Here is a 93,116-nt window from a genome sequence, read left to right as displayed (position 1 = left end):
TCCAGGCCTTGTCCCATGCCGTTGACACTTCCTCGACCCATGATTCAGCCCTCAATCGATGGCAGGCAAGCGAATTCCTCGCAGCCAGCCAGTGGCGGTTCGGTAAAAGCCGACGGATCCAGCGTGTCGAAAACTTCAAGGGAGGTTGGGTGGGTGTAGCGCTGCTGCAAAGGTATATTCATTTTGTTATGCCTAGTCCTTTGGGCTTTTTTGGGCGGCTGTTCCTGCGTCACGTTGTTGTGTGCCTGTAATCGGACGAATATCAGGGCAATGACTGCAAGAAGAGCGGCTGGCCGTTCAAAGGCTAGCGTCCGGGTCGCCAAAAGTAAGTAGGAAGCGTCTGAAACAGACTTTGGGGTGGTGTGCCCCACAAATGAATGCTTTATGGAGGGCCCATCGGTTGCAGCCAATATAAGCACGTGGAAATGGAGTGCCAGCTCACTCGCGGCTAATGTGGGCTAGGAAACTATCGGTCACAATTGATGAGCAAAAAACGGCGTCGATGACAAGTCCCTATAGCTGCACCCATCCGCGGCTCATAATCATCAGCATGGTGGCTCACAATCACCGGAGTCCTTGTCGAATTATTGCTGACCATTCCTTCCTCATGATCGGAGTTGTCCGACAGCTAAAAAACTAAAAGTTCGTACAATGCGAAGCCTGATTCTCATTCGAAAAGTTACGGAGACAGGTGTCTTGATAGCTTTATCTGTAAGGCTATTTGTTTTCGTCTGTATGAATAATGAGAAGTTCCCCTCGAAGCTTTTGGTGTTCGGGTGTTATGTGTTTTTCAGGCTTTATAGTTTTTGAATACATAGGGTTGGACATCATGAGCAGAGTGTTCGTGATTATTAATGGGTGACATCAATAAGGAAACGGCGTGTACCGCGTTGGGATAGCGTTTCATCGCCAAATATGACTCTGGAGTTGGATTGCATGATAAAAAAACTTTCAAGTTCGGTATCGATAGGGGGTTCTTCCCTGGCCATGCTAGCGGCGCTGATCGCTTCGCAACAGGTGGCGGCGCATGGTTATCTGAGTGATCCACCTTCACGGGCCTATGCCTGTCAGCAAGGCCTCAACAAGGAGTGTGGAGGCGCTCAGTACGAACCGCAAAGCGTCGGTGAGACGTTCAAGGGATTCCCGGCGGGGGTGGGTGGAAGCCCGCTTCAAGGTCCCATCGACGGCAAGATTGCCAGCGGCGGTTCCGCCAACTTCGCCGCGCTGGACACCCAGAGCGCGACGCGTTGGCATCTGACCGAAATCAAGGACCGTGATATCGAGTTCACCTGGCAGTACACGGCGGCGCACCCGGCGACCAAACATGAGTATTTCATGACCCGCGCCGGATGGAACCCCAATCAACCCTTGAGCCGTGCCTCGTTTGACGCGACGCCCTTCTGCGTGGTCGATGGCCAGAATGCGCTGCCGGTTTCCGGCACCCGGCATGCCTGTGTTATTCCTCCGGACAAGACCGGCCATCACATCATCCTGGGGGCGTGGACGGTGGGTGATACCGATGCGGCCTTCTATAACGTGGCCGATGTGAACATTCTGGCCGAGGCGGTCGCGCCGGACGGCTGGAGCACCGTCGGTCACATCACGCCGGCGCCGGCCGCGTTGTGGGTGGGAGATGCGGTCAAGGCCCGGGCGTTTGGCGCCGATGGCGAAATCAATGAGCGGCGTGTCGAGATCGCCATCGATACCGCTGAAGAAGGCCGGCCTGAGAACTGGTCGTTCAAGCTGGCCGAGCAGATCAATCGCACCCAGGAACTGGTCCGCGCGGGTGTGCGTGACGAAGACGGCAATATTCATCCGATCAAGGGTGCGAACAAAGTCTTCGCCAAGGCCGAAAGCGGCGTCAAGCGCTACGAGTTGCAGATGGAGCTGAAGGAAGATACCGAGGCCGATCTGCGCATCTCGGCGGTGAGCAACGACTACTCGCTGGACAAGGGGCGAGTGACCTTGCCCGTGCCGATCCTTGGCAACCGCGCGATGAACGTCGAAGTCACGGTCTTCGATGCCAGCAACAAATCGGTGGGTTCCACCACACTGCAGGTGCAAGCCGGTGCGGCCTGGTTGAACGTGGATGTGCGTAGCATGCCGGGCACTCATCAGCTCAAGCTGGTCGGTACGACCGTCGATGGTCGCACTACGCGCCAGGACTTGGTGTCCATCGAACTGGGCGGCGAAGGGAGCGACCAGCAATACGATGCGGTCTATCCGCAAGGTATTGCCGACTACAAGCCTGGCACGACGGTACTTCAGGGCGACACGGTCTATGAGTGCAAACCTTTTCCCGCAGGAGATTGGTGCAAGATCAATAGTCACCACTATGTACCTGGGCATGGTTCCAATTGGCAAGATGCCTGGATAGTCAGATAACACGAGTATCAAGCACCTGAGGCAGCTTGTGGGTAAGTTGCTTCAGGTTCGTGTGTCGGCTTTTTATTGTGTTATCGATAATTTTTGAGCGTTTTTTAGTAGTGATGTTTGTGAATGTTTATTTTTGGTTTGAAATGGATGATTTCTATAAATAATAAATTTATATCTTCGGATAAAACGGTAGTACTTATGCAGATGAATAAATCGACGCCCTGGCGCATAGGCCGATGAATACCCGGATGACGCGGTATGCCGCGGTTCTGCCGCGAGTACTGCTGTGCTTGGCGCCGCTGGTATATGGCGCTTGGTTGGCGTGGCATGAGTGGGTATTTCGTCAGGCAATGCCAGCGGCTCCGGTCTTCAACTTCATCGCTGCGGCACCGGCACAAAGGCCCGAGCCACTCGACCCGGTGGCGGTTGCAACGGTGTTCGGCCTGTCGACCTCCGAGGCGCTGGCCCGTAGTGCCGAGCCGCTACAACTGCGCGCCAGTTTTGTCGCCAGCTCAGGCGCGTCACGGGCGTTGCTGGCCGGGGCACAGGGGCAGCGAATCTATCAAGTTGGCGACCGCCTGCCCGGCGGCAGTGTCCTGCGTCGGATCGAGGTTGGGCGCGTGGTGCTCTGGCGTAATGGGCGCGAGGAGTGGCTGGCCCTGGAGCAACCCGTCAAGCGGCTGTTGCTGGCGGCCGGCCCGAGTACCGGTGCCGAGTCTTCTATTTATCTGCGGCCAACGTCCGCCAAGCCTCAGAGTGAGTGAATGAACCCGTCCGCCAGAACCGCCATGGGGTGCCTGATCGTCCCCAGCCTGCTGTTGTCGATGCTGCTTGGGGGCACTATGGTGGAGGCCGAGGAGCCCCGATGGCAACTGGCAATGAACGATGCCGAGTTGCGCGATGTGGTTCGGGAAATGTCTTCGATTCTCGCCACCACGGTGGTCCTCGACCCGCGGGTGCAGGGTCGTATCACCGTGCTCTCGGAACAGGCGCTGGATCGTGAGGGTGTGCGTCGGCTGTTCTATTCCGTGCTCGATGCCCACAACTTCACGGTCATCGATGAGGGTGATCGTATCCTGGTCGCGCCGGTGGCGGATGCCCGTACCCGTGCCAGCAGCACCGATAACCGTGTGGCCGAGACCGGGCAGTTCGTCACCGAAGTGGTGACACTGAACAACAGTGTGGCCACCGAAATCGCCGGGCTGATGCGTCCGCTGGTGTCGGTCAATGGTTATGTCGGTCCTTCGGCATCGGCCAATGCCCTGGTCATCACCGATGGTGCCGGCAACGTCCGGCGTATCGCGAGGATCGTCCGGCAATTGGATGCCGGCCACAAAAATGCCCATGCCGTCGTGCCACTCAAGCATGGCCTGGCCGCTGACCTGGCTCGCGTGATGGAACAATCCCTGGGTAAGCAGGGGGCTGAGTCAGGCAGCCAGGTGATTGCCGATACGCGCAACAATCGCCTGCTGCTCATCGGCCCCGAGGTGGTGCGCAAACGCCTCGGCGAGCTGGCGCGTTCACTCGATACCCCCGCGCCGGCCCTCTCGGACAACGCCCGGGTGATCCGCCTGCGCCATAGCGATGCCAAGCAGTTGGCCGAGGTGCTGGATGCCATGGGGCCGGGGCTCGGCCAGGATGCCGGCGGTGCGGCTGGCCGGGACAGCTCGTCCAGCAAGGCGTTGGTCAAGGCCGACGAGAGCCAGAACGCGCTGATCGTGATTGCCGAGCCAGCCCAGGTGCGCACCCTGGAGAGCATCGTGCGCCAACTCGACCAGCCGCGTTCGCAGGTGCTGATTCATGCGGCGATCGTGGAGATTACCGGGGATATCAAAGAGGCTCTCGGCGTGCAGTGGGGCGGCAAATCCGGCAGTGTTCAGGGCAGTATCGCCTTTCCCGGCACGGACATTACCCTGCCGGGTTTCGAGGCCGGTACGCTACCGCGCGAAGGCGGCACTGTATTGCGTTTCGGTTCCGATCGTTTCGGCATGCTGGTGTCCGCCCTGGCTAGCAACACCCGCAACAATGTGCTGTCCACCCCCAGCCTGCTGACCCTGGACAACCAGGAGGCGGAGATTCTGGTTGGCCAGAACGTGCCGTTCAAGAGCGGCTCCTACCAACCTACCGACGACGGCAACGGCAAGCCCTATACCACGGTTACGCGCCATGATATCGGCATCAAACTGAAGATCCGCCCGCATATCAATGAAGGATCGACCCTGCGCTTGCGGGTCGAGCAGGAAAACTCCGAACTGACCAAGAGTGCCGAGATTACCGACGACCTGATCACCAACAAACGCTCCCTCAAGAGCACTATCCTGGTCGACGACGGCGAAATCATCGTGATCGGTGGCCTGATCAAGGACAGTATTCGCATCCAGGAAAGTGGCGTGCCGTGGCTGCGCAATATCCCGTACCTGGGCGCGCTGTTTCGCTGGAACAGTGAAACACACGAAAAAACCAATCTCATGGTGTTCCTCCGACCGAGCATCGTGCGTGGCAAGGAAGACCTGGTCGAAGTCAGCGCGCAGCGCTACAACCGATTGAGGGAACTCAGCCGGCCTTCGGCCCGCCAGGGTAATTCGCTGCTGCTGCCCAGCGATCCGGGGCAACTGTTCGACGGTCGTGAAGACGAGGCGATCGATCTGCGTCGGAACCAGGCGACAACACCATGAGAACACAATTGCCGTTCGGCTTTGCCCGGCGTTTTGGCGTGCTGCTGGAAGCCCAGGGCGAGACGGCGTTGCTGTCGATACGCGACGATACGCCGCTGACGGCCTTGTCCGAGGCGCGGCGGGTGCTCGGCCGGGACTGGCCCGTGCAGGTACTCGACGAACCGATGTTCGCGGCGCGTCTGGCTGCCTGCTACAGCGATGGTCAGAGTGCCGCCGAGCAAGTCGCCCAGGGCCTGGACGACGAACTGGACCTGATCAGCCTGGCCGATCGAGTGCCGCAGACCGCCGATCTGCTGGAACAGGAGGGCGATGCGCCGATCATTCGCCTGATCAATGCCCTGCTCAGTGAAGCCGTGCGCGAAAAGGCCTCGGACGTGCACCTGGAGACCTTCGAGCACAGTGTCTCGGTGCGCCTGCGGGTGGACGGCCAATTGCGCGAAGTGTTGAGGCCCCGGCGTGAACTGGCCACCCTGTTGGTGTCGCGGATCAAGGTCATGGCGCGACTGGATATCGCCGAGAAACGAGTGCCTCAGGATGGTCGGATGGCCTTGCGACTGGCCGGGCATGAGGTTGATGTGCGGGTCTCCACCCTGCCCACGGCCCATGGCGAGCGCGTGGTGTTGCGCCTGCTCGACAAGCAGTCCGGGCGCCTGCAGCTTGAGCGCCTGGGTATGCCGGCGCAGACCCTGGAGCGTTTCCGGCAAATTCTCGGCAAGCCCCATGGCATTTTCCTGGTCACCGGCCCCACCGGCTCCGGCAAGACCACCAGTCTCTACGCGGCGCTGAGCCATCTCAACGACCAGACGCGCAATATCCTCACGGTCGAAGACCCCATCGAGTACCACTTGCCGGGCATCGGCCAGACGCCGGTCAATCCCAAGGTCGAGATGACCTTTGCCCGTGGGCTGCGGGCAATCCTGCGCCAGGACCCAGACGTGGTGATGGTCGGCGAGATACGCGATCAGGAAACCGCCGCCATCGCCGTGCAGGCGTCCCTGACCGGGCACCTGGTGCTTTCGACCTTGCACACCAACAGCGCGGCGGGAGCGGTGACGCGTCTGCTGGACATGGGCGTCGATGCGTACCTGCTGGCGTCATCGCTGGTCGGCGTATTGGCCCAGCGCCTGGTGCGCACCCTGTGCCCCGCGTGTAAGACACCCTGTGCCGTGGACCTGGCGGCCCGCCAGCGCCTGGGTCTGGCCCCGCAGGCCACGGTGAGGCTGTTCAAGGCCGTGGGCTGCGAGCTCTGTCAGCAAGGTTATCGCGGGCGGACCGGGATCCATGAGCTGATCAGCATGACCCCGACCCTATCCGAGTTGATCCACCGTGGCGTCGGCGAACCGGAACTGGCCCGCCAGGCCCGGAGTGTGGCGCCCAGCCTGTTCCAGGACGGGCAACGGCTGGTCCTGGAAGGTCGCACCAGCCTTGATGAGCTGCTGCGCGTGACGCAAGAGGACTGAGAATGCCGACCTTCGATTATCACGCCCAGGACGTTCACGGTCGCCGCTGCCGTGGCCAACAGCAAGCCGAGAGTGCCCGGCACGCCCGGCAGTTACTGCGCGAGCGTGGCCTGTTGCCAAGCGAACTCAAGGCGGCCCGCGAGCCCGGTGCCGCGCTCGGCGGCCATGGTGGCGGGACACGCCTGGGGGCGGCTGAGTTGGCGTTGTTGACGCTGCAATTGTCGACCCTGATCCAGGCCGGGCTACCACTGGAAGAAGCCTTGCGGGCAGTTGCCGCGCAGAGCGAGAAGCGCCGGGTCAGCAGCCTGCTGGCGGCAGTCCGGGGCCGGGTGATGGAGGGTTATGAACTGTCCTCGGCCCTGGCCGGTTTTCCCCGAGCCTTCCCTGAGTTGTTCCGCGCCACGATTGCCGCCGGCGAGCGCTCGGGGCACCTGGGGCAGGTGCTGGAGCAACTGGCGCACTACACCGAGGCTCGCCAGCAATCACGGCAGAAGATCCAATTGGCGCTGGTCTATCCGCTGATCCTCCTGCTGGCGTCCCTGGGCATCGTTGGCTTTCTGCTGGGCTATGTGGTGCCGGATGTGGTGAAGATCTTTATCGACGGTGGTCGTGAGTTGCCCTGGTTGACCCGTGGGCTGATCGGCCTGAGCGATGGCCTGCGTGATTACGCGATGCCGATCCTGTTCGGCTTGATCGCTCTGGGTCTGTTGCTGCGCGGCGCCTTGAGCCGCCAGTCCGCGCGCCTGCGCTGGCATGCCTGGCTGTTGCGCCTACCCCTGGCGGGTGGGGTTTTTCGCGCCGTGGAGGCGGCACGCTTTGCTAGCACCCTGGCGATTCTCTGCAAAAGTGCGGTGCCGCTGGTGGATGCCCTGGAAATCTCCGCCACGGTGATCGGCAACTTGACGATTCGTGCGCGCATGTTCGAGGTTGCCCGGTCGGTACGCGAGGGCGGCACTCTGACCCGGGGCCTGGAGCAGAGCGGCGATATTCCGCCGTTGATGCTGCACATGATCGCCAGCGGCGAGCGGGCAGGCGAACTCGACGGCATGCTGGCGCGTGCCGCCGAACAACAGGAGAAAACCCTCGCGGCCCGTATTGCGCTGGTCGTGAGTCTGTTCGAACCGGCGATGCTGGTGGTGATGGGCGGCGTTGTGCTGCTGATCGTCATGGCCATTCTGCTGCCGATTCTCAGCCTCAACCAAATGGTGAATTGACCCATGAAAGTTTTTGGAACCTCTGTGCAACGCGGCTTCACCCTGATTGAAATCATGGTGGTGGTGGTGATCATCGGTGTGCTCGGGGCACTGGTGGTCCCGCAGTTTATGGGTCGTACCGACCAGGCCAAGGTCACGGCTGCGCAGACCGATATCCAGTCCATCGGCACCGCGCTGGAAATGTACCGTCTCGACAATTTCAACTATCCCTCGACGCAGCAGGGGCTGGAGGCCCTGGTACGCAAACCGTTGGGCACGCCGGAACCGAAGAACTGGAATCCCCACGGCTACCTGAAGCGTCTGCCGGTCGACCCCTGGGGCACGCCCTACCAATACCTGAGCCCAGGCACCCGCTCCAAGTCCTACGACCTCTATTCCTTCGGTGCCGACGGCGTGTCCGGCGGCGAGGAACAGGCTGGCGATATCGGCAACTGGGGAAGCTGACCGATGCACGGGCGTTCGCGTGGCTTCACTTTGCTGGAGTTGTTGGTGGTCGTGGTGATCATGGGCGTGGTGGTCGGTCTGATCGGCTTCTCCATGAAACCCAGCCCGGCCCGCCAGGCCCGCGATGAAGCCGGCGCTCTGGTGCAACTGCTGCAACAGTTGCGTGAGCTGGCCGTGCTCGATGGCCAGGAGTTCGGCTTGCGTATCGATGCTGGTGGCTATCAAGTGGTGGTCTTTGAACATCCTGACTGGCGTTCGGCGGGCGCGCCTTATCGGTTGCCCGATGGGCTTTACTTCCGCCTGGAGCTCGAAGGGCGACCGCTGAAACTTGGCAACCGCCTGAACCAGCCACAGCTGCTGGTGCTCAGCAGTGACGAAATGAGCGCCTTCACCTTGCATTATGAAACGGCCCAACGACGTTGGCTGAGTGTCTCGGGGGACGGTCTTGGCGATCCGGCCATCGATGAGAGCTGAGCGCGGTTTTACCTTGCTGGAAGTCATGGTCGCCTTGGCGGTATTCGCTCTGCTTGCCGCCGCCGTGCTGTCGGCCAGTCAGTATGTATTGCAGCAGGCCGGCACCCTGCAGGAGCGTCTTTTCGCCAGTTGGCTGGCGGATAATCAGTTGACCGAGCTGCGTCTGCAACCTTCTGTGGCGCCGGGTCGGCAGCAACTGGTGCGACACTTCGACCGACGTCAATGGCGCCTGAGTCAAAGCCTGACACCAGCGTTCGATAAACGCCTGATCAAGGTCGAATTGGAAGTCCGCCTCGGCGACAGCCAGCACGTGGTGTATCGCGGCACAGGCTGGTTGTCGAACGTGGAGGGTTTGTCCCGGAATGAATAGGTCAGCCGGCTTTACCTTGCTGGAGCTGGTTATCGCCCTGGCGATTTTCAGCCTGCTAAGCCTCGGCTGCTGGCAGTTGTATGACGGGCTATTGCGGGTCCAGAGCCAGGTGTCCCAGCACCAACAGGCATTGCGCAACCTGCAACGGGCGATCAGCGTGCTTGAACGGGATGTCTTGCAGGTCGCCGTGCCCAGGGGCGCGGCGTTGCTGGGATTACGTCAGGGCGTCCTGAGCCTGCAACGGGGCAACTGGCGCAACCCTCTTGACCAGCCGCGCAGCGAGCGCCAGGAGGTCAGCTATCGCCTCGAAGCCGGTACATTGTGGCGACACAGTCGCAGCCCCGAGTCGGCGACAGTCCAGCGACAGGTCCTGCTCGCGGATGTACGGCGATTGCAGTGGCGATTCTACGACGCCAAGCTCGGTTGGCGTGGCGACTGGCCAACCACGGCCAGTCAGCCTCGGGCCCTTGAGATCACCTTGTCCGCCGGACGCTTCGAACAGATCCGCCGGGTCATCCCGTTGCCGGAGGGCCCATGATGCCAATGCCACAGCGTGGGGTGGCGTTGATCAGCGTGCTGTTGATCATGGCCCTGGCGCTGCTGCTGACCGCCGGCCTGCTGCGCAGCCATCGCCTGACCTTGCACAGCAGCGCCCAACATATCCATCAGGTGCAACTGCGACAGTGGGCACTCGCGGTGGAAGATTGGGCCGGGCAGCTTCTGCACAACCCACAGCTGGCCGCGACGCAGAACATCAACTTGTCCCAGGAGTGGGCTCGCCAGCCAGTGGCTTTCAACATTCCCGACGCCCAAGTGCGGTTGGAAATCGAGGACCTGGCCGGGCGCTTCAACCTGACCCCGTTGCTCAGGCCCGGCAAGGCCGACGAAATTATTCTCGCTCGTTGGGCACGGTTGCTTGAATTGCTGGAAATTCCAGCCATCGATCTTACGCCGCTGCGGGGCACCGAAGTCAGCGACCCGAGTCAACTGCGGCTGATTCCTGGCGTGGACCGGACGAGCCTGCAACGCCTGTTGCCTTGGATCGCCCTGTTGCCGGGCGATGCGACCCTGAATATCAACACCGCTGGCGTGCTGCTGCTGTCGACCCTGGAAGGCGTGGCGGCCACCGAGGCCCGGACGCTGATCCAGCAACGTCCCGCCGAGGGATACCTCGATGCAGGTGCTTTTGCGCTGGTCTCCGGTCTTCAGGGCCGGGGCATCGCCAGCCATGGCTTGGGTGTCGGCAGTCGCTGGTTCAGAGTTACCGTGGACGTCAGCGCCGGACGCAATCACCTACGGCTGGTCAGCGATCTGGAGCGCGACCCGAAAACCCATCGCATGCGCGTAGTACAGCGCCGTTTTCCAGCCCCGACCCACAGTGAACCGCCGTCATGAACCACTGGCTTTACCTTTATCCCTCCGGGCTCGATATGCCGGGTACCGACTGGCCGGTTGCTTGCTGGCGGGGCGCCGAGGAGCCGAACGAAATGACCCTCGTCGAGGCCGCCAAGGCATTGGCGGGACAGTCCATACGAGTGGTCCTGCCGATGGAAGCGTGTAGCTGGTTACGCAGCGAGCCATGGCCCGGGCGGCGGCAACCGACCGTCCAGGCGCTGGCTTATGCGATTGAGGAGCAATTGGCGGATGACTTGGAAAACCTGCATATCGCCGTGGGCCTGGCTGACCAGGCGCGTCGTTACCCGGTGCTGGTGATCGATACGGGGTGTCTGCGCGCTATCGTCGACCTGCTAGAGGGGTTGGACCTGCACCTCGCCAGCGTCCAGGTCGATGCTGAATTGCTGCCGGCTGATCAGGCCTATGGCGTCTGGTGGGGCGGTCGCTGGCTGTTCGGTGGTGCAGCGCAGGTACGCCTGGCGTTGCCGGCGTCGACGTTACAGTGCCTGCGCCCGCGACTGCCGGTCGATGTTTGCTGGTTGGGACCGTCGCAAGCGTCCGAGGTCCGGGCGCTGCTGACATCGGCGCAGGGCACGGACTTGCTCCAGGGTGCGTTTCGACGCACCGGCGGTCGCCGACCCTGGCCGCTGTTGCTGGTTTCGACGCTGGCGCTGTTCGCCCTGTCCTGGGGCTTTACCCAGGCACGCAGCCAGTACCTTGAAGACACCGCCGCGCATTTGTATGAGCAAAGTGTCCAACGTTTTCAAGCGCTCTACCCCGAGCAGACTCGTATTGTCGATCTGTCGGCACAGCTCAAGGCGCTGGCTGCTGGCGATGCACAAGCGCCCCGGCAAATGGCGCGCCTGGTGCAACTGGTCGAACAGGTGGTCGGTGGCGCCAGTGTCGAGGTGCAGCGCATCGAGTACCGGGCCACCAAAGGCTGGACGGTGGTGCTGACGGCGAACAGTTTCACGGAGTTGGAGCAATTGCGTGAACGCGGACGACAAAGCGCGCTGCCGATCCATCTGGGCAGTGCGAGCAAGGACCACAAGCGTGTGCAAGCGGTGCTGACCCTGGAGGAGAACGGATGATCAGGCGCCTGTATGCCGCTGTTGCGCCAATGCTGGGCGAGCGTTGGCGAGGCTTGGCCCGGCGCGAGCGCCAGCTATTGGGCGGGCTGGGTATTTTCCTCCTCGCGGTGATACTGTTCAGCGGCCTCTGGCAGCCGACGCAACGGCGTCTGGAGCAGGCGCATCGGCTGTATCAACAACGCTTGGTCCTGGCCGCCGAGGTACAGCGTGTCCGGCCAGCGGCGGTACGGTTGGCCTCGACGCAACCGTTGTCCAGCCGTCTGGGCGAGACCGCGTTGGCCGCCGGGCTTGAATTGCAGCAACTGGACCAGGAGGGACAATCGCTGCGCGTGACGATCTCGGGAGAGGCCCTGGCCCTGCTCGGTTGGCTGGACCAGATCGAACAGAGCGGAGCGTTGTTGCAGACCCTGAGCCTGGAAAAGCGCGACAAGCTGCTGGAGGCGAGGGTGGTGTGGCTCACCGATTAGTGGCCTGTACGGTCAGCTCGTTAGCTCAAGTTCGGATGCCGCAGATCCATGGCCAAGGCGCGGTGACAGGCCATAGCCGATTATGACGAGCAACAGCAACGCCGGTCAGGGGCTTGTGGCGCAAAAATTGGCTAACAGAGCTAACCTACGCACTCATCAATTGTTCCGCATAGCGGGCAATAACGTGGCTGAACGGCACTGGGTGATCGTTTTCGACCCAGCGGAAAAACTCTATGGTTCTACGCAAATCCTCTTCGCTGGCATCAATCAGGAAATCGTTATCGAAGAAACCCAGTAATTGTTCTTCCCGGCGGTTGTTGAGATAGGCAATATCCAGAGCCAGTACCTCGATCATTTTTGTGGCACCGGCATCGTTGGTGAATGCCTGTATTTCACCCGTGAGCAGGTAGCAAAAACGCTGCTCACAGTTTTGCTCGAGGGGCGAGATATGAAGCTTTTCCTCGAACCAGTTGCCCTTGCGATGACCGCAATGCAGCGGATTGCCCGGTTTGGTTTCCCTCAAGCAGGAGGCGTGCAGATTTTCGTAGTCCAGCGCCAGATGTTCGAAGTGTTCCTGTGGACGGAAGTGCTCGATATGGCTGCTGTGCAGATCAATTTCCCGACCGCAATAGCAGCAGGCATGGCGCTGCTCTAGTAGCAGGCTCAGGTGCAGATCACGCTTCTGCGGATTTTGCAGTGTCTCGTAGCTAGGTTGCCAATCTTCGTTTGCAGAGGCTTTCCAGTCGGTGAATGAAGCAGGCTCAGTTCCTTTGATCACTTGCTTCATTTGCCGAGTATCTCCTTGCGTTTGAGCAGGGCTTCGGCTCTGGCGAATTCGGGGAGATCGGGAGCTTCTGCTTTCAGGCTGAGCAGACGTGCTTTGGCCTCTTCCAGATTGTTGTTTTCCAGCGCGCGGAACAATTCGCTCAGCAGGCTTTCCACTTTCGGTTCGCGTTGCGATACGCCCATGACTTCTTCTAGTACGCGGCTTGAATCAAGTCCGTAGGATACGCGTGGGTGCGAGCTGTCACCGTTGTCCAATACGATGATTTCTTTTGGGCGCAGGCTACCAATGATTTGCGGCGAATGGCTGGCCACGATGAACTGGACTTTCGGAAAGGCGGTCTTCAAGGCGCGGACGATGGTGCGCTGCCAGGCTGGGTGAAGATGGATATCCAACTCATCGATGATGACCACGCCCGAGGTGTTCCGCAGGACGTCCTTGCCCATGTGCGGGTTGAGAATGCACATGCGGCGAGCGATATCGGCGATCAGGGTGATAAGGCCGCGCTGACCGTCGCTGAGGTCGTTGAAAGGTACAGTTTTGTTAGTGTTAAAGCTCACTAAGAGGTTGCGCAACTCAAGATCATATTCGATACCTTGAGATTCAGGTAGAGCATACTTTAATGCAGCGTTGACCCATTGAAGTTCATCTTCGTATTTTTCCGGTGTACCCTTGGAGCGAGATAGTCGCTGGAGACGTTCTAAGGTTTTTCCGATCATCCAGCCTTCAAAATTTTTTAAGTTAACTGCCGAGTTTGACCAGTCAATGTATCCGTCAAGCCTGGAGATTTTAGTCGTTGCTGCAATCTCAGGAGATACGCCTGAAGAGCTCCAGCGCCGGTCGGCTCTGTAGAAAGCGAGTACAGGTAGATCAATCTGCTCGCCATTGTCGATACGCTTTAGCTCTTTTGATGCGGCCATGTGGAAGTTGGTATCTGGGTTTGGTTGCTTGTCCTTGCGATCTTTAAGTACAGTTAGGTTGGTTACGCCAAACAAAGAGCCTTTGCTATTAATCTGGAGAGGAAAACGCCGCTCAAACCTGACTCGTTCATCAAACCGGTCAATGCTAAAACGAACGTCTCTTTCTGTAATGCTTATATTTCCTTTTCCCATCACCGTAGCGAAATGGTGGAAACTGGAAGCCACCGCCTGCAACAACGAAGTCTTGCCACTCCCATTGATCCCCACCACCAAGTTGAACCCTGGTTGGAAATCAAAGTGAGCATCCTCGTAGCAACGAAAATTCTGAATATGTAGATGGTCCAGGCGCATGCTGGCTTCCTTTAGCAAAACGAACAGATGCGCTCAGTGTACCTTGGTGCGCCGCAACCGCTAGCGGCGCATTTGTCTCTGGTGACTGACAGAGCTAGCCACACAGGCCATCAGGCTTTTAGGTTGACCGCCAGCACCGGCAATCGTGCCAGCTTCAGCGCCACTAGCAAGGCCAGCACCAGCAGTCCACCGATAAACAGGCCAATACCGTTCCAGCCCGCGTAGTGCCAGGCCACGCCGCCCAGGGTGCCGGCGATGCTGGAGCCGGCGTAATAGCTGAACAAGTAGAGCGATGACGCCTGGCCCTTGGCTTTCAGCGCCCGACGCCCGATCCAACTGCTGGCCACCGAGTGAGCACCGAAGAAACCGAAAGTGAACAGCAGGACCCCGACGATCACCACTGTTAGAGGCAGGGCCATGGTCAGCGCGATCCCCACCAGCATGATCAGGATCATCGTCCACAGCACCTTGCGCCGGCCCAGTTTGTCGCCCAGGGAACCAATTTTCGCCGAACTGTAGATCCCTGACAGATAGACAATCGACAGCAGGCCGACAAAGGCCTGGCTCAGGCTGTAGGGTTCGGCCAGCAGGCGATAGCCGATGTAGTTGAACAGTGTCACGAAGGCACCCATCAACAGAAAACCTTCGAGGAACAGCCACGGCAGGCCGGCGTCGCGAAAGTGGATGGTGAAGCCATTGAGCAAGTTGCGGGTATTGAGCCTGCTGGGGCGGAAGTTGCGCGATGGCGGCAGGATCTTCCAGAACAGGGTCGCCGCAATCAGCGCCAGGCCGCCGATCAGCAGCAGGGCGGTGTGCCAACTGACGAAGTCGATCAGTACCCCGGCGATCAGTCGCCCGCTCATCCCGCCGATGGCGTTGCCGCCGATATACAAACCCATCGCCAGGCCAATGTGCTGGGGGTGAATCTCCTCGCTCAGATAGGTCATGCCGACCGCCGCCAGGCCGCTCAACGACAGCCCCACCAGCGCTCGCATCAGCAACACGCTCTGCCAGTTGGGCATGAACGCTCCGAGGAGGGTGAACAGTGCCGCGCCGAACAAAGCGACCACCATCACCGGCTTGCGCCCCAGGCTATCGGAAATCGGCCCGGTGATCAGCAGGCCGATGGCAAGCATCGCGGTGGCCACCGACAGGATCAGGCTGCTTTGGGCGGCGTTGATACCGTATTCCTCGGACAGCACCGGCATCATCGGCTGCACGCAGTACAGCAGGGCGAAGGTGGCGAAGCCGCCGCTGAGCAGTGCCAGGACCGTGCGCCTGAACGCCGGAGTACCTTTTTCGATATAGCTGACATTGGGTTGGGCGACAACATCATCCGGCGCGCCAGGGGAAATTTCATGGAGCAGTGAAGCAACAGCAGTTTTCACGGAGGACCTCGGAGGAGCGGCCGATCAGGCAATGGAAAAAGCATATAGCTGGCTAACTATTCTTTCCAATATATTGTTCGATCTGTTTGATAGGTTTGGCGATTCAATGAGGTATTTGTGCAGTGGCGCCACCTCGTTGCAGTGGCCGAGGAGCTGCATTTTGGCGGTGCCGCGCAAGTGCTTGGAATCTCCCGGCCGGCGTTGTGCCGGCAGGTTAGGCCACTAGGCCGCCGTCGCGGAGGCCTGACGCCCCAGGATTCATGTGCTTTGTGAGGCTAACGGCATACCGCTGGGTTTTCTGCTTTCGGGCAGACGGGCCAGTGGTATCTCGCATGTCCAACCACTGGTCGATGAAGCCTATGTCTCCAGCTTGCGCGGTCGCCCCGGCAAACGCTGTCGCTGGTTTCGGGCTGACAAGGGCTACGATGCCCAAGCCCAGCATCGCTACTGTGACCGTTATCGGATGCAGACGGCAATCCCTCTGCGATCCATGAAACGCAACCCCAGACCTGACTCGCCTCGCTTGTTTGATCAACCGACATACTGGCGGCGCAACATCATCGAACGAGTGTTCGGCTGGCTGAAAGAAAATCGCCGCATCGTCACACGTTTCGACAAACTCACAAAAAATTACGCGGCAATAGACTCATTAGCTTGTGCTATACGGTGTTTTCGACACTGTTTTTCGCACAGTGCCTAATATCTGCGTGATGCAGCGTCAGAATATTCTGCCTAGTGGCTTGTACGGTGAGTTCGTTAGCTCAAGTTCGGATGCCACCCGTCCATGGCCAGGCGCTGTGACGAGCCATAACCGGGCTATGGCGAGGAACAGCAACGCCGATCAGCGGCTTGTGGCGCCGAAATTGATTCATAGAACTAACCACACAGGCCACTAGAGACACAACTATATTAAAAAACAAATGGTTGGCGTTGTTTTTGTAGCTGTTGAAATTTGACGAAGCCGTTGGCTGTGGGAAGTTTGAAGTAAAAGAACACGAATATTCTGACAAGACCGGGCTCGACAATGGCGCGCTTAGTGCTTGTAAAATATATTCGTACTGAGTCACAATTTTTACTGAAGGATTATTTTACAATTTTAGATAAAGTGTTTGGTGATTAAAAAATGAACTCACCTCTCAGTCATCATAAAATATATTAACTATATGAAAAACAGATGGTTAACATTATTTTTTGTCGCCGTTACAATTTTGCAGAGCCGTTGACTGTGGAGGGCGGAAGAAAAAAACACGAAGATTCCGGCAAAATCGGGCTCCATAACGGCGCGTTTAGTACTTGTCAAATCTAACGGTGCTGAATTACGATTTAGCTTGAAGGATCACATTGCAGTTTTAGAAAGGATATTTAACGATTAAAGTGATGAATACGCCCTCTCAACTGTCATCAGTCTGATAGCGAATTTTCACGCATGCAACAAGCTACGTGACGGTCATGATGAGTGCTTAATTTTGCCAACATCGTTGGTTGATTAGGTCTGTCTCGATTTTGATGTCCGGAAAAAAAAGCTCAAGGAGCTTCATATGAAGACCATTGAACATATAGTGATTGTGGGTTTTGGAAGTATTGCTCAGGCATTGATGCCACTTCTAGTTGATCGATACAATTGCACCATTACAATATTTGAAAAAAATATTGATCTCACTAAAGAAAAAATCGCCAAAGAATTCAGTGCCTCGATAATTAAAAAAAACATAACGCCAAAAAATTTTGAGGCGACTATAGCGCCCTGCTTAAATGGAAAAGCATTTCTTTTGAATTTGGCGGTCTCAGTGTCTAGTGAAGCGCTCATCAGACTTGCGCAGCAACATGACTCGCTTTACCTAGATACCTGTATAGAACCATGGGAGTACTTGGGGAGTGGTGATTCTTCTCTGATAAGCAATTTTTATTTGCGAGAGAGAATCAAAAAATTCGGAGCCGAAATAAAAAGTGGCTGCTCCACTGCGATCATTGCTCACGGCGCGAACCCTGGTTTTATCTCGGTGCTCTTAAAAAAAAGCGCTGGTAAATATGGCCGCGATAAATAATATTGAATTCAGTCCTCAAAATCACCAAGATTGGGCGTTGCTGGCAAAAGCGCTAGGAATACGTGTAATCCAAGTTTCTGAGCGGGATACGCAAGTAGCAAATACAGATCGATCAGGGGATCACTTTATGTGCACCTGGTCGGTTGATGGTCTAATTACCGAGTGTTTACAGCCGGCAGAAATGGGGTGGGGAAGCCATGAGAACAAATTGCCTGATGGCAGCGCGCTGAACGCCTATTCGCTGTCGATGAAAGAGCAGGGGCGTGAAGTGCTAGTGAAGAGTTGGTCACCTAACTACTTGGATTTTTACGGCTACTTACTTACTCATAATGAATCATTATCGATCGCGGAATACCTTACCGTTGGGAATTGCATAAATCCCGAATACAGACCTACGGTCTACTACGCGTATCATCCCTGCGATCAAACAGTCGCTTCTATGGAATTACTAAAGGCGGGAAATGAGGGAGACATAGGCTCTAAAGAGGTACTCAAAGACAATATAATGTCGGGCATAGATGAGCTCGGCATATTTCTAATCAGTGATACTTGCAAGTCATTCTGGCTGGGTTCAAATCTCTCGATAGGCAAAGCGAGAAAAATGGCTAAATATAATAGCGCAACCAGCCTGCAAGTGGTTTCGAGCATTATTGCTGGAATGGCGTGGGCCGAGGCCCATCCAAGAGAAGGATTGTTAGAGACGGAAAAGTTAGATTGGCAATTTATTTATGAAATCGCAGAAAAGTATTGGCAACCCATCATCTCACAGGAAATAGACTGGAGACCTACTCACTCCGAAAATTCCTTGGCTTTCGAAAAATTCTTGCATGAATCTACTTCGAGGATAAAAAAATGACTCTACGCACTGATTTTTCGATACGCTCCACCCCAGACGCATCTACTGTATTGTCTGGCTTTATCTTTCCTGACACCGATCTTTCTCCTGATTTAAGACAGGAATGGAAGGAAGTATTCTTTGATTCAATAATTACAGAATATGATGCCAGGCGACTATACTGGTATTTGGAGGGACAATACCCAGATGTGTTTTGCAGCTTAGTGGATGTTTTGAATCCGTGGCTCAGGGATGAAATTGATCACGCCCATGGATTTTCAATTATATATTCGTCCTATGCAAAAATATCTTTTGATGAGGTTCTCTTAAGCGCAGAGTTAAGAAAATCAGATTTTAGCATTGTTGAATCAATAGCGGTCGACCCATTAATGCTTCTAGTTACCTTGGCCTATGACGAAATCATCATCACTCACGTTTATCATCGCAGTATCGAAATGTATGACGCTTTTGAATCCAAGCAGCTATCGAAGTGGATACGCAAAACAAAACAAGATGAAGTGGCACATTTTTTTTCCTTTGTGCAAAAGGCGAAAGAAATGTTTCCTGAAAGATTGCACGAAGTATCTGGAATGTTAGAGGAGATTTTCAAGATGGATTTTGAAAAAGAAAGCTATACGGGAACATTCGTTCTTGATCACAACGCGCCAGATTTCCCAATAAGAAAGGATGAAATACAAACTATGATAATCCCGGCAATCATTAAAAAATTCAGCAACTGAACAACCGATATATTAAGGTGCCATGTATGATGCCTATAGGTTTTCTAAAAAAAAGGAATTGGAGCGCCAGGCTGATTTTTGAGGATATCGCAAAGAGCGGTTGGATCAATCCTGGGATCGACTCTTCTTTTAAAGATTTTTTCATGGCTGATCTTGTCTCAGAATATGACTCGATCCACTTGTACAATTTTCTTTACTCGCGGCGTAAAGATTTTTCCCCCTATTTTGTGCAATACCTGGATTTCTGGTATGCCGATGAGCGTAATCACGCCGATGGCTTTTTTGAATTAAATCGCCTTATCTTTGGTCTGTCGGAAGTTAACCTGCTTCACGAGATACAAGGGCGCACCGCTGACTTCGCAGGGATCGAGAGTATTCTATCGAGCGAGTTCAATTTACTGTTGATGTTTGCTTATGATGAATACGTATCTGTAAAAACGTATAAGAAAGACACGTTTTATGATGGTTTCGGCCACTCAGGTTTTAAGGACTGGATCAAAAATTTGATTGCCGACGAAGCCATACATTTCGGAAACGCTGTAAAAATACTAAAAGCTTACCATGGCGAAAAATTTCACGAATCTGAGAGTGTCCTCCAAATGATTTCAAGTTTCGAGGGTGGCGGTTATAAAAACACTTTCTTATTTGATCACGACGGCCCCCACTTCTTGCTGAGAGACGATGAAGTTGGCGATGTCGTTATTCAGGAAATATTGCAAATATTGCACAAGAGGTGAAAGTGAAGAAAGAATATTACACGGCTTTGGCACTGGCGCTTATGGTGTTTGGAGAAATTCTGACTATTTACAGTGAAGTATATGCCGCAAAACTTCCCGGAAAATTTATGGACAGTCCTGGTATGTTTGTCAAGCCCATAGTTTGGATTTGTGTTGCGGGAATAAGTTTGATTTTTGCCTATTGGCTTGGTTATCAAGCCACAGGCAATATTTGGGTAGTCACTGTGGTATCTTTGACGTTGCTATTGATACTGGAGCCAATCGTCATCTATGCCATGCTCAAAGAGTTACCACAAAGAGGGGCCGTTATAGGTTTTGTACTGGGTGCCATAGGATTAATCGCAACGGTAACTTTGTAACTTTAACTGGAGTTCATAGGTAATGGTCCCCCGTACAGGCCACTAGGCGCTTCACGCCCGGTTGCAACGCCAACGCCTTATAATCCGCGTAACCGTCAGCCATCACGTAGCCTCGATAACGGTCCAACAGGCATCAGGACCAGCGACGAAACACCAGCGAGGTGTTCACGCCGCCAAAGGCAAAGTTGTTGTTCATCACATACTCGTTGCTCATCCGCCGAAACTTGCCGCGCAGGTAATCCAGCTCGCCGCATTGTGGGTCGAGCTGGTCGAGGTTCAGGGTATGGACGTAGCTGTCGCGGTTCATCATCTCGATGCTGAACCAGGACTCCAGTGCGCCGCAGGCGCCCAGGGTGTGGCCCAGGAAACTCTTCTGCGAACTGATGGGCATGCGGCTGCCGAACAGGCTCTGGGTCGCCAGGGTCTCGGCGATATCGCCTTGTTCGGTGGCGGTGCCGTGGCCGTTCACGTAGCCGATGGCATCGGGGCTAAGACCCGCGTCCTCCAGCGCCAGCTCCATGGCCCGACGCATGGTGGTCTGCTCCGGTCGAGTGGCGTGCTGGCCGTCGGCGTTACTGCCGAAACCGACGATTTCCGCGTGAATAGTGGCGCCTCGAGCCTGGGCATGTTCAAGCTCCTCAAGCACCAACATACCGCCGCCTTCACCGATCACCAGGCCGTCGCGGTCGCTGTCGTAGGGACGCGGGCTGGTGTGCGGCGCATCGTTTTTCAGGCTGGTGGCGTAGAGCGCGTCGAACACCATGGCTTCAGTCGGGCACAGCTCTTCGGCGCCGCCGGCGAGCATCAGCGGCAGGCGGCCGAACTTGATCGCTTCGTAGGCATAGCCGATGCCCTGGCTGCCGCTGGTGCAGGCACTGGAAGTGGGGATCAAGCGCCCAGTGAGGCCGAAAAAGATGCTGATATTGGCCGCCGTGGTGTGGGGCATCATGCGCACGTAGGAGTTGGCGTTCAGTCCCTCGGCCACGGAGTTGATCAGCATCATGCCAAAGGCCTTGATCTCGTCGGTGCTGCCGGTGGACGAACCGCAGGCCACGCCCATGCGCCCGTCGCGGATGCTCGTGTTGTCCAGCAGACCGGCATCGGCCAGGGCCATTTCCGCAGCGCCGACGGCGAAGCGCGAGACCCGGCCCATGCTCCGCAATTGCTTGCGGGTCCAGTGGGAGGGCACCGCATAGTCATCGATGGGGCCGGCCAGGCGAGTGTTCAGTTCAGTGAAGCGATCCCACTCATCCATGCGCCGGATGCCGCTGCGGTTGGCGCGAAAGTGGGCTTCGATACTGGCCCAGTCGCTGCCCAGCGAGGTAATGCCAGCCATGCCGGTGACGACGACGCGCTTCATCAGCACAGGCCTCCGTTGACAGCCAAAACCTGGCGGGTGATATAGGCCGCTTCCGCCGACATGAGAAAGTTTACCGCTCCGGCGACTTCTTCCGCAGTGCCCATGCGCTGTGCGGGAATCATTTTCAGCAGCTCTTGCACGGGCACGTTTTCATCGAGCATGGCGGTGTCGATCAGGCCCGGAGCGACGCAGTTGACGGTGATCCGGCGTTTGCCCAACTCGATGGCCAGGGCCTTGGCGGCGCCGATCAAGCCGGCTTTCGAGGCACTGTAGTTGACCTGGCCGCGATTGCCGATCAACCCCGAGACCGAGGTGATGCAGACGATCCGCCCGGCGGCGCGGCGGCGGATCATCGGCATCATCAGCGGATGCAACACGTTGTAGAAGCCGTCGAGGTTGGTGCCTAGCACCTGGTCCCAGTCGTCTTCGGAGAGGGCCGGAAAGGCGCCGTCGCGGGTCAAGCCGGCATTGAGCACCACGCCGTAGTAGGCACCGTGGGCCTCGACATCGGCTTCGAGAATTGTTCGACAGGTCGGGCGGTCGGACACATCGAATTGCAGCACCCGGGCATTGCGCCCCATGGCCTGGATTGCGGCTTGTACCGCGTCGGCTTCGGCGCGGCCACTGCGGCAATGCAGTACCAGGTCATGGCCGGCCTGGGCCAGGCGCAGGGCGATAGCGCGGCCAATGCCACGGCTGGACCCGGTGACCAGAATGGATTCAGTCATGCTTGGATTCCTCTGATTCGTTGAGATAAGCGGCGGCCAGTGGCGGACGGAACACGTTCAGGCGGGCCGAGGCACGGATAGCCGGGCCGGTCAGCAGGCATTCGAACACGCCCATGCCGTTGCCGTCTTCCAAGGAGCGTTGGGCGTGAATGGTCAGCTCGCTGCCTACTGGGAAGTGTGCCACGTTGCACTCGAACTTGCGGGTGCCGAGCAGGAATCCAAGCTCCACCGGCCGGTTCGCGCCACGGGCGTGGCAGCCGGCATAGGCGGCCACGCTTTGGGCCATCAGTTCGATTGCGATCCAGGCCGGTAGGCTGCCGTCCTCGCGACTGAACAGGCCGTCTGGGCGCACGGTGAGACGCGTATGGATCTGTTCTTCATCGAACGCCAGGACTTGCTCGATCAGGATCATGTCGCCGGCGTGGGGCAGCAATTGGGCGAGCGACCAATCGATCATGGCGCGTCTCCGATAATCAGGCTGACGTTGTTGCCACCGAAGGCAAACGAGTTGCTCATTAGCCGGCGTGGGGCCGTGGGATCGAGACGCTGGTGTGCGTCGACCCAGTTCAACGGCGGCAGCGCCGGATCCGGCTGGCCGTCCCAGATATGAGGTGGCAGCGCGCCGCTCGGGTTGTCAGCACTCAGGGTCAACCAGCAGAACGCCGCTTCCAGCGCCCCGGCGGCGCCGAGGGTATGGCCGGTCATGGGCTTGGTCGAAGAGCATGGCACGCCGTCTGGGAACAGGCCGGCCACCGCCAGGCTTTCCATGGCATCGTTGTGCTGGGTCGCGGTGCCGTGCAGGTTCAGGTAGGCGATCTGCGCCGGCTGCAGGCCGGCTTTGTGCAGGGCCTTGGCCATGGCACGCGTCGCCCCCTGGCCACTCGGTTCCGGGGCTGAGATATGGTACGCGTCGCTGCTGGCACCAGCGCCCAGCAGGGCCAGCGGCTGCGCCTCGGTGGCCCGTCTGCTCATCAGGAACAACACGGCGGCTTCGCCGATATTGATACCGTTGCGGTTGACCGAGAACGGATTGCAGCGTTGCCCCGACACCGCCTCCAGCGAAGTGAAGCCGTTGAGGGTCAGTTTGCACAGACTGTCGACTCCGCCGCACAGGACAGCATCGCACAGGCCCAGGTCGATTAGGCGCTGGGCGCTCATCAGCGCGCGGGCGCTGGAGGTGCAGGCGGTGGAAATCACATAGGCCGGGCCGCTCAGTTGCAACCAATCGGCGAGAAAGTTGGCCGGGGCGCCCAGTTCCTGTTGCTGGTAGTCGTAGTCGCCAGGGAATTGCCGGTTGCGCAAATAATCGGCGATACCGCGACTGGCCTCATCAATGCCCGAAGTGCTGGTGCCCAGGACAATACCGATGCGGTCGCGACCATAGGTGTCGATGGCTCGCTGGATCGGCTCGGCGATCTGCAACGTGGCCTCCATCAGCAACTGGTTGTTACGACTGCGTTGTGCGCTGAATTCAGGCGGGATCGCCGCCAGCTCACCGCGCACGGCGGCGACCGGCAAGACCCGATCAGGAACCCAGCCGCTTTCGTCGCGGATGCCCGAGCAGTCGCCGGCGAACAGGTTGCGGGCGATTTCGCGCTTGCCGCGGCCAAGGGCACAGATCAGCCCGAGTGCATTCAGGTAGGCGGTCATGGTGTGCCCTCGTTCAGCGGGCTGATGCGGTAATGCAGACCTTGCGACAGCTCGAGGCTGAAATCCAGCGGCTGTCGATAACGAACCTGCCACTGTTCACCGAGGCTGCGTTGTGCCGGCTGCTGGCGGGCAGTCGGATAGTTATCAGGCAACTCGGCGGGCGGTGTCAGCGCGAACAGCAGCGCGGCGAAGAGTTCGAGGGCCTGCGGGTTGGGTGGCAGCAGGCCGTCGGCCTGCCAGTCGCCGTCATGCAGGCGCTGGCGTGCCAGTGGGATACCCAGCGGGTCCATCAACGACCAGCGCAGGCCACCGGCTTCGCGCTGGATCACCAGCAGCCAGTCCTGTCGTGCGCCGTCCTGCTCGCGTTCGATATGCAATTGCAGAGGCAGGGGCAGGGTCGGCGTATGCGCGGGCAATGGCAGTCGGCTGGCGCAGGCGCCCAGCAACAGGAAGCAGCTCAGCAGCAGTGCGCGAATCATTCGGTATGACCTGCCAGTGGCTTGCGCGCGACCACGTTGCCCCGCGTTTCCTCGCTGTAGGTATCGCTCAGGTATGGATTGTTCATGCCGGCGTGCTCGCACAGATTTCAGAGAGCATCCGCAGGCGGCGCTTGGATTCACTGACAAACGGATTGCGCTCGTCCCAGGCATAACCGGCGAGGATCGAGCTGATCATGGCGCGGATTTGCGGTGAGCTGTCAGGGTGATAGATCACATCCTGGAAGGTCCCGTCGTACCAGCCTTCGACGTAGCAGCGAAAGGTGTCGACACCGCGCTTCAACGGTTCGGCGAACTGGCTTTGCCAATCGACACGTTCACCCTGCAAGTGGCGGTGCAGCAGGCCGGCGGCCATGCTGGCCGAGCGCATGGCAATGGTCACGCCCGAGGAGAATACCGGGTCGAGAAATTCCGCGGCATTGCCCAGCAGGGCGAAGCCTGGGCCGTGCAGACGCTTGACGTTGGCCGAGTAGCCGCCGATGGCCCGTGCCGGGGTGTCCCACACGGCGTTTTTCAATACCCGTTGCAGGCTGGGCGTTTCGGCGATAAAGCTTTTCAGGCTGGCGTCCAGATCATCGCCGCGACCGGCAAAATGCCCGGCGGCGGCGACGACTCCGATGGAGCAGCGGCCATCGCTGAAGGGAATGGTCCAGAACCAGATGTCCCGTTGCTTGGGGTGAGTGGTGATCAGGATCTTTTCCCGCTCGAAAGCCGCCGCGTCGATCCGATCTTCGACATGGGCGAAGATGGCCTGGCGTGCCGGGAAGTTCGAGGGTGCCTCAAGGTCCAGCAGGCGCGGCAGGACACGTCCGTAACCGCTGGCATCGAGGACGAAGCGGGCCTCGATCAGGTACTCGCGGCCATCTTCGCGTCGGGCTCGCAACTGTGGCTGCGAACACTCGAAGTCGACGCTGACGATTTCCTCGCCATAACGGATTTCCACGCCTTGCAGGGCGGCTTGATCGGCCAGCAGTTGGTCGAAATCAGCGCGCTGGACCTGGAAGGTGGTCGGCTTGCCCTGGCTGAAGGTCTGGCCGAAATCGAAGGCGCTGTAGCGCTCTCCCCAGGCGAAGGCCGCGCCGTTCTTCAACTGGAAACCGGCGGCGTTGACAGCATCGAGCATGCCGGCCTCCTCGACGAAGTCCAGGCAGTGCGACAGTAGGCTTTCACCGATGGAGAAACGCGGGAAATGCTGGCGCTCGACGATCAGCACGTCATGGCCGTTGCGCTTGAGCAATGCGGCGGCGATGGCGCCGGAAGGGCCGGCGCCTATCACCACGACTTCGCGGTGTTGCGTTTCAACTATGGGCACACGGGTTCCTTGCCGATTTCGGCGTTATGGGGAGGTGATTGGCGCCCGGCCCAAGGCGCGAGCAGAAAGCTGAAGGCCAGGCCGAGGCTGACCGAGAGGCCAAAGTTGCTGACGGCCGGGGTGCTGGAAATCGCCAGTAGGCCAAACGATAACCAAGTGGTCAGCGCAGCGAGCAAGGTGCCCAGCAGACTGACGGCGGCGCCGCCGATCTGCTCGCGCATCAGGATCACGTAGTCGACGCTGATGGCCGTGACCAGCAGCAATCCGAACAGACTGAATAAGGTCAGTGGCTGGCCCAGCCACCCGAGACTGGCGAGGCTGCACAGCGCCGCCAGCAGCGGCAGTGCGACAATGCGCAAGGCACCGCCGAGGCCGAACGGCAGGATCAGCAGCAGCACGATCAGTACGCAGGAGGCGAGCTTGAGTTCTGCGGCGCTGACCTGGGCGGCGGCGAACACCCTGTTCAGGTCGCCGAGACGATCCACCAGTTGTACCCCCGGCAGGTCCACGGCCTGGACCCGCAGCAGCTCGGCGTCGTTCAGGCCCTGCAGGCTGACCATGCCCGCCACGCCATCGGCGTAGGGGCCGAGCCAGAGGGCGCGCCAGGGTTCGGCCAAGGGCCCGACCAGCGCGCTGTCGATGTCCTGGATCGGCAGCGCCTGTAACTGGCTCAGTTCGCGATGCAAGGCCGCCAGCGGCACGCCCAGGTCGAGTAGCGGTTGCCAGTGGTCGGGCAGTTGCTGGAGCGCGTCGCGCAGGTGTTGTTGTTCGCTGGGCGGGCTGACCAGTTGGTTCAACGACAGATAGCCTTGCAGCTTCTCCAGGCCCACCAGTTGTTCGAGGCGCTTGCCCAGTGCCGCCGAACGCTGCAGCAGTTGCGGTTGATCGGCGGCGCGCACGAGGAAGAACTGGCTGGTCGGCTGATAGCCGGTGATCCGCGCAATGGCCTGGGCTTCGGCCTGCAATTGCGGTGGCGCGCCGACCCACTGGCGGATGTCGTTCTTGCTGTGTAACTGCCATAGGCCGGCGGCACAGAACACGATCAACAGGCCTAGCAACAGGGGGTTGCCGAGCTTTCTCAAGAGTTGTTCACGCAGCCCCAGCAACCCTTCACAGATCCGCAACGGCCACTGCGCGGGGCGCAGGTCGGTGCCCTTGAGCAGCGCCGGCAGCAGGCATACCGCACTGAGATAGGCACCCAGCAGTCCGGCAGCGGAAAACACGGCAATCTGGGTCAGCGCCGGAAAGGGGGTCCAGGCCAGTGCCAGATAACCGATGCAACTGGTGGCCAGGCTCAGGCTCAGGCCGGGCAGGGTGAGGCGCAGGGCCGGCCAACTGTGCCAGGGTTTCAGCGTCCAGCTCTTGGACAGGTAATGCAGCGGGTAATCCACCGCGACGCCGATCAGGCTGGAACCGAGTACCAGCGTCATCACATGCATATGGCCGAACAGCGCCACGCAAGCCACGGCGCCGAACAGCATGCCCACCAGGACCGGGACAAACGCCAGCAGCACGCGCAAGCGACGGAAGGCCAGCAGCAACAGCAGGAGAATGCCCAGGGTGGCGCCACCGCCGACCCAGGTGATTTCCCGGGTCGCCTGTTGCTGGCCGTTGGCGGCGTACAGCAGGCCGCTGGCGGCCAGCAGTTGCACATCGGCCTGGCTCGCTTGCTCGCGGCTTTGCCTGAGCAGTTCGGCCACTTGCAGCGGCAACTGCATATCGAAGGCGTTGCCGGTGGTCCGCGCCCGCAGCAATACCCAGCTCTTGCCGTCGGCATCGGCCACCAGGGCACCGCTGCCGATATCCAGTTGCACGGCGCCGCGTTGCGGCTGGCTGTTCTGGATACGTCCGGTCAGGCCCAGCCAATCATCCTGGCTCGGCACCAGATCGAAGCCGGCGAAAGGGTCATACAGCGCCTGTAGCCGTTGCTGGATAAAAGCCGCCGGATCGTCGATCAACTGCTGGCGGTCCTTCGCCGCGAGCATGGCCAGGCGCCCTTGCAGCAGTTGTTGGCGCAAGGCAGGTAAATCGGCCTGCAGATCCCAGTTGACCTTCTCGAACAGCCCGCTGGCCTGCCATTGCTCACCCAGTTGGCGCGCCATGGCGATGGCCTTCTGGCGATCGAGGTGGCCGACCAGCACCAGCATTTCCCGGTTCAATGGTTCCTGCATGCGTTGGTCGGCTCTGAGTTCCAGTGCCTCGGGCGAGGAGCCCGGCACCAGTTCCATCAAGTTGGCCGACAGCGGCGCGCCGTGCCGCCATTGCCAGCCGGCGAGCGCCAGCACGGCCAGCAGCAGGATCAGGAACAAGCGCGGCAGCAGGCGTTCACTCGGCAAAGTCATGCTGCTCCGCATCGCTCAATGGGCGGTTCGCCGTGCTGTCCAGCATGCGCAGGACGGTGCTGTCGCCCTGGGTTTCCAGCAGCTCAATGCGCTGTACCCGTTCGCCACCCTCAATGTTGATCCGGGTGAAGATCTGTTTGAGCAGTACCGAACGCGGAATCAGAGTCAACTGCCACGCCTTGGCCTCGCCTTGCAGTTGCAGTTCGAAGTCCCGTTGCAGGCCGCTGCTGTCGCCTTGCAGCACGGCAATGAACAGACGGTTCTGTTCGGCGCCGGCGCTTCTGTTCGGCAGCATCCGCCAGCCATCGGCATCACGCCGGGCAATGCCCTTGGCGCTGATGCGGTAGTCCTGTTGCAGCGGGCTCTTGAGCAGCCAGAGCAGGCCATGGTCCTTGGCGAGGACGAAAGTGCCTTGGCTGGTCAGCGGCTGTGGCAGCGCCCGCAGGTGTTTTTCCTGAATGAACCGACCGTGGATCACCGAAGGCTTGGCCAGTTGTTCGCTCAGTTGCGGCAGGTCGAAGGTCGCTGCCTGGCTCGCCAGACCGAATGCCAAGACCAGAACCAGAAAGGCTCCCTTGAACCCTGTATTCATGCCAGCACCTTCTCGACCGCGTCGACAAACACCCTTGGCGAGGCCAGCAGCATCTCGCGGCTGCTTAGATTCACCGCCACTTGCACCGTGCTGGCGCGGGTCAGGCGTTCGCCGCTGGCAAGATCGCTGATCAGGTAGTTGACCTTCAGACGGTTCTCCCACTCGATCAGATCGGCCCGCACCTTGATCTTCTGACCGAACACCGCACCGCGCACGTAGCGCAGTTGCAGGTCGATCACCGGCCAGGCGTAGCCGGATTCGAGCATCTGTGCGTAGTTGTGGCCGATACGATCCAGCAGTGCGCAGCGGGCGACTTCCAGATATTTCACGTAGTGGCCGTGCCAGACCACGTTCATGGTGTCGACGTCGAAGAACGGCACGAGGATTTCGCTATCGACCTGAAGCACGCCACGGCTACGCATACAGACTCCAGCGTCGCTCGGCGATGCGTTGCAGGCACAGGCGCAGTTCGGCTTCCAGGGCGCGATCCTCGATCACCGGCGGGAAGTCCTTGGCCAACGCTTCGTGCATAGCCGCCAGGGCCGGCGGCAGCGGGCGGGCGTCGGTGGCCCGGTTGCGCAGCCAGACCCCCTGGTTGGCGGCCAGCAGGGTGGCGGCGGCGACCTGCTCGGTCAGTTCCAGCACACGGATCGCGTCGCGGGCGGCGATGGTGCCCATGCTGACCTTGTCCTGGTTATGGCATTCGGTGGAGCGCGAGAATACGCTGGCCGGCATGGTGTTTTTCAACGCTTCGGCGGTCCAGGCGCTGGTGCCGATCTGCACGGCCTTGAAGCCATGGTTGAGCATCGCCCGCTCGGCCTCGCAACCCGACAGGTTGCTCGGCAAACCATGGTTGTAGCGCACATCCACCAGCAGGGCGAACTGCCGGTCGAGCAAGTCGGCGACGTTGGCCACCAGGGTCTTGAGGCTGTCCATGGCAAAGGCGATATGCCCTCCGTAGAAATGCCCGCCGTGGAGCACGCGTTCTTCTTCGGCGTCGATGATCGGGTTGTCGTTGGCGCTGTTCAGTTCGGTTTCGATAAAGCCGCGCAGCCAGCCCAGGCTGTCGGCCAGCACGCCGAGGACGTGGGGCGCGCAGCGCAGTGAGTAACGGTCCTGCAGCCGGTGCAGCGGCGCGGTCGGGGCATCGATGGCCAGGTCTTCGCGCAGCCAGGCGGCGACTTGCATCTGCCCTGGGTGTGGCTTGGCGGCGAACAGGCGCTCGTCGAAATGCTCTGGATTGCCCTGCAACGCCACCACATTCAGCGCGGTGATACGGGTTGCCAATTGCAACAGGTAGTCGGCACGGGCGAAGGCCAGGCAGGCCAGGCCGGTCATCACGGCGGTGCCGTTCATCAGCGCCAGGGCTTCCTTGGGCCGCAGGACCAACGGCTCCCAGCCGAGCTCGCGGTGGACGTCACGGGCCTGGCGGCGTTCGCCACGCAACAGTACTTCACGTTCGCCGGACAGGGTTGCGGCCACATAGGACAGCGGTGTCAGGTCGCCGCTGGCGCCCACCGAACCCTCCTCGGGAATCAGCGGCAGGATGTCCCGGTCGAGAAACGCGTGCAGGCGTTCCAGCAATTCCACGCGCACCCCGGAGACACCGTGGCACAGCGACTGCAAACGGGCCGCGAGCACGGCGCGGGTGGCCTGCGGATCGAGCAGCTTGCCTAGGCCGCAGCCGTGGAACGTGTAGAGATGACGGGGCAGTGCCTCGACATGCCGCAAAGGCACCGCCACCACGCAAGAGTCCCCGTAGCCGGTGGTGACGCCATAGATCACGCCTTCCTTGTTCAGCAGTGAGTCGAGGAATTGCGCACCCTTGGCGATGCGCTGGCGGTAGGCCGGGTCGTTTTGCAGTTGCGTCGGCGCCTGACGGTTGGCCAGGGCCAGCACGTCTTCGATGCGCAGCGGGAGTTCGCCGAAGGTTACCGGCTCAAGCGGATACGTCGTCATCGGTCTTCCAGAAAGGGTAGAAATTGAACCATTGGAGGGGCGCCTGCAGGCAGTACTGGCCCAGGCGCTCGGCATAGCGGGCGGCCCATTGGGCGATCACCTGTTCGCGGTCGCCGCGCTTCCATTGCACCATGTCGGTGAAAGGTTCGAGGGTGATGCGATAGCGGCCCTGGAGTTTCAGGCAGAACAGCAGGTTGACCGGGCATTTGAGCAGTCCGGCCAGCAACCAGGGGCCTTGGGGGAAGGTCGCCGGGTGACCGAGGAAATCCACCCGCACGTTGCGCCTACCGTGGAGCGCAACACGGTCGCCGGCAATCGCCAGCCACTCGCCACGGTCCAGGCGCTGGCTCAGTTGCAGCATGACTGCCGGGTCCAGCTCGCTGACCTGGATCAAGCGCAGGTTGGTCGCGCCGGCCTCGCCCAACAGTCGATTGAAACGTTCGGCGTGCTTGGTGTGGACTAGCACGTTCATCGTGACTTTCCCCCCCAGTTCGGCGAGGGCACGGCAGACTTCCAGGTTGCCCAAGTGGGCGCCCACCAGCATCTGCCCACGTTCGCCGCGCAGTTGATCGCGCAGCAGCGCCGGGTCGACGATCTCGATCTGCTCGAGGCTCAGCTTGCCATTCCATACATCGAGTTTGTCCAGCAGCGCGTCGGCAAAGGCCATGAACTGCCGGAAGACCGTCAGCAGGGTCGGTCGCAGGGCGCCCTGGCCGCTCCAGGCAGCGAGGTGCTGCTGGTATTGCCAGGCACTGCGCCGGGCAGTGCGCCCGAAGAGGAAGAAGTACAGGACGATGCCGTGCAACACCGGACTGAGCATCCGCCGTCCCAGAATCTTGACGCCGAAGGCGGTGAGTTTCATCAGCCAGAAGCTACCGCGTTCCTGGCGATCGGCCCAGTGTCGCTGTGCGTCCTTCATGCTTGCCACCTTCGCCAGAGAATGCTCGGCAGGCGCACCAACATGCCGAAAAACAGTCGGGTGTGCATCCAGGCAATCAACGTGTTGTCGTGGAACAGGCGAAAGTGCGACAGACCGTCCTGCGGGTAATGAACGCGGGTCGGTAGCCAGCGCATGGGCTGGTTGCGCCAGGACAGGCGCACGAGGATTTCCGGGTCGAAGTCCATGCGCTTGCCGAGTCGGGCCCTGTTGATCAGGGCCAGCACCGGCGGCAGCGGGTAGACCCGCAAACCACACATGGAATCGCGGATCTGCAACGACAGGCTGTTGATCCAGACCCAGACATGGGTCAGGTAGCGGGCGTAGAGGCGGCCCTTGGGCACGCTTTCATCGTATTGCGGGTAGCCGCAGATCAATGCTTGGGGATGGCTGCGGGAGGCGTCGAGAAAGCTCGCGACAGCGCGCAGGTCATGCTGGCCGTCGGCGTCCACCTGCAAGGCGTGGCTGAAGCCCAGGCGCGAAGCTTGCCGCAACCCTGCCATGACCGCGCCACCCTTGCCCTGATTGATTGGCAGCTTGACCAGGAAGATCCGCTCGTGTTCAGCCAGTTGCTCCAGCACCGTGGCGCAGGCCGGGCTGCTGGCGTCGTCCACCAGCACGCAGGGCAGGCCGGCCGCCAGCAACGCCTCGACCACGGCCGGCACCGCAGCCTCGTGGTTGTAGACCGGGATTACCGCGCAAGGTTGGTGCGGGATGCTGAGTGGATCAAGATCAATCATGCGCTGCCTCCAGCACGATCCGGCCGCTGGAGCAGGCGGCGCTGGCGTTGCGAAAGGCGAAGTGTAGTTTGCTGCGTATCGGGTCGAAGCGCAGGCTCAGATCGATCCGATCGCCGGGGCGGACCAACTGTTGGAACTTCAGCACTTCCATGCCGGCGAATTTTGCCGGCAATTGGAGTCGCTGGCGACCCAGTTCGAGTGCCCAATCCACTTGCACCACGCCCGGCAGCACCGGGGTGGTGGGGAAGTGGCCGCTGAAATAGGCGAGGTCCGGCGGCACGGCCAGTTGCAGCAGCCATTCGCCATCCGTTTCGTTCTGGGCCAGTATCTCCGGACCTTTGGGGCGTGGAGCCTGCAACAGTGCCTGGACATCGGCTTGAGGCAGCTTGCCCTGGGGGTTGAGCGGCAGTTGCCGCAGCAGACGCCAGCGACGTGGCAGCGCCAGTACCTCGCAATGTTTCAGCAGGTGTTGGCGCAGGGTGTCGGTCAGCGTCCGCCGACCTTGGTTGCGCAGGGTGTGCAGCCCTCGGTCGGAGAGCACCAGCAGTGCGCCGAGGTAGGCTCGGTTCTCCTGCACCACGCCCAGCCGTGCTTCGGCGACCCAGGCGTGCTCCTCCAGGGCCTGTTCGAGCATGGGCAGGGAGATGCGTTTTTCCTCCAGCTTGACGATGCGGTCCAGGCGACCCAACAGCTCGAAGCGACCATCGGCTTCGAAGCGCACGGCATCCGCTGTCTGCTCGACATGCCCGACTGGTAGGTACGGTGAAGCCACCCGCAGGGCACCCTCGGCGTCCTGGTCCAGTTGCACATCGGCGAAGGGACGCCACAGCCGGGCGCCCTGGCGCCAGGCGATACCGCCGGTTTCCGAACTACCGAGGATTTCCGTCGGCCATTGGCGCAGGTGTTGTCGCAGGTTGCTGGCGGCGTCTTGCGGCAAGGTGCCACCGGAGGAGAACACCCGGCGTATCTGGCTCAGGGCCGGCCAGTCAAGATTATCGCCCATGCGCTTGAGCAGGGCCGGGCTCGCCACCCAAGCGAACTGCGAGTGCCGGCGACTGGCGCGTTGCAGGTCCTCGGGGAAGGCCAGTTGCGTGCGCACAAAGGGGCGTCCGGCACACAGTGGCCAGAGCACGCGGAACAACAGGCCGTAGATATGCTGGGTGGCGACGCTGCCGATGACACAGGCCTGGTCGAGGTCGGCGCCCCATAGGTGTTCGAGGGCCTGCACTTCATTGGCCAGTTGTCGCAGGCTTTTTTCGATGCGCTTGGGTTCGCCGCTGGAGCCGGAGGTGCACAGGCTCAGGCGACAGGCATCGAGATCGAGCGCGGCGGGGCTCAAGGGCTTTGCCTGCAGGTCATTGAGGGTTGCGCTGTCGGTCAACCACAGGTCGACATCCGCTGACCAGCGCTGGCGTGTCTGTTCTTGCAGATCGGCCACCAACAGCACGGCAACCCCGGCCCGCCAGGCGCCGAATAGGGCAATCGCCAGTTCCCCGGCGTCTTCCAGGTGCAATGCCATGCGCTCGACGCCACGGGCCCGTAGCCCGGCGGCCAGGCCCAGGGCCTGCCGGCACAGGTCGGCATGCTCCAGCGGCGGGTCCATCGTCACGGCCCGTCCGGCGTGTGTCTTGAGCAGCAACTGCTCAAGGTTTATCCAATTCATGCACTGCCTCTTACGCGTTGGCGTATCAGCCATTCAATGGCAAACAGCAGGCCCATCAGCCCATAGGCGATCAGGCCGTTGTACAACGCCCACCAACTCAGCGGCGCCCACAGGGTCAGTGCGGCTGCGAGCAGGCCGTTACAGAGAAAAAAACAGCTCCAGGCGCAGGTCACCCAGCGGGTGTAGCGAATTGCTATCTGTGGCAGCTCCGGCTCGCTCAGGCGTGCCAGCCGCTCGGCCATCGGTGGGCCGAATTTCAGGCTCAGGCCGAACAGACCGAGCATGAAACCGCTGATCAGCACCGGATACCAGCGCAGCAACGACGAGTTGTTCAGCCAGGCCAGCAAACCGCAGAACGCCATGGCGCACAGTGCCATCCACAGGCTGGCGGGCTTGCGTGCGCCGGTCAGGGCACGGGCCAGCCACAGGCCGCCGAGCAATATCCCGAACTGCCAGGGCGCAAAATGCTCCATGCCCAAATACACCGCAAAGGGATACAGCAGGCCGGCCAGTAGTAGGCCCAGGCCGGTCAGTCGGCTCATGCGGTCGGTTGGACCAGGCGAAACACAGCCTCGACCACGTCGTTAACGGTGCGTACCGACTTGAACTCATCGGCAGCGATTTTCTTGCCGGTCTGACGCTTGATGTGGTCGATCAGGTCCACGGCGTCGATGCTGTCGATTTCCAGATCCTGATACAGGTTGCTGTCCAGCGTGACGCGCTCAGGTACCAGCTCGAAGAGTTCGACCAGGGCATCGCGCAGCGTATTGAAGATGTCTTCACGGGTTTGCATGGTGGTGTCTCAGGCTGCCTGTTTGGCCGTGACGAAAGCCGCAAGGCTGGCCACGCTGGAAAAATGGTCGCGGGTGTCCTTGGCGTCGCCATCGATCTTGATGCCATAGCGTTTCTGGATCGCCAGGCCGAGTTCGAGGGCGTCCACCGAGTCCAGGCCCAGGCCTTCGCCAAACAGCGTTTGCTCGTTGCCGATGTCCTGGGCACTGATGTCTTCGAGGCCGAGGGCATCGATGATCAGTTCCTTGATCTCATGGTGCAGGACGCTTGTCGGATCGCTCATCTGTGGCGAGCTCCTTAATGAAGTAATGGTGCAGAAAATCGTTGAGCCTGCGCGAAGCCTGAGGCGCGGGGCCTTGGCTGGCGAAGGCCTGTGGGTCTATATCGACTCCGACGCGAAAACTGAAGTGTACCCGGCGTCTGGGAATGCGATACCAGGGTTCGGCCTTGGTCAAGGTGGAGGGGCTGACCTTGATCACGACCGGGGTGATCATTCTCGCACCTCGCAAGGCAATCGCGGCGGCGCCGCGATGAAAGGCCGGCGCCTCTCCCGGCGTGGTGCGTGTACCCTCGGGGAAAATGATCAAGGTCTGGCCCTCTTGCAGCGCCGCAGTAGCGGCCTCGAGCATTGTCATGCTGCCATCGTTGCTGATGTACTGGGCGCAGCGCACTGGTCCTCGGGTGAACGGGTTCTGCCAGAGACTCTGCTTGACGACGCAGTTGGCGTTACGCACCAGGCCGATCAGGAACACCACGTCGATCAGCGACGGGTGGTTGGCGATAATCATTTGTCCGGGGCGTCCGAGCCGTTGCACGCCCTCGACTTCGTAGGTCAGCACGCCGGTCCGTGCCATGAATCGGATCAACAGCCAGAACAGCCGGCTGACCGTTTGCCGTGCGCGCCGGTATGAGTGCCGTGCATCGCCGGGCAGAGCGTTGAGTAAGGGGAAGATAACCAGGCGCAGGCACAGGCCACCCAACCCGAACAGGGCGAAGCTGACAGCGGTGGCCAGCAGGCGCCAGTAATAAGCGTCTTGAGGCTTATTCACGTTCGGCGCCGCCAGTTCCATGCCCGGGTCTTCCATCTGTGTTGGCAGATCGGGTCTGGGCCGAGCAAGGTACGCACCAGATTGAGGGCATGAGGCCATTGGCTTCTGACGCCTTCGTCCTGGCAACGGTCCAGGGACAACTGCCATTCGTCGCCCGGTGTCAGCAACAAACCGACGGCATAGGGGAACGGTACGTCGTCGATCCAGCGGCTGTAGGCTTCGGGCGGTTGTTCTTCGGTGATCACCAGCAATACCGCCGGAGCACCTTCACCGAGCAGTGCCGCCGCCTCCAGCATGCCATGCTCCAGGCCGTCGCCATTGGCGGCCAGCGCGCTCATTTCGCTGGTTTCGCCGCGTATGATCGACCACAAGCCGACAATGGCGTTATGTACCGAGAGACTGAACTGCGTGGGCGAGAGTGGCTGGTCGGCAGCCAGATCGCTGAGAATTTCCAGTGTGCGTAAGGTTTCGCCGTGCCGGGAGATGAAGACCAGTGGCAGTGCCTGGTGCCCCTGCGCCAGCGGCCAGCCGACGCTGAAGGCCATGCGCGCCAGGCGGCTGAGGCGGCGGCGTTGCATAGCTGGCAGGAACGACACATCGGGAGCCGCATCGCTCGGCGCAAGCACCGTGGGCTGGCGGCTCCAGACCTGCCAGTCGGCCACGCTCTCGAGGCCCGGGGCCCAGGCACCCCATTGGGCAATATTGAAGTTGATCACTGAGTAATCTTCCCGCCCCTGCGGGCTTGCTTGAACGCCACGGCTGGCTCCTTGACCGACATTCCACTGGGCGTGGCGCCATGGCCGAGTGGCGCGCATTATCCCGGTGCCACGGACTTGTAGCAAACAATGGGCTACATTTTGCCCGATAAAATCTACAAATGGCCAAAGCACCCTGTGTCATATGCCCATTGTCGATATTTTCGGCGATATGTCTGTCGGTCGTTTCCTTGATTTGAGTGGAGCGTTCGAGAGTTTGCGCAGTTATTGCCGATGATGGAATAGTACTTGTCTCCTCTAGGGCCAAGCCCTCTACACTCGGTTATTCATTGATGCACGGAGGTCCTGTCATGCGGCGTGTGGTATTCAATCAGAAGGGTGGGGTCGGCAAGTCGAGCATTGCTTGCAATCTGGCGGCGGTCAGCGCCAGCGAGGGCTATCGGACCCTGCTGGTGGACCTCGATGCCCAAGCCAATTCCACGCAATACCTGACCGGCCTCACCGGTGAGGACATTCCCATGGGTATTGCCGACTTCTTCAAGCAAACCCTGTCGTCCGGGCCGTTTTCCAAGAAGGGCCAGGTGGATATCTATGAAACCCCCTTCGACAACCTGCATGTGATCACCGCCACTGCCGAACTGGCCGACTTGCAGCCCAAGCTTGAGGCAAAGCACAAGATCAACAAGCTGCGCAAACTGCTGGACGAGTTGGCGCAGGATTACGAGCGGATTTACCTGGATACCCCGCCAGCGCTGAACTTCTATGCGGTTTCAGCGTTGATTGCCGCTGATCGTGTACTGATTCCCTTCGATTGCGACAGCTTTTCCCGGCAGGCGCTGTATGGCCTGCTGGCGGAAATCGAAGAGTTGAAGGAAGACCACAACGAAGGCCTGCAAGTGGAAGGCATCGTGGTCAATCAGTTCCAGCCGCGGGCCAGCCTGCCGCGACAGATGCTTGACGAGCTGATCGCCGAAGGGCTGCCGGTGCTGTCGGTATACCTTAACAGCTCGGTGAAGATGCGCGAGTCCCACGAAGCCAGCAAGCCGTTGATTCACTTTGACCCGCGTCACAAGTTGACCCAGCAGTTTGTCGAGCTGCACAACCTGCTGGAAGATAACGCCTAAGCGGCGATCCCCTGGCTGCGCAGCCACGCCAGTAGTTGCGGCAATGGAAAAGCTCCGCTCTGTCGCGCCACTTCCCGGCCGTTCCTGAACAGGATCAGGCTGGGAATCGAGCGAATCCCCAACTGCGCGGACAGTTGCGGGTTGGCTTCGCTGTCGAGCTTGGCCAGTCGGCATTTGCCCGCGAGCTGACCCGCCGCCTGCTCGAATATCGGCGCAAAGGATTTGCACGGCCCGCACCAATCGGCCCAGACATCCACCAGCAACGGCAGGTCGCCCTTGATCTGGCTCGCATAGTCACCCTGTTTCAACTCGAAAGGTTTGTCCAGCAGGACCCCGGCCTTGCAGCGCCCGCATTTTGGCTGATCGCCCAAGCGGTCGGCGGGAATGCGGTTGAGACCGTTGCAGTGGGGGCAGGGGATCAACAGGGGGGCGGACATGGCGGGGCTCCAGATAAATGGCCAGTGGACTCTATCTGGAGTCGTGAATGGGCTTTATCAAGGTTTCAGGTTAAATGGAGGGATGAACGTTGATGAACGTCATGACCCAACAGGCTTTCGGGCATTGGCATTTTGTCGGGCCGCTGCTGTGCAAGCCGAAAAACGAAGCCGACTACGATGCGTTGGTCGGCATGCTCGATGAATTGCTCGAGCTGATCGGCGAGGACGAGTCGAGCCCGCTGATGAGCCTGGTGGATATCCTCAGTGATCACATCCAAGCCTATGACCAGGAGCACCGGCCGATGCCGAAGGCCAGTGGCGCCGATGTCCTGCGGGAAATGATGCGCGAGCATGGCCTGACCTAGAGCGACCTGCCGGGCGTGGGGCCGCAATCGGTGGCTTCGGAAATCCTCAGCGGCAAGCGCCAGCTCCACCTGCGCCAGATTCGCTGGCCGGCCGAACGCTTCGGGGTGCGCGAGCAGACCTTTATCTGAGCCGGTTCAGGACGAACAACTGATCTCCAGGTGCTTGCCCCATTCCGGTGGCCGCTGGGCATAGGCTTGCATCCCCGCTTGTTCCTCGAACGGGTTGCTCAGCACCGCGTGTAGCCGCCGCACTTCCTCGTAGTCGCCACCCTCCGCTGCATCGATGGCCTTCTGCGCCAGGTAGTTGCGCAGGATGTAGAGCGGATTGACCGCGTGCATCCGCGCCTGGCGCCGGGCCTCGTCCTGGTCCGGTTCGCGGGCGACGCGGGCTTTATAGGGCTCTGCCCAGGTATCGAAGCCGTTAAGGTCGATAAAGTCGTTGCGCAGGCGGGCCGTGGCCAGGGCGGCGGGTTCATTGCCCAAGCGGCGGAAGAACAGGCTGTAATCCACGCCACCGACCTGCATCAGTTGCAGCAGGTCCTCCACCAGTTTCTGGTCGTCCCCTTCTGCCGTGGTCAGGCCGAGGCGGCGGCGCATCAGGTCCAGGTAGTGGGCCTGGTACAGCGGTAGGAACAAGCCCAGGGTTTCGCGCAGGGCCTCGACCGTGATGAAGGGACTCAGTGCCTGGGCCAGCGCACTGAGGTTCCACTGGCCGATCGGCACTTGGTTGCTGAAGGAATAGCGGCCCTGGCCGTCGGAATGGTTGCAGATGAAATGGGCGTCGAAATCATCGAGGAAGGCAAAGGGGCCAAAATCGAAAGTGATGCCCAGGATTGACATGTTGTCGGTGTTCATCACGCCATGACAGAAGCCGTAGGCCTGCCACTTGGCAATCAGCTCGGCATTGCGCTCGACGATTTCCTTGAACATCGCCAGGTACGGCTCCGGCTGTTCCAGGCATTCGGGGAAGTGCAGCGCCAGCACGTGCTCGCCGAGTTGCTTGTGCTGCTCGGGCTGCTGGGTGTAGTAAAAATACTCGAAATGACCGAAACGGACATGGCTCGGCGCCAGGCGCAGGATCATCGCCGCGCGCTCCTGTTTTTCCCGCCAGACTGGAGTGTCGGAGCCGATTACACAGAGTGCCCTGCTGCTGGGGATGCCCAGGGCATGCAGGGCTTCGCTGGCGAGAAATTCGCGGATCGAGGAGCGTAGCACCGCACGACCATCGCCCATGCGCGAATAGGGGGTCTGGCCGGCACCCTTGAGATGCAAGTCCCAGTGCTCGCCCGCCTGGTTGTAGACCTCGCCCAGCAACAGCCCACGACCGTCGCCCAGGCGCGGGTTGTAGGCGCCGAACTGATGCCCTGAATAGACCATTGCCCGTGGCTCGGCCTCGGCCCATAACGTGTGGCCGCTAAATAGCTGGGCAAACACGGGTTGCTCGGCAACCGCCGGGTCAAGGTCGAGCAGAGCCATGGCCGCTGGACTGGCAACCACCAGGCGCGGGTTGTCGATGGGCTCGGGCAGCACATGGGTAGAAAAGCCGTCGCCCAGGCGGGCGAAGCGGTTGTCGAAGGTCAGTTCGTCGAGGGCTTTCAACGGCCATCTCCAGCAGAGTGTCCGAGTATTTTGCTGGGATTGGCTTCCCAGTGCTAGTCAAGCTTGTTCAGCGGCGACTGCTGATCCGGCTCGACCGGGGGCTTGGGCGCCAAGCTGCTTGTTTCGCCTTCGACGGGCACCAACTTGTATTCCTGGCCGTGCAGGTTCTTGAGGTAGACCTCCATCTGCCGGAACGAGATGTTGATGTGTTCTTTCTTGAACTCGCAGTTGATAAAACGGTTGACCTCGTCGATCACCGGGTTGCGGTCGCCCAGGTCACGTACATGCATGCGCAACTCGTGGTCCAGGGTGCTTTCGCCGAAGTTGAGGAAATACACATGGGGCTCGGGCTCCTTGAGCACCCGCGGGTTGTCGCGGGCAGCCTTGAGCAGCAATTCCTTAACCCGATCCAGGTCGGAGCCATAGTCCACGCCGAGCTTGAGGGTCACGCGGGTGACGGTGTCGGTCAGCGACCAGTTGATCAGTTGTCCGGTGATGAAGGTCTTGTTCGGGACAATAATGTCCTTGCGGTCGAAGTCGGTGATGGTGGTCGCCCGGATGCGGATCTTGCTGACCGTACCTGACAGCGTGCCGATGGTAATGGTATCGCCGATCCGCACCGGGCGTTCGAACAGGATCATGATGCCGGAGATGAAGTTGGCGAAGATTTCCTGCATGCCGAAGCCCAGTCCGACCGATAGAGCCGCTACCAGCCACTGCAACTTATCCCAGCTCACCCCCAGGGTCGAGAGGGTGGACACGAAACCGATGCCGGCGATGACATAGGACAGCAGGGTGGTGGTGGCGTAGGCGCTGCCCTGGGCCAGTTCGAGCTTGGACAGTACCAGCACTTCCAGCAGGCCGGGCAGGTTGCGCGCCAGGGCAAAGGTGATACCGACGATCGCCAGGGCACCGATCACGTTGCCAATGGTGATCGGCACCATGCTCATGGTGGCGCCGGTACCGCTGGTGTATTCGTAGAGGGTGATGTTGTCCAGGTACGAGAACACCGTGATCAGGTCCGACCAGACCCAGTACAGCGCCGCGACGAAACCGCCGAGCAGGATCAGGCGGATCAGGCGCAGGGACTGCTGGTTGACCTGTGCGATATCCAGGGCCGGCTCTTCGACCGTCGGCTCGCCATCGCCGGCGTCCTTGGCAGCCTGGCGTTTGCTCAGGGCGCGCTGATAGGCCAGGCGGCGTGCCGCGACGGCCAGGCCGCGCACGAAGGTGGCCTCGATCACCAGCCAGAACATTAGCAGGTAGAGGGTGTTGATCAAGCGGTCGCTGAGCTTCAAGGCGGTGTAGTAGTAGCCGAAGCAGACCGCGACGAACAGGGCGATGGGCAGCGCGGTGAACACCACGCCCACCAGTTTGCGAAACAATGAGGCATTGTGGTGATTCGGGCTGCGCAGCAGTAACCGGCTGAGCAGCCAGGCCATCAGTGCATAACAGGTCAGGACCACGGCAATGCCGAGCACGTCGTCGGCCAGCGCGGCCGGTTGGTGTTCGGCCACCGCCACCACGGCCACCAGTGCCATGACCACGAAGCCGAGGCGACGGATCCAACCCTGGAGGAACTCGACCTGGGGTTTTTCCCAGTGGAAATGCAGTTCGGCCACGCCGCCCGGCGCGAGGATCCGGTAGGCGGTGTAGAACACCAGCCAGGCTTGGGACATCTGTAACAATGCGGCACCGAGGTTGGCGTTCTGGCCTCGGGCATCGATCTGCAAGGCATAGCCGCAGAGCGCCAGGCCCAGGGCAATCGGCAGCGCCAGCAGCACGTTGACCAGGATCGCCTGCGGCGTATGCCACTGGCTGTCTCGCTTGAAGTGGCCGATGTCCTTGTGCACCTTGCTCAGTTGCGCGTACAGGTGGCGGCGCCGCCATAACAGCGCACCGATCAACAGCAGCAAGGGCAGGAACAGCAGCGGCCGTTGCAGCAGGCCTTCGCTCAGCTCGCTCAGGCTGGAAGCCCAGGGCAAGGTATTGAGCTGTTTTTGCAGGCGACTGGGTACGCCCTCCAGCCATTCCAGGTCCAGCGGCTTGTTGCTGGGGATCCAGAACATCTGCTCGTCCAGGGTCGCGCGCAGGGCCTGGGCGGTGTCGAGCAATTGTTTCTGGTTCAGTTGCAAGGTGATCGATTCGTTGAGCAAGGCGCTCAGTTCGCGATTCAGGCGCTCCAGCAGATCGCCACGGGTCACGGCGAGGTCAAGCAGGGTGCGCCGTAGCTGCGGGTTGAGCTGCTCCGGTGGCTGGGTCGCCAGCAGGTTATCCACATAAGTACTGGGGCTGTTGATCAGCTCGCGCTGTTGGTTGACCTCGAACTGGTACAGACGGATATCGGCGATCTCATCCGCCAGGTTCTTGTCCAGTTGCAGTCGCGGCAGGGCCTGTTTTTGTTTGTAGAGAATTTTCGACAGCAGCAGGCTGCCCTTGAGCACGCTGATCTGTTCGTCCAGGGCCTGGTCGCTCTGGGTCACACTATCGAGTTGCTGCTTGGCCCGTAGGTTCTGCTGGGTCAATTCGTTGAGGCGGTCGGTACTTTTGAGCAGGTAGTCGGAGAGCTTGAGGTTGGTCGCGCTCTCGGTCGCCAGCAGGCTGCTGTCACCGGCCTTCTGGGCTTCGATGGATTGCTGGGTAACGGTCTTCTGGGACTGGGCCAGGCGTTTCTGGTTGATCAGCGTCTGCATATCCTGGATTTCCTGTTCCAGGCGTGCGGTCTTTTCCATCAGCAGGTCGTGCTGGCTGTTGCCCAGGTCCTGCAACTGGCTATTGCCCGCCAGCTCTTGGCGGCGCAGCAGGATCAAGGCGTTGATCGAGGCCAGTTCTGCGTTCAACTGGTTGCGTTGGTCGCCGCTTAGCGTCTTACCGTTATCCTTACCTAGCTTGAGGGTGGTGTTGATCTGTTGGATGCGGGTCTGGCTGCTGCTGATCTCCGACTGTGCCCGCTCGGGACGGGTCTGGGCGGTGATGATCAGGCTATTGGCGTCGGCCAGGGCCTTTTGTAGCTCGCCCTGCTGGGTGGTGCGCTCGGACAGCAATTGTTCGAGTTGCGGGACCGATTGGTTGGCATAGCGCTGGGCGACCGGGACCACTTTGGTGACTTTCAGGCGTGCCAGTTCACGTTGGTTTTCGTTGGTCTGGCGTGGAGCCTCGGCCACTTGTTGCTTGGTCGCGCTCAGGCGCTTATCGTAGTCGTCGGCGCTCGACAGCCAGCTCAAGGTCTGCTGGAGCACCAGTTGCAGGGCTTTCTGATCGGCGTCAGGCAGTTTGCGCTCGGCGATCTTGTCCAGGCTCTGCTGGACCGACCCGCTGGTGGGTGGCTCGGCGGCCTGTAGCGCGCCGACGGCAAGACTCAGGCCCAGCAGGGTCGTAACGAAAAGAGAGCGCATGAAAGACATAGGTACTGGTCGAGCCTGATGAAGAGAATGGGCAGTTTAGAGGAAGAGTCCCGGCCCTGGGCGACTTCCTTCGGGGAATCTGACGCCCACTTTGCCGATCTTGTTCCCGTCCATGACTGCCACCGTCCAGAGGGTGTTGTTCCACTCCACCTGGTCGCCGACGATTGGCGCGCCGCCGACCTTGTAGGCGATAAAGCTGCTCAGCGGCGTGTTCGGGTCGACGCCTTCGAGTTTCAGACCATAGAGCGCCGAGACCGCGCCCAGTTGGGCGTCGCCTTCGAGCACGAAATCGCCGAAGAAGCGCAGATCGAGGCCGCGCTCTGGCGCCTGGCTGAACAGTTTGCCGAGCGCCGACAGGTTGTGCTCGTGGCCGATGACACACAACAGGTCGCCGACTTCCAGGGTGGTACTACCCGACGGATGGAGCAGTTGCTGGCCTCGGAACAGTGCGGCGATCCGCGTGCCTTCGGGCATTTTCAGCTCGCGCAGGGCGGCGCCGATGCACCATTTCTCGGCGCCCAGGCGGTAGACGAACAGTTCCCACTCGCTGGTGACATGAACCTCCAGCGCGGCGCGAGAAATCGGCGCCGGCTCCGGCGGCACCGTGACCTTGAGCAACTTGGCGACCCACGGCAGGCTGGTGCCTTGCACCAGCAGCGATACCAGCACGATAAAGAACGCCAGGTTGAAGTACAGCTGCGCATGGGGCAGGCCGGCCATCAACGGGAACACCGCGAGAATAATCGGCACCGCGCCGCGCAGGCCGACCCAGGAAATAAAGGCTTTTTCCCGGCCATGGAAAGCCTTGAACGGCAGCAGGCCGATCAGTACCGACAGCGGTCGGGCGAACAGGATCATCCACAATGCCAGGCCCAGGGCCGGCAGGGCAATGGGTAGCAGATCATGGGGCGTGACCAACAGACCCAGCACCAGGAACATGCCGATCTGCGCCAGCCAGGCCATGCCGTCGAGCATGTGCAGGATGCCATGGCGGCTGCGCACCGGGCGGTTGCCGATCACCAGACCGCACAGGTAGACCGCCAGGAAGCCACTGCCGTGCAGGGCGTTAGTCAGGGCGAAGACCACCAGGCCGCCGGCAATCACCAGGATCGGGTACAGGCCGTTGGCCAAGTTGATCCGGTTGACCAGTTGTAGCATCAGCCAGCCGCCAACCAGGCCGATGACGCTGCCGATGCCGAATTCGCGAACCAGATGGCCGAACAGGCTCCAGTGCAGGCCGGTCTGGCCGCTGGCAAGCATGTCGATCAGCGTCACGGTGAGGAACACCGCCATCGGGTCGTTACTGCCCGACTCGATTTCCAGGCTGGCGCTTACCCGTTCGTTCAGGCCCTTGCCGCCCAGTAGGGAAAATACCGCGGCGGCATCCGTCGAGCCGACGATGGCGCCGATCAACAGGCCTTGGATGATGTTCAGGTTGAACAGCCAGGCGGCGGCTATACCGGTCAGTGCAGTGGTGATTAGCACGCCCACGGTCGCCAGCGACAGTGCCGGCCAGAGGGCCACGCGAAAACTCGCGACCCGCGTGCGCAGGCCGCCATCGAGCAGGATCACGGCCAGGGCCAGGTTGCCCACCAAGTAGGCGGTTGGGTAGTTGTCGAAAATGATCCCGCCGCCGTCGACGCCAGCGGTCATCCCCACGGCCAGGATGATCACCAGGATGGGGATACCGAGGCGCGAGGACAGGGAGCTCACCAAAATGCTTGCGCCTACCAGCAACGCGCCGATCAAGAACAGGCTGTTGATGGTCGTTGCATTCAAAGGCAGTACTCCAGAAAAAGCGAGAAGGGCAGTGCGCGGACTGACCATGCAGTCTACGTGCCAGCGATTCTAACTCGTTGAAATGCACTGCTGTCAAAAAGCTTTGGAGTCACTCATTCCATATAGCCGGGCAGGTATTGCCCGCGCGTCGACAATCTCGGGCTGATGGAAGTAGCGGTGCCTGGCAAGATTGATTCGGGTGATGGTGGGGCCAGGCAGTGATGGTGGATTGCGGGTAACGGTGGTCGCGACGACAGAATGCGGTGTAGGGGTTTTTTCTGATATTTGAACGAGTCGGTTGTCGTCAAAGTAGTCCTTCGAGTTTTTTGAGGGAGTACTTTATGTTGGAAAGACTGTCAGACACTCAGCTTTTCACCGCCGGGTTTTTACGGGACGCCTTGCCGTCAACCGTGTCCGAGTCGCTGAAAACGGTCACGAATGTGTCTCAGGCACTGCAGAAGGTCTCGGCGTCTGCCGTTTCGCCCGATATCACTCTTGATTTGCCGTATGCCGAAGCGATTCAAACCGTGGCCAATCGTTATGGGGTCGTGCTCGGTATTCGCACGCCCAATCCCCTGAGCGCGAGCCTGCTCAGGGAAGGGTTTTCCTCGAAGTGCTTTCATGTAAAAGCCAAGTCCAGCGGTACCGGGCCCACGGCCGGTTTTATTGCGCTCAATCCTGCGTACTCGAAGGTGACGGCGGCGCAAGTCGCTCAGCAGCAATACGGCATCGACAGTTCATTGCGCGCTGGCGCCGGGGCGGTGAACCTGGTGCTGTCTCAGGCGCGTATTCACGAGTTGCTGGCGACCGGGCATCTGACGCCCGTGGGGGAGGGGTATCAGGTCGAGTATCCCTCGGGTGCCTGCGTTCGGTTCCACATCGACATACAGGGACAGGTGCTCGACGAGACCGGGCCAGTCAAAGTGCTGAGCAATCCGGGCGATGACAGGGCAATCACGGCGGACTATGACCTGTTCTCGATTTATCCGCGCCAGACGCAAAGTGACAACGTTCGGCCGTTGCGCGTCGCGCCGATATTGGCGAAGACGGCTTGCGAGGCACTGAAGCTGCGAGCTATGCCGTTGCTTACCGGGCAGCCTGCTTTCCGGGGGGCACAGGAACATGAGGACATGGGCAATATCCATCGTTTTGGCATGGCGATCGTGCGGTCGCTGAACCAGGAAATTGCCGGAGCGGGCTATGCCGGTGGCAACCTGGTCTGGCACAACGACGAAACCGGTAATCCGTTTTCCCCAGGGTTCGACGCACGGGATGCGCCGATTTTCTTTTTTCCCAAGGGCCGTCAAAGCGGTGTGACGCCCGCACCTCGACAGGTTTCATCGAGGGAGGAACTGCTGGAGTTGCAAGCCCGCCTGCGCAAAGAGGGATTTGGTGTGGAATACAGTCCCCGGTTCGGGTTCTGAAGGGCAATGAAACCAGGCGCCTATTGTCGGCGCCCGGTCTTTCGGGCGATTTAACCGATGGTCATCAGGCTGGCGTTACCACCCGCAGCCGCAGTGTTGACGCTCAGCGCACGTTCGATCACCAAGCGTTCCAGGGCAATACCGGTTTCGCCCTGAGACAGGCCCTGCACGCCGACAATCGCTCCAGCCCGTTTGGCCACCTGCTGACAGACCGCCCGCAACTGGTCGGAATGACCGTGATGCAGCACCGCATCGAAGATCGCCTCGTCCTTCTGCCAGTCGGCCACCTGCTGGATGCGCGCCTGGACCTCTTTGGGTAGCCGGGCATGGAGCGCCTTGCCCAGCTCTCCCTCCGGCCATACCGCTGAACTGCCCACCGCCAGAACGGCGGCGAGCTGGCTCAGCAGGTCCGCTTCAACGGCTGCCAGGCACAACACGTGCTCGCGGGGCAGGATGGCATAGGTGTTGCGCTCGCCGGTCGGGCCGACCAGCGGGCGAGTGATGCCGCTTTGCGATTGCGCGGCAAACTGGGTGCACAACTCCGCCAGCTCCGGTTGCTGGTTGGCGCGTGCCCAGGTTTGTAGTGCGATCAGCGGCTTGCTCATGGCGTCGCGCAAGCGCATATCCGGCGCATTCAGGGCATCGACACGCACGAACGATTGCTCGATGGCATCGCTCGGTCGGGTCGCCAGCAGGCGATACAGGTACAGTGGGCCACCGGCTTTCGGACCGGTGCCCGACAGGCCTTCGCCGCCGAACGGTTGGACACCGACCACGGCGCCGACGATATTGCGGTTGACGTAGACATTGCCGGCATTGACCGTGTCGATGACCTTGGCGATGGTTTCGTCGATCCGTGTGTGCACGCCCAGAGTCAGGCCGTAGCCTGAGGCATTGATCTGTGCGATCAACGAGTCGATTTCCTTGCGCTTGTAGCGCACCACATGCAGCACCGGGCCGAAGATTTCCCGCTGCAGTTCGTCGAAGCTTTCCAGTTCGATCAGGGTCGGCATGACGAACGTGCCGCGCTTGCACTCCTCGCTGTCAGCGATGGCCACTTGGTAGACACTGCGACCTTTGTCGCGCATGGCCTGGATATGTTTCTCGATACCCGCCTTGGCCTCGGCGTCGATCACCGGGCCGATATCCACGGACAAGCGTTCCGGGTTGCCCAGGCGGCATTCAGCCATGGCGCCCTTGAGCATTTCGATCACACGCTCGGCGCAGTCTTCCTGCAGGCACAGCACGCGCAGGGCTGAGCAACGCTGGCCGGCACTGTCGAAGGCCGAGGAGACGACATCGATGACCACCTGTTCAGTCAACGCCGAGGAATCGACGATCATTGCGTTCTGCCCGCCGGTTTCGGCGATCAGCGGAATCGGTCGGCCCTGATTATCCAGGCGTCCGGCGACATTGCGCTGCAGCAGGCGGGCGACTTCGGTGGAGCCGGTGAACATCACGCCTTTGACGCGCTCGTCGCCAACCAGGCGCGCACCCACGGTTTCACCACGGCCCGGTAGCAGTTGCACCACACCTTGTGGAATCCCCGCTTCGAGCAGCAGGCGCACGGCCTGGGCGGCGATCAGTGGGGTCTGTTCAGCGGGCTTGGCCAGCACCGGATTACCGGCGGCCAGTGCGGCAGCCACCTGGCCGCTGAAAATGGCGAGCGGGAAGTTCCACGGGCTGATGCAGACCACCGGTCCCAACGGACGGTGGGCGTCGTTGCTGAAGTCATTGCGGGCCTGCACTGCGTAGTAGCGCAGAAAGTCCACGGCCTCGCGGACTTCGGCGATAGCATTGGCGAAGGTCTTGCCAGCTTCCCGGGCCAGCAGGCCCATCAGCGGCTGGATCTCACCTTCCATCAGGTCGGCGGCACGTTCCAGGATCGCGGCGCGCTCGGCCGGCGGGGTGGCCTGCCAGATCGGCGCGGCGCTCAGCGCGCATTGGACGGCATTGTCGACGTCTTCGACCGTGGCTTCCTGGACATAACCGACCAGATCGCGCTGATCCGAGGGATTCAACACCGCCGTCGCGGTTTCGTTGCTGGCGTCGCAGCCCAGCATCGGCGCGGCCTTCCAGTTGTTATGGGCGCTGGCCAGCAGTGCACAGGACAGCGAGGCCAAGCGATGCTCGTTGGCCATGTCGATACCCGCCGAGTTGGCGCGCTCGGGACCATACAGCTCGCGTGGCAAGGGAATGCGCGGGTGTGGCAAGCCGAAACCACCTTCCTGCAACGCCATCTGCTCGATGCTGCTGACCGGATCGGCCACCAGTTCCTGAATGGAGATGGACTGGTCAGCGATGCGGTTGACAAAGGAGGTGTTGGCTCCGTTCTCCAGCAGCCGACGAACCAGATAGGCCAGCAAGGTTTCGTGGGTGCCGACCGGGGCGTACACGCGACACGGACGGTTCAGCTTGCCTTCGGCGACCTTGCCCACCACTTGTTCGTAGAGCGGTTCGCCCATGCCGTGCAGGCATTGGAACTCGTACTGGCCGGGATAATAGTTCTGCCCGGCGATATGGTAGATGGCCGACAGGGTATGGGCGTTGTGAGTGGCGAACTGCGGGTAGATGACTTCCGGGACCGACAGCAGCTTTCGCGCGCAGGCGATGTAGGAAACGTCGGTGTACACCTTGCGGGTATACACCGGATAGCCTTCCAAGCCTTCGACCTGGGCGCGCTTGATCTCACTGTCCCAGTAAGCGCCTTTCACCAGGCGGATCATCAGGCGGTGACGACTGCGGCGAGCCAGGTCGATGACGTAGTCGATCACATACGGGCAGCGCTTCTGGTAGGCCTGGATCACGAAGCCTATGCCGTTCCAGCCGGTCAGTTGCGGTTCGAAGCACAGGCGTTCGAGCAAATCCAGCGACAGCTCCAGGCGGTCGGCTTCTTCGGCGTCGATGTTCAGGCCGATATCATATTGCTTGGCCAGCAGGGTCAGCGACAGCAGGCGCGGGTACAACTCGTCCATCACCCGCTCGTACTGAGCACGGCTGTAGCGTGGATGCAGCGCCGAAAGCTTGATGGAGATGCCCGGCCCTTCATAAATGCCACGACCGTGGGAGGCCTTGCCGATGGCGTGGATCGCCTGCTCGTAGGACGCCAGGTATTTCTGCGCATCGCGTTCGGTCAGGGCCGCTTCGCCGAGCATGTCGTAGGAATAGCGGAAACCCTTGGCTTCGAAACGGCTGGCGTTGGCCAGCGCCTCGGCGATGGTTTCGCCGGTGACGAACTGTTCGCCCATCAGGCGCATGGCCATGTCGACGCCCTTGCGGATCATCGGCTCGCCGCTTTTGCCGATGATCCGGCTCAGGGACGAGGTCAGGCCGGCTTCATTGTGGGTAGCGACCAGCTTGCCGGTCAGCAGCAGGCCCCAGGTGGCGGCGTTGACGAATAGCGACGGGCTGTTGCCCAGGTGCGGGTGCCAGTTGCCGGTGCTGATCTTGTCGCGAATCAGCGCGTCGCGGGTGCCTTTGTCGGGAATCCGCAGCAGCGCTTCGGCCAGGCACATCAATGCCACGCCCTCCTGAGACGACAGCGAAAACTCCTGTAACAAACCCTGGACGATACCGGCCCGACCACCGACGCTCTTCTGGTTGCGCAGCTTTTGCGCGATGTTCGAGGCCAGCTTATGGGTGGCCTCGGCCATGGCCACCGGCAGGCGCGCCTGTTCCAGCAGCATCGGCACCACTTCCGACTCGGGGCGCCGGTAAGCGGCAGTAATGGCCGAGCGCAGCACCGATTGCGGGAGGATGCTTTCGGCAAATTCGAGGAAGCACTGATGGGCATGGTCGGCCTGAAGCTCACCGGCGTCGTCGGTTTCACCCCGGACGGTGCCGCTGAGTTCGCTCAGGGTTGCACCGCTCTCGAGTTTTTCCAGGTAATTGAAAATGGCTTGCTTGATCAGCCAGTGGGGGGTGCGATCAATCGAGTGGGCTGCTGCCTTAAGGCGCTCGCGGGTCGGGTCGTCGAGTTTGACCCCAAGGGTGGTCGTAGCCATTTTCTTATCCTCATGGTTGCCACTGTTGCGCGGCATTAGCTGTCGGCAAGAGTAGCTTCGGGATAGTCAAGGTGCAACCGGGTGCAACCATTTTTTACGCGAAAAGAACCGCGGTTGATCGAAAGATTTTTTCCGGCACGTGGGTGCCGCTTCGATCTTAAGTTTTTCAATTATTAGTACTTTGTTTTTTGCTCCGAAAGGGAGCAAGAAACAATCGGAAAAGCCGGAAACGCCTAAGGGTGCAACTTAAACAGACGAAACAGGTTGCACCTTGTTTGTTTTGTTTAATAGCATGCATGGTCAAGGTGCAACCTCTTGCAAGCGGGGTCATCGGCTGATGGTTTTCCTGGGAAAATATCAGTCATAAATGCTCGACTCGTTCAACCGTCTGACAGCCAGTGGTCATTGTGTCGGTTGCGGGTCGCCGCTAAATAAAAACAATGCCAGGACTTTTGAATGAGTGTAAGCAACCCAACCCTGATCACCTTTGTGATCTACATCGCCGCAATGGTGTTGATCGGTCTGATGGCCTATCGCTCCACCAATAACCTTTCCGACTATATTCTCGGTGGCCGCAGCCTCGGCAGCGTGGTGACCGCGCTGTCGGCCGGTGCTTCCGACATGAGTGGCTGGCTGCTGATGGGCCTGCCAGGCGCCATCTACCTGTCCGGTCTGTCGGAAAGCTGGATTGCCATTGGCCTGATCGTCGGGGCCTACTTGAACTGGCTGTTCGTCGCCGGTCGTCTGCGAGTCCAGACCGAGCACAACGGTGATGCGCTGACCCTGCCGGATTACTTCTCCAGCCGTTTCGAGGACCGCAGTGGCTTGTTGCGAATCATCGCCGCCGTGGTGATCCTGGTGTTCTTCACCATCTACTGTGCCTCGGGCATCGTCGCCGGAGCGCGGCTGTTCGAAAGCACCTTTGACATGCCCTACGAAACGGCTTTGTGGGCCGGTGCGGCGGCGACCATCGCCTACACCTTCGTCGGCGGTTTCCTGGCGGTCAGTTGGACCGACACCGTGCAAGCCACACTGATGATCTTCGCGCTGATCCTGACGCCGATCATCGTGCTGCTGGCTACCGGCGGTGTCGACACCACCTTCCTGGCCATCGAAGCCAAGGATCCGAGCAACTTCGACATGCTCAAGGGCACCACCTTCGTCGGGATCATTTCGCTGATGGGCTGGGGCCTGGGCTACTTCGGCCAGCCGCATATCCTGGCGCGTTTCATGGCGGCGGATTCGGTCAAGTCGATTGCCAACGCCCGGCGCATTTCCATGACCTGGATGATCCTGTGCCTGGGTGGCACCGTGGCAGTGGGCTTCTTCGGTATCGCCTATTTCTCGGCGCATCCCGATGTGGCCGGTCCTGTCAGCGAAAATCCCGAGCGGGTATTTATCGAGCTGGCGAAAATCCTCTTCAATCCGTGGATTGCCGGCGTACTGCTGTCGGCGATCCTGGCGGCGGTGATGAGTACCCTGAGCTGCCAGTTGCTGGTGTGTTCCAGTGCCCTGACCGAAGACTTCTACAAGGCCTTCCTGCGTAAATCCGCCTCCCAGCTTGAGCTGGTCTGGGTTGGCCGGGCGATGGTGCTGCTGGTGGCGGTAATTGCCATCGTCTTGGCGGCGAATCCGGAAAACCGCGTACTGGGGCTGGTGAGCTACGCTTGGGCCGGCTTTGGCGCGGCATTCGGTCCGGTGGTACTGATTTCGGTGATCTGGAAGGACATGACCCGCAATGGCGCATTGGCCGGGATTCTGGTTGGCGCGATCACGGTGATTGTCTGGAAACACTTCAACCTGCTGGGGTTGTACGAAATCATCCCAGGTTTCCTGTTCGCCAGCCTTGCGATCTATATCGTCAGCAAGTTGGGCAAGCCTTCGGCGCTGATGCTGCAGCGTTTCGACGCAGCAGAGAAGCAGTTCCGCCAGGACCGCTGATGGCGTGGGGTTGAGACCCTGAACACAGCGTGATCGAAAAACGGCTCGTCTCTTTATGGGGATGGGCCGTTTTTTTGGAAGGGCGAAAAATGCAGCCACCACGACTCAGTTCCTCCAATAGTGCAGTGGCAATAGCGCCATGCCGGAAAGCAACAGTGAAATATGGGGGCCTATAACGGCCCTCTTCAAACCTTCGGGAAACTGATGCACTTGCTCTAGATCGATAACGCTGCATCGAGGGTGCAACAGGGGACGTGAGAGAATGGCGACTACTACAGAGACTCTCCTTGTTCGCCCTATAAACTCTTCTCCCCAGCCGACTTTCGAGTCCATGACCAAGGAGCATTTATCCAATAGTTTCTCCATTCGCTACAGCTTCCAATAGGCAAGAGTCGTCAGGATCAATATATTAATGATCAGCCAGAGCATGACACCGGCAGATAGCCAGAATGAGAGTGGGAGGGTCATGGAGTTGTTCATTTGTATAATGGCTCGCCGGGTTACGAGTCAGCTTTTCCAATACGGAGATAGCAATATCATTATGCAGCAGAGCACTATTGAAATATGGACGCCTACGACCAGTCTCTTAAGGCCTTTGGGGAATTGACGTATTTGCTCTAGATCGATAACAGTGCATCGAGGGTGCAGTAGAGGGCGTGAGAGAGCGGCTGCTACCATGCTGACTCTTCTTGTTCGACCCATGAACCCCTTGCCCCAGCCGATTTTCGAATCAATGATCAATGAGCATTTGTCCAATAGCTTTTCCATTCGATCCAGCTTCCAATGGGCAAGAGCCGCCACGACCAGCAGGTTAACGATAATCCAGAGCATGACAGCACAATCTATGCAGAATGAGGGGGGGAGAGTCATGGGGCTGTCCATTGATATAGTTTCTCACCCGTCCTTTCACCGGCTCCTCCAACCAAGCCGCCGAACATTGCTCCCCCGGCTACTCCACTGACAACAAGACAACTCAAAGCTCCTGGGCCTGTGGTAATGCCTAGGATCGTAACGCATACCCAAACACTGGCAGGGCCAGCAATCAAGCCTCCCGCGACGTTGCCGGCCAGCTTGCCGCTTTCGACGAATTTGGCCTCTCGGCACTGTTCTTCTCGCCCGCTGGAACAGGCTTCTCTTATTTCCAGTGCGGTAGCCGTGGTGTCCAAGGCGATTCCGATAGGCGTTCCTTTTTTAAGATGGTTGGCGGTCCTGGATATACTGTCTAATGTCGAGGCATAACTTTTGATCTCGCCACTCTGGACGTAGCTCCGGGTGGAAATACCCAACATTTTCTTGATCGATCCTCTATTGCGCAGCCCTGTGCCGTAGCGGGCGAATCCTTCCAATTGGGCATCCAGCTTGGCGAATAACAGCCTTCTTTGCGCGAGGAATTCATCCCTGCCGCCACTTCTGCTGAGGGAGTGTTTATGCAGCGCTTCGATTTCTTGCAGTGTGCTGCTCACCGCTGTCAAGTGTTTGTTCCAGGCATTGCTTGCGCTGCCGAGGCCCAGGGCGGCGTTGCCCAGTAGCATCTGCAAGAGATCATAGTTTTCCAGGATAAAGCCGTCCGAGCGTGCCAAATTGCTTGCCAGAGCGTGCCTGACCCTCCAGCCGGCCTCCATCAGGCGGGCCTCTTCGGCGGTACAGGACATTGTTGAGTCGTCGCCGACGATAACAATCTGACCTGGCAGAACCATCATATTGTGAATATGGGCGTTCAGGGTGTCGAATTTCGTGGCGGCGTTTCTACCCAGTGACAACGATGATTTCAACATCGAGTAGCCTTGTATGCGCTCGTTGATAAAGGCGTAGGGTTGGGTCATGGCAGTTTCGTTCCGGGGTAAGTTGAACTTCCGTGCTTATTGGCACGCGAAGCCAACTTGATATCCCGTGACCGTTGTGTTGCCTATCAGCAGGTTCCTATCAAGTTGTGTGAAAAATCCAAAAGTTTGATATGAAAAAAGTTGTAGGAGGTTGTTGCCTACATGAGATGGCTATCGAGCCTGCTCGGCGTCCGCTTGATTCACGAAGATCAGTACGCCAAGGATCGCCATGTAAAACCTGAAAGCAGATTCCTGGCCATTCCAGATCGGCGATTGCCACATCAGGAACCATTCCCCGCCTACCACCATGAAGCCGAAGAACCAGACCAGGAAACCCAGGGTTGCGCCGCCAACGACCCACTTCTTTGCCTGGGCGAAGGTGGCGGCATCGGCCTTGCGCGCTCGCCACAGTGACAGTGCGCCCAGGGCCAGCAGCACGGCGGTCAGACCTTCGCCGAAGATGATCAGCCAGTAGGCGGCATGCCACAGCACCGGTGTGGTGATCGCACGGTACATCGCGGCATTGTTCGCGAAGGTGGTGTCCATGCTCAGTACATGGCTGACAAAGGCGAAGTTGGAGCCGTAATCGGTGATGTTGTTGAAGGTGACCATAAAGGCGAAGGCGGCAAGGGTGAGGCTCAGGATAATCTTGGCGTAGCGGACGGTCATTGTTTTCAGGTCCTTCATGGGTGGGGAAACGACGTTATCACGGCAGATAGCGGGAAGTATGTCAGCGCCCAGCCCTGCCGTTTGTACGTTGCGACCTGACGGCGGCTGGACCACAGGGTAAACTTCGCCTCCTTCGCAGGAGTCGCCATGAACTACCGTCACGCCTTTCACGCCGGCAATCACGCCGATGTCTTGAAACACCTGGTCCTGACCCGCCTGATCGCGCTGATGGCGCGCAAGGAGCAGCCGTTCGCCTACCTCGACAGCCATGCCGGTATCGGCCTGTATGACCTCAAGGGCGACCAGGCCAGCCGCACCGGCGAATACCTTGAGGGGATCGGTCGCTTGTGGGGCGAACAGGATCTGCCGGCGGTAACTGCCGACTATCTGCGCGTGCTGCACGAGATGAACCCGGATGGCCAATTGCGTTATTACCCTGGTTCGCCAGAACTGGCGAGGCGCTTGAGCCGTGCCCAGGACCGTGTGTTGCTCAATGAAAAACACCCGGAAGACGGCAAGCTGCTCAAGGACAACATGAAGGGTGATCGAAGAGTGGCGGTGCACCTGGGCGAAGGCTGGCATGTCGCACGGGCGCTGTTGCCGGTCGCGCAGAAGCGTGCGGTGCTGCTGATCGATCCACCGTTCGAACAGCTCGACGAGATGCAGCGCTGTGCCGCGTCGTTGAAGGAGGCCATTAGTCGCATGCGCCAGACGGTGGCGGTGATCTGGTATCCGATCAAGGATCAACGTGCCCTGAAGCGTTTCTACCAGGACTTGGCCGGCACCGGCGCGCCGAAGTTGCTGCGCGTGGAGTTGCTGGTGCACCCTTTGGATACGCCGGCGAGCCTGAACGGCTCGGGCCTGGCGATTGCCAATCCGCCGTGGGGCCTGGAAGAAGAGTTGCGCCAATTGCTGCCGTGGCTGGCGCAAAAACTGGGGCAGACCCAGGGTGACTGGCGGATGGACTGGTTGATTACCGAGTAACTGTTGGGGCGCTCAGAGCCTGGCGCCCGCTCGCGACCCTTGCCAGCAGGGCTTCAGATTGGGCAGGTCACTCCCGTGCCACGGATGCCACAATAACCTTCGGGATTTTTCGCCAGGTATTGTTGGTGATAAGCCTCGGCGTAGAAGAAGGTCGGCGCCTCCTCGATTGCTGTAGTAATGGTGCCGAGGCCGGCCTTGGTCAATTCGGCCTGGTAGACTTGTGCGCTGTTCTTCGCGGCTTCCAATTGGGCCGGCTTGGTGGCATAGATCACCGAGCGGTACTGGGTGCCGATATCGTTGCCCTGGCGCATGCCCTGGGTGGGATCGTGCAGTTCCCAGAACAGTGCCAGTAGCTCTTCATAGCTGACTTTTTCCGGTTCATACACCACCAGCACCACTTCACTATGGCCGGTCAGGCCCGAGCAGACTTCTTCGTAGGTGGGGTTGGGCGTAAAGCCGCCAGCGTAGCCCGCTGCGGTGCTGTACACCCCTTTATATTGCCAGAAGCGTCGTTCCGCGCCCCAGAAGCAACCCAGGCCGAAGATCGCGAATTCGACATTGCCAGGAAACGGACCCAGCAGCGGGTGGTCATTGACGAAATGTTTGTCCGGTACCGCGATCGGGGTTTCGCGGCCAGGTAGAGCTTGTTCTTTGGTAGGGAGCACGTTTTTGTTCACCAGAATTTCCGAGCGCAAGGCCATATCGCAGTCCTCTCAGTCAGGTTGGGATAAGCTGTAGTGTTGTAGTAGACCGCCAGTGTGCCCGAGTGTTACAGCGCTGTCAGGCTAAAGGACCGCGCGGATAACGTCTGAGCTGGCGGACCAGTTCGATTCCGGGGATCGGCCGGTCGAATAGATAGCCCTGGCCGACGTCGCAACGGTGGCGACGTAGGAACGCCAGTTGCGCGGAGGTCTCGATGCCTTCGGCCACCACTTTGAGCTTGAGGTTGTGGGCCATGGCAATCACGGCGGAGGTGATTTCCATGTCATCCTGGTTATCCGGGATTTCATGGATGAAACTGCGGTCGATCTTGATGATATCGATCGGGAATTTCTTCAGATAGCTCAGGGACGAGTAGCCAGTGCCGAAATCATCCATGGCCAGGGTCAGGCCGAGTTTCTTCAATTGGTCGAGCTGCCGGTGGGTGTCTTCGGTAGCTTCCAGCAGCAGGCCTTCGGTCAGTTCGAGCTCCAGCAGCGACGGTGGCAGTTGCTCTTCCTTGAGGATACTGGCGATGGACGCCACCAAGTCGGGATCGGAGAACTGCTTGGGCGACAGGTTGATCGCCACCTGCAGGTTGCCCAGGCCACGAGCGGTCAGTTTCTTGCTCATGCGACAGGCTTGGCGGGCGATCCATTTGCCGATCGGAATAATCAGGCCGGTTTCTTCGGCCACGCTGATGAACTGGTCCGGGCGAATCATGCCCTTTTCCGGATGATTCCAACGCAACAGCGCTTCCATTCCCAGCAGGCGCCCGCTGCGCAGGCACAACTTGGGTTGGTAAAACACGTCCAATTCGTTCTGGGTCAGAGCGCGGCGCAGGTTGTTCTCGACGAACAACTTGTAGCTGGCTTCGGCGTTCAGCGCTTCGGTAAAAACCTGGACTTGATGCTTGCCGTTGGCCTTGGCCTTGTGCAGCGCCAGGCCGGCGTTGCGCATCAGCGTCTGTGGGTCGCGTCCGTGCAGCGGTGCGCTGGCCAGGCCGACAGAGCCGGTGACGCTGATCAACTGGTTATCGACGAACATCGGCTTGTCGAGGGTGGTGAGCAATTGGTTGGCGATCTGTTGACCGGTCTCCAGGTCGGTGTCGTCCAGCAGCACCGCGAATTCGTTGCTGGCAAAGCGTGCCAGGCTGCCGCTCGGACTCAGGCTGTTGCGCAGGCGTCGGGCCAGGCTGATCAGCAGCTTGTCACCGGTCTGGTGGCCGAGGCTGTCGTTGATCCGCTTGAAGTTGTCGATATCCACCAGAAGCAGGCTGATGGGCGAGTCGCTGTCCCGGGCGAAGCGCTCGTCGAGGTTGCGGATAAACGCCGGGCGGTTGCCTAGATTGGTCAGGTTGTCGGTATAAGCCAGGCGTTCGATGCGCTGCTGTGCGAGCTTGGTCTGGGTGATGTCTTCGTAGATGCCGATGTAGTGGGTCAGCTCGCGGTTGTCACCGTAGACCTTGGAAATCGACAGTTGGCCCCAGTAGGGTTCGAGGTTCTTGCGCCGGCTCTTGAACTCGCCCTGCCAGCTGTTGCTCTTGGCCAGACTCGACGCTGCGTCAAACAGCAGTTCGCTGAGGTTTTCCAGGGCCGGCAGCTCAGAGAGTTTCTGGCCGTGGACTTCCTCGGTACTGTATTGGGTGATGGCGGTAAAACTCGGGTTGACGTACTCCACCACACCGTCGCAATTGACCAGCAGAAAAGCATTGGCGCTTTGCTCGACCGCGCGCTGGAACAGGTGCAGGGCGCTGGTGGCGGTACGCCGGTTGTGATTGTTGATGACTTGGGCGAACTGGTCCGCCAGCTCTCCGGCAAAAGCGATTTCATCCGATTGCCAGGCACGGGTCTGACCGGTCTGTTCCAGGCACAGCACGCCGACCACCTGGCCGTCGATACGGATGCTGGCGTCGAGCATGGCGTTGATATCTTGGGGTCGCAGGCTTTCGGCCATCTTGCGTGTGCGTGGGTCGCGAATGGCGTTATGGGCGTCGATGGCGCGGCTGGTATGCAGGGCTTCCAGGTAGTCGGGGAAGTGACTCGCATCGATCACTTGCGGTACCACGTATTCCTGGCTGGCGCGATGATAGGCGGAGATCGGCACCAGGCGCTGGTCTTCGAGATACCAGATACTCGCACTGTCGATTGCGTAGATATCGCAGGCACTGCGGGTGATCAGCTCAGCGGCTTCGCGCAGCGAGTTGTTCAGGCTGTAGCGCTGGCGGGCCAGGCGCAGGATCAGGTCTTGCTGGGCGCGCACCCGGTCCAGGTGTTGCAGTTGTTCCTGCTGGGCGCGCTGGTTCAATTGGAGGGCGATCTGCAAGCGACTGTTTTGGGTTTCCAGGTCGGCCACGGGCAATCCCGGCTCCTGGTCGAGCAATCCCTCGACCACTAGCAGGTAGCCACGCAACAGATGGCGATTGTGTTGTTTGTAGGCTTCGCCCAGTTCCAACAAGGTCAGCGGACCCAGTGTGGTATGCAACGTATAGCGGATCAGGTAATGCGGGTTTTCCACCAGTTGCGCCTGGATGGCCTCATGCAGGCGATAGCGAGCGTCGGGCTCCATCAGGCTGGCGTAGGGCGAGCCGACCAAGGCACAAAGTTCGATGGCCGGCTGGCCGAACTGGCGTTCGCAATTGGGGTCGAGAAACAACAGCGCCCAGCTGACTTCATTCAGCCGTTCGAAACGCAGCATACCGAGCCGCGAGGGCACCGGTAATTGCGTCACGACCTCGGTCGCCAATCTATTGGCGACATCGGGTTGGCTTTTCATTGAGAGCTCGCTTCAAGAGTACTGATCACGCGGGTAATGACCCTTTTTCTGGCGCGTTAGGCAAGGTTGCATTAAGCGCGTCGGGCTGACAAGCAGAACAGTGGCTCCGTGCCTTCAATGTATCGGCGAGGGGGGAGATTAGTTCAGCGGAGCGCGATGGCGGCGGGTGGTTTTCGCTGTGGGCCAGTGGTTGTAGGAGGGTTCTGGTTTTTTCAGGTGTCGTCCAAGTCGGCAGTGCTCGAAAGCACAATCGTTCCTTCCTCTTTTCGCTCAGGAGCAACGGATGTCCGGCATGGCGCATCAACCCGTGTCATATCGCCCGCACTGCCAAGGGCATCTGGAGCGAAGGCTCAAACCAGCACGATGTGGGGAAAAAAGCCCCGCCAGTCGGCGGGGTTGAGGTACGAGCGTGGCGCTCGGAAATCGATGCGACGAACCCGACCTCCTCGCGAGAGAAGGCCGGGTGATGGGCTACAGCAGGATAGTCCGGATATCCGCCAGCAGGTCGCTCAGGCGTTTGGTGAAGCGTGCCGCCGCGGCACCGTTGATCACGCGGTGATCGTAGGACAGCGACAGTGGCAGCATCAGTTTCGGCTGGAAGGCTTTGCCGTCCCAGACAGGCTGGATGGTTGCCTTGGAAACACCGAGGATCGCCACTTCCGGCGCGTTGACGATCGGCGTGAAGCCGGTGCCGCCAATGTGGCCGAGGCTGGAAATGGTGAAGCAGGCGCCTTGCATGTCGTCGGCGGTGAGCTTCTTGTCGCGGGCCTTGGCGGCCAGCGCAGCGGCTTCGGCTGCCAGTTGCAACAGGTTCTTCTGGTCGACGTTCTTGATGACCGGTACCAACAGGCCCTCAGGGGTGTCGACGGCGAAGCCGATGTGCACATACTTCTTGCGGATGATCGCCTTGGCGCTTGGCGCCAACGAGCTGTTGAAGTCCGGTAGCTCCTTGAGCAGGTGCGCACAGGATTTGAGCAGCAGCGGCAGGATGGTCAGCTTGACGCCAGCCTTCTCCGCAACGGCTTTCTGCGCAATCCGGAACGCTTCCAGCTCGGTGATATCCGCCGAATCGAACTGAGTCACGTGCGGAATGTTCAACCAGCTGCGGTGCAGGCTCGACGCGCCGATCTGCATCAGGCGAGTCATCGGCACTTCTTCGGTTTCACCGAAGCGGCTGAAGTCCACGACCGGAATCGGCGGGATACCCGCGCCGCCGGTTGCACCGCCTGCGGCGGTCGGTGCTTGCTTGGCCTGCTGCATCATGGCTTTGACGTAAACCTGCACGTCTTCCTTGAGCACGCGACCGTGCGGACCGCTTGGGCTGACCGAGCTCAGCTCAACGCCGAACTCGCGAGCCAATTGGCGCACGGCCGGGCCCGCGTGGACCTTGGCACCGGGTTTGGCCGGTGCGGCGGGCGCGACGGCGGCTGGAGCCGCTTCGGCCTTGGTGGCCGCAGGTGCAGGTGCAGGTGCGGCAGCGGCCGGAGCAGCCGCAGGCGCTGCCCCTTTGACTTTCAGTTTCAGGATCAGGTCGCCAGTACCCACCTCGTCGTCTAGCTTGATGGCAACGCTTTCCACCACGCCAGCGGCAGGCGATGGAATTTCCATGCTGGCCTTGTCGGACTCCAGGGTGATCAGCGACTGGTCGGCGGTGACGGTGTCGCCTGCCTTGACCAGCACTTCGATGATCTTGGCCTTGCCCGACGAACCGATATCCGGGACGTGAATATCCTGAACGCTGTCGGCCACCGGTGCGCTTGGGGCTGCCGTGGCTGGCGCCGGAGCAGCGGCGGCAGGTGCGGCAGCCTGAGCGGGGGCGGCGGCAGCCGGTGCTGCCGCGCCCGCTACTTCCAGGTCCAGGATCAGGTCGCCGGTGCCGACTTCGTCGTTGAGCTTGACGCTGATGCTCTTGACCACGCCAGCGGCGGGCGATGGGATTTCCATGCTGGCCTTGTCGGATTCCAGGGTGATCAGCGATTGATCAGCCTCGATGGAGTCGCCGACCTTGACCGAGATCTCGATGATCTGGGCCTTGCCCGCCGAGCCGATATCCGGAACGTGCACTTGCTGGGTAGTGGCGGCGGCAGGCGCGGCGGCAGGCGCCGGAGCCGGGGCTGCTGGCGCCGCAGCCGGTTTGGCGTCAGCCTTGGCCGCCGGTGCGCTGCCAGCCGCGGGGGCCGTGGCAGCGCCACCTTCGGCTTCCAGCTCAAGCAGTTCGTCGCCTTCTTTCAGGCGGTCGCCCAGCTTCACTTTCAGGCTCTTGATGATGCCGGCCTTCGGCGCAGGCACTTCCATGCTCGCCTTGTCCGATTCCAGCGTGAGGATGCTCTGGTCGGCTTCGATGCGATCGCCGACCTTCACAAACAATTCAATGACTTCACCTTCACCGCTGCCGATGTCAGGTACGCGAATGAGTTCGCTCACGGGGTGTCTCCTCAGCAGTCCAGGGGGTTGCGTTTTTCCGGGTCGATCCCGAACTTGACGATGGCTTCGGCCACCACTTTAGGTTCGATGTCGCCACGGTCAGCCAAGGCTTCCAGGGCTGCCAACACCACGAAATGACGATCGACCTCGAAGAAGTGACGCAGCTTCTTACGGCTGTCACTGCGGCCAAAACCGTCGGTACCCAGGACCTTGAACTCCTTGGAAGGGACCCACTGGCGGATCTGTTCAGCAAACAATTTCATGTAGTCGGTAGAAGCAATCACCGGACCCTTGCGACCGTTGAGGCATTCTTCGACATAGCTCAGCTTCGGCTTCTGGCCGGGGTGCAGGCGGTTGCTGCGTTCCACCGCCAGGCCGTCGCGGCGCAGTTCGTTGAAGCTGGTCACGCTCCAGACATCGGCGCCGACGTTGAATTGCTCGCGCAGGATCTTCGCCGCTTCACGTACTTCGCGCAGAATGGTGCCGGAGCCCATCAGTTGCACGTGGTGAGCCGCTTCCTTGGTGTCTTCTTCGAGCAGGTACATGCCCTTGATGATGCCTTCCGGAGCACCGGCTGGCATGGCCGGCTGTTGGTAGGACTCGTTCATCACGGTGATGTAGTAGAAGATGTCCTGTTGCTCTTCGGTCATCTTCTTCATGCCGTCCTGGATGATCACCGCCAGCTCGTAGCCGTAGGTAGGATCGAACGTGCGGCAGTTAGGGATGGTGGCGGCCAGGATATGGCTGTGACCGTCTTCGTGCTGCAGGCCCTCGCCGTTCAGCGTGGTTCTACCGGCGGTGCCGCCGATCAGGAAGCCACGGGTACGGCTGTCGCCGGCGGCCCAGGCCAGGTCGCCGATCCGCTGGAAGCCGAACATCGAGTAGAAGATGTAGAACGGCAACATCGGCTGGTTGTGGCTGGAGTACGAAGTACCGGCGGCAATGAAGGAGCTCATGGCGCCCGCTTCGTTGATGCCTTCTTCGAGGATCTGGCCCTTCTTGTCTTCTTTGTAGAACATCACCTGGTCTTTATCGACTGGCTCGTAGAGCTGGCCGACGGAGGAGTAGATGCCCAACTGACGGAACATACCTTCCATACCGAAGGTACGGGCTTCGTCCGGGATGATCGGGACGATGCGTGGGCCGATTTCCTTGTCCTTGACCAGTTGCGCGAGAATTCGCACGAAAGCCATGGTGGTGGAAATTTCACGGTCGCCGGAGCCGTCGAGGATAGCCTTGAGGGTATCGAGGGACGGTGTCGGCACGCTGAAGCTCTGGGCGCGCCGCTGTGGCACGAAACCGCCCAGCGCGGTACGACGTTCGGCCAGGTAACGGGCTTCGGCGCTGCCTTCTTCCGGCTTGAAGAACGGCAGGTGTTCGAGGTCGGCGTCCTTGACCGGGATGTCGAAGCGGTCACGGAACAACTTCAGGCTGTCGACATCGACTTTCTTGGTGTTGTGCGCGGTGTTTTTCGCTTCGCCGGCACCGGTGCCATAACCCTTGATGGTCTTGGCCAGGATGACGGTCGGTTGTTCCTGGTGGTTAACCGCTTCGTGATACGCCGCGTAGACCTTGTACGGGTCGTGGCCGCCACGGTTGAGCTTCCAGATCTCGTCGTCGGACAGATCGGCGACCATTGCTTTGAGTTCTGGGGTGTTGAAGAAGTGCTCACGGACGAACGCGCCGTCCTTGGCCTTGTAGTTCTGATACTCGCCGTCGATGACTTCGTCCATGCGCCGCTGCAGGATGCCGTCGACGTCCTTGGCCAACAGTGGGTCCCAGAAGCGGCCCCAGATGACCTTGGTGACGTTCCAATGGGCGCCACGGAACACGCCTTCGAGTTCCTGGATAATCTTGCCGTTGCCGCGAACCGGACCATCGAGGCGCTGCAGGTTGCAGTTAATGACGAAGATCAGGTTGTCCAGCTTCTCGCGGCCAGCCAGGGAAATGGCGCCGAGGGATTCCGGCTCGTCGCACTCGCCGTCACCCAGGAAACACCAGACTTTCTGCTTGCCCTGCGGGATGAAGCCACGGGCTTCCAGGTACTTCATGAAACGTGCCTGGTAGATCGCCTGGATCGGGCCCAGGCCCATGGATACGGTGGGGAATTGCCAGAAATCGGGCATCAGCCAAGGGTGCGGGTAGGACGACAGGCCCTGACCGTCGACTTCCTGGCGGAAGTTGTTCATCTGTTCTTCGCTGATGCGCCCTTCCATGAACGCGCGGGCGTAGACGCCAGGCGAGGTATGGCCTTGGAAGTAGATCAGGTCACCGCCGTGCTCGTCGGTCGGGGCCTGGAAGAAGTAGTTGAAACCAATGTCATACAGGGTAGCGCTGGAGGCGAAACTGGAGATGTGACCGCCCAGGTCAGAATCTTTCAAGTTCGTGCGCATTACCATGGCCATTGCGTTCCAGCGCACCAGCGAGCGAATGCGGCGTTCCATGAACAGGTCGCCAGGCATGCGTGCTTCGTGGGTGACGGGAATCGTGTTGCGATACGGCGTGGTGATGGCGTAGGGCAGTTGCGAACCGCTACGGGTCGCGAGTTCGCCCATACGGGTCATCAGGTAGTGAGCACGGTCTTCGCCTTCTTTGTCGAGAACCGATTCCAGGGCGTCCAGCCATTCCTGGGTTTCGACGGGATCGAGGTCTTGCATGGCTTGCTCCAGGGCGGAAAGGCTTCCAGAATCGGTTGCCTGAGTTTGCGACTGGCCTTGTGGGCAGACGACATAAAGTCTTGGATGGTCCGGAGGTTGTTCCGGCGGGCCTGTAGTTTTACTACAAATCGTCGAGCATTTCAGCTTTCCGAATGTATAGACGAGTAGTAAAACTACAGATCAGCGAGCGAAAACTTCCTGTTACGTTGTGAGAATAATCGATATTGTTGGTCGAAAATAAACATTATCAGGTAGACGCTTGATGCTGACTGCCAAAAAAAAGCGATTATCAGCTATTTCTAACTTTTGTTCGACAGGCCTTTTCAGTGTGTGTTTCTTGCCGTCACAGTTTACGGCTGTTTGTTCGACGATCAAGGATAGACCATGAGCGTACCTGCACGAGCCGTTTTGCCAAGCATTCTCCTGCCTTTTGTCCGCCGCGCCGAGCAGTCGTTGCGCGCTGCGGTCGCCACGCTGGACGACGATCATGGACTGGCCGGCTGGTCGCCCGAACGCTGGACGGACTTCGCCAGGGTCAGCGCCGCGAGCGACTTTTTTATTGAACAGTCGGTTCGTGACCCTTTGATGTTGCTGGAGCTGGTGCAGTTCGGAGATCTGGATCGCGGATTCGCCCCGGGGGAAATGTGTGGGCAGATCGCCGCCGCGGCGCAGCAGGCCGACAGTGAGGATGAGTTGGGGCATGTATTACGGCGCCAGCGGACCCGCCAGCAGGTGCGGATTATCTGGCGCGACCTGACGCGCCAGGCGGACCTGATGCAGACCTGTCGCGATCTCTCGGACCTGGCCGATGCCAGTATCGACCAGGCCTACCGGTGGTTATATCAGCGCCATTGCCTGCAGTTCGGCACGCCCACCGGTCGACGCAGCGGCGAGCCACAGCAGATGGTCGTCCTCGGCATGGGCAAGCTCGGGGCCATGGAGTTGAACCTGTCCTCCGACATTGATCTGATCTTCGCTTACCCGGAAGGCGGCGAAACGGTTGGAGTCAAGCGCCCGTTGGATAACCAAGCGTTCTTTATCCGCCTGGGGCAGCGGTTGATCAAGGCGCTGGACCCGATCACTGTGGATGGTTTTGTCTTTCGCGTCGACATGCGCCTGCGGCCCTACGGTTCGGCTGGGGCGCTGGTGCTGAGCTTCAATGCGCTGGAACAGTATTACCAGGACCAGGGCCGTGATTGGGAACGTTACGCGATGATCAAGGCCCGAGTCGTGGCCGGCGACCAGGTAGCGGGTGCGCAGTTGCTGGAAATGCTGCGACCGTTCGTCTACCGGCGGTACCTGGACTTTTCTGCAATCGAGGCGTTGCGCACCATGAAGCAACTGATCCAGCAGGAAGTCCGTCGTAAAGGTATGGCCGAGAATATCAAGCTGGGCTCCGGCGGGATCCGTGAGGTCGAGTTCATTGCCCAGGCCTTCCAACTGATTCACGGCGGGCGTGACTTGAGCCTGCAACAACGGCCTTTGCTGAAAGTCCTCGCCACCCTGGAGGGCCAGGGCTATTTGCCACCGGCGGTGATTGCCGAGTTGCGCGATGGTTACCAATTCCTGCGCTACACCGAGCACGCGATCCAGGCGATTGCCGATCGCCAGACCCAGATGCTGCCCGCCGACGAGACGGATCAGGCGCGCATTGCCTTTATGCTCGGCTTCGACAATTGGGCGGCGTTCCATGAGCAATTGATGTACTGGCGTGCTCGGGTCGACTGGCACTTCCGCCAGGTCATCGCCGACCCAGATGAGGAAGACGGGGAAGAATGTCAGGTCGCCGTAGGCGCAGAGTGGCTACCGCTATGGGAGGAGATCCGGGATGAAGAGGCCGCTTGTCGTCAATTGGAGGAGGCTGGGTTCAACGACGCGCCCAAGGCGCTGAAGCAACTGGCGGCATTGCGCGCCAGCCCGCAATTGCGCGCCATGCAACGCCTCGGTCGCGAGCGCCTGGATGCCTTTATCCCACGCTTGCTGGCCCAGGCGGTCGAGCAGGCCAATCCAAACCTGGTGCTGGAGCGAGTACTGCCCTTGGTCGAGGCAGTTGCACGGCGTTCCGCCTATCTGGTGCTGCTCACGGAAAACCCCGGCGCGCTGCGCCAGTTGTTGACCTTGTGCGCCGCCAGTCCATGGATTGCCGAGCAGATTACCCGCTTCCCGATGTTGCTGGACGAATTGCTCAACGAAGGCCGGCTATTCAAGCCGCCGTTGGCGCCGGAGTTGGCCGCCGAATTACGCGAGCGCTTGACGCGGATTCCCGAGGACGACCTCGAACAACAGATGGAGGCCTTGCGGCACTTCAAGCTGGCGCATCGGCTACGGGTTGCCGCCTCGGAAATCTCCGGCAGCCTGGCGCTGATGAAGGTCAGCGATTACCTGACCTGGCTCGCCGAGGCAATCCTGGAGCAAGTGCTGGCCCTGGCCTGGCGCCAGACTGTCGGCAAGTATGGCTCGCCGCGACGGGCGGATGGCAGCCTGTGCGACCCCGGCTTTATCATTGTCGGTTATGGCAAGGTCGGCGGGATCGAACTGGGGCACGGTTCGGATCTCGACCTGGTATTTATCCATGATGGCGACCCGATTGCCGAGACCGATGGCGCCAAGCCCATCGACACTGCGCAGTTCTTCACTCGGCTGGGACAGCGGATCATTCACCTGCTGACCACCCAGACCAACTCCGGCCAGCTCTATGAAGTGGATATGCGCCTGCGGCCATCCGGAGCTTCCGGCCTGTTGGTCAGTTCCCTCGGGGCATTCGAGCGTTATCAGCAGAACGAGGCCTGGACCTGGGAGCATCAGGCGCTGATCCGCGCCAGGGTACTGGTGGGTTGCCAGGGCGTTGGGAGGCGCTTCGAGAAGGTCCGCGCGGCAGTGCTGGGGCGCGAGCGGGATCTGCCGACCTTGCGCCAGGAGGTCAGCGAGATGCGCGCCAAGATGCGTGACAACCTCGGCAGCAAGGCGACTGTGGCCGGCACGGCGGCCAATGCCTTTGACGCCTCGGCACCCTTCGACCTCAAGCAGGACGCCGGAGGTATCGTCGATATTGAATTTATGGTGCAATACGCGACTTTGGCCTGGTCGAAAGAGCACCCGGCGTTACTGCGCTACACGGATAACATTCGCATTCTTGAGGGATTGGAGCTGGCCGGGCTGATCCCCGCGAGCGATGCTGCCCTGCTGCGCGAGGCCTACAAGGCCTACCGTACCGCTGCCCATCGCCAGGCCTTGCAGAAAGAAGCCGGCGTCATCGGCGGCGACCAGTTTGTGGTCGAGCGCCGCGATGTGATGCGGATCTGGGCCGAGCTGGGACTAAGCTAGTAGCCTGTACGGTGAGTTCGTTAGCTCAAGTTCGATGCCAGAAGCCCATGGCCAAGGCGCTGTGACGAGCCATAGCCCGCTATGGCAAGGAACAGCAACGCCGGTCGGGACTTCTGGCGCCGAAATTGACTCACAGAACCAGCCTACAGGCCACTGGACACGCAAAGACCGGGGAGGCCGCAGGCCTCCCTGATCGTTTCCGGGATATTTATGAAGATTCTCATCGTAGGGCCCAGTTGGGTCGGTGACATGGTGATGGCTCAGACACTGTTCCAGTGCCTGAAACAACGTCACCCACAGTGCGAGATCGATGTGCTGGCCCCCGAGTGGAGCCGCCCGATCCTCGAACGCATGCCCCAAGTGCGTGCGGCCTTGAGCTTTCCGCTCGGTCACGGTGTCTTGGAGCTGGCTACTCGGCGCAGGATCGGCAAATCCCTGGCTGGCCAGTATGATCAGGCGATCCTGTTGCCCAACTCGCTGAAGTCGGCGCTGGTGCCATTTTTTGCCAGCATCCCGAAACGCACCGGCTGGCGCGGCGAATTGCGCTACGGCCTGCTCAATGATGTGCGCAAGCTGGACCCGCAACGCTACCCGATGATGATCGAACGGTTCATGGCCCTGGCCTATGAATCGGGGATCGAGCTGCCGACGCCTTATCCCCGACCGAACCTGCGCATCGACCCGGCCAGTCGCGCAGCGGCACTGGGTAAGTTCGAGCTGGTGCTGGATCGCCCGGTCCTGGCCTTGTGCCCGGGTGCCGAATTCGGTGAGTCCAAGCGCTGGCCGGCGGAGCATTACGCAAAAGTCGCCGAGGCGAAAATTCGCGAGGGTTGGCAGGTCTGGCTGTTCGGCTCGAAGAATGACCATGGGGTTGGCGAAGATATTCGCCAGTGGCTGATTCCCGGCCTGCGGGAAGAGTCGGTGAACCTCAGCGGCTCGACTTCGTTGGCCGAGGCCATCGATCTGCTGTCCTGCGCCGACGCGGTGGTGTCCAACGACTCCGGCCTGATGCACGTCGCTGCGGCGTTGAACCGCCCGCTGGTGGCCGTCTATGGTTCGACTTCCCCAGGCTTCACCCCGCCCTTGGCGGACCAGGTGGAAATCGTCCGGTTGGGCCTCGATTGCAGTCCGTGTTTTGATCGTACCTGCCGGTTCGGGCATTACAACTGTCTGCGCCAACTGATGCCGGCCTCCGTGAACGAAGCCTTGCAGCGCCTGCAAGGCGCCCCGGTCGAGGTCGAGTAAGTTGCGAGTATTGCTGGTCAAGACGTCTTCCCTGGGGGACGTGATCCATGCCCTGCCGGCGCTCACCGATGCGTCCCGGGCCATTCCCGGTATCCGTTTTGACTGGGTGGTCGAGGAGAGCTTCGCCGAGATCCCAAGCTGGCATCCGGCGGTGGACAAAGTGATTACAGTGGCGATCCGTCGCTGGCGCAAGAACCTTTGGCAGGCCGTCAGGAGCGGCGAGTGGAAGCGTTTCAAGCAAAGCCTGCGCGCAACGAAATATGACCTGGTGATCGATGCCCAGGGCCTGGTGAAAAGCGCGTTCCTGACCCGTTATGCGAAAGCGCCGGTCGCCGGGCTGGACAAACAGTCGGCTCGCGAGCCCCTGGCCAGCCGTTTCTATTCCCGGCGCCTGGCGGTGGCCCGTGGGCAGCACGCGGTCGAGCGGGTCCGACAACTGTTCGCCGTGGCCTTGGGGTATGACTTGCCCAAGGGGTTGGGCGATTACGGGTTGGATGTCGACAAACTGGTGGTGTTGCCGCGTAGCAAGACGCCGTTCGTGTTGTTCCTGCATGGCACCACTTGGGACACCAAACACTGGCCCGAGGCTTACTGGCGCGAGCTGGCCGAACGCATGGGACAACTGGGCCTCGAGGTGAGATTGCCTTGGGGCAATCCGGCCGAAAAGGCCCGCGCCGAGCGTATTGCCCGTGGCCTGAAGCATGCGGTGGTACTGCCGAAGCTGAACCTTGCCGGGGTGGCGAAGGTCCTGGCCGACGCCAGCGCCTGTGTGGCGGTGGATACCGGCTTGGGTCACTTGGCCGCGGCGCTGGATGTGCCGACCCTGTCGCTGTTCGGTCCGACCAATCCGGGCCTGACCGGCGCCTACGGCAAGTCGCAGGTTCATCTGGCGAGCAATTTTAGCTGTGCGCCCTGTCTGCAAAAGCACTGCACCTATGTGCCGACCCCTGAAGATCAGCGGCGATTCGACTTGAAGCGCGAATCGCCGCTGTGCTTTACGCGGCTTGATCCCGAGCGTGTCGTCAGCCGATTGAGCGCGTTGTTACTGGCTGAGGAGCGACACTGATGCAACTGGCTTTTGTCCTTTACAAGTATTTTCCCTTCGGCGGACTGCAGCGAGATTTCATGCGTATCGCCCTGGAGTGCCAGCAGCGCGGTCACGCCATTCGTGTTTATACGTTGATCTGGGAAGGGGATATTCCACCCGGCTTCGAAGTGCTGGTGGTGCCGGTCAAGGCGTGGTCTAACCATCGGCGCAACGAAAAACTCAGCGCCTGGATGGCAGCCGACCTGGCCCAGCGCCCGGTGGATCGGTTGATCGGTTTCAACAAGATGCCCGGCCTGGACGTGTATTACGCCGCCGACGGCTGCTTCGAGGACAAGGCACAAAATCTGCGCCATTCGTTGTACCGTCGCTGGGGTCGCTACCAGCACTTCGCCGAATACGAAAAAGCGGTGTTCGCCAAAGGGGCGAAGACCGAGATCCTGATGATTTCCGAAGTCCAGCAGCCATTGTTCATCAAGCACTACGACACACCGCCGGAACGTTTTCACCTGCTGCCGCCGGGGATTGCCCAGGACCGCCGGGCGCCGGCTAATGCCGCCGAGATCCGCGCCGGGTTCCGCCGCGAATTCAAGCTGGCGGACGACGATTGTCTGCTGGTGCAGATTGGCTCCGGGTTCAAGACCAAGGGCGTCGATCGCAGTCTCAAGGCACTGGCGGCCCTGCCGTCGGCGTTGAAAAAACGCACCCGGCTATTTGTCATCGGTCAGGACGACCCCAAGGTATTCCAAGTGCAGAGTGCCGCGCTGGGACTGGGCGAGCACGTGCGATTTCTCAAGGGGCGCAGCGATATCCCGCGCTTCCTGCTGGGCGCCGACCTGTTGATCCACCCGGCCTACAACGAAAATACCGGCACCGTGTTGCTTGAGGCCCTGGTCTCGGGGTTGCCGGTGCTGGTCAGCGCGGTCTGTGGCTATGCCCACTACATTACCGAGGCCGCTGCTGGGTTGGTACTGGACGAGCCTTTCGAGCAGAACCAGCTCAATCAATACCTGAACCGGATGCTGTCCGACGAGACGGCACGCACGACATGGAGCCGCAACGGTCTGGCCTTCGCCGAGACGGCTGATCTCTATAGCATGCCGCAGCACGCGGCGGACGTGATTTTGGCGGAGCCACAGCGATGAAGTTGATCCTTGCCGAACCCTTCAAGAGCCTCTGGGCCGGGCGCGATGCCTTCGCCGAGGTCGAGCAGTTGCAGGGCGAGGTTTATCGTGAGCTGGAGGCCCGGCGGACTTTGCGCACGGAAGTCGCCGGGCGTGGCTATTTTGTGAAAATTCACCGTGGCATCGGTTGGCGCGAGATCTTCAAGAACCTGTTGACCGCGAAGATGCCGGTACTGGGGGCCGGCCAGGAGTGGCGGGCTATCCAGTGCCTGCGCCAAGCCGGAGTGCCCACCATGACGGGTGTGGCCTACGGTGAGCGTGGCAGTAATCCGGCTGGCCAGGATTCGTTTATCGTCACCGAAGAATTGGCGCCGACCATCAGCCTCGAAGACTTCACCCTGCAATGGTCCATACAGCCGCCCGAACCCCGGCTCAAGCATGCGCTGATTGCCGAGGTGGCGCGCATGACCGCTGGCATGCACAGGGCCGGGCTCAACCATCGCGACTGTTATATCGCCCATTTCCTGCTGCATACCGACAGGCCGGTGACGGCCGATGACCTGCGGCTTTCGGTCATCGATCTGCATCGTGCGCAGGTTCGCCCGAGCATCCCGCGCCGCTGGCGCGACAAGGATCTGGCGGGATTGTATTTCTCGGTGCTGGATATCGGCCTTACCCAACGCGACAAGCTGCGTTTCCTGCGAGGCTATTTCCGCCAGCCGTTGCGCCAGATCCTGCGTGACGAGGCGCGGTTGCTGACCTGGCTGCAAAGCAAGGCCGACAAGCTATACAAACGCAAACAGCGTTACGGGGACGCGCTCTGATGTCCGGGTGGAAGCTGGAACCTGAGTATGCGGCGCTGGCCGATGATTTCGGCAGTCTCAAGGCCGTGTTCGCCCTGGAGGGCGAGCACCTGACCCGTGATCCGTTGTCCGAAGTCATCCGGGTCCGGCGCGATGGTGTGAACTATTACGTCAAACGCTATATCGGTGCGGGCAAGGGCATGCGCCGCTACGTGGGCAAACCTCGGGTGAAGTCCGAATGGCAGAACCTCAAGCGTTTCGCCAAGTGGGGGATTCCAACCGCCGATGTGGTCGGCTGGGGCCTGGAGCGCCGAGGCGCGGCCTATCATCGCGGCGCGATGATCACCCGCGAATTGCCCAATACCGAAGACCTGTCGGCCTTGGCCAATCGCCACGATCCGTTGTTGCGCGACCGTGCCTGGGTCGATGGCATCAGCCGGCAATTGGCGCAGTATACGCGGATCATGCACGATCAACGGTTTACCCATAACGACCTGAAGTGGCGCAATCTGTTGGTCGACGACCAGGCCCGTCTGTTTCTGATCGATTGTCCCAACGGCGAGTTCTGGCGGGGCTTCTGGCTGCGCTATCGGATTACCAAGGATCTGGCCTGCCTGGACAAGGTCGCCAAGTATCAGCTGTCGGCGACCCAACGACTGCGTTTTTACCTGCAGTATTGCCAGCGCAGCCGACTGAATGCCGCGGATAAAAAGCGGATTCGACATGTACTGAGATTCTTCGAGGGGCGCGAATGAGCGATTTCCTGGCGGCGACGGACCGCGCATTGCTGGAGCGTAACGGCCTCGGCGACTTTGATGCTTTGTGGGCCATCGAACTCGATGCGGTGGATGAGCCCAATACCAGTGGCGGCGGCTGGAGCCGCGTGTTTCGCCTGGAGCTGGAAGGCCAGAGGTATTACCTCAAGCGCCAGAGCAATTACTTGACGCGGACCCTGCACAGGCCCTTGGGCGAGCCGACCCTTGCCCGCGAGTTTCGCAATATCAGCCGTTACCAGCGGTTGGGCATTCCGGCGTTGCAGGCGGTGTTTTTCGGTGAGCGCAACGTGCAGGGTGAGCGCCGGGCGATGCTGTTGACCCGGGCGCTGGACGGTTGGAACGATCTGGATTCGCTGCTGGCACAGTGGGCGCAGATGAGGCCGGATCGGCGCCAAGCGATCTTGCGTGCCTGCGGCCTGTTGGCCCGACAGCTGCACGCCTTGCGCCAGGTCCATGGTTGTTTTTATCCCAAGCATATTTTTCTGCGGCCGGTGACCGACGATTACCAGGCGCAATTGATCGACCTGGAGAAAACCCGGCCATTGCTGTTTGGCCGACGTGATCGGGTCAAGGATTTGGAGCCGCTGATGCGGCGCGCGCCGATGTGGAGCGAGAGCGAAGTAGGCACCCTGCTGGCGGCTTATCTCGATCAACCGCTGGACAGCCCGTTGGTGGCTGCCTGGCTTAGGCACCTGGATACACGTCGCGGCAAAAAAGGAAATCGTTGATGCGTTTATCCGACTTGAAGTCCGCCGGACGCACGCCAGTCTTGCCCTTGAGCATTGACCTGGCGGATGCCGCCGGGTCCGGGCAGTTGCAACTGCTCAGCCTGCTGCGCGTGCTGCCTGGCCAGCGTTATGTCGGAGCTGGGGTTTGGCGCGGTCGCACAGTGCTGGCCAAGCTGTTGGTGGGCAACAAGGCGGCCCGGCACTTTCAGCGCGAATTGCGAGGTGTGCGCTTACTCGCCGAACAAGGACTGACCACGCCACTGCTACTGGCCGACGGCTTGCGGGAAGGTGAAGGCGGTTGGTTGTTGTTCGAATTCCTCGAGGGGGCCGAAAGCCTGGCCCAAGCCTGGCAGCGAGTCGAGTCGCTACCGCTGCTGGCGGATGAGCAGCAGCAGGTGCTGGCTGAGGCACTGAGCGCCATTGCGCAGATGCATGGCCAAGGTGTGTGGCAGGAAGACCTGCACCTGGACAACCTGCTGCGCCATGGCGCCAAACTGTATTTGATCGACGGTGCTGGGGTTTGTGTCGAGCAGGCCGGCAAAGCGCTGTCACGGCAGAAGGTACTGGAGAACCTCGGGGTGTTCTTCGCACAATTGCCCAAATCTTTCGCGCCGTTTATCGAAGAGTTGCTGGTGCATTATCTGCTGAACAATGCCGAGCACGCGTTGCCGTTGGAGGCCTTGCTCAAGCAGGTCGAAAAAATTCGTGGCTGGCGCCTGAAAGACTTTCTCGCCAAGGTCGGGCGTGACTGCACGCTGTTCAGCGTGCGGAGCGGACCATTCGCCTTGCGGGCCATTCGCCGCGAGGAAGAGGTGGCTTTGCTGCCGGTGCTGGCTCAGGCCGATGCCTTGCTCGACCGGGGACATCTGTACAAGACCGGTGGCGCGGCCAGCGTCGGTCGGGTCGAAGCGGGTGGCCGCACACTGGTGGTCAAACGCTACAATATCAAGGGCTTCACCCATTGGCTCAAGCGCTTCTGGCGCCCGAGTCGCGCCTGGCATTCCTGGCGCGAAGGTAATCGCCTGGCGTTTCTCGGGATCGCCACGCCCAGGCCGCTGGCGGTGCTGGAGCGGCGTTTCTGCTGGTTACGCAGCCGCGCTTACCTGGTGACGGAGTATCTGGCCGGACCCGATATCATCGAGCGTTTTGCGCCTTATGTGGAGTCCGGCGCGGCACCGGAAGCGGAACTGCTCGCCCTGGACCAGTTGTTTATCGAGCTGATTGGCGAGCGCATCAGTCACGGTGACTTCAAGGGACACAACCTGTTCTGGCATGAAGGGCGCTGGGCGCTGATCGATCTCGACTCGATGCATCAACATCGCTCCAACCACAGCTTTGCACCGGCCTATGCGCGGGACCGTGCGCGCTTCATGCGCAACTGGCCCGAGAACAGTGCCTTGTACCGCGTGATCGACGCTCGACTGCCCAAGACCATCGCGTCAGCCCACTGAGCGAGTGACCGCCCTGGCGCCCTGGGCAGGGGCGATCAGCTGCTTGTGGCGCCGAAATCGACTAACAGAACCAGCCACACAGGCCGCTAGAGGCTTGCCGGTGCTTTTACGCTATAATCCCGCCCTTTAGCTGTTTCTTGCCCTTGGCGAGAACACATTTACTGTGGCGCATTGCCGCCCGCCTGCAGACTTTAAAGAGGCTAGACCCCTGTGGCATTGACGATTCTTGGCCTGTCCGGCGCCCTTAGCCATGATCCTTCCGCGGCCTTGTACATCGACGGCAAGCTTATTGCGGCCGCCGAAGAAGAGCGCTTCGTCCGCGATAAACATGCAAAGAACCGCATGCCCTACGAATCGGCGAAGTTCTGCCTGGAACAGGCCGGTATCAAGCCATCCGACGTTGATGTAGTGGCGATCCCGTTCGCGCCGATCAGCTTGTTCGGCAAGGCCCGCTGGCACTACGCCAAGCGTTACTGGTACGCCCCGGATCGTGCCCTTGACGCGATCCTGATGGGCAACCGGCGCTACAAGCGTTATCGCAATAAAATCGTCTGGTGCCTGGAACAACTGGGCTTCGATCGGAAGAAAATCAAGATCGAGCCGGTCGAGCATCACCTGGCCCATGCTTCCAGCGCCTATCACTGCTCTGGCTTCAAGGAGAAGACCGCAATCCTCGGGATCGACGGCAAGGGCGAGTACGCCACGACCTTTTTCGGCTACGGTGAAAACGGCAGGATCCATAAGATCAAGGAGTTTTTCGATCCGGATTCGCTGGGCGGCCTGTATGGCGCAATCACCGAGTTCCTCGGCTTCGAAATGCTCGACGGCGAATTCAAGGTCATGGGCATGGCCCCTTACGGCGATGCCAACCAGTACGATTTTTCGCGTCTGGCCTCGTTTGAAAACGGCGAGCTGGTGATCAATACCGACTACGCCAACGTGATTGGCTTGCGTCGCTACAAGGAAAAGGGCAAGGGCTTCTACTTCTCGCCGAAGTTGATCGAGTGGCTGGGCCCCAAGCGCGAAGGCGATATCGCCGACGAGCCGTATATTCATTACGCGGCCAGCATGCAGGCGCTGTTCGAGAAGCTCGCCTTGCAGATGATCGACCATTACCTGGGCGACGTCCTCAAGGAAACCGGCAAGCTGGCGTTCGCTGGCGGCTGTGCGCTGAATGTCAAGCTGAACCAGAAGATCATTGCCCGCGACGACGTCAAGGAACTGTTCGTGCAGCCGGCCTCCGGCGATGCCGGCACGGCGGTCGGCGCGGCGGCCTATGTGTCCCACGCCCGTGGCGTGCCGGTGGAGAAGATGGAGCACGTCTACCTGGGGCCGTCCTACAGCAACGAAGACGTGATCGCGGCCTGTGCCCGTCATGCCAATGCGCCGAAGTGGCGCAAGCTGGACAACATGCCGGAGCAGATCGCCAAGATCATGGTCGACGGCAACCCGGTGGCTTGGTTCCAGGGGCGCATGGAGTTTGGTCCGCGTGCCTTGGGCGGTCGTTCGATCATCGGTTGCCCGAGCGTCGCCGGCGTGGCGGATCGGATCAACCATCAGATCAAGTTTCGCGAGCGCTGGAGGCCTTTCTGCCCGTCGATGCTCGACACCGTGGCGCCGCAGATGATCAAGATCGATCACCCGGCGCCGTTCATGACCTTCACCTTCGAAGTGGCGCAAGAGTGGAAGACCCGAGTGCCGGAAGTCGTCCATGAGGATGGTACTTCCCGTGCCCAAGTGCTCAAGCGCGAATACAACCCGCGCTACTACGACATGATGAAGGCCCTGGAAGTCCTGACCGGCAACGGCGTGTCGCTGAACACCTCACTCAATCGTCGTGGCGAACCGATGATCTGCTCGCCGACCGATGCCTTGAACATGTTCTTCGGCTCCGATCTGCAGTATCTGATCATGGAAGACATCCTGGTGGTCAAAGACGGTGCGAATGCTTATGACACGCTCGGCTGAGCGTCGTCTGCCAGGGATTAGTAGGGTGCCAGCTTGATGCTCAATCGCCTGCAAGCCTGGCGCGAACGCGGCTGGACCGCCGTTGACGCGGCCACCTATGCCGCCGCCTGGCAGCGCTTCGGCGGGAGCGTGGCGACTCACCCCATGGTTGTCGAGCGTCTGGCGCAGTTGGCGCAGATTCCTGTGCGTTACCTGGGTTGGGAACAGGATGGCGAAATAAAAGCGTCGATTGCTACCTGGGGACGTGATCTGGCGTTGTCCAAGGATGTTCTCAAGCGCCAGGGCAAGAAAGGCCTGTTCGATCTGGGCAACGCGGAGCTGATCCTGCCGATAGCCACCGATGTCCAGGTGCCCCTGCGCCATCGGGCGCGCTATTTGTCGAGTTTGAATGAGGGGCGTATCGGCACGCTCAAGGCGCAGGCCGAGCAATTGGCCATGGCTCGTGAGCCTGAGGAACTGTCGAAGAAGTTTCGCTATAACCAGCGTCGTGAACTGCGCCTGCTGGAAGAGGCCGGTGGCGCGGTGCGCCCTGTCAGTGAATTCAGTAGTAAGGAACTGGCGGCGATCTATTGTGATCTGTTTCGGCGGCGCTGGGGGTTTGCCGCTACGGGGGTCGAACGCATGGCCGAGGTGCTGGAGTTGTTGCGCGAGTTACTGATCGGCTCGGTGCTGTTGCTCAACGGTGCGCCGATTGCCATACAACTGGTGTATCGCGCCGAGTCGCCGAGGTGGATCAGTGTCGAATACATTAACGGCGGAGTCGACCCCGAAACCCGCGCCTTCAGCCCCGGTAGCGTACTGAGTTTCCTCAATACCCAAGCCGCCTGGGAGCAGGCGCGGCTCAGCGGCAAGCCCCTGCGGTTTTCGTTCGGGCGGGCGGATCGGGAATACAAGGATCGGTGGTGTCATCCTGTGTCGGTTTATCAGGTATGAGTCGTAAACAGCAACTTCTCAGGCGTCATCGGCGTAATAAGCGTATTGGGTTGGTGCTCGTCTTGCTGTTGTTGATGGCCACCGGTATTTGGGTGGATGGATGGATTGTGCCGCTGTGCGCCGTGCTGCTGTGGTGCGCTCACGAAGCCTGGTTTGCCGACCATTTATTTTATTCGCCCAAGGCGAACTACCACTATCGTTTCCCTCCGGACAGTGAGCGCGCCTCGGTGCTGCTCAACGGTGAATGCCTGCTGCTGAACACACCGATATCCTTCGATGGCAGCGAGACGCTGGTGCTGGAGGTTCGAGTCGCATGTTCCTGGTTGGGGCGCTTGATCGATCCCGTGATCGAACTGCTGGGAGGCCAACGTCCCGACCGGCAGACCTTCGAGCGGGGCGTCAAGGGAGTGCGCTACCTCAACCTCAGTGGTCAGGCCGATGCGCTGTCTGGAGGCGCCCTGCGATTGACCGGTCGGCGTTGCCGAATTCTCGGGCAACCGCAGTTGTGGGTGTTTCGTCATCCGGATTACCGTCGCCAGCGAGTCATGGTGATCGCGCCTCATGCCGACGATGCGGAGCTGGCTGCATTTGGGTTGTACAGCCAGGCGGATGAGGCCTGGATCGTGACCCTGACAGCGGGTGAGATCGAATCCGAGCATTACCGTAAAATGGGTATTGAGCCGGCCGAGGCGTCGCGGCTCAAGGGGCGTTTGCGAGCGTGGGACAGTATCGCTGTACCGCAATGGGCCGGTGTCGCTCCGTCTCGTTGTATACAACTGGGTTACTTCTGCATGCAGCTACCGTCAATGCAGGCTACACCTGATCTGCCGGTCCCTTCCCTGGAAGCCAACCTTCGTGATACCCGTTTGTTCCGCCGGTTCAATCCGTTCCTGTTGCCTGGCGACGCAGATGGTGCTCCAACTTGGAATCGATTATTGGATGATCTGCGTGCCTTGTTGGTCAAGGCCCGGCCCGATGTACTGGTCTTGCCTCATCCGGTGCTCGATCCGCACCCGGATCATATCTGCAGCCATGCTGCCGTGCTCGAAGCGCTTGAAGGCCTGAAGTGGCAGCCGCGGGTGATTTTGGGTTACGCCAATCATTTGCATGACAATGATCGTTGGCCAATGGGCCGCTCAGGTCAGGGAGTGGCTCTGCCGCCAGTGCTCGATTCGACAGCTGTGCTGGAGCCGTATTCCCTTGAGCTTTCCACTCAATGCCAATTGGACAAGGCCATGTCGTTGGGCATGATGCATGATTTGCAACCCCGTCCACCCTTCAAGCGTCGTCTTCGTGGTTTCCTGCAACGCTGGCTGGCCGGGCGTGTGCCGTCGCCATATGGAGAAAACGAGTATTTTCGCAAGGCGGTGCGACGGCATGAATTGTTCTGGCGGATAAAGCGCCCATAAGGCGCAAAAGCCCTCAGGTTCCTGTATTTTGCACCAAGTCCAGGTGTCAGATTCGCAGGATCGACGAGCGAGTTTGACCCGCATGTGCCACGAGATGGCAGCAGGAAAGGTATATGAAATCGCGTTACAAGGTTCTGCAGCTACAGCCGGACTACAACGTCAAGGCCAACGATTTTGCCGATCTGGGTGAGCAGATCGTCAAGGCGCTGCCCAAGGCGCGTTTTGAAGTGACCTCGGGTTTCCTCAGTGGCCGTCCCGCGCAGGGCGAGCCTGTGAGTGTGGCCAGTCATTCGCATTACTTCGAGCTGCCGGAAAGTGCTCTCAAGGGGGTGCGCCTAAAGGCTATGTGGCGTATCTACCGGTATTGTCGTGAACAGCAGTTCGATGTAGTGATCTGCAATCGCTTCAAGTCCGTGAACATGATGCTACAGCTCAACCGTTGGTTGAAGATTCCGTTGTGCATCGGTATTTCCCACGGTTTCGGCGAGTACGACCGAGGCTACCGGCGTCGGCAGACCCAGCGCTGGGTGAGTCCTGCCTGGCGTTTCGTCGGGGTTTCTCCGGCTGTTCGGGAGTACTTGGTCGGTCTGCGTTGCGGCTTTACAGAAAGTAATACGGTGGCGATTACCAATGCCATCGATATTGTCCAGGCTGAAGGATTGCAACACCCACGCCTCAGAGCCCGAGAGCTGCTGGGATTACCGGCGGATGCCCGCCTGGTAGGCGCCCTGGGACGCTTGGTGCCGATCAAGGGGCACGTGCACTTGTTGCAGGCTTTTGCCGGCTTGAAGGACGACTACCCTCAGGCTCAGGTCGCCATTATCGGCGCAGGGCGGGAAGAGGCCAATTTGCGTCGGGAAATCGAGCGTCTCGAGTTGACGGGGCGGGCGCATCTGGTGGGGTTTCGCGAAGATGCTCTGCAATATGTGCGAGCATTCGATATCTGGACGATGCCCTCCCTGAACGAGGGGCTGGGTCTGGCCCTGTTGGAAGGCATGAGTGGGCATTTGCCGATTATCGCTTCGAACGTGCCTGCCATGTTACCGCTGATTCAGGGGGCAGGCGGTCTTTCCCACGAGCCGGGCAACGTCGAGCAATTGAAAGCAGCGTTGGGGGCCTACCTCACCCTTGATGACGACGCGCTACGGGCCAAGGGTGAAGAAGCCTTCCGCTATCTTCAGCGCGAGCACGACATTGAGGAGTTTCGTCAACATTATTTGGACTTGATAGAGTCCGGTCTGAGCCAGTCAGGTAACTAGGTACATGAGCGAAAAACAACCGCTGGTGACGGTGATCATTGCATCGTACAACCATGGCAGGTACATCGAAAAAAGCATCCTCAGCGTGCTGGGGCAGACTTATCCAAACATCGAGCTGTTGGTGGTCGACGACGGCTCGCCCGATGACAGTGTCGAGCGAATCCGTCGCCTTCAGGCCGAGCATGGTTTTGACTTCCAGGTTCAGCCAAACCAGGGATTGACCAAGACCCTCAATGGTGCTATTGCCCGTGCCAAAGGTAGCCTGATCGTTTCATTCGGTTCCGATGACATCATGTTCCCGGATCGTATCGCCATCCAAGTGGCCTACATGGATGGCAAGCCCGAAGTGGGGATTTGCGCCGGCAATATTGAGTTGATTGATGGTGACGGAAATCTACTGCCGGAAAAGCGCCAGCGTCGCGATATCCCCTTCCGGCGGCTCAATTTCGATGAAATGTTCATGGATCTCAAGCCGTTTCCACCGGCCCCGACATTGATGATGCGCCGAGAGGCGCTGGACAAGGTTGGTGGGTTCGACCCGGATATCCCACTGGAAGACCTGCTGATCGAACTCAAGATCACCCATGCCGGTTATTACATCGATGCGTTAAATGTGTGCATGGCCCAATACCGTCAACATGCTACCAATTCGTACAAGAATCACAGGTTCATGATCGAGAACATTCTTAAGACTTATGCGTTGTTCCGTGATCACCCCGCTTACGATGCCGTGCGTTATGACTTCCTGAACTCGATGTTCCTCAAGACGTCGAACCGGGACCGGGTATTGGCTCGAGAAATACTCCAGCAAATTCCGTTCAAGTATTTTGGCCGTAAGACCTTGCGCGGTTTGGGGCGTCTGATTTTCTCTGCCAAAGAAACCGGCTGAGGCCCCGACCGTCCTGACTAGGACAGTGTCACGGCGCTGCTCGTGGGGCGCGCCGTTTTCTGCGTTAGGATTTTTGCAGCGAGAGCTGTTGAGCCTCTATGTGGCGCCGCATGTTGTCGATGGCTTTGTCCGAGGCCAATGTCTGGTAACCATTCAACAGTTGTTCGAAGTGCTCTTCGAAGAGCCAGCTTCGGTCTTGTGGGTAACGCTGCATATGACGCAGGTTGCGTACACGCAATTCGTGGCTGAGCGCTGAGGGCAGAATGCGCATGTCCGCCACATCGATCAGGCCGAATTCTCCATCGTCCATCAACAGCACATTTCCCAGATGCAGTGAGCGGAAGTAGACCCCACGTTCATGCAGTTGGGCCATAAAGCGCCCGAACCGCTGCATCAGTGCCTGACGAAGGCTGGCATCGAGGCTCTGCAGGGTCTGGCGCAGGGTTTGTCCTGGAAGTGGCTGATAATGGACGGCGTCGCTGCCGTCTGGCAGGTTATACAGGGCAAGCACGCGAGGCGCGGGAATGCGCAGCGCCAACAAACGTGCGCTGTTGACGGCGAAACGCTGCGAATAGGGATTGAAATTACCTGAGGTATACCAGCGTCGTGGGCGAAACAGCTTCAAGAAAGTTTTATCTTCCAGGCGCAACACTTTAGGGCCTAGCCCATCAGCCTCGATGATCTCGGCGTTGTGGCATTGCCGTGCGAAGGCCTCTGGCTTGAGTCGCTTGGGGCGCAGCATCAATAAGTTGTCAGATCGACGAGCGATATGCAGGCTGGCAATCAGGGCCAGGGGGATCCAGAGTAAAAACCAATGCTCCCGTGGCCGTGACAAGATCCCGCCACCTTCGGTCAGGCCGGCGCCGATTCCATAGACCAGCATCGTGGAAGCGAGAACGAACAGCGGCTGATGGCGTTGCCTGAAACTGCTGAAGAGTCCCCAGGCCAGCATGAACAGCCATGGTAGCAAGCCGACCAGGCCGACGTAATAAAGGACGCCCAGCGCAAAGCTGTGAGGCTCTCGCAATAAAAAATCTACGCCGATATCCAAGTATAGCTTCGAGTCGTAGCCATGCCCGATCCAGGGGTGTTCGCCAATGTGCTGCAGGGACAGGTTCCAGAGCTCGAAGCGATAGGAGTTGCCCCGCGCGCCTAGCAACTCCGGTATGGCCAGCAGGACAACGGCGGCAGTGAGCAAGAGGCTGCAAACCAATATCAGGGTGCGACGATTCCAATGCGTGATACTCAGCCAGACGATAGCGAGTGTTAGTGCCACCAGAGGCGTTCGTGAGCCGGTGGCCATGATGGCAAGGAACATCACCACCAGTGCCGGAACGCTCAAGTACAAGGTCTGAAGTCGCTGGGTAGTGATGCAGGTGGATAACCAGTAGATGCAGAAGAACCCGAAAACATGGGAGCTCAACAGCGGATTATCAAAGGCGCCTGCACCCACCATGCGTTCACCGGGTGTATAGCCGTGAGCGAACCGCGCCAGATAGACCGTGGTAGCGCCCAGGGCGATGATAGCGGCACTGAACATCACGACTTTCAAGGCTTCTCCGCGGTATTGCAGCAGCAGCGCGCAACCGGCGAACAGCATCAGCGTCTGGAGGGGAATTTTCATCATCCCGTAATCAGGCTGTTCAGGGGGGCTCCAGAGCAGGCTCAGACAGGCCCAGAGACCGAAGGCTGCGAACCCGATAATCAATGGTTCACGCAGTAGCGTCGTTACTTCAGTTGGGCGCAAGCACAGCAACAGTAAAGTGGGTATGGCAAATAAGCTCAGGTAGAGCGAAGTCAGGGCCGAACGTCCCGAAAGTACGAACATTCCGCACAGCAGCATCAGATAGCCGGCAGGAAGAACCCATAGACAAAGAAAATCGAAGGTGCGGTTTAAAGCATAAGTGAGGCGCTTGGATTGCATGTAGGAAAGACATTCCACAAAAGATAGTGCCGATCATCATAGATGGATGGCATTTTAATGTCATTGGTCGTGGGGAGGGCCATCGACACGCGCAGTGTGCAAGTACACCAGAGAAGCTGTGCTAAAGTCAGCCTCCTTTTTCACAAGCGCCGCGTGATATGACCGACTCCCGTCTCAGCGCAAGCCCTTCGAGCTTGAAGATATACCTCCGTTTACTCAGTTATGTCCGGCCTTACGCGGGTCTGTTCGCGTTGAGTATCCTCGGGTTCCTTATATTCGCTTCGACCCAGCCGATGCTTGGCTACATCCTCAAGTATTTCGTCGACGGCCTGTCCAATCCCCAGGCCTCGCTGTTCCCCAGCGTTCCCTACCTGCGCGACTTGCAACTGCTGCAGGCGGTGCCGCTGCTGATCGTGCTGATTGCCGGCTGGCAAGGACTCGGGTCCTATCTGGGCAACTACTTTCTGGCGAAGGTGTCGTTAGGATTGGTGCATGATCTTCGGGTGCAGTTGTTCAATAACCTGCTGACCTTGCCCAACCGCTATTTCGACAGCCACAACTCCGGTCATCTGATCTCGCGTATCACTTTCAATGTGACCATGGTCACCGGGGCGGCCACGGATGCAATCAAGGTGGTGATCCGCGAAGGCATGACCGTGGTGTTTCTGTTTCTTTCGTTGCTGTGGATGAACTGGCGTCTGACGCTGGTCATGATAGCGATACTGCCGCTGATCGCAGTGATGGTCAGCTCCTCGAGCAAGAAATTTCGTAAGCAGAGCAAGCGTATCCAGGTCGCAATGGGTGATGTCACCCATGTCGCCTCGGAGACCATCCAGGGTTATCGTGTAGTGCGCAGCTTCGGTGGCGAGGCCTATGAACGGCAGCGATTCCTCGAGGCCAGCCAGGGCAATACCGACAAACAACTGCGCATGACTCGTACCGGAGCGATCTACACTCCATTGCTGCAACTGGTGATCTACAGTGCCATGGCGGTGTTGATGTTCCTGGTGTTGTTTCTGCGTGGCGATGCTTCTGCAGGCGACATGATTGCCTATATCACTTTGGCTGGGTTGTTGCCTAAGCCGATTCGCCAGCTCTCCGAAGTCAGTTCGACCATCCAGAAAGGTGTCGCGGGGGCTGAAAGCATTTTCGAGCAGTTGGATGTCGAGTCCGAAGTGGACGGCGGCACCATTGAGCGTGAAGCGGTCAGCGGTCGCCTGGAAGTGCGTAATCTGAGCTTCACTTATCCGGATACCGATCGGCAGGTCTTGAGTGATATCAGCTTTACCGTCGAGCCGGGCCAGATGATCGCTTTGGTTGGGCGCTCTGGTAGTGGCAAGTCGACGCTGGCGGCCCTGATTCCTCGTTTCTATCATCATGATACGGGTGAAATTCTTCTCGACGGTGTCGAGATCGAAGATTATCGCCTGTTGAACTTGCGTCGGCACATTGCCCAGGTGACCCAGCATGTCACGTTGTTCAGCGATACCGTGGCCAATAATATTGCCTATGGGGACCTGGCGGGCGCTCCTCGTGCTGATATCGAGGCCGCCGCCGCCGATGCCTATGCAAAAGAGTTCATCGAGCAGTTGCCCCAGGGCTTCGATACCCAGGTAGGCGAAAACGGCGTGTTGCTGTCTGGCGGCCAGCGCCAGCGCCTGGCGATTGCCCGCGCTTTACTCAAAAATGCGCCGTTGTTGATTCTCGACGAGGCGACCTCGGCCCTCGACACCGAGTCGGAGCGGCATATCCAGGCAGCGCTGGACCAGGCCATGAAGGGGCGCACTACGCTGGTGATCGCTCACCGACTTTCGACCATCGAGAAAGCCGATCTGATCCTGGTCATGGATCAGGGGCGTATTGTCGAGCGGGGTAGTCATGCCCAACTGTTGGCGCAGAACGGCTACTATGCGCGGCTCAACGCCATGGGGCTCGATGATCCGGCTCCTGTTGACATTGTTTGAGCGACGATGGGGCAGGCGATATGTAAGGCTAGTTTGCTTTTTTTGTGTGAACTAGCCTGCGCCAACCCTGTGTTAATATCGCGCCCCTGTTCATTTTGTATGTGGGTTGCCCATGAAGTTGTCCATGCCGCGATTCGATCAAGCCCCCGTTTTGGTAGTTGGCGATGTCATGCTTGACCGTTACTGGCATGGTGGCACCTCACGGATTTCCCCTGAGGCGCCGGTGCCGGTGGTCAAGGTCGAGCAGATCGAAGACCGTCCGGGCGGCGCCGCCAACGTTGCCCTCAACATTGCCGCGTTGGGCGCCCCGGCGTCCCTGGTGGGCGTTACCGGTGATGATGAGGCCGCCGACAGCCTGGTCAACAGCCTCAAGGGCGTAGGGGTCCGGGCGCTGTTCCAGCGTATTGCGCACCAGCCGACCATCGTCAAGCTGCGGGTCATGAGCCGTCACCAGCAACTGCTGCGCATTGATTTCGAGGAGCCCTTTGCCACCGACGCCCTGGCGTTGGGAGTTGAAGTGGATGGCCTGCTCGACGGCATCAAGGTGCTGGTGCTTTCCGATTACGGCAAGGGGGCGCTGAAAAACCATCAGGCGCTGATTCAGGCGGCGCGTGGGCGAGGTATTCCGGTGCTTGCCGATCCTAAGGGCAAGGATTTCTCGATCTATCGCGGAGCCAGCCTGATCACGCCCAACCTCAGTGAATTCGAAACCATCGTCGGCGGTTGCCTCGACGAGCATGAGCTGGTTGCCAAGGGCGCGAAGCTCATGCAGGAGCTGGACCTCGGTGCGCTGCTGGTGACCCGTGGCGAGCACGGCATGACCTTGCTGCGCCCGGATCATCCGGCGCTGCACCTGCCGGCCCGGGCTCGTGAAGTATTCGATGTAACCGGTGCCGGCGATACGGTGATCTCCACCCTGGCCGCTGCGATTGCCGCCGGCGAGGATTTGCCGCACGCGGTGGCCCTGGCCAACCTGGCGGCAGGTATCGTGGTTGGCAAGTTGGGCACGGCGGCCATCAGCGCGCCAGAGTTACGTCGCGCCATCCAGCGTGAAGAAGGTTCCGAGCGCGGTGTGCTGGGCCTTGAGCAACTGCTGTTGGCGGTGGATGACGCTCGAGCGCACAACGAGAAGATCGTCTTCACCAATGGTTGCTTCGACATTCTGCACGCCGGTCATGTGACCTATCTGGAGCAGGCGCGGGCCCAGGGTGATCGGCTGATCGTCGCGGTCAACGACGATGCTTCGGTCAGTCGCCTGAAAGGTCCGGGGCGGCCGATCAATAGCGTCGACCGCCGCATGGCGGTGCTGGCGGGCCTCGGTGCCGTGGATTGGGTGATCAGCTTCCCCGAAGCGACTCCGGAAAATTTGCTGATGCAAGTCAAACCCGACGTGCTGGTCAAGGGCGGTGATTATGGGGTTGACCAGGTGGTCGGTGCCGGCATCGTCACCGCCTACGGCGGTACGGTGAAAGTGCTGGGCCTGGTGGAAAACAGTTCGACGACGGCGATTGTCGAGAAAATCCGCAGCAACTGAATCGCTGGCGCTGACGATTATATCCTCAGCGCCCAGCCTTGGTCGGCACGATCTTGCGTAAGATCTGCCGGGCCTTGCCGGTCAGGCGCTTGAGTTGCGAGTCCTTCTCCGCGGGCGCCAAGCCTTGCTGGCGCAGCCAGTCCTTCCAGCGAATCCGCTCATCGCGCACCAGCCAGCCTTCCTGTCGGGCAAAGCTTTCCGCCAGGTACAGGCCACGGGTGCTCGCCGCGAGCAACTGGTCCTTCTTCAGGGTGTATAGCTCGGCACAGGGTTGTCCATCTTTCAGCGGCATCAGATAGAGGTCAGGGCGTCCGCGATCCAGGCGTGCCACCAGTTCATCGTTTTCCAACCGTTCATCGACATGGAACAGACTCAGCGACTTGGCTTCCCTGGGCACATCCAGCCGTAGGTCGTAGATCAACTGCAACGAGGCGGTGGGCAGGTGCACATAGGCCCTGGGCCGCTCCATCAATTGTTGTGCGCCGCAACGCACGGGCAATGCCGAGCCCGATAGCGGCGTCAGGCGAAAGGGCAAGGCCTCGCGGTAATGCAGGGCCGCGGAGTAGGGCGCCGGCAGCCAGGTATCGTTGAAGCGTCCGCTCAGCCAGCCTTCCGGTGTCTCCAGCAGGCATTCCTCGGCGATTTCCTGGATAGCGGTGTGCAATGGCAGGTTCAGTTCCTGGGCCGGGACATAACCGGAAATCAGCTTGAGCACCACATCGCCACGGTCCTGCCGGCGTTGCCGGACCAGTACCCAGTAGTCGCGATTCTGCCAGTGCAGGGTCAGACGCACCGACACCCCGAGGTTGGCCAACTCCAGGGCGAAACGCTCGGCATCGGTGACGCTCACCGGCTTGCGTTTTTGCAGGGTCTGCGCGAAGTTCAGCGGCATGCCGATGCTCTGATAGCTCAAGCCTTCGGGCGTCGCCTCGACAAATAACGGCAGAGTCTTGAAGTTGCTGGGGTTCTTTCTTATCAGCGTTCGCGGCATGTCGGCTCCTGCTGGCGTCGGGGTCGGCCGCGTGGGCGGCATCAGTTCTGGCGAATGATCCGGGCTACGGTTGCCACGTTGTGGGCGAGGTGCAGCGGGTTGATAGTGCCGACAATAGCACTGGCCACGCCGGGATGTTCAAACAACAGTTCGAAGCTAGCCTGTACCGGATCGACGCCCGGACTCAGGCAAACATGGCCGCTGGCCAGGGCTTTCTTGACCAGGATCGCCTTGCCGTGGGCCAGCGCATAAGCAATGACTGGCTGCTCGTGCTGTTCATTCGGATTGTAGGTGATCATCGCGCAATCGCCTTGCTCCAGAGCCTTCAGGCCGCCCTCGACGGTTTTCCCGGAGAAGCCGAAACCACGGATCTTGCCTTCGCGCTTCAGCTCGGCAAGGGTTTGGTAGACGCCGCTCCGTTCGAGGATCGCCAGATCGTTGCCGTCGGAGTGGACCAGTACCAAGTCGATAAAGTCGGTTTCCAGGCGTTGCAGGCTGCGGTCGACGGACCGGCGAGTGTGTCCGGCGCTGAAGTCGTGGCGCGACTGGCCGACCTCGAACTCTTCACCGACCTTGCTGACAATCACCCATTCGTGACGCTGCCCACGCAACAGCGGACCGAGACGTTCCTCGCTGCGGCCATAAGCCGGGGCGGTATCGATCAGGTTGATCCCCAGATCGCGGGTCAGCTTGAGCAGTTGCCGGGCCTCCTGGTCGTTGGGGATCTGGAAGCCATGGGGATATTTAACGCCCTGGTCGCGGCCCAGCTTGACGGTACCCAGGCCCAATGGCGAAACCATCAGGCCGGTGCTGCCCAAAGGGCGATGCAGGTCGTGCAGGGTCGGTTGGTTCATGGCAGCAGTTGCTCCCAGACGGTTTGCGCCATGGGTGGCCTTGGCAGCTCGGGCAAAGCGGGCGGGTGGCTGGGTTGGATGTCATCTCGTTGTAGGCTCGCCAACACCCGATCGGCGAAGTCTGGCGCCAGCGCCAGCTTGGTCGGCCAGCCCACCAGCAGGCGATCCTGTTCGGCGAGAAAGGCGTTGTCCGGGCGAGTCAAGCCGGTCTGCAGCGGTTCGGCACGATCAACGCGCAGGGTGGCCCAACGAGTCTGGCTCAGGTCGATCCAGGGCAGCAGGCTGTCGAGTTCCTGGCGGGCCGCGGCAATCTGCTCGGCGGGTTCGCGGGCCACGCCTTCGGCCTCGGCAATATCGCCGCCGAGGTACCAGACCCATTGGCCGTCGGCCGTCGGGTGGCTGGTCACGGTGATCCGTGGCTTGGGGCCGCCGCCCAGGCAGTGGGCGTACAGCGGCTTGAGGCTCGGGCCCTTGACCAGCACCATGTGCAGCGGTCGTTTCTGCATGGCCGGCTGGCTCAGGCCGAGGGCGTCGAGCAGTTGCGCAGTGCCGGCGCCGGCGCTGAGCACGATGCGCTGGGCGCGAATCTCGCGCTCATCGACACGCAGGCCGACCAACTGGCCGTTTTCCCGTAGCGGTTCGATCTCCTGCCCGGCCAGCAGGCCGTCGCCCGCCAGTTCGGCGAGGCGCGCAATCAGGCTGGGAACGTCGATCACCCATTCGGCCAGGCGATAGACCTTGCCCTTGAACTTGGGGTTTTGCAGCGCGACTGGAAGCTGGTCGCCCTTGACCTGGTCGACCCGCCCGCGCACCGCCTTGCTGGCGAAGAAACTGCTGAGATTGCCGGCCAGGGTGCCGGGGGACCACAAGTAATGGGCCTCGGACAGCAGGCGGACCCCGGACAGGTCGAGCTCGCCGCTGCCGGTCAGGGCCTCGCGCCAACGGCGGGGCATATCGGCAATGGCTTGCGAGGCACCGGTCAGGGCACCGTGCAACGCGTATTTGGCACCGCCGTGGATGATGCCCTGAGACTTCACACTTTGCCCGCCGCCGAGGCTGGCACTCTCCACCAGTACTGTCGAAAAGCCCTGGCGGCGCAGGCGCGCGTTCAGCCAGAGGCCGGCGACACCGGCGCCGACAATCAGGACATCGGTGGAAATAGCGGATGGCATGCGGCAACCTCGGTTTTCATGAGCAAGGTCGCATTATACAGATTCACGGGAATCGGCGATTTGCCGGCCATCAATGCCCGGCGGTTTTCGAGAATAGCTGGATCACCACCACTCCGAGGACGATCAGCGCCATGCCGAACATGGCCGGGATATCCAGTTTCTGGCCGTAGAGAAATAACGCGGCGACGCTGACCATAACGATACCCATGCCCGCCCATACCGCGTAGGCCACCCCTACCGGTACCGTGCGCACCACCAGCGTCAGCATCCAGAACGCCGTGGCATAGCCGACGATGATCAATGTCAGGGGCAGGGGCGTACTCAGGCCCTTGACCGCCTTCATGGAAACGGTGGCGATGACTTCGGCACAAATGGCGATAGCGAGGTAGTAGTAAGCATTCATGGAGCGCTCTCTCTCATGTCTGGGCCTGCTGATGAGATCGGTATTTTAGCCAACCTCCGGATGGGGTAAAGTCATTAGCTATCTGTATTTAAGATAGGTTAGCTGCCAACATGCAATGGAACCTGGAGCAGATGCGCTTGTTTGTCAGCGTCGCCGAGCAGCGCTCGTTTTCCGCCGTGGCCCGGCACCAGCGCAAGGCGCAATCGGCGATCAGTGCGGCGATTGCCTCGTTGGAAGCCGATCTGGGGGTCAGTCTGTTCGACCGCAGCAGCGGTCGACAACCCCGTTTGACCGAGGCAGGCGAGGCCTTGCTGGATGAGGCGCGCGAAGTCTTGCGCCAGTGCGAGCGCTTGAATGGCCGGGCGTTGGCGCTGATGCGCGGCGAGGAAGCCAGCCTGCGCCTGGCACAGGATGAGGCGATGCCCTACCAGCCGGTGATCGACAGTCTGGAGGCGCTGGCCAACCGCTTTCCCTGCTTGGAAGTGCAACTGACCAGCGCCGCCCAGGGTGATGTGGCGCGTAAGCTGGTGGAGCGACGTGCCGACCTGGGGCTATTGTTCTATCACGACCAGATCCCCGAGGCCTTGGAGCGGCGGGTGCTGGGCAGCATCGAAATGGTCACTGTGTGTGGCGTCGGGCACCCGTTGGCGGCGACCCGTCGCGTCGATGCCCTGCAACTGGCGCGGCACCGGCAACTGCTGATGTCCACGCCGTCGAGCGTGTATCCCGGCGGTGAAGCGGCTAGCCCCCGGGTCTGGCGCGCCGACAGTTTCTTCGTGATGGCCGAGTGGTTGGCCCGTGGTCTCGGTTGGGCCTGGTTGCCGCGCCATGTGGTGCAGTACCCCACGTACCAGGGGCTGATGGTCGAATTGGTCAGCGAATGGACCCCACCGGCGCTAGTGGTGGAGCTGGTCTGGCGGCGTGACGAGCCCCTGGGGCCGGCGGCGCGCTGGCTGGCCGAACGTTTTGCCGAACACCTGCAGGCGATCGGCTGAAAACACAGTAAACTCCGCCGCCATGAATAGAACTCTCTACACCTTGCTGTTTCATCTGGGGCTGCCGCTGGTGGCGTTGCGTCTATGGTGGCGGGCACGTAAGGCACCGGCCTATGCCCGACGTATCGGTGAGCGTTTTGCCCTTGGCCTGCCGCCGATGCGCCCGCACGGTATCTGGGTACACGCGGTGTCGGTGGGCGAGAGCATTGCCGCCGCGCCGATGATTCGGGCGTTGCTGGCGCAGCACCCAGAATGTCCGATTACGGTGACCTGCATGACCCCCACCGGTTCGGAGCGAATCAAGGCATTGTTCGCCAATGAGCCGCGTATTCAGCACTGCTACCTGCCCTACGATTTGCCCTGGGCCGCGGCGCGGTTTCTCGATGCGGTACGGCCGAGGTTGGCGGTGATCATGGAGACCGAACTGTGGCCCAACCATATCCATCAGTGTGCCCAGCGCGGGATTGCGGTGGCGCTGGCCAACGCCCGGCTGTCGGCGCGTTCGGCCAAGGGATATGCCCGGTTTGCCCGGCTGACCGGGCCGATGCTGGGGGAGATGAGTTTGATCGCGGCGCAGACCGAAACCGAGGCCGAGCGCTTCCGGCAATTGGGCGCGCGTCCTGAGTGTGTCGAGGTCACCGGCTCGATCAAGTTCGACCTGAGTATCGATTCGCGATTGCTGGCGCGTGCCGCCGAGTTGCGCGGGCAGTGGCAGGCGCAACAGCGGCCGGTGTGGATTGCCGCGAGCACCCACGAAGGGGAGGACGAAGTGGTCCTGGCGGCCCATCGGCAGTTGCTGGCCAGTCATCCGGATGCCTTGCTGATCCTGGTGCCGCGTCATCCGGAGCGTTTCAACGGTGTCTTCGAGCTGTGCCGCCAGCAGGGCTTTGCGACCGTGCGCCGCTCGACCGCCGCCCCGGTCACCGCGCAGGTATCGGTGTTGCTCGGCGACACCATGGGCGAGCTACTGTTTCTCTATGCCTTGGCGGACAGTGCCTTTGTCGGCGGTAGCCTGGTGCCCAATGGCGGGCATAATCTGCTGGAGCCGGCGGCCCTGGCCAAACCCGTATTGAGCGGGCCACACGTGTTCAACTTCCTGGAGATCGCTGCGTTGATGCGCGAAGCGGGGGCGTTACAGGAAGTGGACGATGCCGAGGGTCTGGCGGTGGCGGTGCAACGCCTGTTCGAATTGCCGCAGGATGCGCGGAACATGGCTGAGGCGGGGTTGAAGGTGATGCAGGCCAATCAGGGCGCGTTGCAGCGCTTGCTCGATGGGCTGCGGCGGTTGTTGTCGCGCCGCTTAGATTAACCAACGCCAGCGACCGCCCGCTCGATCACTGGCAATCGAGCGGGTGCTCCGCCAGGGGCGTGTGGTCTGGCCTTCCCTCAATCAGCGGGATTGGCCTTCAGATTGGCTGCTGCCGCTTTTGCCAGATCAGGTGGCAGGAAGTCCTTGTCGGGGTTGTAGTCGGCTTTCAGGTAGCCCGCCAGAGCGCTCAGGTCTTCCGGGCTCAGGGTCCCGGCTGCTTGCTTGAGGCGCAGGTTGTCGAGAATGTAGTCGTAGCGAGTGTTGTTGTAGTCACGCACCGAAGTGTAGAGCTGGCGCTGGGCATCGAGCACATCGACGATATTGCGTGTGCCCACCTGATAACCGATTTCGGTAGCTTCCAGCGCGCTCTGATTGGAGATGATTGACTGCTTGCGCGCCTGTACCTGTTCGACATCGGTATTGACCGCGCGATGCAGGTTGCGGGT

77 protein-coding genes and 2 pseudogenes (1 of these 79 cut by a window edge) are annotated in these 93,116 nt (G+C 60.2%); 41 read left to right on the top strand and 38 right to left on the bottom strand.

From position 1 onward, the window contains the following. The 13 genes from AWM79_RS25440 to gspM all read left to right on the top strand — a co-directional run. A partial coding sequence (locus tag AWM79_RS25440; RefSeq protein WP_208599914.1) for a hypothetical protein occupies nt 1-251 on the top strand: 251 nt, incomplete at its 5' end. A gap of 685 nt (nt 252-936) precedes the next feature. Then, nucleotides 937-2,385, top strand: coding sequence for an N-acetylglucosamine-binding protein GbpA (gene gbpA / locus AWM79_RS20150; RefSeq protein WP_060783623.1), 1,449 nt, complete (start codon nt 937-939; stop codon nt 2,383-2,385). Nucleotides 2,386-2,624: 239 nt separating this feature from the next. Then, nucleotides 2,625-3,140, top strand: coding sequence for a type II secretion system protein N (locus AWM79_RS20145; RefSeq protein ID WP_060783622.1), 516 nt, complete (start codon nt 2,625-2,627; stop codon nt 3,138-3,140). Continuing rightward, nucleotides 3,141-5,051, top strand: coding sequence for a type II secretion system secretin GspD (gspD, locus tag AWM79_RS20140; RefSeq protein ID WP_060783621.1), 1,911 nt, complete (start codon nt 3,141-3,143; stop codon nt 5,049-5,051). Then, on the top strand, nt 5,048-6,511 hold the full coding sequence (gene gspE / locus AWM79_RS20135) for a type II secretion system ATPase GspE (RefSeq protein ID WP_060783620.1): 1,464 nt from the start codon (nt 5,048-5,050) through the stop codon (nt 6,509-6,511). Before gspD ends, gspE begins: the two co-directional genes overlap by 4 nt. Nucleotides 6,512-6,513: 2 nt before the next feature. Further along, nucleotides 6,514-7,725 (top strand): type II secretion system inner membrane protein GspF, encoded by a 1,212-nt coding sequence (gene gspF / locus AWM79_RS20130; protein WP_060783619.1) that lies wholly within the window; start codon nt 6,514-6,516, stop codon nt 7,723-7,725. 3 nt (nt 7,726-7,728) lie between these two features. Next, nucleotides 7,729-8,169 carry a type II secretion system major pseudopilin GspG gene (gspG, locus tag AWM79_RS20125; protein ID WP_060783618.1) on the top strand — a complete coding sequence of 147 codons (441 nt, stop codon included), beginning with the start codon at nt 7,729-7,731 and terminating at the stop codon, nt 8,167-8,169. Nucleotides 8,170-8,172: 3 nt separating this feature from the next. Then, nucleotides 8,173-8,643: a type II secretion system minor pseudopilin GspH gene (gene gspH, locus AWM79_RS20120; protein ID WP_060783617.1), complete on the top strand. Its 471-nt coding sequence runs from the start codon at nt 8,173-8,175 to the stop codon at nt 8,641-8,643. Next, on the top strand, nt 8,633-9,013 hold the full coding sequence (gene gspI, locus AWM79_RS20115) for a type II secretion system minor pseudopilin GspI (RefSeq protein ID WP_060783616.1): 381 nt from the start codon (nt 8,633-8,635) through the stop codon (nt 9,011-9,013). Before gspH ends, gspI begins: the two co-directional genes overlap by 11 nt. After that, nucleotides 9,006-9,551 (top strand): type II secretion system minor pseudopilin GspJ, encoded by a 546-nt coding sequence (gene gspJ, locus AWM79_RS20110; RefSeq protein WP_060783615.1) that lies wholly within the window; start codon nt 9,006-9,008, stop codon nt 9,549-9,551. Before gspI ends, gspJ begins: the two co-directional genes overlap by 8 nt. Then, nucleotides 9,548-10,408: a type II secretion system protein GspK gene (locus AWM79_RS20105; RefSeq protein WP_017130074.1), complete on the top strand. Its 861-nt coding sequence runs from the start codon at nt 9,548-9,550 to the stop codon at nt 10,406-10,408. Before gspJ ends, AWM79_RS20105 begins: the two co-directional genes overlap by 4 nt. Continuing rightward, the gene (gspL, locus tag AWM79_RS20100; RefSeq protein WP_060783614.1) at nt 10,405-11,499 is read left to right on the top strand and encodes a type II secretion system protein GspL; all 1,095 of its coding nucleotides are present in this window, start codon (nt 10,405-10,407) and stop codon (nt 11,497-11,499) included. Before AWM79_RS20105 ends, gspL begins: the two co-directional genes overlap by 4 nt. Then, nucleotides 11,496-11,966 (top strand): type II secretion system protein GspM, encoded by a 471-nt coding sequence (gene gspM / locus AWM79_RS20095; RefSeq protein ID WP_060783613.1) that lies wholly within the window; start codon nt 11,496-11,498, stop codon nt 11,964-11,966. Before gspL ends, gspM begins: the two co-directional genes overlap by 4 nt. Nucleotides 11,967-12,111: 145 nt before the next feature. Here gspM and AWM79_RS20090 read toward each other — a convergent pair whose 3' ends face one another. From AWM79_RS20090 to AWM79_RS20080, 3 genes are all read right to left on the bottom strand, one after another. Continuing rightward, the gene (locus AWM79_RS20090) at nt 12,112-12,753 is read right to left on the bottom strand and encodes a retron system putative HNH endonuclease (RefSeq protein ID WP_060783612.1); all 642 of its coding nucleotides are present in this window, start codon (nt 12,751-12,753) and stop codon (nt 12,112-12,114) included. Beyond that, nucleotides 12,750-14,021: an AAA family ATPase gene (locus AWM79_RS20085; RefSeq protein ID WP_082712646.1), complete on the bottom strand. Its 1,272-nt coding sequence runs from the start codon at nt 14,019-14,021 to the stop codon at nt 12,750-12,752. The genes AWM79_RS20090 and AWM79_RS20085 overlap by 4 nt, the downstream gene beginning before the upstream one ends. Before the next feature lie 110 nt (nt 14,022-14,131). Then, nucleotides 14,132-15,388 carry an MFS transporter gene (locus AWM79_RS20080; RefSeq protein WP_244159665.1) on the bottom strand — a complete coding sequence of 419 codons (1,257 nt, stop codon included), beginning with the start codon at nt 15,386-15,388 and terminating at the stop codon, nt 14,132-14,134. Between the two features lie 138 nt (nt 15,389-15,526). On the opposite strand from AWM79_RS20080, the pseudogene AWM79_RS24570 reads away from it, so the two are divergent. From AWM79_RS24570 to AWM79_RS20055, 6 genes and pseudogenes are all read left to right on the top strand, one after another. Further along, nucleotides 15,527-16,109, top strand: a pseudogene (locus AWM79_RS24570) (IS5 family transposase). 838 nt (nt 16,110-16,947) lie between these two features. After that, entirely contained in the window at nt 16,948-17,454 is a 507-nt protein-coding gene (locus AWM79_RS25745) for a saccharopine dehydrogenase NADP-binding domain-containing protein (protein WP_244159580.1), read from the top strand. Further along, nucleotides 17,438-18,310: a saccharopine dehydrogenase C-terminal domain-containing protein gene (locus tag AWM79_RS25740; protein ID WP_244159579.1), complete on the top strand. Its 873-nt coding sequence runs from the start codon at nt 17,438-17,440 to the stop codon at nt 18,308-18,310. The genes AWM79_RS25745 and AWM79_RS25740 overlap by 17 nt, the downstream gene beginning before the upstream one ends. After that, complete coding sequence (locus AWM79_RS20065; RefSeq protein WP_060783609.1) at nt 18,307-19,029, top strand: hypothetical protein; 723 nt, start codon at nt 18,307-18,309, stop codon at nt 19,027-19,029. The genes AWM79_RS25740 and AWM79_RS20065 overlap by 4 nt, the downstream gene beginning before the upstream one ends. Nucleotides 19,030-19,055: 26 nt before the next feature. Then, nucleotides 19,056-19,766 (top strand): ferritin-like domain-containing protein, encoded by a 711-nt coding sequence (locus AWM79_RS20060; RefSeq protein ID WP_244159578.1) that lies wholly within the window; start codon nt 19,056-19,058, stop codon nt 19,764-19,766. Nucleotides 19,767-19,807: 41 nt separating this feature from the next. Further along, entirely contained in the window at nt 19,808-20,125 is a 318-nt protein-coding gene (locus tag AWM79_RS20055) for a hypothetical protein (RefSeq protein ID WP_060784023.1), read from the top strand. A 133-nt stretch (nt 20,126-20,258) separates the two neighbouring features. Here the strand turns inward: AWM79_RS20055 and AWM79_RS20050 are convergent, their stop codons facing one another. From AWM79_RS20050 to AWM79_RS19965, 18 genes are all read right to left on the bottom strand, one after another. Further along, nucleotides 20,259-21,485, bottom strand: coding sequence for a beta-ketoacyl-ACP synthase (locus AWM79_RS20050; protein WP_060783608.1), 1,227 nt, complete (start codon nt 21,483-21,485; stop codon nt 20,259-20,261). Continuing rightward, nucleotides 21,485-22,213 (bottom strand): 3-ketoacyl-ACP reductase FabG2, encoded by a 729-nt coding sequence (locus AWM79_RS20045; protein WP_017130079.1) that lies wholly within the window; start codon nt 22,211-22,213, stop codon nt 21,485-21,487. Before AWM79_RS20045 ends, AWM79_RS20050 begins: the two co-directional genes overlap by 1 nt. Continuing rightward, nucleotides 22,206-22,670 carry a hotdog family protein gene (locus AWM79_RS20040; RefSeq protein WP_017130080.1) on the bottom strand — a complete coding sequence of 155 codons (465 nt, stop codon included), beginning with the start codon at nt 22,668-22,670 and terminating at the stop codon, nt 22,206-22,208. The genes AWM79_RS20045 and AWM79_RS20040 overlap by 8 nt, the downstream gene beginning before the upstream one ends. Beyond that, on the bottom strand, nt 22,667-23,863 hold the full coding sequence (locus AWM79_RS20035; RefSeq protein WP_017130081.1) for a beta-ketoacyl-[acyl-carrier-protein] synthase family protein: 1,197 nt from the start codon (nt 23,861-23,863) through the stop codon (nt 22,667-22,669). Before AWM79_RS20035 ends, AWM79_RS20040 begins: the two co-directional genes overlap by 4 nt. Next, nucleotides 23,860-24,342 carry a hypothetical protein gene (locus tag AWM79_RS20030; protein WP_017130082.1) on the bottom strand — a complete coding sequence of 161 codons (483 nt, stop codon included), beginning with the start codon at nt 24,340-24,342 and terminating at the stop codon, nt 23,860-23,862. The genes AWM79_RS20035 and AWM79_RS20030 overlap by 4 nt, the downstream gene beginning before the upstream one ends. An 82-nt stretch (nt 24,343-24,424) precedes the next feature. Further along, complete coding sequence (locus AWM79_RS20025) at nt 24,425-25,672, bottom strand: NAD(P)/FAD-dependent oxidoreductase (RefSeq protein WP_017130084.1); 1,248 nt, start codon at nt 25,670-25,672, stop codon at nt 24,425-24,427. Continuing rightward, entirely contained in the window at nt 25,663-28,014 is a 2,352-nt protein-coding gene (locus AWM79_RS20020) for an MMPL family transporter (protein ID WP_060783607.1), read from the bottom strand. Before AWM79_RS20020 ends, AWM79_RS20025 begins: the two co-directional genes overlap by 10 nt. Then, the gene (locus AWM79_RS20015; protein WP_060783606.1) at nt 27,998-28,606 is read right to left on the bottom strand and encodes an outer membrane lipoprotein carrier protein LolA; all 609 of its coding nucleotides are present in this window, start codon (nt 28,604-28,606) and stop codon (nt 27,998-28,000) included. The genes AWM79_RS20020 and AWM79_RS20015 overlap by 17 nt, the downstream gene beginning before the upstream one ends. Next, nucleotides 28,603-29,028, bottom strand: coding sequence for an acyl-CoA thioesterase (locus AWM79_RS20010; RefSeq protein WP_017130087.1), 426 nt, complete (start codon nt 29,026-29,028; stop codon nt 28,603-28,605). Before AWM79_RS20010 ends, AWM79_RS20015 begins: the two co-directional genes overlap by 4 nt. Next, nucleotides 29,021-30,565 (bottom strand): HAL/PAL/TAL family ammonia-lyase, encoded by a 1,545-nt coding sequence (locus AWM79_RS20005; RefSeq protein WP_060783605.1) that lies wholly within the window; start codon nt 30,563-30,565, stop codon nt 29,021-29,023. The genes AWM79_RS20010 and AWM79_RS20005 overlap by 8 nt, the downstream gene beginning before the upstream one ends. Beyond that, nucleotides 30,546-31,484 carry an LpxL/LpxP family acyltransferase gene (locus AWM79_RS20000; RefSeq protein WP_017130089.1) on the bottom strand — a complete coding sequence of 313 codons (939 nt, stop codon included), beginning with the start codon at nt 31,482-31,484 and terminating at the stop codon, nt 30,546-30,548. Before AWM79_RS20000 ends, AWM79_RS20005 begins: the two co-directional genes overlap by 20 nt. Continuing rightward, nucleotides 31,481-32,242: a glycosyltransferase family 2 protein gene (locus AWM79_RS19995; protein WP_017130090.1), complete on the bottom strand. Its 762-nt coding sequence runs from the start codon at nt 32,240-32,242 to the stop codon at nt 31,481-31,483. The genes AWM79_RS20000 and AWM79_RS19995 overlap by 4 nt, the downstream gene beginning before the upstream one ends. Beyond that, nucleotides 32,235-33,905 (bottom strand): ApeI family dehydratase, encoded by a 1,671-nt coding sequence (locus tag AWM79_RS19990; RefSeq protein WP_060783604.1) that lies wholly within the window; start codon nt 33,903-33,905, stop codon nt 32,235-32,237. The genes AWM79_RS19995 and AWM79_RS19990 overlap by 8 nt, the downstream gene beginning before the upstream one ends. Continuing rightward, nucleotides 33,902-34,447 (bottom strand): COG4648 family protein, encoded by a 546-nt coding sequence (locus AWM79_RS19985; protein ID WP_017130092.1) that lies wholly within the window; start codon nt 34,445-34,447, stop codon nt 33,902-33,904. Before AWM79_RS19985 ends, AWM79_RS19990 begins: the two co-directional genes overlap by 4 nt. Continuing rightward, nucleotides 34,444-34,698 (bottom strand): acyl carrier protein, encoded by a 255-nt coding sequence (locus tag AWM79_RS19980; RefSeq protein WP_017130093.1) that lies wholly within the window; start codon nt 34,696-34,698, stop codon nt 34,444-34,446. The genes AWM79_RS19985 and AWM79_RS19980 overlap by 4 nt, the downstream gene beginning before the upstream one ends. Nucleotides 34,699-34,707: 9 nt before the next feature. After that, complete coding sequence (locus tag AWM79_RS19975) at nt 34,708-34,980, bottom strand: phosphopantetheine-binding protein (protein WP_017130094.1); 273 nt, start codon at nt 34,978-34,980, stop codon at nt 34,708-34,710. Beyond that, nucleotides 34,949-35,767, bottom strand: a complete 819-nt coding sequence (locus AWM79_RS19970) for a lysophospholipid acyltransferase family protein (protein ID WP_017130095.1) — start codon at nt 35,765-35,767, stop codon at nt 34,949-34,951. Before AWM79_RS19970 ends, AWM79_RS19975 begins: the two co-directional genes overlap by 32 nt. Next, on the bottom strand, nt 35,743-36,462 hold the full coding sequence (locus AWM79_RS19965; RefSeq protein WP_017130096.1) for a beta-ketoacyl synthase chain length factor: 720 nt from the start codon (nt 36,460-36,462) through the stop codon (nt 35,743-35,745). Before AWM79_RS19965 ends, AWM79_RS19970 begins: the two co-directional genes overlap by 25 nt. Before the next feature lie 350 nt (nt 36,463-36,812). Here AWM79_RS19965 and AWM79_RS19960 point away from each other — a divergent pair, with 350 nt between their 5' ends. After that, complete coding sequence (locus AWM79_RS19960; protein WP_060783603.1) at nt 36,813-37,586, top strand: ParA family protein; 774 nt, start codon at nt 36,813-36,815, stop codon at nt 37,584-37,586. On the opposite strand, the gene trxC is transcribed toward AWM79_RS19960, so the two are convergent. Continuing rightward, nucleotides 37,583-38,023 (bottom strand): thioredoxin TrxC, encoded by a 441-nt coding sequence (trxC, locus tag AWM79_RS19955; protein WP_017130098.1) that lies wholly within the window; start codon nt 38,021-38,023, stop codon nt 37,583-37,585. The genes AWM79_RS19960 and trxC overlap by 4 nt on opposite strands. 92 nt (nt 38,024-38,115) lie before the next feature. Between trxC and AWM79_RS19950 the strand changes: the two are divergent. Further along, nucleotides 38,116-38,517: pseudogene (locus AWM79_RS19950) on the top strand (helix-turn-helix domain-containing protein). 6 nt (nt 38,518-38,523) lie between these two features. Here the strand turns inward: AWM79_RS19950 and selO are convergent. From selO to AWM79_RS19935, 3 genes are read right to left on the bottom strand one after another with little or no spacing between them, the layout of a single operon-like run. Further along, nucleotides 38,524-39,987 carry a protein adenylyltransferase SelO gene (selO, locus tag AWM79_RS19945; protein WP_060783602.1) on the bottom strand — a complete coding sequence of 488 codons (1,464 nt, stop codon included), beginning with the start codon at nt 39,985-39,987 and terminating at the stop codon, nt 38,524-38,526. A gap of 53 nt (nt 39,988-40,040) precedes the next feature. Then, nucleotides 40,041-43,391 carry a mechanosensitive channel MscK gene (mscK, locus tag AWM79_RS19940; RefSeq protein ID WP_017130102.1) on the bottom strand — a complete coding sequence of 1,117 codons (3,351 nt, stop codon included), beginning with the start codon at nt 43,389-43,391 and terminating at the stop codon, nt 40,041-40,043. 36 nt (nt 43,392-43,427) lie between these two features. Further along, nucleotides 43,428-45,170 (bottom strand): potassium/proton antiporter, encoded by a 1,743-nt coding sequence (locus AWM79_RS19935; protein WP_060783601.1) that lies wholly within the window; start codon nt 45,168-45,170, stop codon nt 43,428-43,430. A 341-nt stretch (nt 45,171-45,511) separates the two neighbouring features. Between AWM79_RS19935 and AWM79_RS24565 the strand changes: the two genes are divergently transcribed. Next, the gene (locus tag AWM79_RS24565) at nt 45,512-46,594 is read left to right on the top strand and encodes an anthrax toxin-like adenylyl cyclase domain-containing protein (RefSeq protein WP_081503004.1); all 1,083 of its coding nucleotides are present in this window, start codon (nt 45,512-45,514) and stop codon (nt 46,592-46,594) included. Nucleotides 46,595-46,644: 50 nt separating this feature from the next. Here the strand turns inward: AWM79_RS24565 and putA are convergent, their stop codons facing one another. Next, nucleotides 46,645-50,598, bottom strand: coding sequence for a trifunctional transcriptional regulator/proline dehydrogenase/L-glutamate gamma-semialdehyde dehydrogenase (putA, locus tag AWM79_RS19925; protein WP_017130104.1), 3,954 nt, complete (start codon nt 50,596-50,598; stop codon nt 46,645-46,647). Nucleotides 50,599-51,054: 456 nt separating this feature from the next. Here putA and putP point away from each other — a divergent pair, with 456 nt between their 5' ends. Then, nucleotides 51,055-52,539: a sodium/proline symporter PutP gene (putP, locus tag AWM79_RS19920; protein WP_060783600.1), complete on the top strand. Its 1,485-nt coding sequence runs from the start codon at nt 51,055-51,057 to the stop codon at nt 52,537-52,539. A gap of 866 nt (nt 52,540-53,405) precedes the next feature. On the opposite strand, the gene AWM79_RS19910 is transcribed toward putP, so the two are convergent. Both AWM79_RS19910 and AWM79_RS19905 read right to left on the bottom strand, forming a co-directional pair. Further along, the gene (locus AWM79_RS19910; RefSeq protein WP_017130108.1) at nt 53,406-54,362 is read right to left on the bottom strand and encodes a hypothetical protein; all 957 of its coding nucleotides are present in this window, start codon (nt 54,360-54,362) and stop codon (nt 53,406-53,408) included. Nucleotides 54,363-54,533: 171 nt separating this feature from the next. After that, entirely contained in the window at nt 54,534-55,031 is a 498-nt protein-coding gene (locus AWM79_RS19905; protein ID WP_017130109.1) for a DUF2165 family protein, read from the bottom strand. Between the two features lie 147 nt (nt 55,032-55,178). Between AWM79_RS19905 and AWM79_RS19900 the strand changes: the two genes are divergently transcribed. Next, the gene (locus tag AWM79_RS19900; RefSeq protein ID WP_017130110.1) at nt 55,179-56,015 is read left to right on the top strand and encodes a 23S rRNA (adenine(2030)-N(6))-methyltransferase RlmJ; all 837 of its coding nucleotides are present in this window, start codon (nt 55,179-55,181) and stop codon (nt 56,013-56,015) included. Between the two features lie 53 nt (nt 56,016-56,068). Here the strand turns inward: AWM79_RS19900 and msrA are convergent, their stop codons facing one another. From msrA to aceE, 4 genes are all read right to left on the bottom strand, one after another. After that, entirely contained in the window at nt 56,069-56,716 is a 648-nt protein-coding gene (gene msrA / locus AWM79_RS19895; protein ID WP_017130111.1) for a peptide-methionine (S)-S-oxide reductase MsrA, read from the bottom strand. Between the two features lie 79 nt (nt 56,717-56,795). Next, nucleotides 56,796-59,489, bottom strand: a complete 2,694-nt coding sequence (locus AWM79_RS19890; protein ID WP_017130112.1) for a sensor domain-containing phosphodiesterase — start codon at nt 59,487-59,489, stop codon at nt 56,796-56,798. A 471-nt stretch (nt 59,490-59,960) separates the two neighbouring features. Then, complete coding sequence (gene aceF / locus AWM79_RS19885) at nt 59,961-61,913, bottom strand: dihydrolipoyllysine-residue acetyltransferase (RefSeq protein ID WP_060783599.1); 1,953 nt, start codon at nt 61,911-61,913, stop codon at nt 59,961-59,963. Between the two features lie 11 nt (nt 61,914-61,924). Next, nucleotides 61,925-64,570, bottom strand: coding sequence for a pyruvate dehydrogenase (acetyl-transferring), homodimeric type (aceE, locus tag AWM79_RS19880; protein ID WP_017133381.1), 2,646 nt, complete (start codon nt 64,568-64,570; stop codon nt 61,925-61,927). Between the two features lie 384 nt (nt 64,571-64,954). On the opposite strand from aceE, the gene glnE reads away from it, so the two are divergent. From glnE to AWM79_RS19815, 13 genes are all read left to right on the top strand, one after another. Continuing rightward, nucleotides 64,955-67,894 (top strand): bifunctional [glutamate--ammonia ligase]-adenylyl-L-tyrosine phosphorylase/[glutamate--ammonia-ligase] adenylyltransferase, encoded by a 2,940-nt coding sequence (gene glnE, locus AWM79_RS19875; protein ID WP_060783598.1) that lies wholly within the window; start codon nt 64,955-64,957, stop codon nt 67,892-67,894. 210 nt (nt 67,895-68,104) lie between these two features. Then, on the top strand, nt 68,105-69,139 hold the full coding sequence (gene waaF / locus AWM79_RS19870) for a lipopolysaccharide heptosyltransferase II (protein ID WP_060783597.1): 1,035 nt from the start codon (nt 68,105-68,107) through the stop codon (nt 69,137-69,139). Nucleotide 69,140: 1 nt separating this feature from the next. Further along, the gene (rfaC, locus tag AWM79_RS19865; RefSeq protein WP_026013333.1) at nt 69,141-70,205 is read left to right on the top strand and encodes a lipopolysaccharide heptosyltransferase RfaC; all 1,065 of its coding nucleotides are present in this window, start codon (nt 69,141-69,143) and stop codon (nt 70,203-70,205) included. Continuing rightward, nucleotides 70,205-71,329, top strand: coding sequence for a glycosyltransferase family 4 protein (locus AWM79_RS19860; protein WP_017133377.1), 1,125 nt, complete (start codon nt 70,205-70,207; stop codon nt 71,327-71,329). Before rfaC ends, AWM79_RS19860 begins: the two co-directional genes overlap by 1 nt. Then, a complete protein-coding gene (gene rfaP, locus AWM79_RS19855) occupies nt 71,326-72,132 on the top strand; it encodes a lipopolysaccharide core heptose(I) kinase RfaP (RefSeq protein WP_017133376.1) in 807 nt (268 codons plus the stop codon). Before AWM79_RS19860 ends, rfaP begins: the two co-directional genes overlap by 4 nt. Further along, nucleotides 72,132-72,866 carry a lipopolysaccharide kinase InaA family protein gene (locus AWM79_RS19850; protein ID WP_017133375.1) on the top strand — a complete coding sequence of 245 codons (735 nt, stop codon included), beginning with the start codon at nt 72,132-72,134 and terminating at the stop codon, nt 72,864-72,866. The genes rfaP and AWM79_RS19850 overlap by 1 nt, the downstream gene beginning before the upstream one ends. Beyond that, nucleotides 72,863-73,615 (top strand): lipopolysaccharide kinase InaA family protein, encoded by a 753-nt coding sequence (locus AWM79_RS19845; protein ID WP_017133374.1) that lies wholly within the window; start codon nt 72,863-72,865, stop codon nt 73,613-73,615. The genes AWM79_RS19850 and AWM79_RS19845 overlap by 4 nt, the downstream gene beginning before the upstream one ends. Further along, complete coding sequence (locus AWM79_RS19840; RefSeq protein WP_017133373.1) at nt 73,615-75,066, top strand: lipopolysaccharide kinase InaA family protein; 1,452 nt, start codon at nt 73,615-73,617, stop codon at nt 75,064-75,066. The genes AWM79_RS19845 and AWM79_RS19840 overlap by 1 nt, the downstream gene beginning before the upstream one ends. A 210-nt stretch (nt 75,067-75,276) precedes the next feature. Then, nucleotides 75,277-77,034, top strand: coding sequence for a carbamoyltransferase family protein (locus AWM79_RS19835; protein ID WP_060783596.1), 1,758 nt, complete (start codon nt 75,277-75,279; stop codon nt 77,032-77,034). Between the two features lie 36 nt (nt 77,035-77,070). Then, complete coding sequence (locus tag AWM79_RS19830; protein ID WP_017133371.1) at nt 77,071-77,967, top strand: GNAT family N-acetyltransferase; 897 nt, start codon at nt 77,071-77,073, stop codon at nt 77,965-77,967. Beyond that, the gene (locus AWM79_RS19825; RefSeq protein ID WP_017133370.1) at nt 77,964-79,376 is read left to right on the top strand and encodes a PIG-L deacetylase family protein; all 1,413 of its coding nucleotides are present in this window, start codon (nt 77,964-77,966) and stop codon (nt 79,374-79,376) included. The genes AWM79_RS19830 and AWM79_RS19825 overlap by 4 nt, the downstream gene beginning before the upstream one ends. A gap of 113 nt (nt 79,377-79,489) precedes the next feature. Beyond that, nucleotides 79,490-80,635, top strand: coding sequence for a glycosyltransferase family 4 protein (locus tag AWM79_RS19820; protein ID WP_017133369.1), 1,146 nt, complete (start codon nt 79,490-79,492; stop codon nt 80,633-80,635). A 4-nt stretch (nt 80,636-80,639) separates the two neighbouring features. Beyond that, nucleotides 80,640-81,524 carry a glycosyltransferase gene (locus AWM79_RS19815; protein ID WP_017133368.1) on the top strand — a complete coding sequence of 295 codons (885 nt, stop codon included), beginning with the start codon at nt 80,640-80,642 and terminating at the stop codon, nt 81,522-81,524. Nucleotides 81,525-81,588: 64 nt separating this feature from the next. Here the strand turns inward: AWM79_RS19815 and AWM79_RS19810 are convergent, their stop codons facing one another. Continuing rightward, nucleotides 81,589-83,448: a bifunctional O-antigen ligase/aminoglycoside phosphotransferase family protein gene (locus AWM79_RS19810; RefSeq protein ID WP_026013332.1), complete on the bottom strand. Its 1,860-nt coding sequence runs from the start codon at nt 83,446-83,448 to the stop codon at nt 81,589-81,591. A 158-nt stretch (nt 83,449-83,606) separates the two neighbouring features. Between AWM79_RS19810 and msbA the strand changes: the two genes are divergently transcribed. Both msbA and hldE read left to right on the top strand, forming a co-directional pair. Then, the gene (msbA, locus tag AWM79_RS19805; RefSeq protein WP_017133366.1) at nt 83,607-85,412 is read left to right on the top strand and encodes a lipid A export permease/ATP-binding protein MsbA; all 1,806 of its coding nucleotides are present in this window, start codon (nt 83,607-83,609) and stop codon (nt 85,410-85,412) included. Nucleotides 85,413-85,524: 112 nt separating this feature from the next. After that, entirely contained in the window at nt 85,525-86,946 is a 1,422-nt protein-coding gene (gene hldE, locus AWM79_RS19800) for a bifunctional D-glycero-beta-D-manno-heptose-7-phosphate kinase/D-glycero-beta-D-manno-heptose 1-phosphate adenylyltransferase HldE (RefSeq protein ID WP_060783595.1), read from the top strand. Between the two features lie 25 nt (nt 86,947-86,971). Here hldE and AWM79_RS19795 read toward each other — a convergent pair whose 3' ends face one another. From AWM79_RS19795 to AWM79_RS19780, 4 genes are all read right to left on the bottom strand, one after another. Further along, nucleotides 86,972-87,937: a hypothetical protein gene (locus AWM79_RS19795; protein ID WP_017133365.1), complete on the bottom strand. Its 966-nt coding sequence runs from the start codon at nt 87,935-87,937 to the stop codon at nt 86,972-86,974. Between the two features lie 41 nt (nt 87,938-87,978). Next, on the bottom strand, nt 87,979-88,791 hold the full coding sequence (locus AWM79_RS19790) for an aldo/keto reductase (protein WP_017133364.1): 813 nt from the start codon (nt 88,789-88,791) through the stop codon (nt 87,979-87,981). Further along, nucleotides 88,788-89,963, bottom strand: coding sequence for an NAD(P)/FAD-dependent oxidoreductase (locus AWM79_RS19785; protein WP_017133363.1), 1,176 nt, complete (start codon nt 89,961-89,963; stop codon nt 88,788-88,790). Before AWM79_RS19785 ends, AWM79_RS19790 begins: the two co-directional genes overlap by 4 nt. 70 nt (nt 89,964-90,033) lie before the next feature. Beyond that, a complete protein-coding gene (locus AWM79_RS19780) occupies nt 90,034-90,366 on the bottom strand; it encodes a DMT family transporter (protein WP_017133362.1) in 333 nt (110 codons plus the stop codon). A gap of 110 nt (nt 90,367-90,476) precedes the next feature. On the opposite strand from AWM79_RS19780, the gene AWM79_RS19775 reads away from it, so the two are divergent. Continuing rightward, nucleotides 90,477-91,361 carry a LysR family transcriptional regulator gene (locus AWM79_RS19775; RefSeq protein WP_208599913.1) on the top strand — a complete coding sequence of 295 codons (885 nt, stop codon included), beginning with the start codon at nt 90,477-90,479 and terminating at the stop codon, nt 91,359-91,361. 22 nt (nt 91,362-91,383) lie between these two features. After that, nucleotides 91,384-92,670 carry a lipid IV(A) 3-deoxy-D-manno-octulosonic acid transferase gene (gene waaA, locus AWM79_RS19770; RefSeq protein WP_026013330.1) on the top strand — a complete coding sequence of 429 codons (1,287 nt, stop codon included), beginning with the start codon at nt 91,384-91,386 and terminating at the stop codon, nt 92,668-92,670. Nucleotides 92,671-92,747: 77 nt separating this feature from the next. Here waaA and AWM79_RS19765 read toward each other — a convergent pair whose 3' ends face one another. After that, nucleotides 92,748-93,116 carry the final stretch of a TolC family outer membrane protein gene (locus tag AWM79_RS19765; protein WP_017133359.1) on the bottom strand. The gene runs 1,071 nt beyond the window's last position, so the window shows 369 of its 1,440 coding nt (coding positions 1,072-1,440); its start codon lies off the right edge, out of view; it ends in the stop codon at nt 92,748-92,750.

The sequence above is a fragment of the Pseudomonas agarici genome, assembly GCF_001543125.1.
Taxonomy (GTDB): Bacteria; Pseudomonadota; Gammaproteobacteria; order Pseudomonadales; family Pseudomonadaceae; genus Aquipseudomonas; species Aquipseudomonas agarici.
This window is presented reverse-complemented; position numbering and strand designations above follow the sequence as displayed.

What these genes read in the sequence shown, in the direction of transcription:
- AWM79_RS19910 (WP_017130108.1), bottom strand. Translation starts at nt 54,362, where the DNA reads ATGACCCAACCCTACGCCTTTATCAACGAGCGCATACAAGGCTACTCG.
- AWM79_RS20060 (WP_244159578.1), top strand. Translation starts at nt 19,056, where the DNA reads ATGATGCCTATAGGTTTTCTAAAAAAAAGGAATTGGAGCGCCAGGCTG.
- AWM79_RS19960 (WP_060783603.1), top strand. Translation starts at nt 36,813, where the DNA reads ATGCGGCGTGTGGTATTCAATCAGAAGGGTGGGGTCGGCAAGTCGAGC.
- AWM79_RS20030 (WP_017130082.1), bottom strand. Translation starts at nt 24,342, where the DNA reads ATGATTCGCGCACTGCTGCTGAGCTGCTTCCTGTTGCTGGGCGCCTGC.
- AWM79_RS19905 (WP_017130109.1), bottom strand. Translation starts at nt 55,031, where the DNA reads ATGACCGTCCGCTACGCCAAGATTATCCTGAGCCTCACCCTTGCCGCC.
- AWM79_RS19985 (WP_017130092.1), bottom strand. Translation starts at nt 34,447, where the DNA reads ATGAGCCGACTGACCGGCCTGGGCCTACTACTGGCCGGCCTGCTGTAT.
- AWM79_RS19820 (WP_017133369.1), top strand. Translation starts at nt 79,490, where the DNA reads ATGAAATCGCGTTACAAGGTTCTGCAGCTACAGCCGGACTACAACGTC.
- AWM79_RS20035 (WP_017130081.1), bottom strand. Translation starts at nt 23,863, where the DNA reads ATGACCGCCTACCTGAATGCACTCGGGCTGATCTGTGCCCTTGGCCGC.
- glnE (WP_060783598.1), top strand. Translation starts at nt 64,955, where the DNA reads ATGAGCGTACCTGCACGAGCCGTTTTGCCAAGCATTCTCCTGCCTTTT.
- AWM79_RS20045 (WP_017130079.1), bottom strand. Translation starts at nt 22,213, where the DNA reads ATGACTGAATCCATTCTGGTCACCGGGTCCAGCCGTGGCATTGGCCGC.
- gspL (WP_060783614.1), top strand. Translation starts at nt 10,405, where the DNA reads ATGAACCACTGGCTTTACCTTTATCCCTCCGGGCTCGATATGCCGGGT.
- rfaP (WP_017133376.1), top strand. Translation starts at nt 71,326, where the DNA reads ATGAAGTTGATCCTTGCCGAACCCTTCAAGAGCCTCTGGGCCGGGCGC.
- gspI (WP_060783616.1), top strand. Translation starts at nt 8,633, where the DNA reads ATGAGAGCTGAGCGCGGTTTTACCTTGCTGGAAGTCATGGTCGCCTTG.
- gspF (WP_060783619.1), top strand. Translation starts at nt 6,514, where the DNA reads ATGCCGACCTTCGATTATCACGCCCAGGACGTTCACGGTCGCCGCTGC.
- AWM79_RS20090 (WP_060783612.1), bottom strand. Translation starts at nt 12,753, where the DNA reads ATGAAGCAAGTGATCAAAGGAACTGAGCCTGCTTCATTCACCGACTGG.
- gspE (WP_060783620.1), top strand. Translation starts at nt 5,048, where the DNA reads ATGAGAACACAATTGCCGTTCGGCTTTGCCCGGCGTTTTGGCGTGCTG.
- putA (WP_017130104.1), bottom strand. Translation starts at nt 50,598, where the DNA reads ATGGCTACGACCACCCTTGGGGTCAAACTCGACGACCCGACCCGCGAG.
- AWM79_RS20050 (WP_060783608.1), bottom strand. Translation starts at nt 21,485, where the DNA reads ATGAAGCGCGTCGTCGTCACCGGCATGGCTGGCATTACCTCGCTGGGC.
- AWM79_RS19970 (WP_017130095.1), bottom strand. Translation starts at nt 35,767, where the DNA reads ATGGAACTGGCGGCGCCGAACGTGAATAAGCCTCAAGACGCTTATTAC.
- AWM79_RS20005 (WP_060783605.1), bottom strand. Translation starts at nt 30,565, where the DNA reads ATGACGACGTATCCGCTTGAGCCGGTAACCTTCGGCGAACTCCCGCTG.
- AWM79_RS25745 (WP_244159580.1), top strand. Translation starts at nt 16,948, where the DNA reads ATGAAGACCATTGAACATATAGTGATTGTGGGTTTTGGAAGTATTGCT.
- AWM79_RS20055 (WP_060784023.1), top strand. Translation starts at nt 19,808, where the DNA reads ATGGTGTTTGGAGAAATTCTGACTATTTACAGTGAAGTATATGCCGCA.
- mscK (WP_017130102.1), bottom strand. Translation starts at nt 43,391, where the DNA reads ATGTCTTTCATGCGCTCTCTTTTCGTTACGACCCTGCTGGGCCTGAGT.
- AWM79_RS19785 (WP_017133363.1), bottom strand. Translation starts at nt 89,963, where the DNA reads ATGCCATCCGCTATTTCCACCGATGTCCTGATTGTCGGCGCCGGTGTC.
- AWM79_RS19825 (WP_017133370.1), top strand. Translation starts at nt 77,964, where the DNA reads ATGAGTCGTAAACAGCAACTTCTCAGGCGTCATCGGCGTAATAAGCGT.
- AWM79_RS19990 (WP_060783604.1), bottom strand. Translation starts at nt 33,905, where the DNA reads ATGAATTGGATAAACCTTGAGCAGTTGCTGCTCAAGACACACGCCGGA.
- AWM79_RS19980 (WP_017130093.1), bottom strand. Translation starts at nt 34,698, where the DNA reads ATGCAAACCCGTGAAGACATCTTCAATACGCTGCGCGATGCCCTGGTC.
- AWM79_RS19795 (WP_017133365.1), bottom strand. Translation starts at nt 87,937, where the DNA reads ATGCCGCGAACGCTGATAAGAAAGAACCCCAGCAACTTCAAGACTCTG.
- AWM79_RS20010 (WP_017130087.1), bottom strand. Translation starts at nt 29,028, where the DNA reads ATGCGTAGCCGTGGCGTGCTTCAGGTCGATAGCGAAATCCTCGTGCCG.
- AWM79_RS19860 (WP_017133377.1), top strand. Translation starts at nt 70,205, where the DNA reads ATGCAACTGGCTTTTGTCCTTTACAAGTATTTTCCCTTCGGCGGACTG.
- gspH (WP_060783617.1), top strand. Translation starts at nt 8,173, where the DNA reads ATGCACGGGCGTTCGCGTGGCTTCACTTTGCTGGAGTTGTTGGTGGTC.
- waaA (WP_026013330.1), top strand. Translation starts at nt 91,384, where the DNA reads ATGAATAGAACTCTCTACACCTTGCTGTTTCATCTGGGGCTGCCGCTG.
- AWM79_RS20085 (WP_082712646.1), bottom strand. Translation starts at nt 14,021, where the DNA reads ATGCGCCTGGACCATCTACATATTCAGAATTTTCGTTGCTACGAGGAT.
- msrA (WP_017130111.1), bottom strand. Translation starts at nt 56,716, where the DNA reads ATGGCCTTGCGCTCGGAAATTCTGGTGAACAAAAACGTGCTCCCTACC.
- gspD (WP_060783621.1), top strand. Translation starts at nt 3,141, where the DNA reads ATGAACCCGTCCGCCAGAACCGCCATGGGGTGCCTGATCGTCCCCAGC.
- gbpA (WP_060783623.1), top strand. Translation starts at nt 937, where the DNA reads ATGATAAAAAAACTTTCAAGTTCGGTATCGATAGGGGGTTCTTCCCTG.
- aceE (WP_017133381.1), bottom strand. Translation starts at nt 64,570, where the DNA reads ATGCAAGACCTCGATCCCGTCGAAACCCAGGAATGGCTGGACGCCCTG.
- AWM79_RS20015 (WP_060783606.1), bottom strand. Translation starts at nt 28,606, where the DNA reads ATGAATACAGGGTTCAAGGGAGCCTTTCTGGTTCTGGTCTTGGCATTC.
- AWM79_RS19830 (WP_017133371.1), top strand. Translation starts at nt 77,071, where the DNA reads ATGCTCAATCGCCTGCAAGCCTGGCGCGAACGCGGCTGGACCGCCGTT.
- AWM79_RS19850 (WP_017133375.1), top strand. Translation starts at nt 72,132, where the DNA reads ATGTCCGGGTGGAAGCTGGAACCTGAGTATGCGGCGCTGGCCGATGAT.
- AWM79_RS19840 (WP_017133373.1), top strand. Translation starts at nt 73,615, where the DNA reads ATGCGTTTATCCGACTTGAAGTCCGCCGGACGCACGCCAGTCTTGCCC.
- gspM (WP_060783613.1), top strand. Translation starts at nt 11,496, where the DNA reads ATGATCAGGCGCCTGTATGCCGCTGTTGCGCCAATGCTGGGCGAGCGT.
- gspJ (WP_060783615.1), top strand. Translation starts at nt 9,006, where the DNA reads ATGAATAGGTCAGCCGGCTTTACCTTGCTGGAGCTGGTTATCGCCCTG.
- AWM79_RS19780 (WP_017133362.1), bottom strand. Translation starts at nt 90,366, where the DNA reads ATGAATGCTTACTACTACCTCGCTATCGCCATTTGTGCCGAAGTCATC.
- AWM79_RS20105 (WP_017130074.1), top strand. Translation starts at nt 9,548, where the DNA reads ATGATGCCAATGCCACAGCGTGGGGTGGCGTTGATCAGCGTGCTGTTG.
- AWM79_RS19790 (WP_017133364.1), bottom strand. Translation starts at nt 88,791, where the DNA reads ATGAACCAACCGACCCTGCACGACCTGCATCGCCCTTTGGGCAGCACC.
- AWM79_RS20000 (WP_017130089.1), bottom strand. Translation starts at nt 31,484, where the DNA reads ATGAAGGACGCACAGCGACACTGGGCCGATCGCCAGGAACGCGGTAGC.
- AWM79_RS19995 (WP_017130090.1), bottom strand. Translation starts at nt 32,242, where the DNA reads ATGATTGATCTTGATCCACTCAGCATCCCGCACCAACCTTGCGCGGTA.
- putP (WP_060783600.1), top strand. Translation starts at nt 51,055, where the DNA reads ATGAGTGTAAGCAACCCAACCCTGATCACCTTTGTGATCTACATCGCC.
- msbA (WP_017133366.1), top strand. Translation starts at nt 83,607, where the DNA reads ATGACCGACTCCCGTCTCAGCGCAAGCCCTTCGAGCTTGAAGATATAC.
- AWM79_RS20040 (WP_017130080.1), bottom strand. Translation starts at nt 22,670, where the DNA reads ATGATCGATTGGTCGCTCGCCCAATTGCTGCCCCACGCCGGCGACATG.
- AWM79_RS19810 (WP_026013332.1), bottom strand. Translation starts at nt 83,448, where the DNA reads ATGCAATCCAAGCGCCTCACTTATGCTTTAAACCGCACCTTCGATTTT.
- AWM79_RS19815 (WP_017133368.1), top strand. Translation starts at nt 80,640, where the DNA reads ATGAGCGAAAAACAACCGCTGGTGACGGTGATCATTGCATCGTACAAC.
- gspG (WP_060783618.1), top strand. Translation starts at nt 7,729, where the DNA reads ATGAAAGTTTTTGGAACCTCTGTGCAACGCGGCTTCACCCTGATTGAA.
- AWM79_RS25740 (WP_244159579.1), top strand. Translation starts at nt 17,438, where the DNA reads ATGGCCGCGATAAATAATATTGAATTCAGTCCTCAAAATCACCAAGAT.
- trxC (WP_017130098.1), bottom strand. Translation starts at nt 38,023, where the DNA reads ATGTCCGCCCCCCTGTTGATCCCCTGCCCCCACTGCAACGGTCTCAAC.
- hldE (WP_060783595.1), top strand. Translation starts at nt 85,525, where the DNA reads ATGAAGTTGTCCATGCCGCGATTCGATCAAGCCCCCGTTTTGGTAGTT.
- AWM79_RS24565 (WP_081503004.1), top strand. Translation starts at nt 45,512, where the DNA reads ATGTTGGAAAGACTGTCAGACACTCAGCTTTTCACCGCCGGGTTTTTA.
- AWM79_RS19900 (WP_017130110.1), top strand. Translation starts at nt 55,179, where the DNA reads ATGAACTACCGTCACGCCTTTCACGCCGGCAATCACGCCGATGTCTTG.
- AWM79_RS20020 (WP_060783607.1), bottom strand. Translation starts at nt 28,014, where the DNA reads ATGACTTTGCCGAGTGAACGCCTGCTGCCGCGCTTGTTCCTGATCCTG.
- AWM79_RS19775 (WP_208599913.1), top strand. Translation starts at nt 90,477, where the DNA reads ATGCAATGGAACCTGGAGCAGATGCGCTTGTTTGTCAGCGTCGCCGAG.
- AWM79_RS19975 (WP_017130094.1), bottom strand. Translation starts at nt 34,980, where the DNA reads ATGAGCGATCCGACAAGCGTCCTGCACCATGAGATCAAGGAACTGATC.
- AWM79_RS19845 (WP_017133374.1), top strand. Translation starts at nt 72,863, where the DNA reads ATGAGCGATTTCCTGGCGGCGACGGACCGCGCATTGCTGGAGCGTAAC.
- AWM79_RS19890 (WP_017130112.1), bottom strand. Translation starts at nt 59,489, where the DNA reads ATGAAAAGCCAACCCGATGTCGCCAATAGATTGGCGACCGAGGTCGTG.
- AWM79_RS20065 (WP_060783609.1), top strand. Translation starts at nt 18,307, where the DNA reads ATGACTCTACGCACTGATTTTTCGATACGCTCCACCCCAGACGCATCT.
- waaF (WP_060783597.1), top strand. Translation starts at nt 68,105, where the DNA reads ATGAAGATTCTCATCGTAGGGCCCAGTTGGGTCGGTGACATGGTGATG.
- AWM79_RS20145 (WP_060783622.1), top strand. Translation starts at nt 2,625, where the DNA reads ATGACGCGGTATGCCGCGGTTCTGCCGCGAGTACTGCTGTGCTTGGCG.